The 114916-nt window shown below is 61.1% G+C and carries 104 protein-coding genes and 3 pseudogenes (1 of these 107 only partly in view); 41 read left to right on the top strand and 66 right to left on the bottom strand.

Translation table 11 applies throughout. The annotated features are described in order from the left end of the window. Positions 1-237 precede the first annotated feature (237 nt). The gene (locus tag SPYCA_RS18640; RefSeq protein ID WP_004206949.1) at positions 238-1353 is read right to left on the bottom strand and encodes an IS110 family transposase; all 1116 of its coding nucleotides are present in this window, start codon (positions 1351-1353) and stop codon (positions 238-240) included. A gap of 94 nt (positions 1354-1447) precedes the next feature. Further along, positions 1448-4405, bottom strand: a complete 2958-nt coding sequence (locus SPYCA_RS18635) for a Tn3 family transposase (RefSeq protein WP_031286087.1) — start codon at positions 4403-4405, stop codon at positions 1448-1450. 139 nt (positions 4406-4544) lie between these two features. Between SPYCA_RS18635 and SPYCA_RS18630 the strand changes: the two genes are divergently transcribed. The 3 genes from SPYCA_RS18630 to SPYCA_RS18620 all read left to right on the top strand — a co-directional run bounded on the left by SPYCA_RS18630 (position 4545) and on the right by SPYCA_RS18620 (position 7252). Further along, the gene (locus tag SPYCA_RS18630) at positions 4545-5096 is read left to right on the top strand and encodes a recombinase family protein (protein WP_004213210.1); all 552 of its coding nucleotides are present in this window, start codon (positions 4545-4547) and stop codon (positions 5094-5096) included. Next, positions 5093-5878, top strand: coding sequence for an SDR family NAD(P)-dependent oxidoreductase (locus tag SPYCA_RS18625; protein WP_120222534.1), 786 nt, complete (start codon positions 5093-5095; stop codon positions 5876-5878). The genes SPYCA_RS18630 and SPYCA_RS18625 overlap by 4 nt, the downstream gene beginning before the upstream one ends. Positions 5879-6080: 202 nt before the next feature. After that, a protein-coding gene (locus SPYCA_RS18620; RefSeq protein ID WP_095387322.1) for an IS3 family transposase occupies positions 6081-7252 on the top strand; the annotation gives its coding sequence in 2 pieces (ribosomal slippage) (positions 6081-6345 and positions 6345-7252; 1173 coding nt in all). Positions 7253-7283: 31 nt separating this feature from the next. Here SPYCA_RS18620 and SPYCA_RS18615 read toward each other — a convergent pair. From SPYCA_RS18615 to SPYCA_RS18590, 6 genes are all read right to left on the bottom strand, one after another. Next, positions 7284-10475, bottom strand: a complete 3192-nt coding sequence (locus SPYCA_RS18615; RefSeq protein WP_120222533.1) for a UvrD-helicase domain-containing protein — start codon at positions 10473-10475, stop codon at positions 7284-7286. Beyond that, the gene (locus SPYCA_RS18610; protein ID WP_120222532.1) at positions 10475-13123 is read right to left on the bottom strand and encodes a PD-(D/E)XK nuclease family protein; all 2649 of its coding nucleotides are present in this window, start codon (positions 13121-13123) and stop codon (positions 10475-10477) included. The genes SPYCA_RS18615 and SPYCA_RS18610 overlap by 1 nt, the downstream gene beginning before the upstream one ends. 412 nt (positions 13124-13535) lie before the next feature. Further along, on the bottom strand, positions 13536-16202 hold the full coding sequence (locus tag SPYCA_RS18605) for a DEAD/DEAH box helicase (protein ID WP_120222531.1): 2667 nt from the start codon (positions 16200-16202) through the stop codon (positions 13536-13538). A gap of 1 nt (position 16203) precedes the next feature. After that, positions 16204-17937, bottom strand: a complete 1734-nt coding sequence (locus SPYCA_RS18600; protein WP_066110801.1) for a site-specific DNA-methyltransferase — start codon at positions 17935-17937, stop codon at positions 16204-16206. Positions 17938-18021: 84 nt separating this feature from the next. Next, positions 18022-18537: a hypothetical protein gene (locus SPYCA_RS18595; protein ID WP_146215429.1), complete on the bottom strand. Its 516-nt coding sequence runs from the start codon at positions 18535-18537 to the stop codon at positions 18022-18024. Beyond that, positions 18534-19892 carry a helix-turn-helix domain-containing protein gene (locus SPYCA_RS18590; protein WP_120222530.1) on the bottom strand — a complete coding sequence of 453 codons (1359 nt, stop codon included), beginning with the start codon at positions 19890-19892 and terminating at the stop codon, positions 18534-18536. The genes SPYCA_RS18595 and SPYCA_RS18590 overlap by 4 nt, the downstream gene beginning before the upstream one ends. A 34-nt stretch (positions 19893-19926) precedes the next feature. Here SPYCA_RS18590 and SPYCA_RS18585 point away from each other — a divergent pair, with 34 nt between their 5' ends. Together SPYCA_RS18585 and SPYCA_RS19650 are read left to right on the top strand one after the other, a co-directional pair. Beyond that, positions 19927-20151, top strand: a complete 225-nt coding sequence (locus SPYCA_RS18585; RefSeq protein ID WP_066209159.1) for a DUF2188 domain-containing protein — start codon at positions 19927-19929, stop codon at positions 20149-20151. A gap of 173 nt (positions 20152-20324) precedes the next feature. After that, on the top strand, positions 20325-20516 hold the full coding sequence (locus tag SPYCA_RS19650; protein WP_269462460.1) for an Abi family protein: 192 nt from the start codon (positions 20325-20327) through the stop codon (positions 20514-20516). A 299-nt stretch (positions 20517-20815) separates the two neighbouring features. Here the strand turns inward: SPYCA_RS19650 and SPYCA_RS19360 are convergent, their stop codons facing one another. The 6 genes from SPYCA_RS19360 to SPYCA_RS18555 all read right to left on the bottom strand — a co-directional run bounded on the left by SPYCA_RS19360 (position 20816) and on the right by SPYCA_RS18555 (position 27461). Next, positions 20816-20965 (bottom strand): hypothetical protein, encoded by a 150-nt coding sequence (locus SPYCA_RS19360; RefSeq protein WP_156440737.1) that lies wholly within the window; start codon positions 20963-20965, stop codon positions 20816-20818. A 55-nt stretch (positions 20966-21020) separates the two neighbouring features. Next, positions 21021-21230: a hypothetical protein gene (locus SPYCA_RS18575; RefSeq protein ID WP_066274977.1), complete on the bottom strand. Its 210-nt coding sequence runs from the start codon at positions 21228-21230 to the stop codon at positions 21021-21023. Next, positions 21220-21651: a hypothetical protein gene (locus tag SPYCA_RS18570; RefSeq protein WP_146625189.1), complete on the bottom strand. Its 432-nt coding sequence runs from the start codon at positions 21649-21651 to the stop codon at positions 21220-21222. The genes SPYCA_RS18575 and SPYCA_RS18570 overlap by 11 nt, the downstream gene beginning before the upstream one ends. A 10-nt stretch (positions 21652-21661) precedes the next feature. Then, on the bottom strand, positions 21662-24685 hold the full coding sequence (mobF, locus tag SPYCA_RS18565; RefSeq protein WP_120222528.1) for a MobF family relaxase: 3024 nt from the start codon (positions 24683-24685) through the stop codon (positions 21662-21664). Between the two features lie 93 nt (positions 24686-24778). Then, the gene (locus SPYCA_RS18560) at positions 24779-27175 is read right to left on the bottom strand and encodes a type IV secretion system DNA-binding domain-containing protein (protein ID WP_120222527.1); all 2397 of its coding nucleotides are present in this window, start codon (positions 27173-27175) and stop codon (positions 24779-24781) included. After that, positions 27168-27461 carry a ribbon-helix-helix domain-containing protein gene (locus SPYCA_RS18555; RefSeq protein ID WP_082751039.1) on the bottom strand — a complete coding sequence of 98 codons (294 nt, stop codon included), beginning with the start codon at positions 27459-27461 and terminating at the stop codon, positions 27168-27170. The genes SPYCA_RS18560 and SPYCA_RS18555 overlap by 8 nt, the downstream gene beginning before the upstream one ends. A 549-nt stretch (positions 27462-28010) precedes the next feature. Between SPYCA_RS18555 and SPYCA_RS18550 the strand changes: the two genes are divergently transcribed. After that, complete coding sequence (locus SPYCA_RS18550; RefSeq protein WP_066214234.1) at positions 28011-28235, top strand: hypothetical protein; 225 nt, start codon at positions 28011-28013, stop codon at positions 28233-28235. 47 nt (positions 28236-28282) lie between these two features. Here SPYCA_RS18550 and SPYCA_RS18545 read toward each other — a convergent pair whose 3' ends face one another. From SPYCA_RS18545 to SPYCA_RS18535, 3 genes are all read right to left on the bottom strand, one after another. Further along, positions 28283-28534 carry a hypothetical protein gene (locus SPYCA_RS18545; RefSeq protein WP_231732291.1) on the bottom strand — a complete coding sequence of 84 codons (252 nt, stop codon included), beginning with the start codon at positions 28532-28534 and terminating at the stop codon, positions 28283-28285. Between the two features lie 430 nt (positions 28535-28964). After that, entirely contained in the window at positions 28965-29531 is a 567-nt protein-coding gene (locus SPYCA_RS18540; RefSeq protein ID WP_058818295.1) for a hypothetical protein, read from the bottom strand. Between the two features lie 339 nt (positions 29532-29870). Further along, positions 29871-30863, bottom strand: a complete 993-nt coding sequence (locus SPYCA_RS18535) for a DUF2493 domain-containing protein (RefSeq protein WP_058803389.1) — start codon at positions 30861-30863, stop codon at positions 29871-29873. A 711-nt stretch (positions 30864-31574) separates the two neighbouring features. Here SPYCA_RS18535 and SPYCA_RS18530 point away from each other — a divergent pair. From SPYCA_RS18530 to SPYCA_RS18515, 4 genes are all read left to right on the top strand, one after another. After that, positions 31575-32060 carry a hypothetical protein gene (locus tag SPYCA_RS18530; protein WP_120222526.1) on the top strand — a complete coding sequence of 162 codons (486 nt, stop codon included), beginning with the start codon at positions 31575-31577 and terminating at the stop codon, positions 32058-32060. A 181-nt stretch (positions 32061-32241) separates the two neighbouring features. Next, complete coding sequence (locus SPYCA_RS18525; RefSeq protein ID WP_120222525.1) at positions 32242-34800, top strand: S9 family peptidase; 2559 nt, start codon at positions 32242-32244, stop codon at positions 34798-34800. A gap of 314 nt (positions 34801-35114) precedes the next feature. Continuing rightward, positions 35115-35876, top strand: coding sequence for a helix-turn-helix domain-containing protein (locus SPYCA_RS18520; protein ID WP_120222524.1), 762 nt, complete (start codon positions 35115-35117; stop codon positions 35874-35876). A 385-nt stretch (positions 35877-36261) separates the two neighbouring features. Further along, on the top strand, positions 36262-36657 hold the full coding sequence (locus SPYCA_RS18515) for a VOC family protein (protein ID WP_054118497.1): 396 nt from the start codon (positions 36262-36264) through the stop codon (positions 36655-36657). Positions 36658-37531: 874 nt separating this feature from the next. Here the strand turns inward: SPYCA_RS18515 and SPYCA_RS18510 are convergent. From SPYCA_RS18510 to SPYCA_RS18475, 8 genes are all read right to left on the bottom strand, one after another. After that, positions 37532-37867, bottom strand: a complete 336-nt coding sequence (locus SPYCA_RS18510) for a single-stranded DNA-binding protein (RefSeq protein WP_069052184.1) — start codon at positions 37865-37867, stop codon at positions 37532-37534. Positions 37868-38364: 497 nt separating this feature from the next. Further along, complete coding sequence (locus tag SPYCA_RS18505; RefSeq protein ID WP_120222523.1) at positions 38365-38742, bottom strand: hypothetical protein; 378 nt, start codon at positions 38740-38742, stop codon at positions 38365-38367. After that, positions 38723-39025, bottom strand: coding sequence for a type II toxin-antitoxin system Phd/YefM family antitoxin (locus tag SPYCA_RS18500; protein ID WP_120222522.1), 303 nt, complete (start codon positions 39023-39025; stop codon positions 38723-38725). Before SPYCA_RS18500 ends, SPYCA_RS18505 begins: the two co-directional genes overlap by 20 nt. 75 nt (positions 39026-39100) lie before the next feature. Continuing rightward, positions 39101-39472, bottom strand: coding sequence for a hypothetical protein (locus SPYCA_RS18495; protein ID WP_120222521.1), 372 nt, complete (start codon positions 39470-39472; stop codon positions 39101-39103). Next, positions 39466-39981, bottom strand: a complete 516-nt coding sequence (locus tag SPYCA_RS18490; RefSeq protein ID WP_120222520.1) for a hypothetical protein — start codon at positions 39979-39981, stop codon at positions 39466-39468. Before SPYCA_RS18490 ends, SPYCA_RS18495 begins: the two co-directional genes overlap by 7 nt. Positions 39982-40168: 187 nt before the next feature. Next, positions 40169-40669 (bottom strand): DUF736 domain-containing protein, encoded by a 501-nt coding sequence (locus tag SPYCA_RS18485; RefSeq protein ID WP_054735718.1) that lies wholly within the window; start codon positions 40667-40669, stop codon positions 40169-40171. A gap of 203 nt (positions 40670-40872) precedes the next feature. Beyond that, positions 40873-41223, bottom strand: coding sequence for a hypothetical protein (locus SPYCA_RS18480; RefSeq protein ID WP_120222519.1), 351 nt, complete (start codon positions 41221-41223; stop codon positions 40873-40875). Between the two features lie 72 nt (positions 41224-41295). Then, positions 41296-41433 (bottom strand): DUF3768 domain-containing protein, encoded by a 138-nt coding sequence (locus tag SPYCA_RS18475; RefSeq protein ID WP_120222518.1) that lies wholly within the window; start codon positions 41431-41433, stop codon positions 41296-41298. A gap of 19 nt (positions 41434-41452) precedes the next feature. On the opposite strand from SPYCA_RS18475, the gene SPYCA_RS18470 reads away from it, so the two are divergent. Further along, positions 41453-42604: an IS110 family transposase gene (locus SPYCA_RS18470; protein ID WP_066564845.1), complete on the top strand. Its 1152-nt coding sequence runs from the start codon at positions 41453-41455 to the stop codon at positions 42602-42604. A 388-nt stretch (positions 42605-42992) separates the two neighbouring features. Here SPYCA_RS18470 and SPYCA_RS18465 read toward each other — a convergent pair whose 3' ends face one another. Both SPYCA_RS18465 and SPYCA_RS18460 read right to left on the bottom strand, forming a co-directional pair. After that, complete coding sequence (locus tag SPYCA_RS18465) at positions 42993-43319, bottom strand: hypothetical protein (protein WP_120222517.1); 327 nt, start codon at positions 43317-43319, stop codon at positions 42993-42995. Positions 43320-43378: 59 nt separating this feature from the next. Continuing rightward, on the bottom strand, positions 43379-44641 hold the full coding sequence (locus tag SPYCA_RS18460; protein ID WP_146625188.1) for a hypothetical protein: 1263 nt from the start codon (positions 44639-44641) through the stop codon (positions 43379-43381). Positions 44642-44729: 88 nt separating this feature from the next. Between SPYCA_RS18460 and istA (SPYCA_RS18455) the strand changes: the two genes are divergently transcribed. Continuing rightward, a complete protein-coding gene (gene istA / locus SPYCA_RS18455; protein WP_114268144.1) occupies positions 44730-45971 on the top strand; it encodes an IS21 family transposase in 1242 nt (413 codons plus the stop codon). Continuing rightward, complete coding sequence (gene istB, locus SPYCA_RS18450) at positions 45968-46813, top strand: IS21-like element helper ATPase IstB (RefSeq protein ID WP_053554354.1); 846 nt, start codon at positions 45968-45970, stop codon at positions 46811-46813. Before istA (SPYCA_RS18455) ends, istB (SPYCA_RS18450) begins: the two co-directional genes overlap by 4 nt. A gap of 25 nt (positions 46814-46838) precedes the next feature. Here the strand turns inward: istB (SPYCA_RS18450) and SPYCA_RS18445 are convergent, their stop codons facing one another. From SPYCA_RS18445 to SPYCA_RS18435, 3 genes are all read right to left on the bottom strand, one after another. Then, positions 46839-47363, bottom strand: a complete 525-nt coding sequence (locus SPYCA_RS18445) for a hypothetical protein (protein WP_120222515.1) — start codon at positions 47361-47363, stop codon at positions 46839-46841. 102 nt (positions 47364-47465) lie between these two features. Then, positions 47466-48101, bottom strand: a complete 636-nt coding sequence (locus SPYCA_RS18440; RefSeq protein ID WP_120222514.1) for a DUF7007 domain-containing protein — start codon at positions 48099-48101, stop codon at positions 47466-47468. Positions 48102-48148: 47 nt separating this feature from the next. Continuing rightward, positions 48149-49435: a hypothetical protein gene (locus SPYCA_RS18435; protein ID WP_120222513.1), complete on the bottom strand. Its 1287-nt coding sequence runs from the start codon at positions 49433-49435 to the stop codon at positions 48149-48151. Positions 49436-49502: 67 nt separating this feature from the next. On the opposite strand from SPYCA_RS18435, the gene SPYCA_RS18430 reads away from it, so the two are divergent. After that, positions 49503-50000, top strand: coding sequence for a hypothetical protein (locus SPYCA_RS18430; protein WP_120222512.1), 498 nt, complete (start codon positions 49503-49505; stop codon positions 49998-50000). A gap of 23 nt (positions 50001-50023) precedes the next feature. On the opposite strand, the gene SPYCA_RS18425 is transcribed toward SPYCA_RS18430, so the two are convergent. From SPYCA_RS18425 to SPYCA_RS18385, 8 genes are all read right to left on the bottom strand, one after another. Beyond that, positions 50024-50365, bottom strand: coding sequence for a hypothetical protein (locus tag SPYCA_RS18425; protein ID WP_120222511.1), 342 nt, complete (start codon positions 50363-50365; stop codon positions 50024-50026). Positions 50366-50379: 14 nt separating this feature from the next. Further along, positions 50380-50646, bottom strand: a complete 267-nt coding sequence (locus SPYCA_RS18420) for a Txe/YoeB family addiction module toxin (RefSeq protein WP_081095537.1) — start codon at positions 50644-50646, stop codon at positions 50380-50382. Then, positions 50643-50897: a type II toxin-antitoxin system Phd/YefM family antitoxin gene (locus tag SPYCA_RS18415; protein ID WP_067403131.1), complete on the bottom strand. Its 255-nt coding sequence runs from the start codon at positions 50895-50897 to the stop codon at positions 50643-50645. The genes SPYCA_RS18420 and SPYCA_RS18415 overlap by 4 nt, the downstream gene beginning before the upstream one ends. A gap of 94 nt (positions 50898-50991) precedes the next feature. Then, positions 50992-51192, bottom strand: coding sequence for a hypothetical protein (locus tag SPYCA_RS18410; RefSeq protein ID WP_120222510.1), 201 nt, complete (start codon positions 51190-51192; stop codon positions 50992-50994). Positions 51193-51208: 16 nt separating this feature from the next. Beyond that, positions 51209-51832 carry a DUF6927 domain-containing protein gene (locus SPYCA_RS18405; RefSeq protein WP_120222509.1) on the bottom strand — a complete coding sequence of 208 codons (624 nt, stop codon included), beginning with the start codon at positions 51830-51832 and terminating at the stop codon, positions 51209-51211. A 12-nt stretch (positions 51833-51844) separates the two neighbouring features. After that, complete coding sequence (locus tag SPYCA_RS18400) at positions 51845-52486, bottom strand: hypothetical protein (protein WP_054590614.1); 642 nt, start codon at positions 52484-52486, stop codon at positions 51845-51847. A 408-nt stretch (positions 52487-52894) separates the two neighbouring features. Continuing rightward, the gene (locus tag SPYCA_RS18390; RefSeq protein WP_232003730.1) at positions 52895-53881 is read right to left on the bottom strand and encodes an ArdC family protein; all 987 of its coding nucleotides are present in this window, start codon (positions 53879-53881) and stop codon (positions 52895-52897) included. A gap of 47 nt (positions 53882-53928) precedes the next feature. Then, positions 53929-56022, bottom strand: a complete 2094-nt coding sequence (locus SPYCA_RS18385; protein ID WP_172595174.1) for a ParB/RepB/Spo0J family partition protein — start codon at positions 56020-56022, stop codon at positions 53929-53931. A gap of 988 nt (positions 56023-57010) precedes the next feature. Here SPYCA_RS18385 and SPYCA_RS19820 point away from each other — a divergent pair. Then, entirely contained in the window at positions 57011-57334 is a 324-nt protein-coding gene (locus SPYCA_RS19820; RefSeq protein WP_443029514.1) for a DUF6968 family protein, read from the top strand. A gap of 105 nt (positions 57335-57439) precedes the next feature. Here the strand turns inward: SPYCA_RS19820 and SPYCA_RS18380 are convergent, their stop codons facing one another. The 5 genes from SPYCA_RS18380 to SPYCA_RS18360 all read right to left on the bottom strand — a co-directional run bounded on the left by SPYCA_RS18380 (position 57440) and on the right by SPYCA_RS18360 (position 63584). Beyond that, the gene (locus SPYCA_RS18380; protein ID WP_054590652.1) at positions 57440-58072 is read right to left on the bottom strand and encodes a tyrosine-type recombinase/integrase; all 633 of its coding nucleotides are present in this window, start codon (positions 58070-58072) and stop codon (positions 57440-57442) included. Positions 58073-58303: 231 nt separating this feature from the next. Next, positions 58304-58606 (bottom strand): HigA family addiction module antitoxin, encoded by a 303-nt coding sequence (locus SPYCA_RS18375; protein WP_058456848.1) that lies wholly within the window; start codon positions 58604-58606, stop codon positions 58304-58306. Continuing rightward, positions 58606-58887 (bottom strand): type II toxin-antitoxin system RelE/ParE family toxin, encoded by a 282-nt coding sequence (locus SPYCA_RS18370; RefSeq protein WP_120222596.1) that lies wholly within the window; start codon positions 58885-58887, stop codon positions 58606-58608. Before SPYCA_RS18370 ends, SPYCA_RS18375 begins: the two co-directional genes overlap by 1 nt. Positions 58888-58985: 98 nt before the next feature. Further along, positions 58986-63203 (bottom strand): strawberry notch family protein, encoded by a 4218-nt coding sequence (locus SPYCA_RS18365; RefSeq protein ID WP_443029513.1) that lies wholly within the window; start codon positions 63201-63203, stop codon positions 58986-58988. Between the two features lie 114 nt (positions 63204-63317). Then, the gene (locus SPYCA_RS18360; protein ID WP_084758700.1) at positions 63318-63584 is read right to left on the bottom strand and encodes a WGR domain-containing protein; all 267 of its coding nucleotides are present in this window, start codon (positions 63582-63584) and stop codon (positions 63318-63320) included. Between the two features lie 713 nt (positions 63585-64297). Here SPYCA_RS18360 and SPYCA_RS18355 point away from each other — a divergent pair. The 3 genes from SPYCA_RS18355 (at position 64298) to SPYCA_RS18345 (ending at position 67816) form a co-directional block, all read left to right on the top strand. Further along, positions 64298-65377 carry a replication initiation protein gene (locus SPYCA_RS18355; protein WP_120222505.1) on the top strand — a complete coding sequence of 360 codons (1080 nt, stop codon included), beginning with the start codon at positions 64298-64300 and terminating at the stop codon, positions 65375-65377. Positions 65378-65546: 169 nt separating this feature from the next. Continuing rightward, the gene (locus tag SPYCA_RS18350) at positions 65547-66749 is read left to right on the top strand and encodes an AAA family ATPase (protein WP_058456845.1); all 1203 of its coding nucleotides are present in this window, start codon (positions 65547-65549) and stop codon (positions 66747-66749) included. A gap of 47 nt (positions 66750-66796) precedes the next feature. Next, complete coding sequence (locus tag SPYCA_RS18345) at positions 66797-67816, top strand: ParB/RepB/Spo0J family partition protein (protein ID WP_120222504.1); 1020 nt, start codon at positions 66797-66799, stop codon at positions 67814-67816. Here the strand turns inward: SPYCA_RS18345 and SPYCA_RS18340 are convergent. Next, complete coding sequence (locus tag SPYCA_RS18340) at positions 67776-68720, bottom strand: hypothetical protein (RefSeq protein WP_120222503.1); 945 nt, start codon at positions 68718-68720, stop codon at positions 67776-67778. The genes SPYCA_RS18345 and SPYCA_RS18340 overlap by 41 nt on opposite strands. 189 nt (positions 68721-68909) lie before the next feature. On the opposite strand from SPYCA_RS18340, the gene SPYCA_RS18335 reads away from it, so the two are divergent. Then, positions 68910-69920 (top strand): site-specific integrase, encoded by a 1011-nt coding sequence (locus tag SPYCA_RS18335; protein WP_120222502.1) that lies wholly within the window; start codon positions 68910-68912, stop codon positions 69918-69920. Positions 69921-70300: 380 nt separating this feature from the next. On the opposite strand, the pseudogene SPYCA_RS18330 reads toward SPYCA_RS18335, so the two are convergent. The 3 genes and pseudogenes from SPYCA_RS18330 to SPYCA_RS19645 form a co-directional block, all read right to left on the bottom strand. Then, positions 70301-70738 (bottom strand): annotated as a pseudogene (locus SPYCA_RS18330) (NAD-binding protein); the annotation flags it as partial. 4 nt (positions 70739-70742) lie between these two features. Next, positions 70743-72236: a CoA-acylating methylmalonate-semialdehyde dehydrogenase gene (locus SPYCA_RS18325; RefSeq protein ID WP_120222501.1), complete on the bottom strand. Its 1494-nt coding sequence runs from the start codon at positions 72234-72236 to the stop codon at positions 70743-70745. 69 nt (positions 72237-72305) lie between these two features. Further along, a complete protein-coding gene (locus SPYCA_RS19645; RefSeq protein ID WP_232003728.1) occupies positions 72306-72650 on the bottom strand; it encodes a hypothetical protein in 345 nt (114 codons plus the stop codon). Between the two features lie 50 nt (positions 72651-72700). On the opposite strand from SPYCA_RS19645, the pseudogene istA (SPYCA_RS18315) reads away from it, so the two are divergent. Then, positions 72701-73303, top strand: a pseudogene (istA, locus tag SPYCA_RS18315) (IS21 family transposase); the annotation flags it as partial. Positions 73304-73544: 241 nt separating this feature from the next. Here istA (SPYCA_RS18315) and SPYCA_RS18310 read toward each other — a convergent pair. After that, complete coding sequence (locus SPYCA_RS18310) at positions 73545-74543, bottom strand: IS110 family transposase (RefSeq protein WP_082734746.1); 999 nt, start codon at positions 74541-74543, stop codon at positions 73545-73547. A 67-nt stretch (positions 74544-74610) separates the two neighbouring features. Here SPYCA_RS18310 and SPYCA_RS18305 point away from each other — a divergent pair. Both SPYCA_RS18305 and istB (SPYCA_RS18300) read left to right on the top strand, forming a co-directional pair. Further along, a pseudogene (locus tag SPYCA_RS18305) lies at positions 74611-75540 on the top strand (Mu transposase domain-containing protein); the annotation flags it as partial. After that, positions 75530-76300, top strand: coding sequence for an IS21-like element helper ATPase IstB (istB, locus tag SPYCA_RS18300; protein ID WP_120222464.1), 771 nt, complete (start codon positions 75530-75532; stop codon positions 76298-76300). The pseudogene SPYCA_RS18305 and the gene istB (SPYCA_RS18300), both read left to right, overlap by 11 nt. 127 nt (positions 76301-76427) lie before the next feature. Here the strand turns inward: istB (SPYCA_RS18300) and SPYCA_RS18295 are convergent, their stop codons facing one another. The 7 genes from SPYCA_RS18295 to SPYCA_RS18265 all read right to left on the bottom strand — a co-directional run bounded on the left by SPYCA_RS18295 (position 76428) and on the right by SPYCA_RS18265 (position 82685). Then, on the bottom strand, positions 76428-77414 hold the full coding sequence (locus SPYCA_RS18295) for an aldo/keto reductase (RefSeq protein ID WP_120222499.1): 987 nt from the start codon (positions 77412-77414) through the stop codon (positions 76428-76430). After that, on the bottom strand, positions 77414-78376 hold the full coding sequence (locus SPYCA_RS18290) for a Gfo/Idh/MocA family oxidoreductase (RefSeq protein WP_120222498.1): 963 nt from the start codon (positions 78374-78376) through the stop codon (positions 77414-77416). The genes SPYCA_RS18295 and SPYCA_RS18290 overlap by 1 nt, the downstream gene beginning before the upstream one ends. A 23-nt stretch (positions 78377-78399) precedes the next feature. Further along, positions 78400-79242 carry a class III extradiol dioxygenase subunit beta gene (locus tag SPYCA_RS18285; RefSeq protein ID WP_120222497.1) on the bottom strand — a complete coding sequence of 281 codons (843 nt, stop codon included), beginning with the start codon at positions 79240-79242 and terminating at the stop codon, positions 78400-78402. Between the two features lies 1 nt (position 79243). Beyond that, on the bottom strand, positions 79244-79645 hold the full coding sequence (ligA, locus tag SPYCA_RS18280) for a protocatechuate 4,5-dioxygenase subunit alpha (RefSeq protein ID WP_120222496.1): 402 nt from the start codon (positions 79643-79645) through the stop codon (positions 79244-79246). Beyond that, positions 79642-80667 (bottom strand): amidohydrolase family protein, encoded by a 1026-nt coding sequence (locus SPYCA_RS18275; protein WP_120222495.1) that lies wholly within the window; start codon positions 80665-80667, stop codon positions 79642-79644. The genes ligA and SPYCA_RS18275 overlap by 4 nt, the downstream gene beginning before the upstream one ends. Beyond that, positions 80664-81473 (bottom strand): NAD(P)-dependent oxidoreductase, encoded by an 810-nt coding sequence (locus SPYCA_RS18270; RefSeq protein WP_120222494.1) that lies wholly within the window; start codon positions 81471-81473, stop codon positions 80664-80666. The genes SPYCA_RS18275 and SPYCA_RS18270 overlap by 4 nt, the downstream gene beginning before the upstream one ends. Positions 81474-81536: 63 nt before the next feature. Continuing rightward, positions 81537-82685 carry a LysR family transcriptional regulator gene (locus SPYCA_RS18265; RefSeq protein ID WP_120222493.1) on the bottom strand — a complete coding sequence of 383 codons (1149 nt, stop codon included), beginning with the start codon at positions 82683-82685 and terminating at the stop codon, positions 81537-81539. 91 nt (positions 82686-82776) lie between these two features. Here SPYCA_RS18265 and ligK point away from each other — a divergent pair, with 91 nt between their 5' ends. From ligK to SPYCA_RS18250, 3 genes are read left to right on the top strand one after another with little or no spacing between them, the layout of a single operon-like run. After that, positions 82777-83448, top strand: coding sequence for a 4-carboxy-4-hydroxy-2-oxoadipate aldolase/oxaloacetate decarboxylase (gene ligK, locus SPYCA_RS18260; RefSeq protein WP_120222492.1), 672 nt, complete (start codon positions 82777-82779; stop codon positions 83446-83448). Beyond that, on the top strand, positions 83441-84502 hold the full coding sequence (locus SPYCA_RS18255) for a 4-oxalomesaconate tautomerase (RefSeq protein ID WP_120222491.1): 1062 nt from the start codon (positions 83441-83443) through the stop codon (positions 84500-84502). Before ligK ends, SPYCA_RS18255 begins: the two co-directional genes overlap by 8 nt. Next, the gene (locus SPYCA_RS18250) at positions 84495-85379 is read left to right on the top strand and encodes an amidohydrolase family protein (protein ID WP_120222490.1); all 885 of its coding nucleotides are present in this window, start codon (positions 84495-84497) and stop codon (positions 85377-85379) included. Before SPYCA_RS18255 ends, SPYCA_RS18250 begins: the two co-directional genes overlap by 8 nt. Positions 85380-85653: 274 nt before the next feature. Here SPYCA_RS18250 and SPYCA_RS18245 read toward each other — a convergent pair whose 3' ends face one another. Genes SPYCA_RS18245 through SPYCA_RS18215 form a run of 7 tightly spaced genes read right to left on the bottom strand, consistent with a single transcriptional unit; the run spans position 85654 to position 91912 of the window. Beyond that, on the bottom strand, positions 85654-86331 hold the full coding sequence (locus SPYCA_RS18245; RefSeq protein ID WP_232003727.1) for a TetR/AcrR family transcriptional regulator: 678 nt from the start codon (positions 86329-86331) through the stop codon (positions 85654-85656). Continuing rightward, positions 86328-87113 carry an SDR family NAD(P)-dependent oxidoreductase gene (locus SPYCA_RS18240; protein WP_120222488.1) on the bottom strand — a complete coding sequence of 262 codons (786 nt, stop codon included), beginning with the start codon at positions 87111-87113 and terminating at the stop codon, positions 86328-86330. The genes SPYCA_RS18245 and SPYCA_RS18240 overlap by 4 nt, the downstream gene beginning before the upstream one ends. Before the next feature lie 11 nt (positions 87114-87124). Then, the gene (locus SPYCA_RS18235; protein WP_120222487.1) at positions 87125-87877 is read right to left on the bottom strand and encodes an SDR family NAD(P)-dependent oxidoreductase; all 753 of its coding nucleotides are present in this window, start codon (positions 87875-87877) and stop codon (positions 87125-87127) included. Further along, positions 87874-89562, bottom strand: coding sequence for a class I adenylate-forming enzyme family protein (locus SPYCA_RS18230; RefSeq protein WP_232003725.1), 1689 nt, complete (start codon positions 89560-89562; stop codon positions 87874-87876). The genes SPYCA_RS18235 and SPYCA_RS18230 overlap by 4 nt, the downstream gene beginning before the upstream one ends. 4 nt (positions 89563-89566) lie before the next feature. Continuing rightward, positions 89567-90478: an enoyl-CoA hydratase/isomerase family protein gene (locus SPYCA_RS19640; RefSeq protein WP_232003724.1), complete on the bottom strand. Its 912-nt coding sequence runs from the start codon at positions 90476-90478 to the stop codon at positions 89567-89569. 25 nt (positions 90479-90503) lie between these two features. After that, complete coding sequence (locus SPYCA_RS18220) at positions 90504-91178, bottom strand: glutathione S-transferase N-terminal domain-containing protein (RefSeq protein WP_120222484.1); 675 nt, start codon at positions 91176-91178, stop codon at positions 90504-90506. Next, positions 91175-91912, bottom strand: a complete 738-nt coding sequence (locus SPYCA_RS18215) for an SDR family NAD(P)-dependent oxidoreductase (protein WP_120222483.1) — start codon at positions 91910-91912, stop codon at positions 91175-91177. Before SPYCA_RS18215 ends, SPYCA_RS18220 begins: the two co-directional genes overlap by 4 nt. A gap of 109 nt (positions 91913-92021) precedes the next feature. Between SPYCA_RS18215 and SPYCA_RS18210 the strand changes: the two genes are divergently transcribed. The 3 genes from SPYCA_RS18210 to SPYCA_RS18200 are packed head-to-tail and all read left to right on the top strand — an operon-like array spanning position 92022 to position 94363. Continuing rightward, entirely contained in the window at positions 92022-93137 is a 1116-nt protein-coding gene (locus SPYCA_RS18210) for an amidohydrolase family protein (RefSeq protein WP_146625185.1), read from the top strand. Further along, positions 93130-93483 carry an iron-sulfur cluster assembly protein gene (locus SPYCA_RS18205; protein ID WP_172595173.1) on the top strand — a complete coding sequence of 118 codons (354 nt, stop codon included), beginning with the start codon at positions 93130-93132 and terminating at the stop codon, positions 93481-93483. The genes SPYCA_RS18210 and SPYCA_RS18205 overlap by 8 nt, the downstream gene beginning before the upstream one ends. Before the next feature lie 4 nt (positions 93484-93487). Further along, positions 93488-94363 (top strand): alpha/beta hydrolase, encoded by an 876-nt coding sequence (locus SPYCA_RS18200; protein ID WP_120222480.1) that lies wholly within the window; start codon positions 93488-93490, stop codon positions 94361-94363. Between the two features lie 2 nt (positions 94364-94365). Here the strand turns inward: SPYCA_RS18200 and SPYCA_RS18195 are convergent, their stop codons facing one another. Next, positions 94366-95958, bottom strand: a complete 1593-nt coding sequence (locus SPYCA_RS18195) for a flavin-containing monooxygenase (RefSeq protein WP_120222479.1) — start codon at positions 95956-95958, stop codon at positions 94366-94368. Positions 95959-96090: 132 nt separating this feature from the next. Between SPYCA_RS18195 and SPYCA_RS18190 the strand changes: the two genes are divergently transcribed. Beyond that, complete coding sequence (locus SPYCA_RS18190) at positions 96091-96837, top strand: glucose 1-dehydrogenase (RefSeq protein WP_120222478.1); 747 nt, start codon at positions 96091-96093, stop codon at positions 96835-96837. Here SPYCA_RS18190 and SPYCA_RS18185 read toward each other — a convergent pair. Further along, positions 96831-97484 (bottom strand): TetR/AcrR family transcriptional regulator, encoded by a 654-nt coding sequence (locus tag SPYCA_RS18185; protein WP_120222477.1) that lies wholly within the window; start codon positions 97482-97484, stop codon positions 96831-96833. The two genes, SPYCA_RS18190 and SPYCA_RS18185, sit on opposite strands and share 7 nt — an antisense overlap. 246 nt (positions 97485-97730) lie before the next feature. Between SPYCA_RS18185 and SPYCA_RS18180 the strand changes: the two genes are divergently transcribed. The 11 genes from SPYCA_RS18180 to ribB are packed head-to-tail and all read left to right on the top strand — an operon-like array spanning position 97731 to position 109842. Then, positions 97731-100088 (top strand): TonB-dependent receptor, encoded by a 2358-nt coding sequence (locus SPYCA_RS18180; protein ID WP_120222476.1) that lies wholly within the window; start codon positions 97731-97733, stop codon positions 100086-100088. A gap of 42 nt (positions 100089-100130) precedes the next feature. Next, a complete protein-coding gene (locus tag SPYCA_RS18175) occupies positions 100131-101297 on the top strand; it encodes an LLM class flavin-dependent oxidoreductase (protein WP_197715387.1) in 1167 nt (388 codons plus the stop codon). Between the two features lie 2 nt (positions 101298-101299). Further along, positions 101300-102073 (top strand): crotonase/enoyl-CoA hydratase family protein, encoded by a 774-nt coding sequence (locus SPYCA_RS18170; protein WP_120222474.1) that lies wholly within the window; start codon positions 101300-101302, stop codon positions 102071-102073. Then, complete coding sequence (locus SPYCA_RS18165) at positions 102070-102912, top strand: 3-hydroxyacyl-CoA dehydrogenase family protein (RefSeq protein WP_120222473.1); 843 nt, start codon at positions 102070-102072, stop codon at positions 102910-102912. Before SPYCA_RS18170 ends, SPYCA_RS18165 begins: the two co-directional genes overlap by 4 nt. Before the next feature lie 19 nt (positions 102913-102931). Continuing rightward, a complete protein-coding gene (locus tag SPYCA_RS18160; protein ID WP_120222472.1) occupies positions 102932-104107 on the top strand; it encodes an acyl-CoA dehydrogenase family protein in 1176 nt (391 codons plus the stop codon). Next, positions 104107-105615, top strand: a complete 1509-nt coding sequence (locus tag SPYCA_RS18155; protein ID WP_120222471.1) for a long-chain-fatty-acid--CoA ligase — start codon at positions 104107-104109, stop codon at positions 105613-105615. The genes SPYCA_RS18160 and SPYCA_RS18155 overlap by 1 nt, the downstream gene beginning before the upstream one ends. Beyond that, complete coding sequence (locus SPYCA_RS18150) at positions 105612-106415, top strand: hypothetical protein (RefSeq protein ID WP_120222470.1); 804 nt, start codon at positions 105612-105614, stop codon at positions 106413-106415. The genes SPYCA_RS18155 and SPYCA_RS18150 overlap by 4 nt, the downstream gene beginning before the upstream one ends. Continuing rightward, positions 106412-107338 (top strand): 3-keto-5-aminohexanoate cleavage protein, encoded by a 927-nt coding sequence (locus tag SPYCA_RS18145; protein ID WP_120222469.1) that lies wholly within the window; start codon positions 106412-106414, stop codon positions 107336-107338. Before SPYCA_RS18150 ends, SPYCA_RS18145 begins: the two co-directional genes overlap by 4 nt. A 2-nt stretch (positions 107339-107340) precedes the next feature. Continuing rightward, on the top strand, positions 107341-108117 hold the full coding sequence (locus SPYCA_RS18140; protein WP_120222468.1) for a cyclase family protein: 777 nt from the start codon (positions 107341-107343) through the stop codon (positions 108115-108117). 40 nt (positions 108118-108157) lie between these two features. Next, positions 108158-108730, top strand: a complete 573-nt coding sequence (locus SPYCA_RS18135) for an NADPH-dependent FMN reductase (protein WP_120222467.1) — start codon at positions 108158-108160, stop codon at positions 108728-108730. Between the two features lie 17 nt (positions 108731-108747). Further along, a complete protein-coding gene (gene ribB, locus SPYCA_RS18130; protein ID WP_443029512.1) occupies positions 108748-109842 on the top strand; it encodes a 3,4-dihydroxy-2-butanone-4-phosphate synthase in 1095 nt (364 codons plus the stop codon). Positions 109843-109859: 17 nt separating this feature from the next. Here the strand turns inward: ribB and SPYCA_RS18125 are convergent, their stop codons facing one another. Beyond that, on the bottom strand, positions 109860-111140 hold the full coding sequence (locus tag SPYCA_RS18125) for an MFS transporter (protein ID WP_232003719.1): 1281 nt from the start codon (positions 111138-111140) through the stop codon (positions 109860-109862). Beyond that, positions 111098-113032, bottom strand: coding sequence for a flavin-containing monooxygenase (locus SPYCA_RS18120; protein WP_120222593.1), 1935 nt, complete (start codon positions 113030-113032; stop codon positions 111098-111100). Before SPYCA_RS18120 ends, SPYCA_RS18125 begins: the two co-directional genes overlap by 43 nt. Before the next feature lie 56 nt (positions 113033-113088). Here SPYCA_RS18120 and SPYCA_RS18115 point away from each other — a divergent pair, with 56 nt between their 5' ends. Then, a protein-coding gene (locus tag SPYCA_RS18115; RefSeq protein ID WP_232003717.1) for a TonB-dependent receptor crosses the window boundary here: on the top strand, positions 113089-114916 show its 5' portion. It continues 926 nt past the right edge of the window; the window shows 1828 of its 2754 coding nt (coding positions 1-1828); the start codon lies at positions 113089-113091; its stop codon lies off the right edge, out of view.

The raw sequence follows: 114916 nt of genomic DNA, 5'->3' as shown, positions 1-114916 counted from the left end.
GGCGGGTGTGCCGCGGGCGCCTGATCGACGACGATTGATCATGCTCTCATCCGCGGGTTGATTACCGCACTACCCGTATCCGTCGCTGGGCCTATCCTCCGTCTAAGTTCGGGCGTCGGACGAACCTGCCCCACCGTACACCGTGGATTGCCCATCACAGTCGGGTGCCCGCGGCACGCCGGCCAAGGCTATGCAGTTGGTGCGCTGGCGCCTCCTCTCGTTAATGTCGTGGGTGGATCAGCCGGCTATCGCCGGCGACACCCGACGGGCGATGTCCCAGGCATAGCCGACCAGTTCACGCGCGATCGCGGTGGTCACCTTGGGCTGAGGCTTGCCCGTGGCCGCCAGGCGACGGTAGCGCTGGCACAGGCGAACCTGCGCTTTCCACCCGATCGCCTGGATGTCCTCGGACAAGTCGATGACCCGCTCACGGTAGCGTCGTTCCTCGCGAGCGGGCAGTCGATACGACCAGCCCGCCTCAATCAGCATGGTTCGTGCCTGCGCGTTGCCCGCGCGGGTGATCCGGCCCCGTTTGGTCCGAGCGCCGCTGGAGTGCTCGGACGGCACCAAGCCGACATACGCCATCAGTTGCTTGGGATTGTCGAAGCGGGTGAGATCGCCTACTTCAGCGACCAGCGTCGCAGCGCTGACCAGCCTGATACCGCGCAGGACCTGTAGATTGCGGACCAGCGGCGCAAAACACCATGCGTCCACCGCTTCAGTCAGCGCCGCTTCTAAGCGCCCAACCCGTGCCTGCGCCTCCAGCACCCGCTTCTGCATTTCCTCGAATGCCAGCTGTTGGTGGGGAAAATCGAACCGCTGCTCGGACAACCACCGCCAGTACATTTTCGTCCAGGCCGCCTTGCCGCCGAAACGACGATCATGACGCAACAGGAAGCTGCGCACTGTCTGCTTGGCTCCGATGGCATCATCTTGCGCGCTGCGTCGCGCGCGGATGAGATCGCGTACCGCCTCGTGCGCTTCGTCCGGTATCCAGATTGCGGTGAGTTCGCCAGCGCGTAGCAGCCGCGCCAGGGTCATCGCGTCACGCCGGTCCGTCTTTACATGGTCACCCGGGCGCCGCGGCATCATCGAGGGGGCGATGACGATGCAATTCTGTCCCAGCTTCGTCAGCAGCCGATGCAAGCCATACCCGCAGGGACCAGCTTCGTAGCAGACGTTCAACGTCACGCCCGGTCCAGTCAGCCGCTTGACCAGCTTCCTGATCGCATCGTCCTCGTTGGCGACCGTGCCGACGAAACGCACCTCGCCTCCGCGTTCCCCATCGGCAACCGCGACCGCAATGGTTTCCTTATGAACGTCCAGACCAACGTATTTCACCGTCTCCGTCATGACTCGTCTCCGCTGCTGACAAATCCATCATCAGCATGGGGTGACTACACGAAAGTGACGTATCTGCACGGAAAGGGCGAACGGATAGCGAACGTCACGCGGCAAGTAGGGAGTTGACGGCGCGCAGCGGTCGCAAGGCGTCCGGATCGGGTTGATCTTCAACATTCCAGCTATAGTCACCGGTCAGCGAGATATGCTCCCAGCCCAATGGCGCGATGTGGCGTGCGATTTCGTCGGCTGTGCCGATGTCCGCCAGCGCCATTTCGAGATAGCGAGTGTTCCACAAGATGATGGCGGCGACGAGCAGGTTGAGGCCGGAGGCGCGATAGGTCTGGTTCTCGAACCGACGATCGCGCAGTTCGCCGAGCTGGTTGAAGAAGAGCGCGCGGGCGAGCGCGTTGCGGGCTTCGCCTTTGTTGAGGCCCGCCTGGGTGCGCCGGCGCAGGTCGATGTCGCGCAGCCAGTCGAGCATGAAAATGGAGCGTTCGAGGCGGCCCAGCTCGCGTAGTGCGAGGGCCAGTCCGTTCTGTCGCGGATAGGCGGACAAGCGGCGCAGCATTGCCGAAGCAGTGACGGTGCCGGTGCGGATCGACGTGGCGAACCGCAGCAGTTCGTCCCAATGCGCCGCGACATGACCCAATGCGATCGGTTCGGCCGTCATGCCGGCAAGCAAGGGGCCGGATTCTTGGCCGGGAAGGAGGTGTAAACGACGCTCCTTGATGTCGCGCAGGCGCGGCGCGAAGCGGTAGCCGAAGAAGGGCATGAGGCCGAACACATGGTCCGATGCCCCGCCCGTATCGGTGTAGTGCTCCTCGATCGTCAGGCCGGTCTGGTGATACAGCAAGCCATCCAGCACATAGGGCGCTTCGCCAGCGGTCGCCGCGATCACCCGACTTGCGAAGGGGTCATATCGATCCGAGACATGGGTGTAGAAGGCAACGCCTGGTTCGTTGCCGCTGCGCGCGTTGATGTCGCCGATCGCGGCCCCACGGCCCCCGGCATGAAATTGCTGTCCGTCGCTCGACGAAGTGGTGCCGTCTCCCCACAGCGCGGCGAGCGGCATGGCGCGATGGGCGTCGATCAGCCTTCCCAACGCTTCGCCATAGGCGGCTTCGCTGATGTGCCAGTCGTGAAGATGGGCGAGCTGACGCAGACTTGCGCCCCGGCAGGTTTCCGCCATGCGTGTGAGGCCGAGATTGATGCCATCGGCGAGGATGACCGTGAGCAGCGCATTGCGATCGTCGGCTTCCCGGCCCGAACGACGATGGATGAAGCATTCGCTGAACCCGGTCCAGGCATCGACCTCCAGCAGAAGATCGGTGATCTTCACGCGCGGCAGTCGATCATAGGCGGCGCGACGGGCAATCTCGGTGGCGGGCGGTGTTGCCGCCTTCAGCGGCGAGATGATGAGACCGTTTTCGTCAAGCTTAACCTGGGGCAGCTCCCCTTGCCGTGCAAGGACCGTTACCTGCTCGATCGCCGTGTCGAGCCTGGTGCGCCGTTCCTCGATATGGCGCTCGAAATCCGTTTCGATGGCGAGCGGCAACGGCCCCTTCTCGCGCAGCGCCGCAAAGGTCGCCGGCGGTATGAGATAGCTGTCGAAATCGCGAAACTGCCGGCTTCCCGCGACCCATATATCCCCGGCTCGCAACCGCTCGCGTAGTTGCGACAAGGCGCATAGTTCATAAGCGGCACGATCAACGATGCCATCCCGCAGGACGAACGGGCGCCATGCGGGCGGCACAAAGCGTAGCGGCACGCGATCAGGCAAGCGCCGTTTGCCGGTCCGATATAGCTCCGCGATGATGGCCAGCGCTGACAGGAGCCCCTGAACCGCGCCGGCGCCGCGAAACTCGAAGGCGTTGAGAAAAGCGCCGACAAAGAGCTTCACCGTCCGATGCCGCTCGATCAATTCGGCGGTGCGATCGACGGTTTCCGGTCGCCCGAGCACTTCGGCCTGCTCGACGGCCACGGCGAAGTGCTGCCAGTCCAGCGCCTCGATCTGCGCCAGAGAATCCACGCCCTTGCTGCGCGCGTCGATGAGGAGGCGGCAAGACCCCGTGAGCGTCCGGAGGTGGCCTTGCAACTCGCGCACCGTCTTGAGGGCTTTGTCGCGGGTCCGGTTCTCGGCGCGGCGCGCCATGCTGCCCAACAGCTTGTCGAACATCGTCAGGGTGGCGTCGGTCAGGCTTTCCTCAAGCCGGATGCCGGTTGCCGCCAGCGTCGCATGGCGGCGCAGGGCATTGAGTTCGCCAAGGTGCTGGGGTGTGATGCGGCTGCCTTCGTCCGCCAGCCTGTCAAAAGTCAAAGCCGGGATCATGTCGGCACGGGCGCGATCGAGGCCCAGCGCGCGGATATAGGCGAGCCGTTCGATCAGGCGCAGGATGTTGCGCGCTGCCGGCGATTGTGGCGCATTGCGCATCCAGGATAGCCATGTCGCGACCTGCCCCGGTCGTCGGGCCAGCAAATCGTCCAGGCCCTGAAGGGTGTCAGGCAGCAGGCCATTCGTGAGCACTTCATAGGTAAGCTGTTCGGCTTGCTGGCGCGCCCGCCGCAGCACCGCTTCGAGAATCGACGGAGAAGGCAGGAGGATCTGCAGGCGCCGGAGTTCATCGACGATGACGTCTGCCATCTGGCCGGGGTGTATGATGGTCTGCGCGATTGGGACCGAGAAGGCGACAACTTCACGGAAAGCGTTGCGGTCAAAAATCCTGAACCCGTGCGATCGTCGGATTTCGACGAGATGCTCGCGACGGGTCTGGTCCCGATGGGCATAATCCGCGAAGGCTGCCGGCGCGACGCCGAGTTGCTGCGCCACATAGGCGAGCACAGGAGCGGGCGGGACTTCGCCCGCTTCCAGCGCACGGCCAGGCCATCTCATATATAGCATGAGCATCGCATAGCCGAGCCGGGTGGCATCGCCGCGACGGCGGCCGACAATTTCCAGGTCGTCGCTGGTCAGCGTATAATGACGCGCGATCTCGCGCTCATCGAGCGGCGCGCCATAATGCCTCGCCCAGATTTCCAGGCTCACCAGTCGCCGTCTCGCCAAGCATCATCTCCTTCGCTTTGCGTGTCCGTCAGACGGTCCTCTGGCGGCCAACAGGAATATGTCCGTTAACTCTGGACCTGTAACGGCGATTCGGACAAGATCGCATAATGACGGGAAAACGGACAGGATCGGGCATCATGTGGCGCTGATCGGCTATGCGCGCGTCTCGACCGCAGACCAGAAGCTGTCGCTCCAGCTTGACGCGCTGAACACTGCCGGGTGCGACCGTATATTCGACGATCACGCATCCGGGGCAAAAGCCGATCGGCCTGGCCTAACCGAAGCGCTCGCCTATTTGCGCCCCGGCGACACGCTGGTGGTCTGGAAACTCGACCGCCTCGGCCGCTCGATGAGCCACCTGATCGAGAAGGTCGGCGAGCTTGCGGCGCGCGGCATCGGGTTCCGCTCACTCACCGAGAATATCGACACCACCACTTCGGGCGGCATGCTGGTGTTCAACATCTTCGGCTCGCTGGCCCAATTCGAGCGTGACCTGATCCGTGAACGCACTCATGCCGGCCTCAAGGCCGCACGCGAGCGGGGCAACAAGGGTGGTCGCCGGCCTGTCGTTACCCCCGACAAACTACGTAAAGCGCGGGCGCATATCGCAGCGGGCCTCACTGTTCGTGAGGCGGCGGCCCGGCTTAAGATCGGCAAAACCGCCCTATACAAGGCTCTGGAAAACGCGTGAAACCGCTGGCGATCAAGAACTCGTGGGTGCTGGTCACAGGGGCTTCGACCGGTTTGGGCAGAGCGTCCGCCCTCCGCTTGGCGGCATCGTACCAGGCCAAGCCCCTGATTGTTGGACGAAGGCTCGACAACTTGCGGGAGCTACAGACCGAAATTGACGAGCGGTTCAATGTGCCGTGCGAGATTATAGTGGCTGATCAACGTGAAATCGAGGGCAGGGAGAAAATCGCGGCTAAGGTTGCAGAATTGCAAGTAACAGCCGCTTTGTTGGTTGCCGGAATGACGAGCGTTGGTTCATTTGATGCAGGCCGTGCCGACACTTATGCCGAGGTAATTGAAACAAACATACTCGGTTTCACGGATTTGCTGGCTCGCCTGATTGCGATTTTCAGGGAGCAGCCGTTTGAATCCTCAGTAATCGCCGTGTCGAGCCTGGAGGGCGAAACATCCGTGCCCTTCCAAGCGGTCTACGGCGCGTCGAAAGCCTATGTGAGCACCCTCATGCGAGCGCTTTCCGTGGAGCTTGCCGGGACGGGAGTGAGTGTTGGGTCTTTTGCACCCGGTGGAATCGACACAGACATGGCTGCCCTCAGCGATTTGAAGTGGGGGAGGTTGGGTTTGATGGACGTTGACCGGTGCGCGGCCCATGCAGTCCACGCTCTGGTTTATCGGCAATCCTTCGCCATACCGGGGATGGGCAACCAGCTCACATATTTGGCGAGCAGGGTTCTACCTCGATCGTTGGTCAATCGGATTGCCGCCCTCCCATATCGGCGCCCGTAGGGCGGCACCACATAAAAGGGGCAGGAAAGCCTGCGAATAGCATCTGCTGGCATCGTACCGGATTTGTTCGCCCTTAGCGTGCAGATACGTCACTTTCGTGTAGTCACCCCATCAGGAACGCCGATCTCAGGTTGACGTTTGATCTGCCCCCTTCTGAGTGGTCCAAAATTGATGATATTTTGGACGACGAAGGAGATATAGAATGCCGAGCAAGAAGCATCGCCCGGAAGAGATTATCGGCAAGCTACGTGAGGCGGAGGTTGTGCTTGCGCAGGGCGCTACGACCGCCGAGGCGTGTCGTCGGATCGCGATCAGCGAGCAGACCTATTATCGGTGGCGCAAGGAATATGGCGGCCTGAAGACCGATCAGGCGCGTCGGATGAAGGATCTGGAGAAGGAGAATGCGCGGCTTCGTCGTGCGATCTCGGACCTGACGCTGGACAAGCTGATCCTGCAGGAGGCTGCCCGGGGAAACTTCTGAGCCCCGCACGCCGCAGGCGCTGTATCGACCACATCAGAATGATGATGCCGGTGTCCGAGCGGCGGCTGTGCCGCGTGCTCGGGCAGCACCGATCGACGCAGCGCAAGGCGCCACGCGGGGCGGATGACGAAGCGGCCCTCACTGAGGATATCATCGCACTGGCCCGGCAATATGGTCGTTATGGCTATCGCCGGGTGACGGCGTTGCTACGCGATGCGGGGTGGCATGTGAACCGCAAGCGGGTTGAGCGTATCTGGCGCCGCGAAGGGCTGAAGGTGCCACAAAGGCAGCCGAAGCGCGGGCGTCTGTGGCTGAACGACGGATCGTGCATCCGGCTGCGGCCAGAATATCCCGGCCATGTCTGGTCCTACGACTTCGTCGAGGGCCGGACGCACGATGGTCGCAAATACCGGATCCTGTCGATCATCGACGAGGCGAGCCGGGAGTGCCTGGCGTTGCCGGTGGCGCGTAAGCTCAAGAGCGACGACGTGCTCGCGGCACTGGCCGAGCTGTTCGTCACGCGTGGGCCGCCGGCGCATATCCGGTCGGACAACGGCCCGGAGTTTATCGCGACGGCGGTGCAGCAATGGCTCGCCCAGATCGGCGTGAAGACGCTGTATATCACGCCCGGATCGCCATGGGAGAATGGCTATTGTGAAAGCTTCAACGGATCCCTGCGCGATGAGCTGCTCAACGGCGAGATCTTCTACTCGCTCGCGGAGGCCCGGATCCTGATCGAGGCTTGGCGGCGGCATTACAACACCGTCCGGCCGCACAGCTCGCTGGGATATCGACCACCGGCGCCGGAGGCCGTTCCATCGCCAGTGTCGCCCGCCGGTTCCGCTTCGCTCCACCTGCGGCCAACACTGGCGATGGACGCGTCAATGCACTAACAATCCCAGTGGACCACTCGGTGGGGGCCGGTCAGACAACACCGAACGTCGCTAGTTCGATGTCATCGTCCTCGCTGATGCCATAGACCGGAAGCTCGGGGATCAGACGCGGCCGCAACGCAGCGATCTCCCGCATTGCCAGCGTACGCAAGACCGTGCCTGCCATCTCGTCCGGTGAGAGGCCAGCGCCCGCGTCGGTGCCGGGCTCGCGTTCAAGCGCCCGGACCAGATCCCCCGCGCGTGCCCTGAGCGCGGTCAGATCGTCTGCGGTCTCGCCAGTCAGCACTTCCTCCAACAGCTTGTGGATGACAAGCCCGCGCTCGCGACCGCCCTGTACCGTGATTAACATTTCGGGCTCGGGCGCGTCTTGGGCAGCGACCACGATCTGCGGTTCGGCGGCCAGCTCAAGCGGTCCATGCGGATCTTCGTCGCTGCTCGGCGCGACCCAGCGCAGCTTCGGCGTCGCCGCGACCACGCGCGCCGCTTCGCCCGCAAAGATCTCGCCCGTCTGATCGTTGTCGGGTTCACTGTCGATCGTATCGAACCCCTCGGGATGATGATCGATCGCAATCACTGGCAAGCCGTCGAGATCGAAATCCATCAAGCCATTCCAGCTGCTCTTCGCTGGCGTCACGTCGAGTTTAGGCAGAACGAGAAGTTCGCGCGCCCGGGTTGCTGCCACATACCATAGACGTAGCCGTTCGCGTTCGCGCTCGGCGACTTCCGCCGCCTTGGCCTCCTCATAGCCAGCGGGCGCTACCCCGAAGAGGGGCAGGAAAATCGTCTTCGTATCGCCATCGATGACGGGATCGCGCACATCGTTGCCCAACGTCATCGTGTTGATAGGCACGACGATCGGCCACTCCAGCCCCTTGGAGGCGTGCATCGTGACCAGCGAAACCGCTTCCTCCTGCGCGTCCGGTCGGCCTTCCGCCGAGCGCGTCTTGCCTTCCCAAGCCGCCGTCATCGCATCGGCAAAGGTTCGCAGTCCGCGGACGCCATAGGGCTGAGCGAGGCTCAGAAAGAGATCGACATTGGCGAGCGGGCGTTCGGCCTGCCCACCATGGCGCTGCAGTAAGACGGGGCGCACGCGCAGCAGATCGACCGCTTCGGCGAGCAATTGGTGAGGCGTAGTGCTGTTGATCCTGCGCCGAAGCGCCTGCAGCTTCTCGACGATGTCACGGGCATGCGGCTCGGAGATCAATTCGGCATCGAGATGGATGGTGAGCCGGGGCAGTGCATCGGGACGCTCGGGATCGCGGGGCTGGCTCCAGACCAGATCGAGCAACTGCTCCTCGGTCAAGCCGACAAGCGGGCCGCGCAGCAGCGCCACGAGCGCGAGGCTGTCGCGGCTGTCGGCAAGCACGCGCGTGATCGCTATGAGGTCCTGCACTTCTTGCCGACGGTAGAATCCTTTGCCCGCCTGAGTCGCGACCGGCACGCCGCGCTTCTCCAGCGCTTCCTCGTAGCGCCACAACTCCGTGCCGCCCGGTGCGAGCAGTGCGATATCGCCTGGCCGACACGGTCGCTTGGTGTCAGTTTTGCGATCGACGATGATCTGGCTGCCGATCAGCCGGCTGCACATCTCCGCGACCGCCTCCGCCTCGCAGTCGCGCTGCACGGCCGACTTGGCTTTGCCGTCCTCGTCGGCGCACGCGACCGGGAGCGCCGCCACGCAAAGGCCCTCGCCATGATCGGGATGGAAGCTGTCGAGTGGGGTGAAGCCTGGCTGGCCCTTCTCCTCGGTAAGGTGCGGGGCGAAGCGATCGTTCACATAGTCGAGAATGGCCGCGCACGACCGGAAATTGGTCGAGATCGACAGCAGATCGAGAGGATTGAGCGCTCGGATCGCCTCACGCGCTCGCACATAGGCGGCGACGTCGGCGCCGCGGAAACGGTAGATCGCCTGCTTAGGATCGCCGACGAGGAACAGTGCACCTGGCCGAATGTGGTATGCCGCCCAGTCGAGCGGATCGGCGTCGGGTGCCGGATCGCCGCACAGCCGCCAAAAGATCTCGGTCTGGAGCGGGTCGGTGTCCTGGAATTCATCAACAAGCACATGAGCGTAGCGACTCGAGAGGGCCGTGCGTACGGAATCATGATCGCGCAAGAGATCGCGGGCGGCAAAGATTAGGTCGTCGAAATCGAGCAGCGCGGCCGCGCGCTTGTAGGCGCGGAAGTCCTCTAGGATTGGCTGGATCGCGGAGAGTAGGTCGGCGAGCACGCGGGACGCCGCACCCTGCAGCATCGCCGCCCAGCTATAAGTACAGGCGAGATGCAATTCCTCGGCGCGCGCGTTTAGCACGCCGCCCTCGGCTTTTGAGAGGCCTGCGACCTTCGCCGCGGTCTCCCACTTCCCTTTCTTCTTGTAGACGCTGAACGTACCCTTTGCGGTGCACAGCGACGGGTGCGGAGTGGATAGCAGAAGCCGGATGAGGGCAGCCGGAGACTGGTCGGTCGGGACCAGCGCCACCGCCGCTGCCATATCGACAAAGGCCTGCGCGCTTGCGATGCTCTCCTCTTCCAGTGCCGGCGTGCCTACGACGAAGGCACGGTAGGCCTTTGCTGCATGATCGAACGCGGTCACTAGCGGAGGGATTGCTGGCACTGGCGGCGGCACCAGCACACGATTGTCGCGCAGCGCCGCAGCTGCCGTCGCAATCAGTTCGGTCGCTTTGCTCGGGTTCTGGAAAACCAGCTCCGCGACTAAGTTCTGGTCGTCGGCATCGAGAGCCTCGCGCAACCACCGGTCGACGATGTCGCCGAAGATCATGTCTGCTTGCGCCGGGTCCATGAGCGACGCACCCGGATCGATGTTTGCCTCGACCGGATAAGGCTTGATCAAGCGCTGGCAGAAGCCGTGGATAGTCGAGCAGGTGATTTCGTCGATCTCGGCCGCCGCCGCGTCAAGATGCGACCGCTGTTCTGCCGAGAGGCCGTCCTGAAGGGCGATCCGCAGCTCACGCGGGATGCGGCCGGCCATCAGTTCGTCAACGAATTCGCGCACGCGGGCGAGCAGTTCGCTCGCCGCCAATTCGGTGAAGGTCACCGCAGCAATCGCCTTGGGTGCTGCGCCACCAGCGAGCAGCAGCGCCAAGCGTCCGGCCATGACTGCCGTTTTGCCCGAGCCGGCGCCGGCTTCGACCAAAATCGAACGATCATGCGCCGTCATCGCGGCGAGGCGGGCGGTTTCGTCCCGCAAGACGGGCTTTGCGTCAGTCATCAGACCGCCTCCCAAACGAGTGCCGCGTCGCCAAGCGTACCGCGGGCCGGTTCGACTTTGCGCGGGCAATAGCCGTTCAGAGCATTGGCCGGGAGCGCGAAGCTTAGATCATCATAGTCGCCGCCATTGTCCTCGCCGATGAGCGCATGGCCGGCGAGCAGGCTGGCGCGAGCCGCGCGAAGATGTCCGGCAAGGTCCTCCAGCACCTCGGCAGGGGCATCGAGGTGACGCGCCTCGGTGTCGCGCGGATAGAGAAGGGCGGCATCGATCTCCACGCCGTCTCCCAGCAGCGCCTTGACCGCATAGGCGTATAGGCAGCGCTGCAACTCCTTGCCGCCTTGCAAGATCACCGGCTTGGACGGCATCCTGCCGCCCTTATAGTCAATTACGCGTGCCTTGGTGGCGTCGCCCGACAGATCGAGACGATCGATGAAGCCAGAGATACGGAAGCCTGTGTCGGCGATTGCGACGGTCGTCGTCGGATCCCAGGGGATTCCGGCGTCGGATTTGACCGCCTGTCCGCCGAACGGTACTTCGGTATAAGTTTTCTGACCCACGAGCGGAGGTTCGAGATGCAGTAGGGCGTTGAGTGCGGTCTGCTTGGCTTCCTCGACCGTGCGCCGCCACACGACTTGCGGCGGCACCGCCTGCTCGTTTTGCCAGCGGCTTGTCACCGCCAAGGCGGCGGTTTTGATCGCGGTGGTGATTTGGTCAGGGCGTGCAGCTGCGAGCCCCCCCTGACCTTCGAGCAGGCGAACGGCATGATCGAGCAAGTCATGGAGAAGGATGCCGCTTTGCCGGGCATCGAGCACCAGCGCCTCCACCGCGCTTTCCGGGGCCCGGACCCCAAGCGCATAGGTCCAGGTGAAGCCAAGCGGGTTGCGCAGCAGCTTGGCAAGCGAGCTTGCCGACTGAACACGTTCGAGCGCCGCCAGCAACGCAGGATGGTTGGGACGCACCAGGCCATCATGAGCGGTGACGACCGAGCGTTGCCAATCCTGCCAGCATGATGTGGCCGAAGCAGCCTGCTGCGTGGCGGCGAAGTCGGCCGGACGCGCCACCAGTCGATCGGTTTCGCTCATCGCGTGCACGGGCCGCCGATTGCGGCGCAAATAGCGGGCCTCGGGCTGGCCGCGCAGCAGGGGGCTCTTGCCGAGTAGGCGACCCTCCCTGTCCCGACGCGGCCGCGACAGCACGACCTGCGCGCCGGTCGTACACAGGATCGTCTCGAAATCACGGCGGTCGGCGGCGGTCACCGGCAGGGGATCAAGCTCGGCTGTCGGGATAATATGATCGGACAGGAGCCGATCTTCTGAGATCCGCCTCGGCCAGCCGGCCGAGGTCAGGCCTAGAAGGCGCACGAACTTGCGCGGCGACGCCGCCAGCGCCGAGGCGGGCATCCACGCCACCGACACGCATGCCTCGCAAGCATCCTCCTGGCGCAAAGCGTCGATCGTGACGTCGATCACTGCCGGGCTTCCCGCAAGCAGCGCCTTGCGCCAGATACGCAGCGCCCCGCCCGACAGGAACGCGCGTCCGATCTCTTCTGCCTGCGCAACACCGCCCGAGAGCATCTCGACAATCGCGCGCAAATCGCCGGCATGATCGATGCCGTCCGGCCAGCGCTCGGCGGCCAGGCTGCTCAGGAGTCGCTCCCAAGCGTCGGGGGAGGACAAGGGTGCCTCGGGCGGCAGAACGCGTTGCCAGCCATCCGGAAGAGCCTTGAATGGGCCTGCGCCTGCCAGCAACGTTGCGAGACGCCGCAGATGCGCCTGGTTGACGCCGCGCACGAGAATGTCGGCAAGCGCGGCGGCGGTCTGGCCGTCGCGAGTGGTCACGACGCGGATGCTATGAACGAAGTGCAGGTCGATATTGGCATCGGCACGCAGCGCCATGAACTCGTCGTCATAGGCGGCGGGTGCGGCGGCTGCGATAGCGATCTCGAACGGCTTGGCCGCTCCGCTAACAATCAGCTCACGCGCCCAGCGCAGCGCCTCAATAGCCTCATGATAGCCATTGGCGGCGCTCACCACCTCGACCCGCGGCGTCGTCGGCTCAGATTGAACAACCTCCACGGCCGATCCCTCGAGCCAGGCCGGGACTGAGCGCGGGCCAGCGTTCCAGCGCACTCGCGTCTTCACAGCCAGCGCGAACAGCAGCACGCGCCAGCATGGTGACAGCTCACTGATACCTTGGATTTGGACCTCGCCGAACAAAGCGGGTGCGTGGTGAATGCGCGCCAATGCTCGCGAGGCTAAATCGACCGGGCGGAGCATCGCGGACGGCAAGACCGCCAGCACGGCCTCCTCCAGCGTCGCCATTGCCGCAAGGCGGGGATGATCGCTGGCGCGTGACGATAGATCGATCCCCGTGCGCCAGACCTTGCGCAGCGTGTCAGCAGTCGCGCCAACCATGCCGGGCAGGAGCTTAATCGCGTCGAGCTCGCCGAGATTAGTGTCCGGTAGCACGCGTTGAATCGCATTGCGCAGCGTCTCGGCGTCGATTGGCTGCGTGAAACCGCCTGCAAGACGCGCCGCCAGTTGCTCGAAAGGCATGACCTGTGTGCCGTGGTGCTGGTGCCGTGCGGCGTCGAGACGGATCTCACGGGATGCGAGACGACCGTGTGCGATATAGGTCTGCCGCTGCATGCAATACTTTCGACTGTGTTCAACGTTCGCAAGAGTAGATGGAAGGGGAGTCGGAAGCAACGCCGCGTGCGTCGAATGCGTGCTTAACTCCTGATCCTGCCTCAGGATTTTCAAGATTCTGGTTGCGATGACCTGATCCCGAGGTTTCCTCCAGTGAGGATTGGAGCGGGACGGTTGTTTGCATTGCCAAGGGGGCATCGCAGAATCTGGTTATAAGCGTACGCTAAGCTCATTTCGTCTGCTTTGCCGCAGTTCAGCAGTTGCTTGTCCGATGAGCTGGATTCCCCTCGTGGCGGCCAGACGAGCTTACTGTTCGGAGCCTCTCGATCGATACGCATAACGCGAAACTGCTGAAACTGGGCAGTAGCCTGTCGGGCCGCTGAACCGTTCAACGCAGCAGCCCCCTGCCGGGTCAAACGCCAGCGATCACACGATCGATCAGCGCATAGTCTCGGTTGGTTGGCATGCAGAAAAGGCAATGCCCATTGGAGGCCTCTGCCCAAACATTGCCGATATGGCGTTTGATCTCTTCGCCATCGTAAAGATGGCCGCCCTTATACTCCACCGCGAGGATGCGCCCGTCGGTCAGCATGGCTACGAAGTCGGGATAGAACTTGTCGTGTGGAAGCTGGAGCCAAAAGGACGAACGTTTGCGATCGACGTTTCTGATCCAGTAGCGGACCTTCTCGTGGCGATCGAGATAGACCGCGCAATCGAACTCCTCGCCAGTGGTACCAAGGTCGCCGACAAGGCTGGTGTAGTGCTTGTTAAACTTCGTACCGCCTGCGTAGGGCTGGTTCGGCGCGTATGTCTGCTCATCGAAGATGATGGAGAGGTCAGCGCTCGCGCTGAAGTCCTGAGCATTTGACGCGAAGAGCGCGTTATACTGCCCCTGCTCGCGCTGGCCGCGCAACTCGGTAATCAGCCCTGCAAGAGCTTTGCGTAGGTCATACTTGTTGCGGGCAAGAACCTGAATGTCAGTGCCAGCGGCAACCAGCGCCTCGATGGCGCGGGTGATGAACACCACAGCACTCGGCTTCGTGATGTCGGGATGCACGATGCCCATATCGATCCAGTTCGCCAGGCGCGCCAGATTCCACGTTGGCTCTTGAATGATGCCAGCAAGATCGCCTTGTACCCTGCGGGCAAAGGCGATCTCGACCTTGCCCCTGTCGCTCACGTCGATTTCGCCTGTTTGGCTATTGTCAGCGATGCGGAACCGCGTTGCGATCGGCGATGGGTCGCACTGGTCGAGCCGCCACGGCAGGTCAAGGAAATGCTCCTGCGAGAAGAGTTGAAGCTCACCCTGCTTGCGGAACCCAAGCATAGGGACCACGAATGGCGATTTGTCCTCCTCTTCGGCAGCTGAAGTCTGATAGTTGTTGGTCTTAGCGTACAGGCGGTCGATCGTTTTTGACACGTTCGGCACCGCTGCGAAAGCGAGGTGCAGCAGGTTGCGGCTGTCGCGCGTCATCGGGCCTGTATAGGCCAGAGTACGGCTTTGCGCGTCGAACGAGACCCGTGATTTGACCGACGGCGGCAGGCGGTCGATTGCCGCCACAATGACCTCTGGCGCGGTCGTCTGCTCGGGCAAAGGGTCTGAAGTGTAGGGCGTGCTGGCGTTGATTTCAGAAAGCGCTAGCGGTTGCTGCGCGGTGACGATCTGCGCGGCCTCGATCGCATTGAAGCCCGCACCCTCGACCAATCCGTCGCGAAGCTGTTGCGCGGTGCTGTCGAAACTGCGCGAAACGATGAACGCATAGGACTGGTTGAGGGCATCGCGAAGCTTGCGCCGCGCCCCTGGCATCCGCAGTACGCGCCCCAGAATCTGCTCAACCGCAACTGGCGACACCTGCTCGGCAACTGAACAAAGGATATAGGCGAAGGGACAGTCCCAGCCTTCCTTCAGCTTCGATACGGTAATGATGTATCGCACCTGGCAATCAGCGCTGCGGATATTGCTGATGGCATCAAGGTCTTTGCGCGGCCCCGTGTGCACAGCGATGTGCTCCTTGGGGATGCGGTGATCCTCCAGCAAATGCTGTTCGATCTTTTCCCAGGTCAGCCTGTGCGGGTCGCTGGCGGATGCGCTCTGCGCCTGAAAGAGGATGATCGGGCGGATATAATCTTCTGTTTCAAGAGCTTCGGCCTTGGCCGCTTCCTCCAGCGCTTTCTGGCAGTCGAGCGCGGCACCGACTGTCTTGACCCAATCCGCGTCTGTGGTGAGGCGGATGGGCATTTTGATCATCTGCTCCGCCTTCAGCTCAGCGGCAGAAACGGAATACAGGATATTGGAGGCGTGCTTGTCACGGGCAGGATCGTGCTCGACCTGCGGCGTGGCAGTTAGCTCTAGAATGAGCGACGGATTGAAGCGCGCCAGCGTCCTGAAGGACAGTTCGGTGCGGGCATTGTGCGCCTCGTCCACGATCACCATGGGACGGTGCAGCTTGAGGAGGTTGGACAGCGAATAGACGGGTCGGCTGCCGCCCTCGATACGGTCGAGCCCTGCCATCTGCTGATCGCTGAGGTTTTCAAAGTGGTCCATCAGGACGCCTGCGTCCTCATATACCTTCAGCCCGTCGGGGTTTTCCTTGCCGCTATCGTCTTCGCGGCGGAATGATTGGATCGTCGAGACAATCACTACGGCGCCGCCCGTGGCATCGGCGCGCGGCATAGCCAGCGCCTCGGCCTTGGTCATCACGGTGAAATTTCGATTGAACACCGCCGTAAGGGCCGCCCGATAGGGATGGGCCTCATCTTTCAGAGCGGCAATGGTCTGCTCAAGGATCGGGGTCGAAGGCACCAGCCACAACACCATCGGGTTGGTGGTCTGGAGATATTCTCTGGAGGCAACGCCAACCGCGTGGGCAGCGACGAGCGTTTTTCCGCCACCGGTAGGAATCCGCAGGCAGAGGTACGGCGTCCCTTCGGCAACGGCAGGTGCGTTGCGATAGGGAAAATTCGTGGCTTTATAGAAGGCAAGGTTCGCACCCATTGCCGTGGTGTCGCGAAGGAATCCGCCAAATGCCTTGAGGGCCTGGTCCTGATATTCCTTTAGCTCGAAATTGACGGCGGCCATCTTACACCCCCGCAATCTGATACGGGATCTGTTTGAACACGACGCGCTCGGCCTTGAGCCGATCTGCGGAAACTGTCGTGCCCTCGGCATAGACGACACGGGTGCCGTCGAATCCTTCGGGAGGTGGTGGCAGCGCCGCCAATGCGGTGGGCGTCAGGACATTTCCAAGCGCTTCGCGCGGCATGCCCTCTTCCCCCTGGGCGAAGAGCAAATACACGACGCGATCACCATGTTTGCCGAGGTAGGAGTCACCCACTTGGGCTTTGGCCGGGATCGGTGCGCCAGTTTCAGCGAAGAACACATGCGCAGCAAGGTCGGGAAACGAAACCTCGTCGTCGATGTCACCGAATTCGTTGAAGAGCGGCACACCGAGGCTACAATAACGGAAGCCGCCACCAAGCGGCTCGATCTGACGGAACGGCTTCACCTGCTCGCTATAACCTGAGATTGCCAGCGAGAGGCGCTTCGCGGTTTTCTGGGGAGCGGTTGTCTCATCCATCTCGATCAAAATGAAGCGGCGGTTTGCCTGTCCCATCGCGTTCATCTTGAAAACAGCATGGCCCGTTGAGCCAGAGCCCGCGAAGCTATCCAAGATCAAGTCTCCATCGTCGGTCAACACGCTGAACAGGTCGACCAACACGTCCACGTCTTTTGGAAACTGGAAGGCTCCTGCACCTAGCAGGCCTTCAACCTGGAGGGTTGCAGCGCGCCCATCCTTATAGAAGACGCTTTGCAGCGGCTCCTTATCTATCTCGAAAAGGTAGCTCTTGCGGCAGGGAATGGTCGCATGCGTCTTGCCAAAATGAATACGGGGCGGCGTTTCAGCGAGGGCTGCTTTGGTTGTGTCTTCTTCCCACCGCCATCCCGTCGATGGGATTTTGCAAGGCTTTTCCGTCACAGGATGGGGAATGTCATAACGCGGTCGGCTTTCCCGCCCGTCGTCTGGTCCCGCAAAGTCCGCCGCAAAGTAAAGCCCCCGCTCATCCGACCAATTGTAGTGTTTATGAGCCTTGCGAGGATCGTCCTTGGCGAGTGATCGATACCACTTCATCATCTCGGCGCGAATGGCATCATGGTCGGGGTATAAAGCCTCGCGAATTGACTGGTAGTGACCTAGAACGTCGTCGGCGCCAGCTTTGCGCCGCCGCCATTTGACCTCGCGTGCGGTGAGTAGCGCTTTATTGCGCGCATAGATCACGATGTATTCGTGGACGGTGGGCAGCAGCTTCGCGTCGCCCTTTTTACCCTTTTGCCATACCATGGTGCCCACGCGATTCTGCCTGCCGAAAATCTCGTCCATTAGCATCAGCAGCGAACTAATTTCGTTCTCGTCGATTGAGACCGCGATTGCGCCGTCTTGCTTGAGGAATTGCTTCAGCAGTTGCAGGCGCGGATACATCATGCACAGCCACTTATCGTGGCGGGAAAGGTCGTCAGCCTCCTTCCCTACAACAGCGCCAAGCCATGCCTTGATCTCGGGCGAGGCCACATTGTCGTTATAGACCCAGCCCTCGTTGCCCGTGTTGTAAGGGGGATCAATGTAGATGCATTTCACCTGGCCGGCGTAATAGGGTGTCAGGGCCTTTAAGGCTTCTAGGTTATCACCATGGACCAGCAGATTTCCAGCGTCGGGATCGCCCGCCGACAATGCGCCGTCGCAGTGAACAAGCCTGTACGGCACTTCCTTGTGATGGTGCTCTACTGCCTCTTTCCCAATCCAATTCAACGACGGCATTGTTGCCCCTTCTGATCCGCCAGCTGGTATGGCGGGCATTAATTCATTACAAATGCACGATTTATGAGTGCCAAGAACGAGAGGCTACATCATCTCGGCGAAACTGGCGACTGGAATGCGAAAGCGATGATTGGCAGCCCAATCGTCTTTGATCGCGTCGGCCTCCGCGAGGGTCAGCATGGCCAGCTCTATCATGCGTACCATGAGGTCGGCGGTGCGTACGATCACCAATCCTTCGGCGATCCGCTGTGCCTCGCTGATGGCACGTCTGTCATCGATCGCCACCCCCGCTCCTGTCACCATGGCATGCGCAATCGTGGCGCTTTCACCAACACCCAGACGTGTCGTGCCCGTCAGCCGTCCGAAAATGCTGAGCGCAGCTTCGTCTGTGACGGTGCAGTCCTCAACGTGGCCAGCGGCTACGGCTGCTTGATAACGCTCCACCTGCTCCGGATAGAAGTCTGTCAGCTCGCCTGCGGCATGGTCGGTCACAATGAAGCGGCAAGGCAATGCGCCTAGCAGTTCCATCCGATCAATGCGGAGGAAATTGACCAAAACGGAGGTGTCCGTCACGAGGATGGCGTCAGGAATGACCATCACGCAGAGCGGGCCACCTCAGCCAGGTCGAAGAGTTGGCGGCCTTCGATTTCGAGGGCCTTGCTCAGGTCGAGCAACCGCCCACGGGAGATTTCCCCACGGCGGTAGGCTTCGATGGCAAGATGCGCGATACGACTACGGAGCTCGCGGGTGCCCCGCTGCGGCGTGTCCGTGCCCTCCAAATCATCAAGTAGCTCAAGCGCCCTGAGATAGTCGCGCCCTGCATCTTGCATGGCCGACGTAAGTAGCTCCAAGCTTTCCGCTTGGCTGATGCGACGAAGGCTTTTCAGGCGGTAGGTAGCAGCTTCGTAGCTCACGCCGAAGCGATGGGCGATATAGGCCACGTCTTGAAAGCCAATAGTCTGGGAGTTGGGTGCGGGCCGCGCCTGCCCCTCGATGCTACCGCCCGTCGCTGCATCAAAGACAAGCACGTCACCACGGGAAGGCTGCCCCTTACCGAGCTGGCGCAATTCATCGTCGATGCCTTCTGCTGGGAGGAGGAAAGCAGAAGCGAAGGCGTTCGCGCGCTGCTCCACCCGTTCTACGCGATTGTCGGTCGTAGTGACATTGGCCACACGATCGCGGTCAAACAGCGCATGCGCATATTCATGCGCGTAGGAGAACCGGCGCCGCGCACGCGGATGCTGCGCATTGACGAGAATAGCCATGCCGATGCTCGGATGATGCAGGAACAGGCCAGACATCGTGCCCGGCAGATTGGCACCTGAGGCCCAAATGCCTTGATCCACCATAAGCTCAGCCAAATCTGGCAACGGGGAGCTGCCCAGCCCTAGACGGCGGCGCTCTTGATCGGCGACCTTATGCCCTTGCCGCACCGCCTCCCAAACCGAATTTGGTGCGGGTTCCTGATAAACCGGCGGCACTGGGCGTTCTTCGCGTCCGAGAATCTTCTCCAAATTCACGCCCTCCCGGCAAAGCGAGACGCAGCGATCCACCTGGAAGCGGATGGCATCATCTTCTTGGAGACCCGGCGCAAGTCGATGCAGTGCGACAAGCACGTCATCGTCATGCTGCTGCACGTCGGCTAAGAACCACGAGATGGAACGGCGATAAAGCTCGGCCAGCTTGCTCAGCTCCAGGGTAGAGACAAGCCTGTTGCCCGCTTCGATCTGAGTGATGGCGGTACGAGGAATGCCGACATGATCCGCCGCAGCTTGCTGGCTAACGCTCGCAAGCTCTCGCGCTTCCCGCAGCCTGCGGGCTAGTTCTGGGTTGGACATGTCGATCTCCTCACTGCCGGGGGAAGGCAGTCTCTCCGGGGGGTTTCTTACCTGCAATATACTCAATCGAACAAAAATGTCAATTTCTTCCTTGAATGTTCGATTGGCCAATTCCATATCACTCCTGCCAAACCGAAAGGGGGTGATTAGAATGGCAGGCAAAAACCAGCATGTGGTCCGTCGCGGTAACGACTGGGCAGTCCTGGGGGCGGGAAACAGCCGTGATACGGCGCATTTCGGCACGCAGCGCGAAGCGATCGCGCGTGCGACTGAGATAGCTCGCAACCAGAGCAGCGAAGTCCTCATCCATGGCAGGAACAATCTGATCCGTGAGCGTAACAGCTACGGTAACGATCCCTTCCCGCCGCGGGGGTGAGAGGGAAGCCTTGCGGCTTCCCTCAGCCGGTAGCTGACGCACGATGCGAAACGGACTTCAGCTGACGGTGTCTGAGACGCTGCCCGTGCTAGTCACTCGGGCAGCGTCTTTTGTATATGGGCAAGGCATCGCTGAAAGCCAGCCATTTTCATTCACCCTAACAGAGGCCCCAGCTGCCGCCGGTTTGGATGGTGGCTGAAATGATGCCGTTTGGTCAGCTCTCACGCTGGTACTCGAGCCTTGCGGACTGTTCGCTACGCAATCGGATTGCTGTGCCTCTCGGGCTCACCGAAACGGTGCTGGTGCCTTTCGTCCGACACCTTGTCGACGTTCGGAACATCTGCGCTCACCACGGTCGGCTCTGAAACCGGAGCTTCTTGTTCTGTCCGCGACTACCCAGCAAACCAAGAGATCTGCAGCTTTCGCTGGACCACTCGGTCGGTGAACGCCCACCGGCGAAGCTTTACAACACCATCAGCACGATCAATCAGGTGATGCGGAATGTGGCGCCGGATTCCCGTTGGGCTTGGGAAACTAAAGCACACATTCTCTCGCATCCGACGGGTGATCTGGCGGCGATGGGCTTTCCCGAAGACTGGCAGTCAAAGCCCGTGTGGCGATGATCGGTTTTCTATTCGTGGTAAGCCATTGGTTGTGATTTCGATCAGTCAACGGCTACCTCTTCCAGATTGTCGACGAGATTGATCTGATAGTCCCGTGCTGTTCTCGCAGACGCGCCCTGCTCGCAATGTTGATCGCCAGGATCATCGTCGCTGCGGAAATCCGGGCTTTGGTCGTTCCAGGTCTTGAGCATGTCCTTTCCTTTCGAGGCAGATTTCCATTGGATCGTTCAGTGCTGGGGGATGGGTTCACCGCCAGAAACCGTCGCGCCTTTGGCCGTGCTGGTTGTCGTAGTTTTCGCGGGTGTCGTAGGCGCTCTTGCGGATACCCACTTCGACGCGCTGCCCCCCGACGTTGCGGATGTGGAGATCGCGCAGATCTACCTTGTTGCGCTGCGCCCAGTCCTTCGCCTCGCGCTCACTCCCGAAGGTCCCTGCGTCTTCGTAGTCAAATGCCATGTCTGTTCTCCTTCCTGATGATGATTTTGACGGCCCGTTTCAGGGGCTTTGCGCGACCCTTGTGCAACGGGAGAAAGGCATCGGCGCGCTGTTCCCTGAGAAGAGCCGCCCGCTGCGCCACCAGCCTCACAAAGGCGGCTGCGATCGTGCACACCAGAACTGCGACAAGGATCATCAGACCTATCGCCACCAACTCGGCGGCCATTTTCTGGTTATCGAAGGCGGCTCGCAGATCAGCGCATCCCTGAACCCCGTGCGTATTGAGATCGCAGATCACAAAGCTGTCCCCGCCAGCGGCACGCGCAATCTCCGAGAGTCCTGCCTCGTTCACCAGATTGGTCAGGGTCAGCTGCTGCGTAAGGTGAATCTCGAAAGTGTCCGACGGCGGTTTGCCCGCTGTGGCATGGCCCATCTGTGTCACGATCTTCCTCCTATCGGCTGCGTTCGATGTTGCGTTCGGGAACGTCCAATTGCGGCGTTGCCCGAAGGCTCGCCGGATCGATCCGCGAGGCATTTGCTTGCCTGTCCTCGGGTGCCCTCAAATGATCGGGAATTGTGGGCCGGAATTCGCCAGCCTCGCGGCCGCTGCGCTTGGCCTCGACCTGCTTTTCGCCAAGGGTTTCGAGCGCGCTGGTCTTGTCGCCCGGGTTGCGGTCGATCTGCGCCAGGAGCCGATCGCGGTCGTTGGTGACGATTGTGATGTCATCACGCACCCGGGTCATCATGACGAGCGCCAGACGCTGGTTCGACAAGTGCCGGGCTGATGAGTGCATCTCACCGATCGCCATGTCGCGGGTGTCGCCCTGCGCCTGATGCATGTTGATCGCATAGGCCAGCCCCATGCGCTCGAGCATGCGGTCATTCTGCTTGAGTTCTACGGTCTCGCCTGCCTTGTTCTCGAGCGTGACGATCCCATCCCTGATCCCGAGGATCCTCGCCTCCTCTGACTTCATCAGCCCCCTGGCATCATCCTTTTCGGTCCAGCGGATCTTGTCGCCTTCATAGATTGTCTCCTTGTGCTTTTCGGAGAGCCTCAAGGCATCACGCTTGTCCGAAGGATCGATCGCCGCCGGATCGAATTTGATCAGCTTGCCGCTTTCATCGCGCAGCATGACCCGGCCCTTCGCGTCGATGCCTTCGACATCGTATCGGCCCCGAACAAGCCCTCCGGGTGCGTTCTGGCGCGTCACTTCGAGCAGCTGGCCATTGCTGTAGGTCGAGGCGTAGCGCAGCTCCTCGCGCGTCGCATGGGCCGGGAGGAGCGTGTTCAGCCTCAGCCCTTCCCCCTGGATCGCCCCTTCTGCCTTCAGGCCCTGCTGGACCATCCGGTTGAGTTCGCCGCGCGCCGCTCGTCCTGACGAGTAAATCGCGGTTCGCTCGCGATCGTCGGGCGAAAGCTCGAGCCACTTCTGCGCGGTGACCTTGAGGTGGTCTGCGCCTGCTTCCACGACGCGCGCGCCAAGCGAGGCAAAGCTTTCCCTGAACATGCCAGCGCGCACCAGGCCCGCCGCTTCTTTCATGTGCTCGGTGCGCTGCCGCAGACTTGTGTCTATGCGAGCCATTGCGGGGTTGTCGGACTGGATCAGCGAAAAGCTCTTGCCCGCCTCGATCGGCTGTAACTGGGCGCGGTCTCCAATCATGACCAGCTTTTCAACACCAAGCCGGTTGGCAATCGTAAGCAGGTCATTCATCGGCTTGTTCGCAACCAGCGACGCCTCGTCCAACACCAGCACTTTGCCGCGCAAGGCTTCGCGCGATGCCTCGAACTTCGGACCCGAGCCCGCAAGCGCGGGCCGCAGATGCTCATTCACAAAGGATGAGACGGTTCTTGCTGCGATTTCCTGCCTGACGACCTCTCCGTCTCGCCCGCGGATCTCCGTCCCGGTCCGAAGATCGCTGACCATCTTGTTGGCAAAGGCGAGGCCGAGCACCTCCCTTCCCTCCTGGTGCGCCACGCTCGCAATTGCCGATATGATCGTCGTCTTTCCGGCACCTGCGATACCCTGGATCACGACCGTGCGGTCCTTGCTGGCGAGCGCCAATGTTCCGGCGGCTATCTGCTCGGCGTTGAGGTCATGCGTGCCCGCGACTTGCCGCAAGCGCCCGGGGGCCTCGGCCGCTTCGACAATGGCCTGGCCTGCACCTTTTCCCGCGGCGACATTGGCCAGCGTTGCCCGCTCGATCTCGACATGTTCAGGTGTGGTGTATTTCTCGGGCCTGCCATCGAGCCTGTCGCTCTTGCCCTCCAGCACCCTCCCGTCGGCCACCAAGACGCCGATCCGTGCTTCCACCCCGTCAGCAGTCACGCCCTTTACGCCGAGGTCGAGCGCGGTCTTGATCAGGTCGCCTCGGGTCCAGGAGGTTTCACGTTCGCCGATGATCCTGATCGCAGAAGCGGTTGCCATCTCAGTGCGCAGCTGCGTGGGCGTCAGGGTGATCCGTTGCAGGCCATTTGTTATCAGTGTGTCCGCTGGCCGAGTGTAGAGCTTCACGCTGTCGCGGAGCCCGCTCAAAGTCTCCTGCACCCGCTGAGGCGATCCCAAAGGGCTCTCGCGCGCCTCGGAGCAGCGCTCCCGCGCCTGTTCGACCAGCGCCTTGGCATCGAACCCCAGCCCGGCAGCGCGCTTGGCCCATTCCTGCCGAAGCGCCTGTTTGTCGTCCGGATTGAGCTTGGGATCGCGGGTGCGCTTGGTGATTTCACGCAAGGCTTCTGTGTCGTTTGCGCTCTTCCCGAGTTTCTCGGCCGTTGCCAGAATGGTCAGGCGACGCTGGCTGAAGGCTTCGATCACATCGCGCGCCACGCCCTTGATCTCGAACTGGCCGTGCTTGCCCGTGATCTGGGTTTCGTAGCCAAGCTTCTCGAGGTTCGTCCGCAGCGCGGCGTTGTAGATGGAGCCAAGGACTGTGTTGTTCTTCCAGATCTCACCGTTCCACAGCGCCTTCCAGTTGCCATCCTTGTCCTGCGTCATCGCGGCGATGACAGCATGGGTATGGTTCTGCGGGTCGAGCGCCCGGCTCGTGTCGTGCTGGAACAAGGCATAGAGGAGCTTGCCTGTGACCACGCCCTCGCCGTTGGCATTGCGCGAACGGTCGCGGGCCTGCGCATAGTGTTTCTCGAGATAGGCCATGGTCGCCTTGACCGCGGCCAGCTGTGCATCAAGGATCCGCTTGTCGCCGCCCAACTGCGCCAGCAGGCTGGCTGACTTCGGCATGGAGAATGTGAGGTCTATTCCCGAGCGGCGGTTTGCGTTGCCATTTACGACGGTGTCATCGGGCAGTTTGCCATCGAGGACTTTTTCGAAGTCGTCCTTGGCAACGGGACCAGCAAGCCCGAGCTCGGCGCCCTTCCCGCCCCATTCGCTGAGCTCCGCAGGGCCATCGCCGACATAGTAGTCGTCCTTGGCGAAGTAGTTTGCCGCGCCGCCGGCTGACGCAACTGATGCGACCGACAGCATCTCAGGCTACCCTTGCCTGTTCGCGCCGGAGCATCGGCCCGGCACATTGCGCGCAAGATTGGGGGCACACAGGGCGGGTCAGTCCTGCCGCGCTCATCGCCCAAGCTCCTGATCATCGTCGATGGAAGGGTCCTGACGGCTCTGCCTTTCGTTGCCGATGCCGCGCATGTTCTCTTTGGAAAGCTCGCTCTCCTGCGCGTCTGCCCTACTGTTCTGCGCTCGCCCCTTTGGCCCTTCGATCTTCGTCTGCGCGCTGCGCTCTTCGCTGTCGCGCATGGCAAGGTTCTGCCGCTCGCGCTGGTCCTTCTTACCAGGGCGGGTATAGCCATAGAGCTCCCCTCGCGCTGGCTTTCGCTCGAAGTCTGCCCGCTCCTCTTCATCCTCAATTTTGCGTGTTACCTCCTCCTCGGTCAGCTCGCGCTCAGGGTTCAATGGCCCTTCGATCGCCTCCCTCAGTTGCTGCGCCGCCCGCTCAGCCTCACTCAGCGCTACCTCTTCGCGATCCTTCCGCTCCTTAGGCGCGATGTCAGGCTGTGCGCCTTCCCTATCCCCACCCCCCAATTCCGCGCCATCCCCGGACGGTGGTGTGTATTCGGCCGCGCGCATGTCGGTGACGCGCTCAAAGCCCTTTGCGCGGGGTTCGTAATCTTTCCACGTCAGCCTGATCCGGGCAGCGGGGAATCCGTCCGGGAATTTCACGAACCCGTGCATGCTGGGCAGGTCGCTGATGTCGACCGGCATGACGAGTTCTTCGACGTTGGTACGGGGCGTGATCGTCGAGGCGTCGCGGTTGTCGTTATAGCCGTAGGAATAGGCTTCATCCATGATCCGGACCTGGCGGTTACCGATGAACTCGGAGCATCGCCGCGACGTCTCGGGATCGGCCGTCTTGAGAATCAGCTTGGTGCCCGCCAGCGAGGCCAGATTAGTAGCCCCGTTCTCGCCATAGGTTTCTTCAAGCTTGTCGAAGGAATGCATGCCAAGCACGAAGGCGCCGCCAAACGCGCGCGCGGTCTGAAGGCCATGGTCGATCGCCGGGAGACGATGCAGCGCATGGACCTCATCGATGAGAAACCAGGTGCGCAGATCGCGGCTCCGTCCCATGTGGAACAGCGCATTGACGGCGAGATCCATCCAGAGGGTCAAGAGCGGGCGATTGAGGACCAGGTCCGGGTGCGTAGAGGTAATGAAAAGGATCGATCCTTCCTTGACCTCGGTGGTCATCCAATTCTTGATCGAGAAGCCGGTTTCGTCCGGAGGAGGTTCGGGCAGGAAGCGGAAAACATTCGCATTGGCGATGAAGGTCGTACGGATCGACTCTGCCATTTTGGCAGCGGCGGGCGACATCATCGGCCCTGCGATCGTGCCTTCAAGTTGAGCATGGATCGTCTTCAGATCCGACTGCATCAGGAAGTAGGAAAGCGCGCCATTTGAGCGCACGCCCATCTTGATCATCTTGACGCACATCTCGACGAACAGGGTGCGCGCCGATTTCTGCCAAAAGTCATCTTCCGCGCTGTGGCCGCTGGGAACCAGCGCCGTCGCAGCGCTCATGAATTCGGCGTAGTTGTCGCAGTCGTTGAAGATCGACCATGGCACGCAGCGCCGGTCCATCGGATTGAGGATGATGTCCGTTTCGGCATCATAGAAACTTTCGACGAAAGTGCCGGTCAGATCGAAAATGACGCAGCGATGCCCGCGCTCGCGCGCCTGCGTGACGATCTTCTTCAGCTCGGTCGTCTTGCCGGCCCCGGTCGTCCCGATGAACATCGCATGGCTTTGCTCAAGGCGCCATGGAACCGGCATCCCTGCCAGGCGATAAGGCGCATGCAGACCCGCTCGGACACGGTCCTTCAATGGCTCTGCCAGGATCTTGTCGGGGTCTACTGCTGGCCTGCGCTTGCGGCACTCGCTGACATGCGCATTCCAGTTGTGACTGGTGATGGCTTTCGCCAGTTCACCGTGTGTTACAAGGACAGCACCGCGCTCATGCCGCTCGGTCAGAATGTCTGTGCCGCGCCGTTTCGAAAAGTCGACGAACCAGACGGTCAAAGGTACGCAGATAAAGGCAGCACCAAGACCCGCAGAAATGCTGACCTGCACGGCCTTGGCCCAAGCCCTTTCCACGGCAGGATGATAGGGCACCATGGACATGGTGCCTTGCACCATTTGACCCGACGGAAGCGTCAGGTTTACAGGCTTGTTCGGATTGAGCTGCACCCATCCCCAGGCCGCGGCGTAGAGCTTCATCAGCACGAGCTGAACCTCGTGGTTCCTGAAGGTCAAACTGACGAGGACGCACAGCAGTAGAACGGCGGTTCCGACCCAGACATAGAGGGGCATCCTGATGCCCGCCCAAGTCATCAGGATTTCATGGTGGAACAGCTGCGATCCGCGCGTGAAATTGCCTGCGTTCCGCTTCACTTTTCCGCGCGCGGAAGCGTGGGTGAGAGTGGCAGCTTTTTTGCTGAACCGGATGTCTTCAGCCATGATGCTCTCGCACGTTGGAGAGCGCCTGAGCGATCAGGTGTTCGGCATCAGCCGGATATTGCTCCTGAACGATGAGCGAGAGCGCGAGCTGGGTATGCTCGAGGATTGTGACAGCCCGCTCGGCATTGAGCGATAGTCCCGCCTTCAGGAGGGGAATGCCCACTTCAAGGGCAATGCGGATGGCTTCTGACCGCGAGACACCGCGGCTTGTCGCAAGTTGATCGACGATGCCGATCATCCTTGGGCTGAGCGTTACACCGACGCTCTGGAACTGTTTCTTTTCCACTACCACACCTTTTCAGGCGTGGTTCGTCTATCGCAGGTTCGAGTATATAGCGCTGCATCGCGCTTGCCAAGAGTCTCGACGATGCAGCCCGGTGCAGCGCTATGATATTGGTTTTTCGATGTTTTATGGACGCCGTGAGCATCCTGCAGCCGACAGCACCGCCCGAATTCTGAGCAAGATTTCAGCTAACCAATTGTGAAATATGCAGAACTTCGCTGCATCAGCCTACCGCGCAGCGGTGTACGGTGTGCAAAAATCAGGAACTTGTGCCCTGTGCTAGGTCCAGTGCCGTAGGGGGATCACTGGCCCTGTTGGTTTTCCGGGGGAGTGTGGTCGCGAGCCTGACTTGCGAACTGACCAAAGACGTTTGGCCTGCCTTTGTGAACCGCTGGTTCAGGTCATTGGCACCACGTTCGATCAAGGTCGTCGTCCAAGTATCGCCTATATCGAGACGAAGTGGCGCGAGAGCAGCAAGCAAAAAAATGCCTCGAACAGACCCTGCGATTGGTGCATCTTCACATGGTCTTTCAAGGCTAGGAGAAATGCGCAATGGTGTCGAAACTTGAACGCGAACGGTCTGCCCTGGCAGCAGCGGAAAAGGACCTGGAAGAGCGCAGGCAGAAGCTTGCAGAGCTTGAGCGTGAGGAAGCAGAACGAGAGCTGAATCGGCTGATCAAGAAGGTCGGTCAGGATACGGCGATTGCCCTTCTGGAACTGGCCGTCAAAGTGAAGCCAAAGGTGGCGATTTCTGCCCTGGAGAAGCTTGGCGGGTGAGGTCTGGTTTTTGTCGAGTTGGGCGGCGATGACACCGCCCTGTGTCCTCAGAATTCATCGGCCATCTTGCCGGTCGCGGTGTAGACGATCTGGTCGATCAGGTGCATCGGCAGCTCGCCATAGTCTCCTTCCTCTATGAGGATGTACCCGTCCCGGGTCTCGACGACATGGACGTCGAAGAATGTGTGGTACGAGCGCCGCTCAGCTTCGAGCGTTTTTTCATCAAGGGCGATGATGTTGGGGTTGATCTGACGAAGCACTGAAACGTCGTCTTCGTAGCTTTCCGTTGTGTAGCACATGACCTTGCCTCCTGGCGCTTGGCGGCTCGTCCGCCATGCCATGAAACAGCGCCCCGTCAGTGTGCTGGTCACCGGAGCGAAGCGGAGGCTTGACCGCTAATTTTTCGATGGTGCGGAAGCCGGCGCAGCACGGCTTCTCGGTCGGGAAATTAGTGGTTGACCAGTATGCTGGCGGGGTGCTCATGGCGATGGTGGTGGACGTGCCTGCGGCGGGAGGCATGCGTTCCCAGCGACTTCGCGAAAGCTATGTCCTGGCTCGTGGCTGTTCGGCATTGGCGTAACCCCAGCGGTATGAAAAAAGGGCACCGCGGCAGCGCGCCGGGCACCCTTTTCCACCCCGATCCTGCAGGAGGCAATTTGCAGATCGAGCGTTAAACATGGCGACGAGTTCAGTCGGTTCGTGGCTGCTCGTGAACTGCTGTCCGGATAGTCATGAGGTCCATTCGAGCAGCGGATGTTGCTCTCCACAATCGGTGGCGGCGATGAACGCGAGGCTTTCGAAGAGCGGAGTGATTCCTGCCTTGGCGAAAGCCGCATAAGTCCGGTGATCCTCGAGCGCTGTCCCAAGCTTTTGCAGGGACAGTTGGCCAGATTCTTGGCGGTGGTAGCCAAGCGAGGTGAGCACCTTTGCAGCAAGGTCGCTGCTCATTGTGATGTCGCCTACCAGTGCAATGTGCTCACTCACCCGCATCGTGATCGGTGCGTCGTATTGGTGGTGCTCGATCCGCAGCATTCGTCCAAGAAACTGTGCTTCCTCGACGATCGCGATCATTTCCGGGCGATGGTCGAAACAGGATGCGAACTCGGCGATCGCAAGCGCGTTGGCATTGATCTCGAAGTTCAGGGGCGCGGCCAGGAATTCGCCTGGGTCTGCATCGATCGTGCTGTTGGCGGTGTGCAGTCTGCGCATCAGTGCTGCGAGCTCTGGCGGGCATATCTGAGCCGGTTTCGAATTGAGCCTTGTCTCGATATCCTTGACGCGGAATGTGACGAGCATCTTTGCCTCCTGTCGCTGCTCGTCTCCTCCATCCCCCTCTTCTTTCTCACTACCTGAGCTGGTGGCAGAATGCCGCCAGGTGGTTCTGGTTCACCCCAAGGATGGCTGGTCGACCCATTGTCCGGGTGTGGCAGTTAGTGCGGCAGCGATGCCCGCAAGATGCAAAGCATCGAGCATGGGCAAGGCGCGCCGAGCCAAGGCACAAGCGCGCCTGATAAACTCAGGGGATCGCGATGCTCGCGTCAGCGGGCGAAGGGGGTTCGATGCCCCCAGAGCCCGCCCCTTGCGCAAAAGAAGAGCGGAAGGCCCCGGGATAAGCCGGAGCCTTCCGAAGAGCGCTCACGCAAAGTTGCGCGACCGAACCTGCGCCTGATCACTGATCCGGCGGATGTGCAGCGGCACGCCTGCCTGACGGAGGCGCTGTGCAAGGTTGGACTGGATGCCCGACCCTTCACCGATGATCGCTTCAACAGGGTTCAGCTTAACGATGCTCTCGTTGCGCAGGAACGGAGCCCGGTTGCCGTGGCGCTGATCGGGGACGAACAGGATCGTGTTGACCCCGTTCTGCTGCGCCCATGCACCGGCCATGGCGTCGACGCCCTTGCGCATGCCGGTCGTGCCCAGGACCATGTTCGGGATCCGCGACTTGATGTCGTCGAGGATAGCCCAGATCATCGCAAAATCGTGCCAATCCTTCTGGCCACCTGACACGATCACCAGCGGGCCATCGGGCTGGAATTGTGCCCTGCGATCCTTGGCGCGTGCGGCGAGGAAATCGCGTGCCTGCACCTGGCTTGCGGTAACCCCGTTCTTGCTGACTTGCGATCCCCGTGCGGCCGTGAAGGGGCGACCGGTTTCGACCCGGTAGACGTCCGCTGCATGATCGCGCATCGCCTCGAGCGCTTCGCGGCATCCTTGCAGTGTCTGGCAGAGCTGTTGTGTTTCCTCGAGCTCGACAGCGTAAATCTCCGAAGGGTCGAAGTGGCGGGCCATTTCGCCCAGCTTCTTTGCAGCATCGTCCTCGCGACCTTCAGCCAGGCGTGCGGTCATGTGGAAGGAGTTGACCATGCCCCAGGCGAGTTGCTGCGCAAATTCCTCCATGCGCGTGTCCTTGAGGACATCGAAGATCGTTCCGATTGCCATCTCCACGGCGCGGCGCGCCATGTCGGGATCCGGCATCTCTGCGGCGATTGGAGCCTCGATGATGTTGAGCTTTGCCAGATCGCTGTGTTCAAGAAACGCTCCGTCATAGGATTCCGTGATCCCTTCACGAGCATCGGCGAGATTGATCCGTGCCTGAGCCAGATCTGCGAACGAATTGAAAAAAGTCATAAAAGCCTCCGATTTTTGAAATCGTCCCCACATTGGGAACAGCCAAAAACCCATCGGGCCGGACGAACCGTGTCAGGGACGGCGAGCTCGTCTCGCCGCCGCCATGGCGGGCGTGGGGGAACCGATTTTCTGCCAAGCGTGGCGCGAGCGCAGCGAGACAGCCGCGATTGCTGAAAATTGGGGGGACCGCGATCCTTGACCAAGGGGCGGCCGCCGATAGGTTTCGGCAGGTGTTCCTGTGTGTGTGGAAGAGACGTTCCCGCCCTCGAGCAGGTGAGACGAAGGCAGGGCCGGTCAGGCGCTTCAGCGCCACACCGGGCCGCCCCTTCGGCCCTGCGAAGGGGTTACAGCGGGAACTCCCCCCATCTTGAGAGACCGTTTGGCGGGGCTGGTCGCAAGACGACGGACTGTCAGGGATGATGCCGCAAAGCGGGCATCACCGCCACGCGGGCGGTGAAGGCAAGCGCAGCGACAGCCTGAGCCGATCCTTGACCGGACGGAGGATACCGAATGACCCGCCTGCTCGCAGCAGCACGCATTACGGTCGGAAAGCTCCGAGCGCGAACGCCTTCCTGGCAAGGAAAGGCGCGTTCGCGGGTAAGGGGCGCTGCCCTGCCCGCATGGGCGGCGGCGCCGGGTTCCGGTAGAGCAGGTTCAGCGCTTAGCGAATGAGCCCATTGTCGGACCCCGCATTGGCGCTATGTTCGAGTGATGGCCGTCTGGCAGTTCGTCATCAACCTGATCCCTGCCTCTGCGGCGCGTATCGCAGGGGTCAACGCTGCACGGATGAGCCGCGCCCAGCTCGACGAGGTTGTTCTAGCCCTCCCCTTCGCAGAGGCGGATGTTCTGTTCGCAAAACTCGACATGTTGCTGCCCGAGAAACCGCGATCGTACACCGGTCTCCGGGTGTGGGGTGACGAACCTGCGGACGACATCCAGGTGAGCTTCGATGAGAAATACATCGAAGAAATCCAGGTCCGCTTCGATGTGGCGGATATCTCTCTGCCATTGATCGGCGGGGTCTGTAACGTCGCGCGGCATTTCGACTGCGTCTTTGCAACCCCGGAGGGCGCGATCATTCAGCCAAGCAGGGAAGCTGTCATCAGGACAGTTCTACAATCAGACGCAGCGCATTTTGTGCAAGACCCGCAGGGTTTCATCGAAAAGGCGGTCCGTCTGGATCGGGAGGACCGATAGGGCCCTTTGGGAGTGCCCGGTCACATTCCGTGAAGAGCATGACCCGTAGTTGAAGCGGACAGGCAGCTTCGTTCTCTTCGCCGCGGAAAGCGGAAATTCGCAAAACGACCCCGTAGCCGACATCCAGCCTTCCGGCTAAGTTCCTTAAAGAATCAGCAAAAATTCCGTTTGGAGGGACGCCATGTCGGAAATTCATTCACGATGCATTTCCGTAATTGGACTGTTCTGCCTTGTTTCGTTGATGTTTGGAACCGTCGCCTCTGCCCGACCGCTGACCATCGATGATGTCCTCGCCACCACAACCGTTGATCGGGCCGACGTCTCTCCCAATGCCGATGAGATTGCCATTTCGGTGCCGCGTCCCGCTGATCCGGGCGAGGTTTACGGGCGCAATGCCCATGAGATCGATCCATCGCGGAACGACATCTGGCTGGTAAGACGAGATGGCTCACAGCTCCGTCAGCTGACAGGTGGAAAAGAGGCGGCTGCTGGCTTTTGGTGTCCCTACTGGAGCCCCGACGGGCAGCGGCTTGCCATGCTTTCGACCGCCCCTGAACGAGCCGAACCGCGTGGCGGCGACAATGCACGGATCTATGTCTGGGAGCGCGATTCCGACAATCTGAGGCGGGTCAATGATCGGGCTGTGATGACCCAGGTGCGTTACGGCTCGCCGCTCAACGAGCTTGACCTGCGTCCCGCTGGCGCGCGCGGTCCCAATTCATGCCGCGACAACGACGAGAATGCCCCGTTCCTCTGGCTCGATGCAGATCGTCTTCTGGTCGTGTTGATGCCGCCCGGCGAGCGTTCTGCGATGGTAGATCGCTTTGCCAAGTTTCATCGTGAGGCAGCGCAAGCGGGTGCAGATATCCGAGCGGGCGAACTGCCCACCGTATCGCGCTCAAGCAGCGCGATCGCCGGTGCCGACTTGGGGGAAGGTGCTTACACGGCAGAGCTCGTAATCTTCGATCTGGCCAAAGGAACTACCACCAGTCTCGGCACGGTTCCCGCCTTTCCTATGTCCGGAGCTCTGACCCTCGTTTTGTCCCCTAATTCCCGACGCGCCGCAATCCTCGCCCCCATCCGGGCCATCGCGCCGAAGCACCGTAGGCCTGACATGCCCAATGTGCAGGCATGGGCGGTCGAGAACGAATTGTTCATGCTAGACTTTGGCGAGCAACCTTCTTTGCAACGTGTCGCTATTCCGCCAGCCTCACGCTATCCGCTCGACATCATCGGGTGGTCTCCGCAAGCCGAATACGTTGCTTTGAGAGCGCGCTCTGATCCGGGCGAGACATCGGCGCGCCTATGGTCGCTCAACACGAAGAGCGGTGAGATGACAGCGCTAGCCCCCGATAAGCAATTGGGGGGCCGGTCGCCGGCTCACCAGCGCGAGGCTGATTATGCTATCTGGTTCGACCGACGCCATCTGCTGATCAAGGGTAACCAGGCCAAGGATGATTGGCAGGTGGTAGATGCGCAATGCGGCCAGGCAACCCCTATCCAGAGCAAGGTCGAAGGGCTGTTCGATCTTCATCTATTCAGGGATCGGCTCCTCGCAGGCCGAAGCAAGGAGGGGCCAGTTCGCTATGATCCAGGCTCGTTCCGTTTTGTACCATGGGAATCCGGCACAAAGACAGGTTGCGTTGGAGATGACCGACTTGTCGCAGAGAGACAGGCCGGAGAGGCCAGATACAGCCTTTGGACAGGCTCCGGCCCAGGAGCAACGACCATCACTCTATCCAGCTCAAGCCGCCTGCTCGGGCATGACTGCACTGGCATGGTATGGGTGGAGAACGGGTTCGAGGGTAGCGCGATCCACTTCACCGGATGGAATGATCCTGCCGCTCCGCGCCTACTAATGAAGGGCAACGAGCACCTTGCGCAGATCGATTGGGGCGAGCGGCGTATGATCGACTACGCGCATACCGATGGGAGCCCTCTCCAAATGGCGGTTCTGCTCCCCCCTGATTTCGATACTTCCGTGCGCTATCCGACACTGCTTTGGGTCTATGGCGGCTACCAACCGTCAGGAGTGGGCGACTACTTCCTCGATCCGCACATGCCGGGGTTCTACAACCTCCAGCTTTACGCAAGCCGCGGTTATGTCGTAGCGATCCCCTCCATACCCATTCCGCGTGGGGATAAGCCAAGCGAGCCCTTTGCTGCCATTCCCGGCGGTGTTCTGCCGGCGCTCGACAAGCTCGTGGAGCTGGGCATCACTGACGAAAATCGGATTGGTGTCTTCGGCCAGAGCTTCGGGGGCTACACCGTCAGTGCACTGGTTGCGCAGACAGACCGGTTTGCGGCAGCCGTGAGCATCGCAGGGGCAAGCGAGCTCGCCACCACCCACGCCGCCTTCGACCCGGCCGCACGTGGCTGGCCGGGAGTCGATCAGGACATGGCTGCCAATGTGCCCATTTACGAAGCCGGGCTCGGCTTCAAAGTGGACCCGGCCTCAGACCCCGAGCTTTACCACCGCAATTCGCCTCTGACTTATGTTGACAGGATCGAGACACCGCTCCTGATAATTCACGGCGAACTCGATACGCGAGCTCCGCTGGCGCAGCCGGAAGCCCTGTATTCTCTGCTTCGCCGCAAAGGTCGTCCTGTCAGACTGCTCCGATATTGGGGAGAGAGCCACTCGCTTGCGAACTCGCCTGCAAATATCCGAGATATCTCAGACGAACTGATCAACTGGTTTGATCGATATCTGAAGCGGGGAGATGAGCGCGGTCGTTGACCGTGGAGGAACAGGGCGCGGACTTAGCCACCTTGTCACGCGAAAAGCGGTCATTCGCGTTTCCACCCATCACCGGCCATGATCGAGGCGGATGCGCGATCCTGATACCTGCCAGGCTACTTCAGCGGATTTCTCGCTGAAAGCCGGACTTCCCAAAGCGACCCCATTTCGGACGCCTCAAATGGCTAGGGTGACATACAAAACTTTTCAAAAGTGAAGGCTGTTAAACTGCTAGATCAAAACCAGGGCGGCACCTGAAGCTCGGTGTTTCATCGACCCTTGCACCGGTCGCATCTAGCGGCAATGATTGCTTTATGCCGTCGCCAAAATCAGATTCATCGCCCCCGATCAGCCCGTCCGAGCGCGAAGTGCTGGCAATGTTGGCTGAGGGTCATACTGCGAAATCCATCGCGACGGAGCTCAACCTGTCAGTCAACGCGGTCAACGAAAGGCTGCGCGAGGCGCGCCGCAAAACGGGTGCCGCCAGCAGCCGCGAACTGGCCCGCCATCTGGCTGCACAAGAAAATTGGGACAAGGAAACTGGGGTTTCGAGCGACGCGCTGCCTGATGCAGATCCGGAAACGCCTGGCGCAGCCATAATGGCTCGCCAACAACCAAGGAGTCTCATCATCATGTTCATCACCGTTGCTGCCATCGCTCTCGCCGTCGTGGGCGTGCAGAATGCTTCTACTTCCACTCAGGAAATTTCCGAACCAGTAGGATCGGAAGCGAGCGTTTCGCGCGGTGTATCTGCGCTAGATCCTTTCCAAGCGCGTTTCGACGCGGAAACGCGTGACAGTGATTGGGCGGCACCCGCCGAACTGCGCGCCTTGGCGTTTTTCACTCTCGTCAATGGCGTCCGTTCGGTCCAGGTCCATTGCGCAGCGACTTTGTGCCGTGTCGAAGGCCGCGTGGTGCCTGATGCAATGAAGGGCGCCAAGGGAGAAGTGCGAGGAGACACATTGCGTGATCGCCTACGAGGAGCCGGGCTAGAGATGACGGCTGCGGGCTTTCGTGACGCTCCGAATAAGGTGGAGGGGGGCAAGTTTACCGCCTTCCTGCGCCGTGCTGTCTGAGATCATCCTCCGTGCGACGACGTCGTATTAGCGCCGCACAGTGAAATGAATTCGATTTCAGATGGTTTGAGCCCAAAGCCGCCGTTCCGAATTCCACCCATCAACGGCCATGAGCGGGGCTGATTCGCGATCCCGAAAGCGGCATGACGGCTATGCCGCGCTTCTGGAAAAATCCTGCCGTTCAGCTATCGACCCCGAAGCGGTCGTTTGCTGCGGGCTGCGATTTCCTGAAAGCGGCTACGTGTTCATAGGGCCCGGTACCGCTGTAATCGGAACTTTCTGCCAGTTCGTCCTATGTTGTTCAACGGCATAGCTCGCAACTCGCCGCTTGCTCTGATCTCCCACTGCCTCCACAAGCGTCCGCGAAACGATAGGGAGAAAGAGATTGCTGTTCCACACAATGGTAGGCTCCAACGACATCGAGCGGTCGCGGCAGTTCTACAACGCGGTTCTGGGTGTTCTGGGAATGCCAGAACCGATGAACAATATTGCCGGAAGCGGGCATATGCGCCTCTTCTACCCGAACCCGGGCGGAACAAACTTCATCGTCACTCAGCCGATCAACGATGAACCGGCGACTGTAGCGAACGGGGCTACGGTTGCTTTCTCGTGCAATTCGCCCGAACAGGTTCAGCAATTTCATGATGTGGCCGTGGCCAACGGCGGAACGTCAATCGAAGACGCTCCCGGCCCGCGGGAGTCTGCGATGGGAACGATCCACCTTACCTACGTGCGCGACCCTGATGGTAACAAGCTGTGCGGAATTCACATCCCCGGATAAGCTTTTTTAACTCGTCCCCAGCCTGCATCGCCGGGGCAGTGACCAATGGGGAGCGGCCTTTCCGCTCTCCTCCCACCTCCGGCCGTTAGTCAAGCTCACAGCATCGCCCAAAAGCCGACATGCCGAGTGAACCGGCGTCTCTCCGAGACGTCCGCACTGGAGACGGCTCCCGCAGGAGCCGCGGTCCGACAGGCCTGGTTAGTCGCACGCCGAGGCGGCGGCATTGGTCGCCGACCGTGCGCGCGGCAAACAGGCCGCGAGCGGCGGGACCGAGAGCCGGCGGGGCTATCAGAAACGCAAGGCCCGGGCGAAGCCCGAGCCGCTGGAAAAGCCCCGCTCCTTATGGCCGCCGCGCGTGAGCGCGGTTCGCGGCCAAATCCGTCAGCGATCGTCACCCGTATGGGCCGAGACCCTGAAAGGGGCTCGGTAGAGCTTGGCCGTCCTTGGCTGCCGGACGCAGTTCCGGCGCCAGGCCGGCGGGCGAAATAGAGCGCGATCCCGGTTGAAGGCCAGGGAGACTGCATGCACCTGCTAGTATTTCCTCTGCCTGCCCCCTGTGATCCTTGACTCGAAATGTTCCTATGATGTTCTACTCATCACATGAGCAGCAAACGTCTCGATACCCTCGCCGATCTGGTTCGCCATGGCCTCAATGCGCAGGTTGAATGTCTCGGATGCCACCGCGTTGTGATCGTCCCCGCAACCAAACTGCGAGACCGATGCTTTGCCAAATCCATTCCGATGAAACTGGAGATCGTCTCACGACACTTGCGCTGCAGCTGCGGACACCGCGGGACGAAGCTGGACGCCACCGGCGTCCAGCTTTCGCCATCGTGACACGGTTTTGGGCGACGCTTGCGCGCCGCCCTACCGATCAGAGAAACTCGACGTTCTCGGCGATGATCTCGCAGCCATAGCGGTCATTGCCTTCGGCGTCCTGCCAGCGCGAGTAGTGGATGCGGCCCGTCACGGCGAGCTGGTCACCCTTGGCCTTGTGCTGGCGCAGCGGGAGCCCCATGCCGTTGAAGACAGTGACCTTGTGGAATTCGGCATCCTTGACGGGGTAGCCGGTTTCAGGGTCCTTCTGGACCTTCCCATCGCGGATGACGGGACGTTCAGTCACGAGGATGAGTTCGGTGATGCGGGTGTCGCTGCGATCGCGGGCGACGGGATCCTTGGCGAGACGGCCGACGAGGTTGACGATGTTCATTGCAAGAGCCTCCTTGGTGCCGACGGCTCGTCCGCCGGTGCCCTTATCGAGCCTCGGCGGGAGAGCTGGGACACCGCGCGCCTTCGCGCGCGGGAAACCTCGGAAATCGAGGTGGTGCGGGCAGCCCGGCTTGCCGGGCAACACGGCTCGCATTTCTGCAGGTTGGCCCTAAGCTCGACCAGAGAGGCAGGGGCACTGGGCGGCGGACGTGCTGTTGGCACAGGGGTTGATTGCGTGCCTGGACATCAACCTCGCCGCGTCTCGGCTTGCTGTCACTGGCGTTGATCGCAGAATTGATCATCCGTCCTCGCCGAGTTCGGGGAGCGAATAGTCCCTTGGCGGCAGTCGTCCGGAAGACCTGACCTTGGCGATCTGGGGTGCCAATCCGCAGGGTTGCCGCCATTGGCCTCGCGTTGATGCACAATCGGACAAGGCCCCCAGGGGGCCTGCCTGCCTGAACGGTGCGCCAATCAGTCCCGATCGATGGGAGCTGCTCTCTAGGCTGCTATGGCATCGATGATCTTTGCCGTGAACCGCGGTGGGAGTCGTCCGGCAATGTACCCGGGCTGCTTCATCAGGGGTCTGATGTCGAACCCGGGCCAGGTGAACCGGTTGAACTCCGAAATGACGATGGCGCTACCGGGAGCAAGGCCAGCTGTGCGCGCAATCTCATCGGGGATCACGATGGCGTTCTTGCGCCCCTCGCCCTTGGTCGTGATCGCGGCGACCAGATAGCGTGACCCCTCCACACCCACGACGACGACAAAGCGTTCCTTGACGCCTTCGTCGCGGCCTTGGCGCTGCTCTTCCTCGAAGAGGTAGACGTATCGGAGGATATGGCCTGCGGCGGGGCGGTCAGTCTTCCCAGCGGTCATTGGCGAGTTCGCTGTCCGAGGGCCGTGCATTGGCGAAAGCTTGGCGGTCGGCTTCGGTCATGTCGGACGAAGCGACAGCTTCGATATTCATGTGATCTGCGATCATACCGCGCGCCGCCTGTTCAAGATGGCGGAAATACTCGCTAGCTGCGATCACATGCCGCTCGCGGCCATGGCTCGTGAGGACGACCGGCTGCTTGGTTGCGAGATCGAGGAACTCGCCGGTGTTATTGTGAAACCGGGTCAGGGGAACCCTGGGGTGCTCATTTGCCGTCGCTGGCATGCTGATATCTCCTCTTGGCCTTAAAATAGCAATTATGGCCAAAATAGCAAGATTTCTGTGGTGACGTTTGCCGTGCTAGCCATCCACCTCTGTCGCCAGCAGCTCCGGCAACAATGGGACGAGGCCCGCATCAATCGCAAATCCCAATGTCCTTGCGAGGCGGCAGGCTCGAGCGATTGACCCGTCTGGAACCCCAAGCGCCTTTTCGATGTGCTCGAGGCTTTCGCCAGCGCGGGGCTCACTGACCGCATGAAGCTTGCCCGGCTTTGCAGTGACAGCAAAGGGCCAGGTCATCGCGACGCCGACAACCCCTTCGTCGAGCATGAGCAGAGTATCGCCGGCAGCGATGGTCTCGTCGGTCTGCACCGCATCATAGGCATTGCCTGTCGAAGCGAACGCATGGATCCGCCAGGCGCTGAAGGCGAAGCGCTCGCTTTCAGTCAGCATGTCACACCCCCTTCGGAGAAGGCGCGCCTCGCCGCCTCCGGAAAGGCTGCGGTGAGGTTTCGGTGGAGCGGACCCGAGGACGCCGGAAAGAATGTGCCGGTGCTGCTCGGCCGTGTAATCCGCAGCGCGCTTGCGACGGCATCCACGACGAAGCCTGCAAGCTGATCGCTGGCCGTCAGCTTGCCGAATTCAGGCGGTGCAAACCCGGCCTGATGCCAGAAGGCGATGCCTATCTCGAGGGTCTCGAGATAGCTGGCATGGCTGCCGTCGTCCTGGTCATTGTCGATGCTCGCCTCGACTGTCCGGTAGGTCCCGAAATCATGAGCGTTAGCCTTGATCCGCAGGGTGATTCCGGCGGGCGGAGGCCCAGCCACCGCGATCAGCGCAGCCCTGTAGAGCATGGCTTCCGCGGTATTCACGAGGTCGAAATTGGGGGTGTGGCCGATCTGCGCGCAGTCTTCGTTTGTGGGCGCGCCTTCAAGATCGAGAGCCCAGATTGTTTTTGCCATTCAAGCCTCCTTTGCTCGAACGGCACCCTCCCCCTTCCCTCTTGCTGGCCGAGTTCCTTCAGCAGTTCTGCCGAGCCCGACAGCAGCGGGCAAAAGAAAAGGCCCGCCCGCGACAAATGCGCAGACGGGCCTTCCCGATGTGACCGGCGCGGGTCGCGGCACCGGTCACGGGGGGGGCTTGTCCCGGTCAGGCGTCGACGCTCACGCGCGTCTTGCCCTTGGGTGCCGGAGCGGTGCTTTCGCCCAGACCGTCGCCGGTGGCAGCGGCGCTGTCAACGCTGCGGTCGCTGGCCGGTTCGTCGCCGGTGGCGGTGAGCGGCGGCAGGGCGCCTTCGCTCTCGCTGCCGAAGCCGTCGAGCGAGGCCTTGGGCTTCGAACGCCGCCAAGCGACGTTGAAGCTCCCATCGTTCTGCTGGAACATGGCGACCGGGATCGGCGCCGAGAGGCTGGGATCGTCGATCTGGCCCGACAGGAAGCATTCGCCGGTCTCGTTCGACGAGTATTCCCAGAGCGCGCCGATCTTGACCCAGCTGCGGCGGTCCGCCGAGAGCGCCATGAGATCGAACTTGGGTGCCCGCTCGTTGGTGGATTCGAAGGCCCGCAGAGCAACCGTCGCACTGAAGGTCAGGGTGGTGATGCGGCCGATGTGAACGCCTTCCGCGTTGGCCTTGAGGGTGCCGATGTTCATGTCAAAGTCTCCTGATGCTGTCCGAACCCCTTGTCCGGAACACCTTCTCCCATCCCCCCTCTCCTCCGGGCCCGTGGCCCGGCCCGTGCGCCAGCCACCGCAGGCGCGCGTAATTCTATCCAGCCCAGAGGGCTGAAGAGCCTAGATGCATGGTTCTGGAGATCAATCGGCCCTGCTTCGAGCAATGCGCGGTCTGTACCTAGCTAAGCTTCGGGCTCGGACCTGTCCTTCATCTGGCTGAGGCGCGCCATGAAGGCCTTGGCTTCGAGCTGATTGGGTCCATCGCGCGTGGCGAGGCAGGCCATCCTGTCGATCTCGTGCTGTGCGGCAAGACTTGCATCGATATGGCAATAGGGTTCGAGCACGCGGATTGCGTCAACTGCGCGGGGGAGCTCGCCGAAATCGGTTCCGACCCATACGAGTTCGATCTCTTCTCCGTCTTCGTCAGGGGCGCTCAGTACCTGTGCGAAATAGGTCTGAAGTGGACGGTCCCAGCCAACATAGGCACTTGCCGCCGCAACTCCGTCACGAAGCGGTACTTTGTGTCTGCTCATGCGCTTTTTACCTCCCCATCAGGTTTGGGCGGCTGCCGGGTGACGCAGCGATATCCCTGTCCCTCACAATGATCAGTAGTCCGCTGGCCGCATCAGCGTGATGACGCGCCGTGTCATCGCTGGATTGGCCGGATCCTCTGACCCGAACGCCAGTTCGGTGTCGTAATAGATCCTATGCAGGCCGGATCGGCTATGCCGTTGTTCCGTCAAACCCCACGGAGAACGCTAAATGGAGAACTCGTCGTCAGATTACTGCCCCAAGACTTCTGTCATTGTCAGCGTTGAGCTCAGCAAGCGCAACTGGCTTGTTGCTTCGCTCTCGCCAGGAGCCGCGAAGCCTTCGCTACGGACAATTCCTGCCGGGAACAGCGCGGCACTGATCAGTCACCTTCGCAATCTTGAGTGCAAGGCCGCTGATCGTATCGGTGAACCTGCCGCCATTCGCCTGTGCTTCGAGATTGGATATGATGGCTTCTGGCTCGCAAGGCTACTGCGGTCGAACGATATCGATACATATGTGCTGGATCCCGCCAGCTTCCTCGTGTCGCGGCGAGGCAGGCGCGCAAAAACCGACCGGATCGACGCCGAAGCAATGATCGGAATCCTCAAAGCCTATCTCGCTGGCGACAAAAGCGTGTGCCGTGTCGTGGACGTGCCCTCCCCCGAGGAGGAGGACGCGCGCAGAGTAATGCGGGAGCGCGGCGATCTCGTGCACGAGCGCACCCGAATTATCTCTCGGATCAGGGGGCTACTTGCATTACAGGGCATACGATCTGTCAAAGCCATCAAGGGCGGTGACTGGTCAAAACAGCTCGACGACATGCGCACCGGCGATGGGCGGCCTTTGCCACCAAACCTTCGTCGACAAATTGAGCGCTGTTTCGAACGGCTCGCGTTGCTCAACGATCAGATCAAGGACATCGAGCGGGACCGCGCTGAAGTTGTGCTCCATGAGGAGTCTACCTTCCCATGCCGAGAGAAAGCGGTTCGCCTTGAGCAGCTGAAGGGCATTGGTCCGAACAGCGCGGCAATGTTGGTTGCTGAGGTTTTTTGCCGAAAGTTCGAAAGCCGACGACACGTCGCGGCCTTCCTTGGGTTAGCTCCGGCGCCCTTCGCCAGCGGCGACGTGTCGCGTGATCAGGGCATCAGCAAAGCCGGTAACCGAAGCACACGTGTGCAGATGGTGGAACTTGCCTGGTGTTGGTTGAAATATCAGCCAAGTAGCGAACTGACCGTTTGGTATCGCAACCGGTTCAAAGGCAACGGCGCTCGCGCGGCAAAGGTGGGGATCGTTGCGCTCGCCCGAAAATTGTTGATCGCGCTTTGGCGCTTTGTGGAGACCGGTCTGGTCCCTCAAGGTGCCGAGCTCCGCGCCGCCTGATGCCTATGTTGCAACAGGCTCGATAAGGCGACGCGGATTGGTGTGATGCGTGACCGGGAAAGTTGATGGCGCCTGAAAACGCCCAGTAGTAGTTTGGTCCGCATCCGCCTTTGCTCGATCCGGGGATATGAATACGGATTATGGTGCGCGGGAACGGCCGCGACCGGATACAAGTCTATGCACGGATAGTGCATCAGCTGACCTCGGAACGAATGAAGCCAATCCTTGAGCATTGCGTGTGGGGCCCCCAACGCGTCAACAGAAGGAACCGTTCAATGCGATCTTGACAAGGCCCGGATCATACAAGTCTATGCACGGATAGTGCATCAGCTGACCTCGGAACGAATGAAGCCAATCCTTGAGCATTGCGTGTGGGGCCCCCAACGCGTCAACAGAAGGAACCGTTCAATGCGATCTTGACAAGGCCCGGATCATACAAATCGACCTTCATCAGCACCTTGATGCCATCGACATCCATGCTTGCAAAGTCTCGCTCGGGCGAATCCGGGGCGAAGGTGCAATGGCGTAGAGCGGCCATCAACCGAGCCTGGGCCATCATGCTTTGTGCCACCGTGTCGCCGCCGAGTTCTGCAAGCAGCCCGGAGGTTATGACGATGCGAGCCATGCGGTCACGGCCCTGGCGTGCGGCATCATTGAGCAGCGCAATCCGCTCGATGCGCTGCCGAGCACAAGAGAGGTCGGATGTGTCATGCATTGGAGTTCTCCTCCCGATCAAAAGGGCGATCAGCGGGCAACCGGACGGCCTCGCGAGCCTCAGCCGGCAGGCTGACAAGCGGACAGCTGAACATTGATCGCGGTCCCGGGGGCGACGGTAATGGCAACCTGCCGGTCCTTGGGAATGACCCACAGGATGCCGGCGAGCGTGTCGCGGATACGGGCCGCAATGGCCTCGTCTTCGCCGAGCAGCACCCGGGCCGCGAGCTCGCGCGCATCGCGCAAGAAGTGCTCGTGCTGGGTGTCCCAGGAGTCGGCCTCGCTGTCGTCGCTCGCGCAGAAACAGACGTTCTCGATCAGATCGACCAGCGTTTCGGGGGTCAGCGCCGGACCCGGCACAAAAGCGATACGGATCTGGTCGACACCGCTGTACCAGCCATCCTCGCCCACGACGAAGGCGACGTCTGCCGGGATCCGTTCCTCGCGCTGCGTTTCGCTGGCGCGGTGAAAGACACAGAACCTCAGCTCGATCGTCTCGGCACGAACATGGTCATCGAGCGGCGGAAAGCTGCCGTTCTCGGCGATGACGTGGCCCTGCTCCCCGGCTGCAACATAGAAGCGCACGTTCCCGAGCTGATGCAGCGCGTCATACCAGCCATAGCCAGCGTATGCGGGATGGTTCTCGACGAGGTGTGGGCGCAAAGGGTGCTCGCGCAGCGCGCGCTCCAGTCCCTGTGCAATATCGGGCTCAAGATCCGCGACAAGGATCGTGTCCGCACCTGCTGCGATTTCCTCATACTCGACATTGACGTTGTCGCTCTCCGCGATGGCGGCATGCCAGCGGGGCAGGCAGGGGTGGGCCTCCGGCAGGGCGACCCCCAGATCGCGCGCTTCCTTCCAGTTCTCGAAGGAAAGCCGGTGCTGGCCTCTGTGCGCCAGCGCGGCATAGATCGTGCGCTTGCACGCTGCCTGCAGCGCCGCAAATGCGGTGTTCTCGACGAATTCCTTGCGCGCCGGGAGCACAAGGGCAAGGCCCGGGGTGGCCCCGATATCGAGCCGGGCATGGTAGGTCTTGCCGCCAAGGCTCTCCGAGACGCTGGCAAGCTTGCGGGTGAGCACCATGCCATGGAAGTTGGTCGTGGGATCTTGCTGGTATTCGCGCCCCTCGAACACACCGATCTGGCTGCCGTTCCAATCGGCGATGTAGATCGCCTTGGCGAGGAAGTCCTCGCGCGGAATTTCCGTGCCATTGAAGAACACCGGCAGCGGGTAGAACTTTGCAACTTCGCGCAGATGTCGATACCGGATGTATTCTCCCCAGAAGTGCCGAATGAAAATTCCCCAGTTTGAGGTGAGCGCCAATTCGCTCCGGGGCTAGCCCCGGAGCGAATTGGCAACGACCCGCACGGATCCCTCCTATGCTTGCCCGGATTGGCGGGAGGCGTGGCAGGTGATCAGACTTGAGGAAATTGTCATGATCCATGACTTGAAGCGGCAGGGGCTGTCGGTGTCGGCGATTGCGCGGCAGACGGGCCTTGATCGAAAGACGGTACGCAAACACCTGGCCGGCGGCGTGAAGGCGCCGGTGTACAAGCCCCGGCCACCCCGTCCGCGGGAGCTGGAACCCTACGAACCATATCTTCGCGATCGCATCGCGTTATATCCTGGGTTGTCTGGCAAGCGTCTCTTCCGCGAAATCGCTGCGATGGGGTTCAAGGGCGGCTACACGACCGTCACGGACTTCCTGCGCCAGATGCGGCCGCGGCGAGTGGTCCCGTTTGAGCGGCGCTTCGAAACACCCGCGGGACGGCAGGCCCAGGTGGACTTCGCCCAGTTCAAGGTGGCGTTCAGCGATGAGCCGGGCGTGACCCGGATCTTCTGGCTGTTCTCGATGGTGTTGGGTCATAGCCGCTGGCTGTGGGGTCGGTTCTGTCCGACCCAGGATCTGCAGACGGTGATGCGCTGCCACATCGACGCCTTCGATGCGATGGGCGGTGCCCCGTCCGAGGTGCTTTACGACCGCATGAAAACCGCTGTGATCGATGAGGATGCCGAGGGTATTGTGATCTACAATCGGTCGCTGGTGGCCTTGCTGGATCATTACGGCGCTTTGCCGCGTGCATGCAGGCCCTATCGGGCGAAAACCAAGGGCAAGATCGAACGGCCCTACCGCTACATCCGTCAGGACTTCTTCCTTGGACGCACCTTCTGCAACGCTGATGACCTGAACAGGCAGTTCCGCGAATGGCTGGACACGGTCGCGAATGTTCGGTTGCATGCCACGACCCGGCGGATCGTCAGCGAGCACTTTGCCGAGGAGCAACCGGTCCTGACGGCCTTGCCTGCGGCCCCATACAATGCGGTGCTCACGATCGAGCGGCGAGTCAGCCATGAAGGCATGGTATCGGTTGGCGGCAATCTCTACTCGGTGCCCGACGCTACGCGCAAACGGGTCGTGGAGGTGCAGAATCATCCCCGTGAGATCAGGATCTTCGAGGATCGCAAGCTGATCGCGGTGCATCCCGTTCTCGATGGACGCAATCAGCGCCGGGTTGATCCTTCCCACCGGCGGCTCGCTCCGCCTCGCGCGGCAACAGTGCCGCCGCCTGCAGGGCTTGAGATTACCAGGCGCTCGCTGGGCTTCTACGAGGCGGTAGGACGGCGACTGGCCGGCAGCGAGGTACGGCCATGACGGAGATCATCGACCGCATCCGCACGAGCCTGGTTGGCCTGAGAATGCCCCGCGCGCTCGAGGTACTTGATCATACCATGCGGTGTCTGGAGCGCGGCGAAATGACCGCGCTTGAAGCCATCGATGTCTTGCTCTCGCATGAGTATGGCAATCGGGAAAGCAGGCGCTTCACTGTCGGGCTCAAGACCTCACGGCTCATGCCCATGAAAACCCTCGAAGGCTTCGACTTCTCGTTCCAGCCTTCGCTGGATCGCGGCCGCATCCTCGCACTGGCGCAGCTCGACTTTATCGAGCGCGGCGAGGTGGTCCATCTGCTGGGACCGCCGGGCACAGGCAAGAGCCATCTGGCGACAGCCTTGGGCGCAGAGGCTGTTCGCGCTGGCAAGCGTGTTTACCGCGCCAGTCTGGCTGAGGTGATCGACATGCTGGTGCGTGCCGAGCGTGACGGACGGCTTCCCGAACGGCTCCGGTTCTTCAACCGAAACACCCTCCTTATCGTCGATGAGATCGGCTACCTCCCGGTTACGCCCGGCGGTGCCAACCTCTTCTTCCAGCTGGTCAACTCCCGTTACGAAAAGGGAGCGATGATCCTCACATCCAACCGCGGCTTTGCTGAATGGGGCGAGGTGTTCGGGGATCCGGTGGTGGCAACGGCGCTCCTCGATCGCTTGCTGCACCATGCCATCGTGATCCAGATCGAGGGCGCCAGTTACCGCTTGCGCGCGCACTCCGACCTCGTGCCGGAACACACCAGGGCGATCTCAGCGATCACGCCGCCGCCGCCGCCCAAAAGGCGCGGGCGGCCACCGAAGGAGCGCACGCACGATCACTGGAACGGCTGATCACCGAAACCCAAACTGGGGAATTTTAACCCGGCACTTCTGGGGAATTATTAGTCAGCGTTGACAGCAGAATCCGATCGGCCGTCTGCTCGCTCACGCCGGGCACCAGGAAGGTGATGGTCGTACCAACCGGGCGAGCAAGAGGCACCACGGTAATGTCCTGCCCACCGGTCCAGCCATCCGCGGGGACATGCACCGACCATCCGGTGTCGGCATTGGCATGCCGCGAGCTGATCCGGGTGCCCTTGCCCGCAAGGCTGAAGACACCCATGCCTGCCGGGTCTTCGGCCTCATGGATGTGCTGGCTCCAGCCCGAATCCCCCAGGGCAATCATCGTCTGGGGATCAGCGACGCCGGTTCCATCGTCGACAAGGGTCAGTCGCGCTCCGTCCTGATCGGCGCAGCAGGCGATATCGATCCGGGAAGCGCCAGCGCGGCGACTGTTCTGAAGGAGCTCGCCGAGGATATCGCCGATGGTGCCGTTGAAGAGGCGCGTGACTTTGGTGATTGTCTTCGGGCTGACGCTGGGTCGGATGACTGTCGGGTTCATGGCAAAGGGTCCTTCATCGCACTGGTTCGCCCTTCCCCTCCCCCTTCCCTTCAGAACGGCGGATTGACGCCTGGTCGGAGCCGGACGGCTTGGGCCTGCTCTTCAGCCCACGCGCTTGGGTCGCAGGGCCTCGGGCATCGGAATGATGTCGTGCGCCGTATCGCGCAGCGCTGTGACCTCGCCGCGCGCGGCGTAGAGGTCCTTCGCGATCAGCGCGCAGACTTCGGCCTCGCCATAGGTTGGCCGGCCAAGGTGATCGACGCGCTCGACTTGGCGGGCAATCACGCCGACTTTGCCTTCCGGCACCCATTCGGCCCAATCGCCCCAGGCGGTGGTCACGCAGAATTCGCCGATGGCGGCGATGTAGGCCTTGCGCGTCCGCAGGATCGTGGAGGCATTCTCCTTGACGGCCTCGCCGGTAAAGGCACCGAAGCGGTCCGGATGCCAACATTTGACGGTATCGCGGGCAAGCTGCAGGAAGCCCGCGGAGCAGGAGCCCTGCCCATCAAGCTCGCTGGAAAAGGCAAGGATCGGGAGCGACCAATCGCAGTCTTCTTCGTAGGACCCTCCCTCGATCTGTAGCGCCGACGGCATGGCGGCCTGCCTCTGATCGGACAGAATGATGCCGCCGTGGCTGGCGGTCATCACCGACCAAATGCCGGGGCCAAGCTGATCGGCCTGTTGGACAGCACCCCAGATCGATGTCGATGGGCGCGGCGACGGAGCAAAGCATGTCATGAGCGAACTCTACTTCTTCAGGTTCGCTCACATCCTCCCCCTCCCCTTCACTCGAGAATGCGGCGTGCCTCGCTGATAATTGCCTCAGGCGTCACGCTGCTGACGGCCATGGATACGACAAGCCCGGCCTGACCGAGACGCTCGCGCTCGATGCTGCGCAGCTCAAGATAGTCAGCATCATCCGACTGCAGGATCTGGAGCGCGAACTTGCACTCCACCCCGCTATGCTCATCGAGCAGCGCCACCAGGAAATCCGGCCTCGCTGAGCCCGCAGCCAGTGTTATGTCAAAGAGGACCTTTTTGACCGCCATCCTGACACCGAGACGGCGCAGTTCATATTGGGCCTGTTGGAGCGCGCGCAGCACGTCGCGATCGTGTTCACGCTCGGCGGGCACGAACTGGTTTCCGCTGAAGACAGGCTGGGCATAGGCGCGCAGCGCCAGGTATCCTTCACGCCGACTATGTTCCCCGACGACGGCCAACACGAGAAAGGGTGGCTCGACCTCGGCCCGGATGATCCCGGTGTGCTGGATGCGATTGCGGATTTCGACAGTTCCGAGCCCCGTCACCACCTCGCTCGATGTGACCTCGCTCGCTTCGAGAAGCAGAAAGGCCTGCGGCGCAAACTCGGGCGGCCAGGTCTCGGCGGCAGCCCGTAACCGGGCATGGACCCGCCGCTTCTCGTAATCGATGGCGTTGGTGTAGAGGTGATCCGACAGCCGAATGCCCGGCGCGATCTCGAGGCCCTGAGCGGCGCGCTTGAGGTGGCGCATTTCTTCGCTGATCGAGCCTGCGCGCCTGCCACTAGGCGGTAATTCGCGCAGGATGTTCGATCCTGCGCGCTCGAGCAGCAGCCAGAGCAGCTTGCCGAGGCGCGGGATGGCGACGCCGCGTGAGCGGTCGTCAGGCTCTATGTCCTCTGGCCTCTGTGCAAGCTTCTCCGGGGCCTTCTGGTGCGCGCTGAACAGGCCTTTTGGTAGGCCGATAGCATAGAGCGAATCCTTCACGGTCTCGCGGATGCGCGGTGGCGCCTGCGGCAGATGAAACGGGCAACCTGGCTCGTGGCCTGGCCGCGAAGTAAGACGCCTGAGGTAATAGGTTTCCTGAAAACTGAGATAGGCCGCGCTCATCAGCGGCGGCGGCTGCTCTGCCCCAAGGCAATCGCACGCGATCCACTTGTGGTTCTCTCGCGCGGTCGAGACCAGTGAGACTGAAGCGCGGTGGTCGGCCTCGCTGCCTCGGCCTGTATACCACCGCACCAGCGCAGCCTTCAGCTCGTCGCTGATGGCGACCCTGCCGGTCTTTCCTGTGGTGTCCTTACCTACCAGCCACATGCATGATGACGCCTTGACCCTGTAGTTTGTTCACGGTATGTTCATAATCTGCAGGAGCCCATGAATAATGAACAAGGTCTTTGATATCGGCAAGTTCGACCTCGATATCACGCTGCGCGACGCGGCGCTTGATCCGAATTGCCGTCCAACCAAGCGCATGCTCGCCAATGCCTCGATCGGAGTGGAGCCGTTCGATGCCTATTACTCGGCGCGCGAGCTTTATGAGACCTTGCAGGGCGTCTTTCAGGGCCTGCCCAATGCCAAGTCTCGGCTGACACAGATCCTGTCTTGCCATTGCGATGACTATCAGCGCTGCCTCTACTATGCGCTGGCAGGGCGCGGGGTTGTCCAGATGCTAGACGATCTCGAATGGCTCTTCGAACTCCTCGGGCCGCGGTGCCAGATGTCGGGGCACCTTTTGCGCTCGGGCCAGCACCCTGCGCCGATGGTCAACCCTTACGTCTCGTCAGAGCCTGATGGCCCTGTTCCTGCCCGTAATGCCGACTTTACCGAAGGCCCATCGTGGTATTTCGACCCCGGCCTTGGAGGGATGATCGAGGAATAGATATTCCGGTTCCATCGCGGTGCTCAGGCATGCACGCCTGCGTCCACGGCAGCAATATAAGTCAGCACGTCCTGCACGCGGTCGCAGCGTACAAGTTCCATCGCAGTCTGTCCTGAAAAACCGGAAAGCGCCTCAGAACGGTACCAGGCATAGGCCATGATGACAGAACCGAAACGCGGTTCCACCTTGCTGAGCACCTCTCTCATCGAGCCGATGCGGCGCTGAATGTCATCTGACTCCATCCGGCGGGGATCATCTTTGTCGAGACCGAGCGTGCGTGCAAGTTCATTGCCGGTTGTCCCCAGCTTCGCTATCAGTGTGCGCGGGTCACGCGCGCCATTGTCCGCACCGCGATCGGATTCCATCCAGGAGCCTCAGTTCAATAGTGAAACCGGCATTGGGCAATCTCTAGCTGTTGCTCGTTTCCTTTGCCAGTGACGCGATAGACCAGACGGTCTTCTTTGGTGATCCGCCGCGACCACCAGCCTGCCAGGGAGCCTTTGAGAGGCTCAGGCTTTCCGGTCCCTTTGAAAGGTGTTCGCTGGCATTCCTTGATGAGATCGTTGAGCCGGGTGAGAACCTTGTCATCGGCTTGTTGCCAGTGAAGATAATCCTCCCAGGCATTGTCAGCAAAGACCAGCTTCAAGGCTCGATCAGCCCGCGCTCATTGCCGCCTTGACCATCCAGTTGCTCGATCGACTGCCGTAGGCGGTCGGCATTGGTGCGGTTCGAAAGGAGGTACATGGTCTCCTCGATCGCGTTCCAATCTTCGAGCGAGACCATCACGATCGACTCTGCTTTCTGGCGCGTGACCACGACATGTGTCCGGTCACTGACCACTTGATCCATAATGCCTTTCAGATTGGCGCGCGCTTCTGAGTAGGTGATAACATCCATGGCTTCATCCTTTCCCGGAACGTTGTACTGATATTGGTACAATTGCAAGGGTGAATAATTGATGAAGGGAAAGAGCCCATGTTTTCGAGATAGCCTACAGGACAACAACCTGAAGCTCGATCGCACCGGGAAGGCCCTCTTCTGCCGGCAGAACGCAGAAGGGCTGGAGCTTGCTGTCGGTCCTCACCACGGCATGGCTCTGCCCGGAATTTGCTGTCATCCGGATGGCGAGGCGCTCAGCATTTGCGCGTCCGCACAGGATCGCCCTTCTGGGATCGAGGCTCTGAAGCAGCATGGTCACCTCCCGAGCGTTACGCCGTTGCCGAGAAGAATGTGCGCGGCGCACGCTTGGGGGGCACGACTTCGAACCGGCGCTCCATCAATCTGCTGATGCGGAACCGGCCTCGGCCATCGGGCGTGCTGAGTTCAATTTTCGCGCCACGCTTTGTCACCCTGAATTCGGCGTGTTCGCTCCCGTCGGTGAACTTCATGGGTTCAGGCAGCCGGATCATGTCGCCATCGGCGATCTTGCGTTCCTTGAGCCGCAGCTGGCGGTAGCACCGGTTGCGCCAGTCGAGGGCATAAGGGTGATTGGTTGGACCCAGTTTCTCGAGGATACTTCTGGGACACCCGGCCTCCACCGGCCCGGAGTTTTCATCCATGTCCTTGTAGCCGAACAGGAGGCCGTCGGCTGCCTTGGGGTTCCAGCGGACCAGACAGATCACTGCGGAGATGGCGTGGGTCTGGTTGTTCGGTCCATAGCGCTGGACAGCCGCGTAATAGGCCCCAGTTGTGGACACGCTTCTGATGACCCGGCATCCTTCGAAGGTGCCGGTTTCTTCATTCTCGCGCTCCCATGTGAGCTGATTGTCGAGATAGGCCTTGGGAGTGTCGAAGCCCCCCATTCCGGCACGGTGCATGTAAAGCCAGCCCATGCGTGTTCTCCTTCAGATGAGCCCCGGCTGCGCCGGAGGTGCGATCTTCAATTCGCGCGCGATCCGCGCCGTGAGTGCGGGAATGTCTGCAAGGGCGGTGATCGGCGCTTTGCGCATCACCGCGCCAGGCGGTTTCCAGAACGGGTTGCGCCAGGCGAGACCCGGCTCGCCGAACCTTTCCGGGCTGATCCGGACATAGATACCTTCGGCTTCCAGCACATGCTCGCCCGCGAGCTGTTCCTGTGAGGTGTAATAGCTGATGCGGTAATCGGCGTGATCGAGCCCGATCCCTGCTGCGATCTGGCGGAGTGCGCGCGTGCCCTCGCGCCGGTAGTGGCGCAGCTCTTCGGGACGATAGTCGATCCCGCGCTTGACCAGCGCAATGATCGCCGGTCTGTGCTTGAGCTCGGCAAGGCGTTCGATGCACTGGGACCGCAGCGCCTGGTCGTCTGCCTCACATTCGGTCGGCCTTCCGTCGGCAATGCGCTGAAGGTGGCGGGTGAGGAGCAGCACTGCCGGGCAGCTTCCAACCTGCCGGCCTGCAAGGCGGACATCATCGACGGCCTCGTTCAATGCCCGCAGCGCATTCTCGAAGGTTGTCAGTCCATCAGGCTGGAGTGCGCGGCGGTAACGGTAATCGATGTCGCAGGACATGAGGCTTCCTTTCCATTGCAAGATGCAATGGCCCCATCCCCCTTCCCTCAATGCAGGCTGCGACGATGTTCGCTTAGGCCCTGCAGCGGCAACGGCTCGTAGATCATCGGTCGCAGGAGCGTGCCTGGCGCAATCTGCTCGAGGATTCGCGCAACTGCCGAGACCGCAACGCCCGCCTCGGTTGTCTGAATAACAAGCGATCGGCCTTGATCCGGAGCTATGCCAAGTGACCAACCGGCGTCCCCCTTGCCGAGAAGACCGTCCAGCACCTGGCGTGGATCCCTCTGGGGGAACAGGCCTGCGATATACTCAGCCAGCACACCGCCTATGGGCGCCCTCCCCCGGCCTGCAACATCGCTGGCATAACGGTGAAGCTGGGTAAGGCGAACGACCTCCTCGGGGGCTGGCTCAAGCACAAGCCGGAACTGGCACCGTTTCATCGGCTTCCTCCCCTTCATCCTCCGCAGGTTCGCTCTGGTAACCCGAATAGGCCGCAAGATGGTTGAATGCCTGATCGGCCTTCGCGGCCGCGGTGATGATCGCCGTCTTGTCCGCCTTGAGGATCTCCAGCCAGTGCGAGACATAACTGGCATGGCTTTCGTGGAGGTCTGCCGGAAGGCCAAGTTCGTAGCAGATCCGGGCACTCACCTGCTCGGCGACCAGCTCCTCGAAAGCGTAGGCCTTGTCGCCAAAACGCTTGCCAAACTCGCGGGCGAGCCGCGAGGCATGGCCCGACCAATGGCCAAGCTCATGCGCCTTCGTGGCCACGAACACGTCTTCGGTGCTGAAGACATTGGGGTGCGGAAGCTGAATATAATCAGCGCCCGGCGAGTAGAACGCGCGGTCTCCGCCGAGGCGTATATCAGCCGGGACGGGTACGAAGAAGCGCTCGATGGCAGCGGCCTTCTGCGAGGGCGTCGGCGGCACTTCGGGCACCGGACTCGGATAGAAATGCGGCGGTAGCCCGTCAATTTGCGAGGCGTTGAACACGCTGTAAGCGCGCATGAAGCGGATTGTTTTCGACGATTCCTCACCGGTCGCCTGGTCGATCGCAGTCTTCTTCGTGCTGTTGAAGTAGATGCTCGGCTCGGCGGTCTCGCCCTTGCGGACCTGTCCGCCAAGCTCGATGGCCTGGCGCCAGGTCATCCAGTAGCGTGAGCCATAACCATAGTGGTCGGCGACCGCCCAAAGATAGAGGCGGTTGATCCCTGTGTAAGGGACGCCTGCGGCGCGCAGCGGTGCGCCGCCCATACCGGTCTTCTTCCAGGGTCGGCGCCAAGGCAGCGTTCCGGCCTCAATTGTCTTGATGATCAGATTGGTTATTTCCTGCGCGACGTCGCGCTTGGGTCGTTGGCGCATTGGCCTTCTCCTCAACAAAAAAGAGGCCCGGCTCACTCAGGCGAGTGGCCGGGCCAGGTCATCAGGAGGGGTGATTGACCGCCTCAGGCGGCTACCGCCGCTTCTTCACAGGCGTGTTGAGGTTCATGGTCATCGATCAGCTCTTCGGCCTCGCTGTCGGCTTCACCGTCATCGCCATCGCAGACGTCGGCGACAGGGTCGCTTTCGTCGGTGTCCGGGATGACCGGATCAGCGGGATTGGCACCAATCGTGAACTTCATGCCTTCAGGCAACCAGGCCAGCGCTGCTTCCTTGACGTCCTGTTCAACGATCGCCTTGCCGGCGAAGATCGTCTCGCAGGTCTTGGCAAGGTCAGCTTTCTTCGAGGCGGCATAACGCGCCGCAAGATCGCTGCCGCCGACTTCGGTCAGTGCCGCAAGACACGAGGTCTTGCTGACTCGGTCGAAGAAATTCTCGGCCGTCGGCCGCCACATCGCTGCAACGTCGATGTCGAGCATACTGCCCATGACAGCATGGATCGGATGGTATTCCGAACCATAGCCCTTCTTGGCTTCGAGCGAGATGGCCACCGCATAGGCCAGCCACGCCGCCTTGGCTTCGTCGGCAAGTTCCCGGAAGGCAATGAAGCGCTGTGCTGCACAGCCATGTTCCTGCCATGCCGTGTCGAGCGCGTTTTCGGCCTCGGCGAGAATCCCTTCGGCTGTGGACTGCGAAAGTTCTCCGGTCGCAGGATCGCTGGGTCGTCCGCCCTTGATCGAGGTGCCCCGGCTTTCATAGCTGCGGCTGTCAGCCAGCGCGAAGATGGCGAAGTCGAGCGCGAGCCCGGCATCACTGAGGAGGGATGCTGACAGGATATTGCGGCGCTGGACCGAAAGCTCGTCGAACAGGCGGGCGCTGATGGGCTTTTCCGTACCCGGCGCAACTGCCTCGGGCCTGGAAGGTGCAGCGCTGCCTCGCTTGGTGGAACCTGGCACCGGCTCTTCGGCCGTCGCTGTCACCTTGCCATTCTCATCGGTCTCGAACGAAAGGCGCTTTTCGCTGTAGTAATCGGCCTCGAGGACCATTTCGCCGCGGGTGGTGAGAACCAGGAACCGTCCGGCCTCATTGCGCCATTCTTCGGGCAGTTCGCGCACCGGGTTATTGAGGTCACTGCGCTCAGCATCGAGATCTTCATACTCGGCCTCGAGCTGCCCAAAATCGGCCTCGTCGCCTTCATTGCCTTCGTCGATGATCTCGCTGATTTCTTCCATCCGGGCATCGATCGCGTCAATTCGGGCACGTGCTTCTTCGGAAAGCGGTGCGGGCGGGAGGCGAACCGCAGTAACGCCCATTTCGCTGCGCGCCTGCCAGGAATTGGTCGACGCCACCGGGCTAATCCAGGCAAGGCCCGTTTCAGCAGCGATCCGCTGGGCTCCGGCTTCCATCTTCTCGGCCGCAAGCCTGTGGGCGATCTCGATGTCGATCCAGCGATCATCTGCGGCTTCGCTGAAGAGGTCGCGTTCGATCTTGCCGCCGGCGGCCACATAGGCATCTTCGCCAATCAGCAGCGCAATCGGGTCGTTGCCGCGCATGGAACCGCTCGCCACCATACGCCGGATGGCATCGGCGCTTGGGTTATAGGCATAGCGCATCTGCTCAAAGACCCGCAGCTGCACCTCGTGCTGATCGGTAGCAGCATAGGCTTTCGCGATTTCGAGAGTGACATCGCCCTTGGCAAGCGCTTCGAAGATCGGCTCGGCGAGATTGGCGAGCCGCAGACGGCCTTCCACAAAGCGCTGGGTGAGGCCAAAGCGTTTGGCGACCGCGGCAACATCGCTGCCTTCCTTGATGAAGTGCTGGAAGGCGCGGCATTCCTCAGCCGGTGACATCCCGACGCGCTGGAAGTTCTCAGCCAGCGAGGCCTCGCCAGCTTCCTCTTCGCTGCCCTCAAGCAGCTTGCATTCGATCTCGGTATCGGGGTCCCACGCACCGCGCGCGACGATCATCTCGATGGCTCGCAGCCGGCGACCACCGGCGATGACGGCAAACTTGCCGCGCTTCTTACTCTTGGTGACCAGCAGGTTCTGCAAAAGGCCGCGCGCTTCGATGTCGGCGGAAAGCTGGATATCGTCTTCTTCGCTGCGCGTTTTGCGCACGTTGGCATCGCTCAGATAGAGCCGGGAAAAGGGAATAAGCATCGTCGTCACTCCTGATGTGCACCCGGCAATCACCCGGGCACACATCCCCTCCCCCTCCCCTTCTGATTTGCGTTTCACGCAGACCTCAGGGTTATTCGTTGTCGCCCCACGGATGCAAAGCGTGGCATTCTTCGGATTTGGAGCGCGCGGCTCGTCAGAGGTCAGAATGCCCTAATGGTTGGATGCTCATGAGGAGGCGATCCTTGGATCGCCACAATTCACAGCCCGAGCAGCCAGATTCGGATGCCGACCGTGGCTCAGCCGGTCGCGACTGCCAGAATCGCCGTCTAGTTCTGCCCGAAGCGGACATGCCGCTTTCGGGATGGCGCATCACACCCGCGAGTGTCGCAAAGTGGGTGGTTACCTGCCTTCGAGCACCGCTGCTAGGTTTGGGTCAGCTTGTCGTGCGACCGAAACCGGATACGCAAGCGCTACAGTTTCTTTGCCTGCTTCTTTCCGAAGATACACAACCCAAAGATCCCCGCGAGCGGGAGCCTTTATGCCGTCATCGCAAGCAGCGCTGTCGCCGCTGCGACTGATAGTGAAGCGAGCGGTTTTGGTCTTTCCTCGGATTACGCGTTTAGCCTGGACGGTTCCACTCCAAGGGCGAGACCCATATCTCGTTTGATCCCTGTAGGACGCCTCGATAAACGTGCCCAAGACAACAGTGTCAGCCCGAACTCGGCTTATCCTTTCAACAGGGGGCGCGTTGAGAATACACGCCTGTGCCGAGGCCGTAGCCAACGCTATGGCAGCTAGCACAGCCAAGAGATTGAAGGCTCTCATATCCAATAACTTAGCTTCTTTGGCGATGTCCGCAATGGGGTCGGAAACTGAATGGCAGATTTTTCTCGGCGAAGGCAGCTTCCTGCCGTTCAGCTTATGACGACGGAACCAGCCAGGCAGCTTCTACGGGTTTTTCACCAGCAGCCGACATTCCGAAAACGACCCCATTGCCGCCATACGCTCGTTAAGTCAGAAACACGCTATGAGCATAGAGAGCGCGCCAGTCGTTGACCGAACGTTCAGTGTAGATGGGAAGCGAGTAAGCTGTCGTTTTTTCCGGCCTGAACTGGATAGTGGGTCATATTTCTGCCGATACGAGATTGATTGGCCTGAAGGCAGGCGATCCAGAAGCGTGGGCGGTGTGGACGAGGTCCAAGCCTTGCTACTTGCGATGAAGACAGCACATACCGACCTCTTGGCTGCGCGTGAAAACGACGGGCGAAGTGTTTTATGGATGGGGCAGCGCTCCCTCGGGCTTCCGATAGCCAACAGCATTCGGGACTGGGATGCGGACAATCCTTTCTAAGGCTCTCGCAGCAAGTCAGCTATCCACCCAATTGTTGCCGGTTCGGTGATCTTCGGACTTCGACAAAAGCGGCCATCGGAGCTTGCCCGACGGCCGCAATTATTGTCAGATCTCGATGCGCTCCGCCAGGACAAGAGCATCCTCAACGTCGACCCCAAGATATCGGACCGTGTTCTCGATCTTGGAATGGCCAAGCAAAATTTGGACCGCCCGCAGATTTCCGGTTGTCCGGTAGATCATGGCTGCTTTGGTGCGCCGCATGGAATGAGTGCCGTAGTATTCACGCCGCAACCCGACCGCGGTGACCCATTCATCGACGAGGCGAGCATACTGCCGCGTGCTCATCGGTTGGCCGGAATGGATCCTGCTTGGGAACACAAAATCATCGAGGCTGCCGCCCCGTCGCAGCAACCATGTTGCCAGGCTCGTGCGGGCGTCCGCGGTAACTTCAAATTGTACGGGCCGCCCGGTCTTCCGCTGGATGATCATCGCGCGGTCGCGGACTTCAGAACCGGCCACGAGGTCGCCAATCTTGAGCTTCACCAGATCGCAGCCCCGCAGCTTGCTGTCGATCGCCAGGTCGAACAGCGCACGGTCGCGGAGCCGCTCCTCGCGATCAAGGAAGAACCGGATCGCCCAAATCTGCTTTTGGGTGAGCGGCCGCTTGGTGCCGACGGTTCTGCCGGCATTCCACACAACGCGGTTCTGCATGGCGGGGTCGAAGTGAGAATAGGTCATCATCTTTCTCCATGGCCTTGATTGGCCAGGTAGAAAGAACGGGAAACAAAGGTGACTTTGCCTTTGACCGGGCCGAAGGATTGGGACCCTGCGATCTAGCGGGACAGAATTGGCCCATGTCGGTCCGAAACGATAACCTCTTGGCCAGTACGCGCATTGTCAGTCAGGCGGGACATCCGATGGAGGGAGTTCCAACGTGACTTGGGTCATCGGCGACCCAATAGAGTCCTGCTATGCAGGCTCGCGCACGCGCTCGATAGAAATCGTCTCCGATCCGCCTTTGGCTTGCGCAAGATCATAGGCGGACTGCATCCGCAGCATGGTGGCGGCAGAAACACCAAATGCCTTCTCGAATCGGATCGCCATCTCCGGGGTCAGCGCAGCCCTGCCATTCAGCAAGCGGCTCAACGCAGGCCGAGTAACCTTGAGATGATCTGCGGTGCTCGACACATTCATGTTGTAAGGCTTCACGATCTCTTCGAGCAACCAAGGGCCCGGATGGATCGCGAAGCTGTCATGGAGCTTGATAGCCATCAGTGATAGTCCTCCAGATCGAGATCAGCGACGGTGAGTTCGTCGATCATTGTGAATGTCAGCCGCCAGTTTCGGGTTACCGTCATGGCAAAGTATCCCTCCCTGTCGCCAGTGAGGGGATGAAACCCGAAATTCGGTGGCACCGCCAGCTCATCCAGGCTCTCTGCCGAAGCAATGAACGCCAGCATGCGACGGAGCCGGTCAACCTCCATCAGCCCTGCTGGCTTCCCGGTCTCAGCAAACCTGCGAAGCGCCTTGTGGCGGATGCTTCCGATTTCCATGAAGGTGTAATCCCACAAGTTACACAAAGAGTCAACAGAGGTGTAACCTCAGAGGCTACACCTTGGTCATCGGGGTAGCAGCTTGTATAACTCATATCTCACACGCGAAGCAGAGCGCTGATCAGCGATGAAGCGGTTGCTTTCGGAATGAATACCCGTGTCCGGAAGGAAATGATCTCGGTGAAGCAGCCGATGCTCTTCAGCCAGGGCAGCTGATCGACAGGTGCACCGACGATTTCGTAGCGCTGCTCGCCTGCCACGCGGGAGCCTTTGATGGTCGCCTCAAACGGCTGCTTGATCGGGATGATCCGGCTTTCGCTGAGCGCCCTGATGATCGTATCCGGGCTCAGTTCAACGGTGGAGGCAATGTCGAATTTCTCGAGCAGCTTCGCCACATCGAGTTCGTGGACCATGCGGCCGAGCCAGCTTCTGCCCTCCTCGTCCACGATCCGCCGGACCTCCAGATAGTCGATGGGAAGGCTCGACCAGATCGGCAGGAGAAGTCCGGTCGCAAGGTACACGGTCTCTGTGGTGAGCCGTTCGGCAAGCTCCGCAACCTCGCTTTGCCACAGCTTTTCGAAGGTTTGGCTCGGAGCTTCTTCCCAAGCCGATTCCGCAAGGTCATCGAAGTGGTGGTACTCCCGCCGCAGGGGACGGTGAAGGATAACTCGCCTGATCAGCTCGCCTTGCTCGGTCATGAAGTGCCGCGAAGGTTCGGCCATAGCTGCTTTCCCGCTCTTGGTATTGTGGAGCAGAATGCAGCCGTCAGCGTAGTTGCGGCGCTCAAGAACACGTTCAAGCGAGATCGGCCGCGCTCTCGTCTTGAGAGCCAGCTGCAGCAAGTGTGACGTGGCGCCAGTTCGCCCGTCGGTCCGCAGGACTATGTCTTCGACAACCTCGGCCTGTTCAACCCGCAAGGTCTCGACGCCAACGTCGAGCGATCCGGCCTGGCGCGCTGCGGACACTCGCGCTTCGACCAACCCCAAAAACTCCTCGAAGATCGCATTCTGCATTCCGATCGGCAGCGCGAGGATGCGGTTGAGCCAGCGTTGGATCGGCGGAAGGTCCTCTTCGAGAATGCCGTCTTCAGAGACAATCTTGAGCCCGCTTCGGCGCTGGAAATCGATCAGCGTTGCGCTCTTGAGCTTGCCGTCCGCCAGCAAGGCAAACCAGGTCGAGAGAGCCGCCTTGGCATATTCGCTTTCGAGATTGTCGGCAGGGTCAAAGAGGTTCTGGCCGCCAGTCTGGCGTTGGCCTCGCGTCAGCGCCCCTAAGCTGTCGAGCCTGCGCGCAATGGTGCTGGTGAACCGCAGTTCCCCCTTGCAGTTGGTGGTCACAGGCCGGAACAGCGGTGTGTTGGCTTGATGGGTCCGGTGCGTTCGGCCCAGCCCCTGGATGGCGCGGTCGGCTCGCCATCCAGGCTCAAGCAGGAAGTGGATGCGCCGCTTCTGGCAAGCTGCGTCAAGGCTGGCGTGGTACGATCGCCCGGTGCCGCCCGCGTCGCTGAAGACTAGGATCGGCTTCCTGCCATCCATGAACTGGTCTGTCTCGGACTGGTTCGTCCGCGGCGAGCGGGTCTCGAGACGCTGCTGGCCGTCGCTCTGGTTTATGAGCCGCTTGCTGCGTCCGGTCACCTCGGCGACCTTCTCCGGTCCATAGTGCTCGATGATCCCGTCAAGGGCAGGCTTGATCGGCGGCATGGCGCACAGGTGCTCGATCATCTCGGCGCGGCGGGCGATCGCAGTCTGGTTGTGGACTGGACGGCCTTCCTCGTCGAACATCGGTGCCGAGCGCTGGGTGCCGATGTCATCGACGAATACCTGCATCTGTTGCGTGGGGAAGGCGCGCTCGAGGTACTCGATCACGGCGTCGAGCGGGCTGAGGTCGAGGTCGAGCTCCGCGCGCTCTTCTGGCGAGAGGCTGTCGAGACGGCGATCGAGGATGCTTTCGGCGGTCGAAACCAGTTGGACGACAACCACCTCATCGCGGTCCAGATGGAGATTGATGGCAGCAATCAGCGTGGGCAGCTTCATCGACAGCAGCAGCTGGTTGAAGAACCGCTGCTTGGTGCTTTCAAACCGGCTTCGCGCTGCGGCTTTCGCACCGCTGTTGAGCGTTGTGCCGTCGATCTCGTCGACGACACCGGTCAGCTCCAGCGCCTCCTCAAGGTTCTGATGAATGATCGCCCAGGCGTCGGCATAAGTGTCGTAGACGGCGATCTGTTCGGCGGTCAGATCATGTTTCAGGATGTCGTATTCGACGCCTGCAAAGCTAAGCGCGCGCGCCTGATAGAGGCCCAGTGCCTTGAGGTCCCGCGACACGAGTTCCATCGCAGCGATGCCCCCTGCCCTGATCTGGCTGATGAAATCTTCCCTGTTGGCAAACGCGGTGCCAGGTCCCCACAGACCAAGCCGCACGGCATAGGCAAGGTTGTTGACCTCCGAGGCCCCAGTCGCAGAGGCGTAAAGAACCCGGGCATCGGGCAGGTTGTTTTGCAGCAGCACGCCGGCGATTCCCTGCAGCGATCCGCTTTTCGTGCCGCGGGCGCCCTCGCCTCCTGCAACCCCGCCCATCTCGTGGCTCTCATCGAAGGCGATGACACCGTCGAAATCCTCGCCCGCCCAATCGAGCAGCTGCTTCAGGCGGGTGGCGTCCTGACGCTGGCTGCGAAGGGTCGGGTAAGTGACGAACAGGATCCCTTCGCGAAACGGAACCGCCTGATCGATCTTCCAGTTGGAAAGCGGCTGAATGTCGGCCGCTAGCCCTCCGATAGCACTCCAGTCGCGGCGCGCGTCTTCGAGCAGGCTTTCGTTCTTCGATATCCAGATGGCCTTGCGGCGTCCCGCAAGCCAGCCATCAAGGATGCAGGCGGCGATCTGCCTGCCCTTCCCTGCCCCCGTGCCATCGCCAAGGAAATAGCCTTTGCGGTAGGCGCGCCCATGCTCGTCGAGTTGCAGGCCAACGCCTTCTTCAGCGGGAACGAACAGGCCAGGCAGATACTGCTGCCACGCGTTCCCGGCATAGATGACAGTTTCGATCTGGGCCTCGGACAGCAGGCTTTCCTGAAGGACCCGGTCCTGCAGCGCCGGGACATAATCTGGGATAGGTGCCGGGATCGAGCCCATGGCCACGCTTTCGACGAGCGGCGTCGGATGCTCGCGTGCGCCAACAATGTCGACCCGGCTTGGCCGGTACGGGATGTAGACCCCGCTTTGCTCACCGAGAACGCGCGGCTTGTCCAATGTGTTGAACGCCAGTGCTTCGATCTTGGGGGTTTGGGCTGCCCTCGCTTTGACAGGCTTTGTGATGGGCGTTGCCCGCATGGCTTTGAAGAGCACACCCGGTTTTGCCTTCGGCGGCGCCGCGCGCGGCTCGCAGTCGGGTTGGGCTGTCACGCGTTTAATGATTGGAACCGCAGACGCGACGTCAGCAACTGTCTCCCGCGCCAAAACTGCAGGTTTGATCTGACCCGGGATCTTGTCGATCACGTACAAGCGCACGGCCACGCTGGTGCCCTGCTTGTGATAGCATTTATCGAGCCGGATGGATGTGCGGACCGTGCAAGAGGCAAAGGTGTCTTCGTAGATTTTCGCAAGCTTTGCGCTCGTCGTGAACCAGTCCGGCATGATCGCGACGATCCGTCCCCCTTGCCTGAGGCGCGTTATGGCAGCGCGCAGGTGACGCACCGCTGCGAACTCGTCTGCTCCTCGTCCCATTGACCGGGAGAACGGCGGGTTCATGAGGATCAGGCTTGGCTGCACAGCCGCGTCGAGATGGGAAGCCAGCATGGCTCCATCGATCCCTGTGATGGTGGCATCGGGAAACAGCAGTGCCAGCTTTTCACGCCTGCGCGGATCGATTTCGTTGAGATGTAATGCGCTGACATCAGGCAAAGTTGCCACGAGAGCGCCATGTCCGGCGCTCGGTTCAAGAACGATATCGGTTGCGAGTGGCTGCGCCAAAATCACGGATAGCGCTGCGAGGTCTGCGGGCGTCGAGAATTGCTGGAACCTGATCTGGTCTTCACTTCTGACCGTGTGTGTCGGCAGTGCCTCGATAAGCGCACTGATCTCCGAAATCTGGGTCAGCATCTGAGGTTTGTTCAGCAGTCCGGCCATGTGGCGCGTCAAGGCCGCCTCGAGCAGGTCAAAAGCGTCCCTCTGGCTCCAGGCGCCGTTTGCGGAGCCCTCCCCGTAGAGCTGGCGCATCGTCTCAAACAGGCGTTGCTTGTTCGCCAGTCCGGTGGCGATGGCGTGCTGGATTTCGGTGATTGCTGCGTCCAGCTTCTGGCTGGATTGTTTAAAAAGGTCGGTCACGGTCTGCTCCTGATGCTGAACCGCATCAGGCCTTCCCCCTCTCCCTTTGGCGGAACTGGGGAGTTTTATGGAGAAGTGTTCAGCTCTGAAGAGCCGCCTAAATGTTGAGGGAAGTCACTCGACTGCCTGGTAGCGAACACCAATCCGCTTAAATGCGCTTTCGCGCCGGATCCGGATCTGCTGTGCGATTGTGTCTGCCTGTCTTCTGTCCGGAAAGCTGGTGGTCACCCCCTGCCCTTTCGTACCAATTCGTCCCCAGCGCCGCTCAACGGTTGTCCAGCCAAACAGATCGGTCTCAACCCAGAGATGATAGTCGCGCGCGACGTTGCGGGACGGGTCTATTGCTTGCCAATGCCACGACTGGTTCTTCGGCGTCTCCATATGGAACCGGTGGCAGAACGCTGAGCATTCGGTCCAACTGGAAATTTGAATCACAGGAGCATCTGTGATTCATTGAGGCGATTGACCACTGCCTCGACTTTTAGAACGTGTGCAAGGACGTTTGGTTGGTCTGAGCCGAGAATGCTCCTCGCGACGTCGCGTAATCTCGAAAAACAATCATAAAAAAACGCCGCTGCTTGCAGCGGAAGGATTCATGATTCTAAAGATTCAGATTCGGAGCGTAAATTGGTAGTGAAATCAGTTGCCTACGCTGACTTGCCTGACCAGTTGGGGGATTTTACCTGACTTGCCGGGGGCTTAACCCTGACTTGCCGGGGGAACTCACCTGACCTTCTGGGGCCTTCCTGACCTTTTGGGGGCAGCCGTCTAGATGTTGATCCATCGCCCGCTTGGCCGGATTTTTGGATCTCGTAGGCATCAAAATCAAGCGCGATTTTAAGCCCTGCTGGAGAACCTAGCGACTCGCGGTTTCTTGGGTGATTCAGACCCGAGATCCGACCGGCTCAATCCTGACTTCTTGGGGGCTGCGGCCATCTCTTGATCCTGACCTGACTTGACTGATGAGGTCAGGTCAGGCAGCAATCAGCACATCAAGAATCAAGCTTTGATCGCAATATGGCATGGAAACGGATGTTAGCCCAATAGCCGAGGCTCCTGAAGAGAAGCCCGAGGAAGGATCCCCTGGCCGTGCGATGCGGGTTGCTGCCGCGTTGAAGGCAAAGGGCGGCGACGAGTTCGCCAAGCCAGGCAGCATCATCGAAATCAAGTTTGTCAAAGGCGAATCTCTCAGTCTGACAGCTTCGCGACTACTCGCTCTCATGATCCTCACAGCTGGGGGTGACGCCTGGGAGGATCGCCCTCACCGCATACGTAAGGCGGACATTCGGCGAGGCCACAAGGGCAATGAGCGGATTACCGACATGCTTCAGGAACTGCACCGAACGCTGTTTGCCGTCGATGACAAATCCTGGCGGGGAAAGAAGGCGACGCTCCTGTTCTCCCTGATCTCGCGGTCGAAGGAGGAGACAGATGAGGAGGGCGGCGAGACTGGATGGATCGAGTGGGAATTCACCCCAGATGCTCGCAAGCTCATCCAGGCATCCGAAACCTATGCTGTGCTCAATCGGCAAGCAGTGCTTGGCTTTCGTTCGAACTACGCCTTGAAGCTGTATGAGCTGGGGGCACTTCGGCTTCATCGTCGACAAGCAACTTGGCGGGGAGACATGCAGGCGCTGCGCGCAGCATTGGGTATCCCACCAGATGTTTACACAGACTTCGCTCAACTTCGGCGCAAGGTTCTGGAGAAGGCGAAATCCGAAATTGACCAGCTTGCTCACTTCCGTGTTGAGTGGCGGGAAATCAGGCAGGGTCGAACAGTCACGGAGATCGAGTTCCGGTTCGAGCCCAAAGGCGCGCCGGAGGTGCTTGAGACTGTCGACGAGCTTGATCGTCATTCAGCTGGACGCCAGGCGAGGCGTGATGGGGCTGTAGAGAGCGTTACAGTGGGGCAGGGGGCTATTCCGGCACCGCGAGGAGCAGTCTCAGCCAAGAAGCCATCCGAGGCGACATTCCCAGTGGGAACGCTGCGCTTCGGTCATGACGACCTCCTTGAAATAGGCCGCAGGCATGGCGGTGGTTGGGACGTAGATCTGATCGCCAACGGCTTTCGCGAGCATATGGGTGAGCGTTTGGAGATGCTTCGCGGTGCGAAGTTGATCGCCGCCTGGAAAGGGTTCTGTGAGGGGTGGTTCAATCGCCGGGGCCGACCCTGAACGGCAGAAATTGCACGCGTGCAATTTTCTAAGCCCCCACCGAGTCAGGATAGGGCGCGGCGACCCAGATTTCTCACCGATGACGCGCTCCAACTTTCGAAATTCCCGATTTTCTTGACCGAAAAGCGCAATTCGGTGTAGCACATGCGGAATTGCGAAAGGAAGGCATGTGTCAAACGGACTTCAGATTGAAGAAGCCGAGCGTTTGGTCTCGGTCGCGACGCTGGCCAGTCGAACGTCCTCGGTACTCGAAAAGCTCCGGGATTCCGCGCGAAGCGCTAGGGCAGATGACCGGCGCGAGCCAACCTTTACAATCGGGAAAGCGGCCGAACTTGTGGGTCGCACGCCGGCTGCTATCCGTGATGCGGAAAAGGACGGTCGCCTGCCAGAGCCTGCGAGGACCGACAACAACAGGCGAGAGAGATATACGCTTGCCCAGCTGAACGACATGCGCGGCGTGTTCGGGACAAGACCCTATCGGGCTCCAAACGATCCCTGCTGTGTCGTGGCTGTCCAGAACTTCAAGGGAGGTGTTGGCAAGTCGACTTTGGCCGTTCACCTCGCTCAGTATCTGGCCATTAGAGGCTACCGTGTTGCGCTCGTCGATTGCGACAGCCAAGCCTCGGCGACGACCCTTTTTGGGTATGTGCCCGATCTCGACCTCACCGAAGATGATACCCTTTATCCGTTCCTTCGTGAGGGGGAGCGATCATCTCTGGACTACGCGCTCCGCAAGACTCACTTCGACGGTCTGGAGCTCATTCCCGCCAACCTTCGTTTGTTCAATTCCGAATACGAACTAGCCGCACGGATGGCGCAGGGGAACGGCGCGCTTCTTGACCGCCTGAAGGAGGGAATCGAGAGTATATCGGATCGGTTCGATGTCGTGGTGATGGATCCGCCGCCTGCCCTCGGGGCGATCTCGCTGTCCGTGCTGCGGGCCGCTAACGCATTGGTCGTGCCGGTACCGCCGACTGTTATGGATTTCTCCTCGACGGCTGCATTCCTCTCGATGCTAGATGAAACGATTGAGCAGCTGGCAGACCGTGGTCTCGCTCCAGAATTGAAGTTCCTCCGCTTTGTCGCGTCCAAGGTCGATGAGAATAAATCGATGCAGAAAGAGCTGTTGCAGCTGATGCGGACGCTATTCGGGCATGCGATGGTTCGCACGCCTCTCAAGGACTCGGCCGAGATCGACAATGCTACAGCGCGGCTGATGACAGTGTATGAGCTTGATGGCCCTGCCACGAGTTCGGCGGTTCGCAACCGTTGCCTGAACTATCTTGATGGCGTGAATTCGGAAATCGAAGTTGATATTCGATCGATGTGGCCCAGCCATCAGAAGCGCCTCCGCCAGGAGGCTTTGGTATGAGCCGCTGGAAAATTGCACGCGTGCAATTCTGCTAATGGGAGGCTTGCATGAGTAGGAAGAACAGTGGTTTTGCGGCTGATCTGGCGGCAGGTATTGACCTGACCGAGGATACTGCTGCCCCTCGTAGATCGAGCATTGCCTCAAACGTGCTTACGGGGCGTTCAAACCGTCTTGCTGACCTGGCGTCGGGAGCGATTGTTTCTCGCACACATGAGCTTGTTGACCCAGCAAAGTGTCGGATGTGGGCAGGCCATAACCGCAACTATGCTCTGCTTAATGAGGAACGCTGCGCGGACCTTATTGAGAGTATCAAGGCTCAAGGGCGCCAGGAGATACCCGCGATCGTCCGTCGCCTATCAGGAGATGACGGGTTTGAGTTTGAGGTGATTTGCGGAGCGCGCCGACACTGGTCGATCAGCTGGCTGCGCTCGCACAACTATCCAGACTTTAAGTTTCTCGTCGACGTACGCGAGATGGGCGATGAAGAGGCCTTCAGGCTCGCGGACATTGAAAACCGGGCGAGGGATGATCTCACCGATCTCGAACGCGCAAAAGACTATCTGCGCGCCCTGACGGCCTATTACGATGGTCGGCAGAAGACGATGGCGGAAAGGCTTAAAGTCTCCGAAAGCTGGCTAACGCGGTATCTCGATCTGGCACGGCTGCCAGATGGGCTGACCAGGGCATTTGCCAATCCGCAGGAGCTTGGCATTCGCAATGCGATTGCGCTCAAAGCGCTCCTCAAGCCTGAGGATCGACGGGAGCGCGCCTTCCGTGAGGCGGAACGTCTTGCTGCAGAGCGCGAGCAGACTGGCAAGTCGATGTCTGTGATTGAGGTGATCAAGGCGCTCGCTCTCGCGGCAGACCCCCCCAAGAAGTCAGGATCCCCCAAGAAGTCAGGAAAGCCTGAAACCGTGGCCAGTGCCAGTGGGAAGCCAGTGCTTCGGATCGATGGGGCTGACCGTAAGGGCGTCCGTGTCACGTTGCTGAATAAGGGCGGCGCGACACGGCAGGAAGCGGAAGAGGCTATTCGCGCCGTTCTAGATCAGCACTGGCCGGCAATATAGCGCCGTCGGTCTGCCGAAGGAGCACCATACTTGCCGCCTGAAGTGAAGCTACCGATTGAGAAGCGGTGCGCTTTGTTACACCCAGTCCCCGAGCGAGCTCAGCTCGGGTAAGTGGGCCCAAGCTGACGATCATTCGCCAGGTTTGCGGAGCAGTCGAAGAGGCGTACAACCCAGAAAGTACTGCGTCGGCCCGAACGACAGCCCTTCGCAGGAAGCGCAAATCGACCTCAGCCTTTTCGCTGGCTACCTGGAGCGCCGCGCGAAGCACAACGGGCAAGGGCTCTTCATGGAGTTCACGGAACACAGCCCGCGGCATGACCCCAGCAAGCGCCATTGGAGCCGACCCCAACCTAAACAAGTGTGGCCGCATGGCGGCCGCGAGCGACGCAGCCCAAGCCGCACCCCGCGGCGCCGAACGTGTAACAGCGAACCCACCGACCTGGACCATCTCACTGCCGCCCTCGAGGAAATCGATTTCCTCAGTTCGCAGTTCCGCCAGCCATTCAAGGAGGGTGCCCATCGGATCGCTGGTCGGCAGCAGCGCATCGAGCCGTTCGAGCGCGCGATCGGCGGGCCTGTATGTCTCGCTGAATCCTTCGGAGTGACTTTTCGCGGCCATGACCAGCTTGGCAGCGTGGGCGAGAGGAGGGTGACCTCGCCGGCTGATCCACGACAAGAGCTGACGGCGTTCTTCGGAGTACCACGAGCGCACAAGCTCGTCGGCCTCAAGCCCCGGATTGTGTTCAATTCCAATATTATCAAACGGATAATCGCGCACTTGTACGCGCCAGAGGCGCCGGAGTGAGGCCAGCGCAAGGCATTCGGACAGCTCGGGTGAGATGAAGGGGAGGGCGCCTTCGATGCGAGCAAGCGTCAGTTGCCAGGGTGCTGGGGCGGATGCCATCGGCCAGATAGTATATAAATGGCCTAAAAAGTATATCCAGCTTGTACGGTGCCTTTGCTGTCCGATAAGAGCCCTTCACGGACGACACCTTTATCTCTATAAAGCAGGCGAAATTCGGTGCGATTTCGCCCCTGCCACGAAGGCTGTTTGGAAGAACGCCAGCAGCATTGAAGCTTCCGGAGTGTTGCCTTGAACGATCACAACAGCAGGGCCTTGGGGCTTTCAGATGAAGCAGCGCTCGCGCCGCTGGGGAATGCGATCCCGCCGCAGCTCGCGGCTGAGATCGAGGCGGCGCGCTCGTACCGGGCGCGGTCCAAGGCGGCCAACACTGTGCGGGCTTATGACAGCGACTGGCGGCAGTTCGAGGAATGGTGCTGGACGCGCGATCTTGAGCCTATGCCGGCTATGCCAGAGGCCGTGGCCACATACCTTGCTTCGCTGGCGCAGGCGGGGAGGGCGGATAGTACCATCGGACGGCACCTTGCGGCCATCGCCTGGCACCACAGGCAGGCGGGACAGGTCGCACCCCAGCATCGCGATCCGCGTGATGTCATTGGCGACACACTTGCCGGGATCCGGCGCGAGCAGCGCGCACGGCCGACGCGCAAGAAGAGCGCAATTCTGGCAGCTGATCTGGCGCGGATGATTGCAGCTGCCGAAGGGCAAAGCCCGCGTGCGATCCGCGACCGGGCGGTCATGGCTCTTGGGCTGGCGGCGGCGCTGCGGCGTTCCGAACTGGTCGCGCTGCAGCTGGCCGACCTCGAGCTGGTGCGCGAGGGGCTCAAGCTGACGATCCGGCATTCTAAGACCGACCAGGAGGGGGCAGGGCAAGTCATAGCGGTGCCCTCGGGCAAGGTGCTCAAGCCCGGTCCACGCCTCAACGAATGGCTGAGCGTAAGGGGAGGGGAGGCAGGTCCCCTTTTCTATCGAACCGATGCTCAGGGCTTGATGAGGAAGGAGCCCATGTCAGATCGCTCGGTTGCTCGGCTGATCCAGCGCTACGCCGAAAAGGTTGGGCTCGATCCTGTGGCGGTCGGCGCTCACTCCCTGCGGTCAGGGTTTCTTACCGAGGCGGCCAAGGCAGGGGCCTCCTTGCCGAAGATGCAGGAGGTATCACGGCAAAAAAAGGTCGAAGTGCTGCTCGGCTATGTCCGCGACGCAGCGCTGTTCGAGAACCATGCTGGAGAGAGATTTCTGTAGTTCGTGTTTTTGAGCACGCTGCATGGTCCAATTGACCGGCTCTGGGACTTCCCGGTCATTTGCGCACGGCGTGTCCGACGGCAGGTTCTGCCAGAACCCGACAATCTGTGTTCTAACGAACGGACCGACATATCGACTGCGTCTCAGCCGGTTGCGGAACGGCTGGCTCTGGCTAGAAGGGGCTTAAGCCGAATGTCGGCATTTGGGTATCCGCAGCGGGCTCGTGGCCGAAACTGGCTGAAAAATCGGGCCCCATCGATGTTCGGTAAATGCCAGTTTGGCTACTTCAAAAACTCGATGAATTAGCCTTCTCGACCATTTTGCAAGCAGGCCCGCTGTGTTCTGGTCAGTTGCTCGCGGCAACGCATAACAATTGGAGATCAGCTAAGGCCACGTATCAATCCGGAAAAATCCAATCCTGCGCTTTCTTTGGCGAAAGCTTCATAGATCGCACGGGCGTGCTCGCCGAGCTCGACCTTCGCCCCTGCCCCATCGGCCGCCTCCATTGCCAGCTTGAGGTCTTTGAGCATCAGCCCGGCGGCAAACCCGCCCTGATAATCATTGTCTGCCGGAGTCACCGGGCCAACGCCGGGAACCGGGCAATAGGACGTCATCGACCAGCACTGGCCGCTTGAGACGCTGGAGATGTCGTAGAAGGTCTGCGCGTCCAGCCCCAGCTTCTGCGCCATGGCAAAGGCTTCGCAGGTGCCGATCATATGGATCGCGAGCAGCATGTTGTTGCAAATCTTGGCCGCCTGCCCCGTGCCAGCAGCGCCGGCATGGATCACCGCCTTGCCCATCGCCGCAAGGATCGGCTGGCGCTCACCCCATCGTCGGGATGACAAAGGCGTTGGAGCCGTCGGGCGAGCCGTCGGGCCAGCGCTGGGTGATTTTCTTGTTCTTGGTCCAGAACCGCAGGCCCTCGGTGCCGTACTGGTCGATGTCGCCAAACCCTGACCGCTTCCACCCGCCGAAGGAGTGATAGGCGACCGGCACCGGGATCGGCACGTTGATGCCGACCATCCCGACATTCACGCGCGCGGCAAATTCGCGCGCGGCGTGGCCGTTGCGGGTGAAGATCGCAACGCCGTTGCCATATTGGTGCTCGGAGGGCAGGCGCACGGCTTCCTCGAAGTCCTTGGCGCGCACGATCTGGAGCACGGGGCCGAAAATCTCTTCCTGATAGCTCTTCATCTGCGGGGTGACGTGGTCGATCAGCGTCGGGCCGACGAAGAAGCCCTTCTCATGTCCCTGCAAGGTGTACCCGCGCCCGTCGACGACGATCTCGGCGGCTTCTTCCTCGGCGGTGGTGATCCATTGTTCGATCCTCGCCTTGTGTTCAGGGGTCACAACCGGGCCGTAATCCGCCTCGGGATCGTTGGAGACCCCGATGCGTAAGGCAGCGATGGACTTGAGCAGCTTCTCCTTGAGGCGCTCCGCCGTCTCCTCGCCTACCGGCACCACCACCGGCAGCGCCATGCAGCGTTCGCCCGCCGAGCCGAAGGCCGCGCCGGTGAGGTCGGTGACCACCTGATCTAGGTCCGCATCAGGCAGCACGATCCCGTGGTTCTTCGCCCCGCCGAAGGCCTGCACGCGCTTGTTGTTCGCCGAGCCGCGCGCGTAGATGTACTGCGCGATGTCCGAGCTTCCGACAAAGCTGATCGCGGCGATATCCGGGTGGTCGAGGATCGCGTCGACCATCTCCTTGTCGCCGTGGACGACCTGAAGCAGACCCTCGGGCGCACCCGCCTCAAGGAACAGTTCGGCCAGCCGCACCGGCACGCTCGGATCGCGCTCCGAGGGCTTGAGGATGAAGGCATTGCCCGCCGCGCAGGCCATGCCGAACATCCACATCGGGATCATCGCCGGGAAGTTGAACGGGGTGATGCCCACGCCAATGCCGAGCGGCTGGCGCATCGAATAGACATCGATCCCGGGCCCTGCGCCGTGGGTATATTCGCCCTTCATGATCTGCGGCAACCCGCAGGCATATTCGATCACTTCCAGCCCGCGCTGCACATCGCCCTTGGCATCCGGCACGGTCTTGCCATGCTCGGACGAGAGCATCTCGGCGAGGCTCTGCATGTTCGCCTCGACCAGCGCCTTGAAGGCGAACATCACCCGCGCGCGGCGCTGCGGGTTGGTGGCGGCCCAGGCGGGCTGGACGCGCTTGGCAGTCTCCACTGCGCGGGCGAGCAGGGCTGCATCGCCCAGCGCAACCTCGGCCTGCACTTCGCCCGTCGACGGGTTCCAGATGGCGTGCTTGCGGGTCGGGGCCGGGCTGTCGCCGACGATGAAATGGTCGATCTGACGCATGCAGATATCCTCCGCGTGGTTCTTATCCTCCCCAAATACTCCCAGGAATTCTGCAGACAACGAGATAGATCACAGGTATGACCTGCAAATATGCAGCACCTCAACTGGGAAGACATCCGCGCCTTCATTGCTGTCGCGCAAACAGGGCAGATCGGCAAAGCCAGCGTCCTGCTTCGACAAGACGCCACCACCGTTGCGCGAAAGCTCAAGCGACTTGAAGCGCGTCTCGGCGTGGCGCTCTTTGAACGACAGCGTACCGGGCAGGAACTGACTGAGGCGGGCGAAGCGCTTCTCGCCAAGGCCGAGACAATGGCTGCTGCGGCCGAAGAAATCGGAGATGAAGCCAGCTCGTTGTTGATTTCCACTGAGAGTTGACCCGGGAGGGTTATAAATTTTCGTCGAGAACTGACCCATGTTTGAACCGCCTCCGAGCGAAGGTTTGGAGGCAACATGGAGTGATCGACATGGCATTATTGAGCGTAATCCGGCGCTGGCATTTCCGAGAGGGGATGCCGATCCGGGAGATTGAGCGGCGCACAGGGCTGTCGCGGAACACGATTCGCAAGCACCTTCGGGCCAACACGGTTGAACCGAAGTTCAAAGTGCCTGATCGGCCAAGCAAGCTGGACCCGTATGCCGAGAAGCTGTCAGGCTGGTTGCGGATCGAGGCAGGCAAGTCGCGCAAACAGAGGCGCACGGCGAAGCAGATGCATGCCGACCTTGTGTCCCTTGGCTTTGATGGCGGTTATGGCCGTGTCGCCGCCTTTGTGCGGGCATGGAAGGCTGACCGGCAGCGCGATCAGCAGACCAGCGGTCGCGGGACCTTCGTACCTCTGGTTTTTGCGCCGGGTGAAGCGTTCCAGTTCGACTGGAGCGAAGACTGGGCGATTATCGCCGGCAAGCAGACCAGATTGCAGGTAGCGCACACAAAGCTGTCACACAGCCGGGCGTTCATCGTCCGGGCCTATCCGCTCCAGACCCATGAGATGCTGTTTGATGCGCTGACCCAGGCCTTCCGTGTGTTGGGCGGGGTCCCGCAGCGCGGGATTTTCGACAATCTATGGACGCCTCCCGCCGCAAGATGATTCTGATCGGTACAGTTGGCTCGGGTTGCATGAATCTATCCGGCCTTTGGTTGAAGCGGTTAGGCTTCTGGCCTTGATGGGAGTCCGCTACTTCTTGCCTAATAACATGATCGGCCTTGATGGCCTTGTCGAAAATCAGGCTTCGAAGCGGCGGCCCATGCCGTTGCACCATCAGTATCCACCTCGCAATCGCTGTAGGACAGACCTCGTTTGCATGGCGCCGTTACGCCGGCAGATATTCTTCCTTCCGCGCCAACAGAACCCAAGCAATGCGGGCCGTCTTGTTAGCGAGCGCCACGAGCGCCTTGTTGAAGCCCGCCCGAGCGACAATTCCCTTCAACCAAACTGATCGTTGATCGTCTTTCGCAGCCAGTCGGCTGATCACTGCCCTCGCGCCATGAATGAGTTGTCTGCGCAGGTAGTGGTTGGCGCGTCGGCCAATGCCGCCGAGCTTGGGTTTGCCTCCGGTCGTATACTGTCTTGGGACCAATCCGATCCAGGCGGCGAGCTCGCGGCCTGAGCGGAAATGTCGACCGTCATCCACCGCTGCGACGAGCGCGGTCGCGATCACCGGCCCGACGCCCGGCAACGCAGCAAGCCGACGGCATGCGGCATGTTCGCGGCAGATGCTAACGAGCTTGGCATCGAGCTTCGCGAGGCGGGCTTCTACGTCGGTGAGCTGATCGATCAACTCCGTAAACAGCTCGCGGGCAAGTTCGGACAAATCAGCCTCAGCTACCGCAGCAGGAGCCTGTTGACGGAAGCGCCACGGACCTTTGGGCAGCACGACGCCATACTCGGCGAGAAGCCCTCGCGCGTGGTTTATGAGCGAGGTGCGTTGGACGACCAACCGCTCACGCACGCGATGTAGGCATTGAAGATCCTGCTGCTCGGTCGTCTTCACTGGCACGAAGCGCATAGTAGGCCTCGAAGCTGCATCGTAGATCGCCTCCGCATCGATAGCATCGTTCTTGGAGCCGCGGACGAACGCCTTGACGAATCTGGGGTTTACCAGACGCACTTGACGACCGGCCGCTGCGAGCTGTCGCCCCCAATGGTGGGCGCTCGCACAAGCCTCCATGGCGACGACTGCAGGACCAAGTTCAGCCACTGCATCCTCGAGCTTGGCACGACTCACCTTGCGTGAGACCACCACCCCGTCAGCATCTATCCCGTGTAGATGGAACGACTGCTTCGCCAAGTCGATCGCTAACATTTCCATCGTCATCGCCTTCCTCCTTTTGGTTGGACACCTATGGTGCCCGGAAGACGGGAGGCGTCCATCCCATAACATGAGAACCGCCGTTGACCGGATCGGCAGCGGCAAGGCGCGGCAGATCAACGCCCGCTTTGCGGCGATGGCCAGCCACTATCTGTTCGAACCCGAGTTCTGCAACCCGGCATCGGGATGGGAGAAAGGGCAGGTCGAGAAGAACGTGCAGGATGCGCGTCGCCGGCTGTGGCAGCCGATGCCCAACTTCCCGGATATTGATGCGCTCAACCTGTGGCTTGAGGAACGCTGCATTGCGCAATGGGGACAGATTGCGCATCGCGCTCTGCCGGGCACCATCGCCGAGGTACATGCCGGAGAGGTGGCCAGCCTGATGCCGCTGGGGCGGCCCTTCGACGGCTTTGTTGAACATACCAAGCGGGTATCGCCGACCTGCCTCGTAAACTTCGAGCGCAACCGATACTCGGTGCCGGCCTCATTCGCCAACCAGCGGGTGAGCCTGCGGATTTACCCGGATCGGATTGTCATCGCCGCCGAAGGGCGGCTCCTGTGCGAGCATGGCCGGATCATTGATCGCACGCACCCCATTGGTGGGCGGACTATCTATGACTGGCGGCATTATCTGGCGGTGATTCAGCGCAAGCCCGGCGCCTTGCGTAATGGCGCACCGTTCATCGAGATGCCCGATGGCTTCCGTAAATTGCAGGGGTATCTGCTCAAGCGCCCTGGTGGTGACCGGGAGATGGTCGAGATCCTGTCCCTTGTCCTGCATCATGACGAACAGGCAGTGCTAGGCGCGGTCGAGCTGGCGCTGGAGGCAGGTGTTCCCACCAAGACCCATGTGCTCAACCTCTTGCACCGGCTGACCGACGGCAAGGCGCCCCCGGTTGCGCCGATCGATGCGCCGCAGGCCTTGCGCTTGGCGCAGGAACCCGTTGCCGACGTCGGACGCTATGACAACCTGCGGGAGATGCGCCATGCGTCATGATCCCGCCAGCGCTGCCGTAGAGGTCATGCTGCGCGGCCTCAAGATGTACGGCATGGCCCAGGCTGTGAGCGATCTCATCGCGCAAGGGGCGCCAGCCTTCGATGCAGCCGTGCCGATCCTCTCCCAGCTGCTCAAGGCTGAGATGGCAGAGCGCGAGGTCCGGTCCATCGCCTATCAGATCAAAGCCGCCCGGTTCCCGGCCTACAAGGACCTGGCCGGCTTCGACTTTGCATCCAGCGAGGTCAACGAGGCTCTGGTCCGCGGGCTTCATCGCGGCGAGTTCATCGACGGAGCTGATAATGTCGTCCTGATCGGTGGCCCCGGAACCGGCAAGACCCACATGGCCACAGCGCTCGGCGTCCAGGCTGTGGAACACCATCGCAGAAAGGCCCGCTTCTTCTCCACCGTCGATCTGGTCAATGCGCTTGAGCAGGAAAAGGCCATGAACAAGGCAGGACAGCTTACCGAGCGCCTGCTGCGTCTCGACCTCGTCATCCTCGACGAACTCGGATATCTGCCGTTCAGTCCGTCAGGCGGCGCACTGTTGTTCCACCTGCTCAGCAAACTCTATGAACGCACCAGCGTCATTATCACCACCAACCTCAGCTTCAGCGAATGGGCGGACGTGTTCGGCGATGCCAAGATGACCACGGCACTGCTCGATCGGCTCACCCATCATTGTCACATCCTGGAAACCGGCAATGACAGCTTCCGGTTCAGAGCCAGCTCCGCAACCCCGAAATCACGAAAGGAAAATTAACCGGCTTGACCCTCATCCCCCATCGCGGGACATACCACCAACCGGGTCACTTCTCGATGAAAATCCCGGGTCAACTCTCAGTGGAAATCAACACTCAGGCTACGGTCCAGCGTAATGTCATCGGACTCTAGACGTAGTCTTCGGTATCGATCGTGTTGCGCATAACTTCTGGGTAGCGATGCCCGGAGACGGTGCGCTGGTTGATCAGCCCTGCGGCTTCAGCAAGCACTTCATCGCGTGCAACCACGTCGGATGCGGCGAAATTCTCTCGCATATGTTCAAGACTGGTCGTGCCGGGAATCGCGTGGACGTGGTCACCCTGTGCCAGAACCCATGACAAAGCGAGCTGGGCGGGTTCCAGGCCGGCTTGCGTCGCCAGTTCATCGAAGCGGGCAATGATTTCTAGATTCTTGGGCCAGTTCTCGGCGCTAAAACGAGGATGCGAACGGCGCAGGTCCTTTTCGCCAAGGACTGACAAATCTTTGAGTTCTCCGCCCAGCGCCCCACGCGCTATCGGAGAGAAAGCGACCAAAGCAATCCCAAGCTCCCGCGTGGTTTCGAGCACGCCGAGTTCAGGGTTTCGGGTCCAGAGTGAATACTCGGTTTGAACCGCTGCCATCGGGTGCACTGCATGCGCTTCCCGGATATGGGCCGAGGACCACTCGGAAACGCCATAGGCACCAATCTTGCCCGCCTCGATGGCGCGCGCCATCGCGCCTACGCTGTCGGCGATTGGCACTTTCGGATCGAACCTGTGCATATAGAAAAGATCAATGTGATCGGTTTTGAGCCGATTGAGGCTTGCATCAAGGCTCTCGGAAATCGCTTCCGGTGAACAGTCGATTCCGCGTCGCGGCCCGTCGACTATGATCCCCGTCTTGGTGGCGAGCAGGAACTCATCGCGGCGGTGCATCACAGCTTCGGCCAGCAACTCCTCGTTCTTTCCAAAGCCGTAGATATTGGACGTATCGAGGTGATCGTAACCAAGATCGAGCGCCTCGTTGAGCAGCCGGATCCTGCCTTCATGAGGCGGTGGGTCGCCGTAGGCCCACGAAAGATTCATGCAGCCTAGGCCGACAGCATTTACGATACGTCCGCACAGGCTGCGCTGCATCAGGACCACCCGTCCTGCTGCTCAAGGCTTGCCGCGAGTTCGCCGATGACACGGTAGCAATCGAGCACTTGGCTGACGGAGCTGTTCGGTTCGCGGCCTTCATGGATAGCCGCGATGAACTCGCGGTCCTGCAATTCGATGCCATTGTTTGAGATTGCAACGCCGGAAAGGTCGATCGGCTCCTCGTGCCCGGTCACCAGATCATCATAACGCGCGATATAGGTCGCGCTGTCGCCGATGTAGCGGAAGAAGGTGCCAAGCGGCCCGTTGTTGTTGAAGCTGAGCGAGAGCGTGAGGATATGGCCTGCTTCGGTCTTCATCTGGATCGACATGTCCATCGCGATGCCGAGTTCGGGATGCCTGGGGCCTTGCAGCGCGTTGGCGGCAATCACCTTGCTGCCGGTCATGTACTGGAAGATGTCGATCGAGTGCGCGCTGTGGTGCCACAGCAGGTGGTCGGTCCAGCTGCGCGGCTGGCCCTTGGCGTTCATGTTTTTGCGGCGGAAGAAATAGGTTTCGATATCCATCGCCTGGATATTGAACTCACCCGCGTCGATCTGTTGCTTTACATACTGGTGGCTCGGATTGAAGCGGCGGGTGTGGCCAACCATGCAGGTGAGGCCGGTTTCCTTGGCCTTCGCCTCGACCGCAAGCGCGTCGGCCCAGCTGTCCGAAAGCGGAATTTCGACCTGCACGTGCTTGCCCGCGTCCATGCAGGCGATGGCCTGTTCGGCGTGCATTTGCGTCGGGGTACACAGGATCACGGCATCGACGTCGTCGAGCGCCAGCACTTCGGACAGTTCGGTGCCTGAGTGCGGCGCGCCATATTTGGCAGCGACTTCGGCAGCCTGATCGGCGCGGCGCGAGATGACTGAGACCATCTCGACCCCGTCGATGTTCCTGAGGCCGTCGAGGTGCTTCTCGCCAAAGGCTCCGGCGCCAACAAGCGCAATTCCAGTCATTCCTGCTTACTCCTGCAATTCGATCAAGCCACAGGTTCGAGCACCATATGCCCGACCGCGGTGTTGGAACATGGGATGTGATAGTGCCGGTGAAGGCAACGTGTTGCCGGGCCGAGCGCGCCGCGCATGATCAGCCACATGACCAGCTCAATCCCTTCGCTGCCGGTCTCACGCAGATATTCTATATGCTCGATCCAGCGTGCCTCGTCGCTCTCGCCGACAAGCATGTCCATGAAACGGTTGTCCCACTCGCGGTTGAGCAGGCCTGCACGCGGGCCTTGAAGCTGGTGGCTCATCCCGCCGGTTCCCCAGACCTGCACATTGAGGTCTTCGGGAAAGCTCTCCACCGCGCGTGCGATTGCTTCACCCAGCGCCCAGCAGCGATTGCCCGAGGGCACGGGGTAGGTGACGACATTGACAGCCAGCGGGACGACTTTGACCGGCCATTTGGCGGGCGTCCCGAACATCATAGACAGTGGAACGGTCAGTCCGTGATCAACGTCCATCTCGTTGATGATGGTCATGTCGAAATCGTCAAGGATCAGGCACTGCGCGATGTGCCATGCGAGGTCGGCGTGACCCTCCACATCGGGAACCGGACGCGGCCCCCAGCCTTCGTCGGCGGGCTTGTAGCTCTCGCCACAGCCGATCGCGAAAGTGGGGATGATGTTCGCGTCGAAGGCGGATGCGTGGTCATTGTAGACCAGCACTACGACGTCGGGCGCCTGCTCTTCTTCCCATTGGCGCGTCCAGTCGTAACCGGCAAAAATCGGCGCGAAATAGTCGTCCCCGGTCTTCCCCTGATCGACTGCGACGCCGAGGAGTGGGACGTGACTTGAAGCGACGCCAGCGGTGATGCGGGCCATCTCAATAGCCTCCCTTGATCGAGCGGTTGCCTTCAGGCGGGCGGCCGCCGTTGTTCATCATCTCGCGATATTCTGGAAAGCTCATGTCGGTCATGGTCGACACCGCTTCGGCAAAGCTGATGCCGTCGGTCGAGAAGATCTTGGAGAGGAAATAGATGTTGCCGCCAAGGTCGAGCATGCGGTTGTAGTCGCGCGCGTTCACCGCTTCTTTCTGCTCGGCGGTGAGCGGCCAGTCATCGAGATAGGCAGCCTCGTCAGCCTTCCAGCGCTCGCGGTTCTCTGCCTTCATCAGGCTCATCGCAAACTGATTGAGGTGATAGCCCTGCCGCGCACGCTTCGCCGTGTAGACGCGGGTGCCGGGAATATCGTCGAATTCGGCGAGGTATTCGTGAATGTCGGTCACAGTCCGCGCTCCTTGAGGATTGCGTCGAGGCGCGGGTAGACTGTCCGTGCATTGCCTTCGAAGATTGCGTGGCGTTCCTCGTCGCTGATATCGAGCGCGTCGATATAGCGCTTGGTGTCGTCGAAATAATGGCCGGTATGCGGGTCGATCCCGCGCACGGCACCGACCATTTCGCTGCCGAACAGGATGTTCTTGTTCTCGATCACGTCGGCGAGCAGGTCGATCCCAGGTTGGTGATAGACGCAGGTGTCGAAGAACACATTATGCATCAAGTGCTGTTCAATGTCAGGTTGCTTGAGCATGTCGGCGAGGCCGCGATAGCGACCCCAGTGATAGGGCACCGCGCCGCCACCATGCGGGATGATCAGCTTGAGCTCGGGAAAGCGGCTAAACAAGTCGCCTTGCAGCAGCTGCATGAAGGCTACCGTGTCGGCGGCAAGGTAATATCCGCCGGTGGCGTGCATCGCCGGGTTGCAGCTGCCCGAAACGTGGATCATCGCGGGCACTTCAAGCTCGCACATCGCCTCGTAGATCGGGAACCAGTATTCGTCGGTCAAAGGCGGATGGGTGAAGTGCCCGCCGCCAGGATCGGGGTTGAGGTTGCAGACGACGAAGTTCAGTTCCTCGACGCAGCGACGCAGTTCCTTGACGCTTTCCGAAAGGTCTGACTTCGGGCTCTGCGGCAACATGCAGCCGCCGATAAAGGTATCGGGAAACAGCTGCGTGACGCGGTAGATCAAATCGTTGCAGCGCCGCGCCCATTCGCTCGCCACAGCCTGATCGCCGACATGAGGAGCCATCGCGCTGGCACGCGGCGAGAAAATCGTGAAGTCCGCGCCGCGTTCCTTTACCAGCTTGAGCTGATTGTCCTCGATCGTCTGGCGAATCTCATCGTCGGAAATTTCGGGGTAGGGCGGGCACGCGGTGCCATTCTTGTAGGCTGCCTTCTGCTCCTCACGCCATGCATCGTGGCCCTTGGGCAGCACGGTGTAGTGGCCGTGACAATCGATAATCAGGCTCATGCCGCATCCTTCTTCGAAGTTGGGCCGGAAGCAGCATCGCGTTGCCGCTTGACCGTGCCTTCTGTCATAACCGGCTCCACGCCGAACGAGCGCAAGGTCGCTGCGGACTCTTCCATTTCGGCGGCGCGGCGCAGGCCATGCGTCGTCATCCGCTCAAGATTGTAGGGAGCGCGCACCGTCCAGCTGTCATGACTTTCGCTGGCGTCGAGCGAGGCGAGCACCTCATCGACAATGCCGGCTGCTTGCGCGGCCGCCATCATCTCGTCGGTCAGCGCCTCGATCCCTTTGACCATCACCGAACGGATCATCTTGATCGCCGATGCCTTGCCGACTTCGTTGCCGACGACGCGCTTGTTGGTGAAGCCGCAAGCGGCCAGTTCGGCCCGCGCAGCATGTGCTGCAGGTCCCGAGAGCAGCAGCGGAACCGCCATGCGGGCCGGATGCACCGGGGCAAGGACGGCCACGTCAACGTAGCGCCCGCCATTCTGCTCGACCACCTTCGCCGCGGCAGCCTTGGTATGCGGAGCGACCGAATTCATGTCGCACCAGATTGCGCCTTCAATCAGATAGGGCGCGTAGTCTTCAGCCACTGACAAGGCCTCTCCAGCGGTAACCAGCGACAGCACGAGGCTGGCATCGGCGAGCGCGGTTTGCGCATCGCTGGCGGCGACGACCCCTGCTTCCTTCATCGCGAGTTTGCGGGCAGGATCAATATCGAAGGCGCAGGCCGAACTGCGCCATTTTGCACTGGTCGCAAAGGTGCTGCCAGCTTCGCCAAATCCGATCAGGGCAATTTGATCACGCATGGCAAAGCTATGGCGGTGGCCGGTAGAGTGCGCCAATGAATAGCAAGGTCGGTCGATAAATTTTTACGAAAGCTCCTGCGCAGCACCATGCAATATCGTGATCATGTCACGTTGTGGTGCGGTTGGGCGCCAGTCGCGCCGCGTTGTGATCCCGATGGTCCTTTCAATCGGCAGAGGCGGTGGCAGATTGAGGTGCAATCCCGCTTCGATCTCCACCCGAAGCTGGTCGCGGGAGAGAAGTGTGAGCATATCGGTCTCAAGTAACAGCTCGCGGATTGTCAGGACCGATCCGCATTCGATCGGGACTTCTGGCAATTCACCACTGGCGTCCATCATCGTGCTCCAATAGCCTCGGAGCGGCGTTTCGACTCCCGGCAAGACCCAGGGATAGCGGCGCAATTCATCGGCGCTGAGGACACTCATGCTCGCCAGTGGGTGTCCTTGACGCATGGCGATTTGCGGACTGTCAACAAACGCCTTCGACTGCACCAGATCGTCAAATTCGCTATCGTCACGAAGAGCGCCGAGCAGGAAGTCGATCTCACCATTGCGCAAGGGCCCTGTCAGCTCGGTATGGCTTCCTTCGATCACCGCTAGCTGAGTATCGGGTCGGCGTTGACGAAAGGCGATGATAGCCTGCGGGAGCCAGCGTGCGCGTGACAGCGGCATGGCGCCGATCACAATGCGGCCGCCAGCTTTGCCAAGCCATTCGGATACCTCAGCAAGTCCGCTGCGCAATTCCGCCATGGCGAGGCCAAAGCTGCGCGCCCTGGCTTCGCCCTTGCGTGTCAGTGCCAGATGCCGGCCGCGCCTCTCGACCAGCCGCTCGCCCAGCGCGACCGAGAGATCGGCGACCGCGCGGTGGAGCGAGGCTGGAGCAACTTCGAGCTGCGAAGCGGCCTCGGTGTAGCTGGCCTTGCGTGCCAGCGCGAGGAAGGCGCGGACTTGCGTGGAGGTGACCCGCGGCGAGCCAATCAATGCGAGCGCCACCTCTGCGCGCGGGGCGAGCAACAACGCTGGTTCGGTTGGTCGCATGCCGCCGGGTTCGCGATCGAACAGGCGGCAATCGAGCGCGAGTTCGAGGCGCGCAATGGCCTGGGTAAGGGCAGGCTGGGTAAGCGCGATTTCGTCCGCTGCGGCGGTCACTGTTCCCAGACGCACGGTTGCTGCGAACGCGGCGAGATGCCGGATATTGGGAATATCGTCGATCATGAAAGACGTTTAGCAAAATCTTATGATAAGGGATAGCTTCGCATTGGCGCCCGCCTGATGTCGCGTGCATGGCAAACGAAAGGAGATCAATATGGGCATCGTGCGCCAGAATATTGAACGTGCTGCCAGCGAAGTGATTGATGGGCTTGCCGCTTGCGGCGTCGCAACCGTGCACGAAGCGCAGGGGCGAAAAGGTCTTCTGGCGAGCTACATGCGCCCGATCTACGCAGGTGCCCGCATAGCAGGCAGTGCAGTCACGATCAGCGCGCCTCCGGGTGACAACTGGATGGTTCACGTAGCGATCGAGCAATTGCAGCCGGGCGACGTCCTGTTGCTCGCTCCGACTTCACCTTGCGAAGACGGCTATTTTGGCGATCTGCTGGCAACCAGCGCGCAGGCCCGAGAATGCCGTGGGCTTATCATCGATGCCGGCGTGCGCGATGTGCGAGATCTGACCGAGATGGGTTTCCCCGTCTGGTCAAAAGCGATTTTTGCGCAAGGAACGGTCAAGAACACTCTCGGCAGCGTCAATGTGCCGGTGGTTTGCGCAGGTGCGCATGTAGAGCCGGGTGACGTGATCGTCGCCGATGACGATGGTGTATGCGTAGTGAAGCGCGAAGAGGCTGCCGAAGTGCTTGAAAAGGCGCGCGCACGCGAGGCGAACGAAGGCGAGAAGCGCGAACGCCTGGCTTCGGGCGAACTCGGTCTCGATATGTACAAGATGCGTGAGCGGCTCGCTGCCGAGGGGCTTAAGTATGTCTGACGGCACCCCCTGCATGTGGATGCGGGGAGGAACCTCCAAGGGCGGCTTTTTCCTCAAGCAGGATCTACCCGCAGATTCCGATGAACGCGATGCGCTGCTCCTGCGCGTTATGGGCAGTCCCGACGCGCGCCAGATCGACGGCATGGGCGGGGCCGATCCGCTTGCCAGCAAGGTCGCGGTTGTCAGCAAGAGCGCGCGCGAGGGGATCGATGTCGACTACCTCTTCCTGCAAGTCTTCGTCGATCAGGCGCTGGTTTCGGACCAGCAAAACTGCGGCAATATGCTGGCAGCGGTCGGGCCGTTTGCGATCGAACGCGGGCTGGTGGCGGCACAGGTTGGTGAGACGCAAGTTTCGATCTTCATGGAAAATACCGGGCAGGTCGCCATGGCCACGGTCGCGACGCCCGGTGGAGCCGTCAACTACAGCGGTGATGCAAAGATTGACGGTGTACCGGGGACCCACGCACCTATCCCGCTGGAATTCCGCGACACCGCCGGATCGAGCTGCGGCTCCTTGCTGCCAACTGGCAATCCTTTTGACGCGATCGAGGGTGTGCGCTGCACGCTGATCGACAACGGCATGCCCTGCGTCGTGTTCAAGGCGCACGATGTCGGCGCGACCGGCTACGAAACACGCGAGGAGCTCGAGAGCGAGGCCTATGCCCCTATCCGCGAGCGGATCGAGAATATCCGCCTGGCCGCAGGACCACTGATGAACCTCGGCGACGTGCGCGAAAAATCGGTCCCTAAGATGACCCTCGTTGCCCCGGCGCGGCATGGCGGAGCGGTGACGACGCGGGTACTCATCCCGCATCGCGCGCATGCCTCAATCGGGGTTCTCGGAGCGGTCACCGCAGCGACGGCTTGCCTTGTCGAAGGATCACCAGCAGCAGAAGTCGCGACAATTCCCGGCGGCAGGGCCAAGACACTGAGCGTCGAGCATCCCACTGGCGAAATGTCCTGCGTCCTCGGCACCGATGATGCCGGCGCGGTTACGTCCGCGGCCCTGCTTCGCACCGCGCGCAAACTGATGGATGGAGTGGTCTTTGACTGATCGCATCACAAGCTGGCATCCGAGCCCGTCGAAGCCGCGATATGTGCCGCCGCCCGGAGCGGTTGACGCGCATTGCCATGTGTTCGGGCCGTTGGCGCAATTCCCGTTCAGTCCCAAGGCGAAGTACTTGCCTCAGGATGCCGGACCCGATCAGCTGTTCGCGCTGCGCGATCACCTCGGCTTTACACGCAATGTCATCGTTCAGGCGAGTTGCCACGGCACCGACAATTCGGCGACACTTGATGCGATTGCACGGTCGGGCGGAAAAGCGCGCGGAGTGGCCGTGGTCGATCCTGATATCCATGCAGATGATCTTTGTGCGCTCCACGAAGGCGGCATTCGCGGTATCCGGTTCAATTTTCTGAAGCGCCTCGTCGACAATGCGCCAAAGGACAAATTCCTCGAAGTCGCCGCGCGACTGCCTGCTGGCTGGCACGTGGTGATGTATTTCGAGGCGGATATCCTTGAGGAAATGCGCCCATTCATCGACGCGATTCCGGTGCCTGTGGTGGTTGATCATATGGGACGACCCGATGTCACCCAAGGCCCAAACGGCGCCGATATGCAAGCATTCCGAAGGCTGCTCGAAAGCCGCGATGACATCTGGTTCAAGCCGACCTGTCCAGACCGCCTCGACGCGATCAAGGAAGGCGGGAAAGGGGATCCCTGGGACGCTTTCGCAGCTGCTGTCGCGCCGCTGGTGGCCGACTATCCTGATCGCTGCATCTGGGGCACAGACTGGCCGCATCCCAACATGCAGGACGAAATCCCTGACGACGGGCACCTGGTCGATATGATACCGCGTATTGCAGAGGGATACGCGCTGCAGCGAAAGCTCCTCGTCGATAATCCCAACCGACTTTACTGGGCTGATTGAAGCCTCTCCTTCAACCTGACGGCGGTTCATCCCACAATTCTCACATCCTGTCGTTTGTGGGGGTATCGTTGGGGGTATTTTCCAGAAAGCGTGATATTATACGTAATTAAAACAGCATGTTAGCGGGAGCATTGTTGTCCCTCCTCCGCTACCAGGACGTCCAGTGGCGTCCGGCGAAATCCAGCGAAGTTCAGAGAGACGCTGTCCGGTCGCTAACCCATTTGCCGATGGTACGAAGTCGCCCCCGCCACCTGGGGTGCGATCCAATGGACCGTCAGGGCGTTGATGGACGGGTCAGCCCATCGATCAGCATATCTGCATAGACCCGGCCGATTTCTTCGGCGGACAAAGCGGAATCGGCTGGGCGAAACCACCGATGGGTCCACCCCACCACGCCCAGCACGCCGTAGGCCAGAACCCGCGGATCGCCCGCAGCGCGGAACGCACCGCTCGCCTCGCCCTCTTCGATGATCGCGATGATCGCGTCCTCGACGATATGATTCAACGCGCGCATTTGCGTCGACCAGGCTGATCGCTTGTCGCTGACGTGGCTCAGATTCTCGCGGATGTAGATATAGATCAGCGGGTAGTGATCGCCGTATGACTTCATCAGGGCAACGATGAGTTCGTGAAGCTTGTCGCGCGGTGGCGCGTCGCTTCGCCGGATCCGTTCGGCCATCTCGGCATTGCGTTCGATTACGGTGCGGATGACCTCGTCGAACAGCTCCTCCTTCGATGAGATGTAGTAGTAGATCGACGCGCGATCGATTCCGAGTTCGGCGGCGACGGCGCTGATGCTGGCGCCCTGGAAGCCGAGCCGGTCAAAGACGCGGACTCCGGCCTCGGCGATTTCCTGTCGGCGTTTCTGATAGCTTGCGCTGCTTTCGTTCTTTGCCGCCGTCCGGCGTTTGCCCATCAGTGTCTTGGGCCCTTGCGCGCGCTGAGTCTTCATCGAGTGGTGCCGTAACCTCCGTCGACCGGCAAAACAACGCCAGTCACGTTCGCTGCAGCGCGCGATGCCAGGTAGATCGCCGCTCCGGCCACGTCGTCGGGTTCGCCCAGCCGCCCGGTCGCGCATTCGCTGGCAAGCTGATCGCCCTGCTGCTCGATCATTGCCTTCATCATGCGGCTGGGGAATGGGCCAGGCGCGATCGCATTCACCGCGATCCGGCGCGGACCGAGAGTCTTGGCAAGATGGCGGGTCAGATGATGCACGCCCGCCTTGCTGGCGGCATAGGCATAGCTTTCGTATTCGGGCGGGAACATACCGTGGACCGAACCGATGTTGATCACCTTGGCCGGATTTTCTGATTCCGACCCAGCTTCCAATTCATCGAGCAATGCAACGGTGAGATTGAACGGTCCCTTGAGATTTGCGCTCAACACCTTGTCCCACGCGCCATCGGGATAATCCCGGATCGGTGCCCCCCAGGTGACCCCCGCGGCGTTGACTAGAATGTGGAGTCTGGTCTCGCCTTCCGCGCGAAATCTTTCCGCGATGGCCTGGCAACCGGCTTGCGTGCCGATATCGCCGGGCAGGGCAATGCATGAACCCGCCGTAGACAACTGTTGGGCAGTAGTGGAACAGGCGTCGGCTTTGCGGCTTACGACGTACGTCTTGGCACCCGCAGCGACGAGCCCTTCGGCAATCATTCGCCCGATACCGCTTGTGCCGCCGGTCACGATGGCCACGCGACCACTGAGCGAAAACAATCGCTCGATAATATTGTTCATGCTCGCTCTCCTCAGCCGCGCGGCCCACCCGCGACGTAAAGTACCTGACCCGTAACGAAACCCGATCGCTCGTCCGTAAAGAAGGCGATGGCGTTGGCGATATCATCCGGCGTGCCGACGCGCCCGACCGCGGTTGTCTGCGCCTCCCGAGCGATCAGTTGGTCCAGCGGCTGGCCGGTGCGCCGGGCGACATCCTCGGTCATCGCGCTGACCACGAACCCCGGAGCGACTGCGTTGATGGTGACTCCAAGACGCCCAAGGTCCGACGACAACGCGCGGGTCAGACCCTGGACTCCCGCCTTGGCCGCTGCATAGTTCGCCTGGCCATGCCCACCTAGCGCGGCGGTGCTGGAGAGATTGACGATCCGGCCCCATCTGGCCTCGCGCATATACGGCTCTACCGCTCTCACCATTAGGTAGACGCTGCGCAGGTTGGCCGCGAGCAATTGGTCCCAATCATCGGGCTCGAGCCGGGCGAAACTGGTCTCGCGGAATAGCCCGGCATTGTTGACTAGAATGGCCGGCGGACCTAGCCGGCCATTAATCAGCGCGACGGCCGCTGAGACGCTGCCTTCGTCGGTAACGTCGCAGCCGATGGCAAGCGCGCGGGCACCGCACGCTGTAACCGCTGCCGCTGTGTCGGCGCAGGCGCTTTCATCGAGGTCGATCAGCGCGACATCGCGACCTTGCTGCGCCAGCCTTACCGCGGTGCTGGCTCCGATTCCCCTTGCCGCGCCCGTCACGACCGCGATGCGGGGGTTCATGTCGCGAGCTCCAGGAGTTCGACGGCTCGTTGCGACAGCAGAAATTTGCGTGATCGGCCTGACGGCGTGACCGGAACCTCCCTTTCGTCAATGAAGATCACGTGGCGGGGGACCTTGAAGCGCGCCAGGCGCTCGCTCATGAGCGTGACTAGCTCGTCGGTCTGCACCGAAGTTCCGGTTTTCAGCACGACGAAAGCCACGCCAACCTCGCCCATACGCTCGTCGGGTACCGGAACCACGTGGGCCTGACTGACAGCCGGATGCTGCGCGAGGACATCTTCCGCGTCGGCGGGAATGACCTGTTCGCCGCCGCATCGATAACATTCCTTCAGTCGCCCGACGAGGGTGAGATAATCGTCCTCATCGATCCGGCCGAGATCGCCGGTGTGAAACCAGCCTTCATCATCGAAGGCAGCCGCGGTTGCTTCGGGCTTATTGTAGTATCCCGACGTCACTCCTGGTCCGCGGGCCATCAGTTCGCCTACTTGTCCAGGTTCCAGGACATCGCCGTTGTGGGGATCAACTACCTGGTATTCGACCAATTTTCCGCCGAGCGCGGGGTCTCCCGCCACACCTGCATCGCGCAACCGGCCATTGGTCGCCAGTAGACGAGCTAGTGGATCGTCGGGGCGCGTTACGGTGGTCGATGCGGTGCACTCGCTCATCCCGTAACCGGTGGTAATTTCCACCGGCCCGAACTGGTCTTGGATGGCCTGCCAGATCGATGGCGGCGCGCGCCCGCCCGACGACAGCACCGCCCGCACCGAAGACACGTCGCCCGACCTTTGCCGAAGTGCGTCAATGATCGCCAGCGTCATCGCCGGAATCAGCAGCAGGTCGGTCGGTCGATGGCGCTTGATGCTGTCGATGGTGGCCGCGGCGTCGAACTTGAGCTGCGGAACGATGGCCCCACCGACGAACGGGACCGACAGCAGCCCTTCGACGTAACCGTAGACATGATACATCGGCAACGAGAACAGGATGCGATGCCCATCCTCGAACGCTCGGGCATAGGCGCTGCACCATGCGGCCCGCAGCAACATATCATGCGTCAGCAGAACGCCTTTTGGCGATCCAGTGGTGCCGGACGTGTAGATGATATCGGCCACGCCATGCGGATCGGCTGTCGGAAGGATGTCACCGATAGCCTGATCCAGCGCCGCGAAAGAAGTCGCGCCTGCTCTTGGACGATCGGTCGGATAGACGATGATGCGCTTGAGCCTCGGAAATGCATCGCCACCGTCCTTGGCTTCCCAATCCGGTGCCAGCTCGTCGAGCATCTGGAGATAATCGAGGTCGCGGAAACGATCCATCGTGACCAGCATGGCCGCGTCTGACTGACGCAGGACATAGCCCAGTTCATCGCGGCGGTTCATCATGTTGACCGGCACCGCAACCCCGCCTGCACGGGCAATCGCATATTTGATCGCGACGAATTCGGGCAGGTTGGCCATGACCAGCGCGACATGATCGCCCGGTTTCAGGCCCTTGGCGATTAGTCCATGCGCCAACCGGATCGACCAGTCGCGCATCTCGGCGTAAGTCCAACTACGCGCATCGGTGATGACAAACGGGCGATCGGGAAACTCGGCCGCCGCGTGGTCCAATGCACCGGGCAGCGTATGCGGCCGCCATTCGGGAAAGCGTGCCGTCAAGGCGGCCTGGCGATCGGTGATCGACGCCACGACGTTAGTCGCCTTCTGGCCCGTTCCAGCCCGCCTTGCGCGCTTCGTAAGCTTCCAGGTAGGTGCGGTGTGGCTTGAACGGCGCGTCGCGCATCCGCACCGCCGGGCGCACCCCTCCCTCGCGCCAAACCTGGGTGAACTCGTCCATCCCCGGACCGGCGATGCCCATTGCGTCCAAGTCGTTCGCGGCAGCAATCCCGGCGTGCATTCCAGCGGCTTCGAACCAGCGGTTGGTAATTTCCTTGTGGCTGTAGATTGCATCGAGCGGGACATTGGCGACCCGCTCGGCATAGGCACGGGTCACCGCCTCCAGTTCATCGTGCGGGACGGCCTTGTTCACCAGGCCGAGCTCCTCGGCTTCCTTGCCGGTCATGTTGTCGCCGGTGAACAGCCATTCCTTGGTCTTGCGCATACCCAGATGGATTGGCCAGAATGCGAAGACGTGCAGCTCGCCCATGGCGCGGGCTTCTGGTTGGCCGAGCAGTGCATCATCGGCAGCAAAGGCAATGTCGCAAACGCCGACAAGGTCGAGCCCGCCAGCCACGCAATGGCCGTGGATCATCGCGATGGTGCACTGGCGCAGGTGGAACAGCCGCATCCACCGCTCGCGCGACAGGTGGAACCGGTGCCGCGACCAGATCGGCGAACGGCTGTGCGGACGGCGCTGCTGCTCGTTGATCGCGCTATGCTCGTCCCACAAGTACGAGAATTCCTTGAGGTCATAGCCGGTACTGAAGTGATTGCCGGCCGACTTGATGATCAGCACACGGGTTTCGTCGTCATGATCGAGATCGTCCATCACCAGGTCGAGCTCATCCCGCAGTTGCCCGGACAATGCATTACCGGTGTGCGGTCGGTTAAGCGTCACCGTCGCTATTCGATCGGCCTTCTCGTAAATCAGCGTTTCGAAGGTCACGGCGTTTCCCCTTGTTTGTTGATGGTCAGCCCCTGACCGTTGCCTGCAAATCGACATCCATCATTTGCGGGCGGGTAGCGGCGAAGGACGGACGGCGATCGAGCAGGTCGACCGCTTGCGCGAGGTGCGGTGCGCGTTGACGCCAGCGGAGCTGGGGCAAATCTGGGCTGAGGCCTGCCGGCACCACGAAATCCAGGACGAGCAGTGTGGTCGCCACCGCGATGTCGCCCAGATCGACCGTGTCGCCGGTGGTCGAGTGCTGGGCATAGATGGCCTCAAGGGCGTCGAGGCCGCCCTCTATCTTGCGGCTTTGCCGGTCGATCCACGGCTGGCTGGGATCAGGCCGATGATGTTCGAAAACCAGCGCCTGTGCGAATTCCATCAGCTTTTCGCCGAGCATCTGGCGGTGCCGAGTCTCCAGGCGGGCAATTGGATCGTGCGAGATCAGGGCAGGGTGGGGGTGGTGTGCCTCAAGCCATTCCAGAATATACCCAGATTCGTAGACGTATGATCCCTCAGGTGTGATCAAAATCGGAAGCTGCTGGAACGGGCTGAACTGCGGCGTGCACGTATCCGGGCCCCAGGGCACGTCGTAGGTGACGTCGTACTCGATGTCCTTTTCGTGCAGCGCGATCGCGACCTTGCGACCGAACGGACTCGGCTTGGCGTTGATCAGCCTGTAACGCCCGGTGCCGTTCATACGATGGTGTACCCCCCATCGACCGGCGTCAGGGTTCCGGTGATGAACGAGGATTCGTCGCTGGCCAGGAACACAGCCAGATTTGCGATTTCGTCGGGCGTGCCGATCCGACCCATCAGCGTCGCCGCGACGGCTCCGTCGATGTAGTCCTTGGGCATGGCCCGTGTCATCCCGGTATCGATGGCGCCGGGCAGGATGGCATTCACGCGGATCCCCCGGGCGGCATATTCGGCAGCGACCAGCTTGGTCAGCATCGAGACCCCGCCTTTCGATGCGCAGTACCCCGACATACCGGGAAAGGAGACTAGCGACGCCATCGAGGAGGTGTTGACGATCGATCCCCCGCCGCGCTCCAGCATCAGCGGTATCGCATATTTCATGCCGAGAAACACGCCCTTCAGATTGACCGCAATCACTCTGTCGAAGTCGTCCTCGCTGTAATCGGCGGTATCGGCGATCGGGCCTTGGATCCCGGCGTTGTTGAACAGAATGTCCAACCCGCCGAAGTGCTCGGCCGCCGCCGCCAGCATTCCGCGGATCGAATTCACCTGCGAAACATCGCCTTGATAGGCTATGCACTGTTCACCGCATCGTGCCGCGATATCCTCTTGGGCGCCGGAGCTATCGACGGCGACCACACGCGCTCCCTCTTGGCAAAAGCGCGCCACCGTCGCCGCACCCATGCCAGACCCCGCTCCGGTTACGACCGCCACTTTTCCAGCCAATCGGGCCATCTCTGAACTCTCCCGCCAACCGAGTCGCACTCAGGCAACAATGGTGTTGACAGAAGTGTTCGTACAGGGCATTTTTTAAAACACAAGATGCAGTTGGCGGGAGGGACGCGTGATCAAGGACTTTTTAGTACTAGATGCGGTGACTCACGCCTACAACCATCTTCCCGGTAATTGGGAGGACCCGGTTCTCGGTCATGCGATGGTAGAATTGGCATATCATCTTGCTGCGGACCCGCCGGATCGTAAGTACGCGATGAAAAGGGAAGAATATCTCGTCGACTGGCAAGTGCCGGATGTCGCGAATCTTCTTTTTCGGGAAAGTGATACTGACCTAGCGGTGATGCATCCGCTGGCCATCGCGTCGTTCAAGGACGGCTATTCGTCGGTGGCCAAGGCGGCCGAGGCGCTTGAACGTTATCCGACGCGTTTCGTTGGCGCCTATGCCTGCGTCGATCCGCTTCGCGGTGCCGATGCCTTGGGCGCGATCGAGGAGCAGGTTGACCTGCTCAATCCCCTCGGTCTGAAGCTCTACCCGACAAGTTGGGATGGAACCCAGCCGGTGTCTTGGCGAATGGACGATCCGAAGTTGATCTACCCACTCTACGAGAAGGCGCAGAAGCTGGGTTTACGTCACGTGGCCGTTCACAAGGCAGTGCCGATCGGACCATTTCCGGTCGGGGATGCCTACAATCCCAGCGACATCGAAAACGCAGCGGGCGACTTTCCCGATCTCAATTTCGAGATCGTCCACGGCGGCCTCGCGTTTCTTGAGGAGACCGCTTGGTTGCTCGCACGGTTCGGCAATATCTTCGTGAACATGGAAATCCAGAATATCATCGTGGAAAGGCGTCCGCGCGCCTTTGCCGAGATACTGCTCGGGCTGTGCCGCGTCGGGGGCGCGGATATGCTCGACCGCCTATTCTGGGGCTCGGGCGGAACACTCCATCATCCTCAGCCCGGACTGGAAGCGTTCGCCGATTTCCACTTCCCCGAAGACCTGCTGGAAAGCGCGGGACTGTTCAAACCGATCCGCCAGATCACCGACCAGGACAAGGCGAATATGCTGGCCGGCACGTTCGCCCGACTACACGAGATCGATCTCGACGCCTGCCGCCGGCGCATCGCCGACGATGAGTTCGCGCGGCCTCAGGGCACGCCGTTCCCGGAACCGTATTCGACCCTGTCGTTCATCGGTGACCGATCGGAAGCGCCGGTTCATGCATGATCTCGAGGGACTGATCCGTCGGGAACTCGACACTATTAAGGACCCGTGCAGCATTGCCAGCGGGGTGCCGCTTGGGCTCGATGAGATGGGCTTGATCGACCGTATCGATATCGTTGGCGCCGCGGTCACGGTGTATTTGCGCCTGACCTCGCCATTCTGCCACATGATCGGCTTCTTTCATGTGGAGGCCGCTCGTCTGCTAGGTGCGATCGATGGGATCGAGACGGTCCAGGTTATAGCGGACAATGGCCTTGATTGGACTCCGTCACTGATCAGCGCCAAGGCGCAGCGGCTCAGGTCGGAGCGCATTCTCGCGATGGCGGACGGGTTGTCGGAACCCGCCTGAAACCATGACCAAGGCGGTCGATCCCGCTTTTCGCGACCTGCTGGCGGACCCGCGCAACGCTGTGCGTCGCCCGCCTAAGCATATACCGATGGAAATGGTTCGCGCTGCGGCCAAGGCCGCGATGGCAACTCTCCCGGGTCCGGACATCAACTGGCAGGACTGTGAAGTGAGCGGGGTGAGGGTGCGGGTTTACCAACCGTCGAATGCGCCCGAAGCATCGGCGGTGGTTTTCTTTCACGGGGGCGGGTTCGTGCTTGGCGATCTCGACACGCACGACCGGATGTGCCGGGTGTTGGCGCTTGCCGCGCACCGTCGGCTGGTGGCCGTCGATTACCGTAGGTCTCCCGAGGCCAGCTATCCTGCGGCCGTCGACGATGGCTGCTGTGTGGTCGATTGGCTGAGCGAAGCGTTAGGGGTGCATGACGGCGCAATCGCGCTCGTGGGCGACAGCGCTGGTGCCCATATCGCGCTTACCGCAGCGCTGCGTCGGCCCGCTGCGGTCGGGCAATTGTCCCTCATTTATCCAATTCTGGACCCAGCCTGCGCCAGCGTATCAGCCGCGTTGTTCGGCGATGGGTTCATCCTCACGCGCGACGCGATGAAATGGTTCTGGGAGTGTTATCTTGCCGGGCAGCACAATCCGCTAGAGTGCGCTGATTTTAGCGTCCTGCCGCCGACCACCGTGGTGACCGCTGGATTCGATCCCCTACGCGATGAAGGGCTGGCGCTGGCTGACGAAATCGCGGCGGCTGGCGTTGCCATCATCCGGCGCCATTACGCGGCGATGATCCACGGCTTTGCCGGAATGCCGCATCTCACCGGCGCGGCCGATGAAGCGCTGGCCGCCGTTGCGGCAGATATTAGTACCGCGCTGAAGTGAGTTCACGCCGTGCGCAAGTGAAAGCCCTCGTAACCGCGACGAGCCACATCCTCGAGAATGCGCCGATATGCACGTACTCCACCGGAATATGGCATGAAGACGCGTGGCTTTCCTTCGACTTCCGCCCCGACGTAGTATGACGCCGCTTTGGGATAGAGCGTTTCCCGCGATCTTTCGTTGACGTGAATGACCCATTCGCGTTCCGCTTTCGCGGTCGGCTCGATCGTCGCGACACCTGCCGCGCGCGCGTGGACCAGCAGATCGCGCAGCCAATCTACCTGCTGTTCGGCCGACAGTAGCACATTGCTGAGGAGGGATGGGCTGCCAGGCCCGACGAGAACGAACATATTGGGGAAGCCCTCGGTGCCAAGGCCGAGATAGGTGACCGGCCCGGCAGCCCATTTGTCCTTCAACGTCGACCCGCGTGCGGAAAATTCGATCCGCAGTAACGAGCCGGTGAATGCGTCGAACCCGGTGGCGAAGATTAGTATGTCGAGCGGGTAAACGGCGTTGCTCGTGTGAACGCCTTGCGCACTCACCTTCGTAATGGGCGCAGACCGAATATCCACCAGTTCGACATTGTCCCGATTGAATGTGGCCCAATACCCGCTGTCGACCGACGGACGCTTGGTGCCGAAGGGGAAGCAGGTCGGCGTAAGCAAGGCACAGGTAGCGGGATCGTCGACCTGCGCGGCAATCTTGGCGCGGATGAAATCAGCGACGATGTCGTTCGACGCCTGGTTCAGGAGAATGTCCTTGTAGGCCAGGGCGAAACCGAACCCGAGGCGGTTCCAAGCTGCTTCGAGTACCTCAGTACGTTCGTCCGGAGCGGCATCGAGCACGGATGTGCCGTTCGGCACAAACCCCAAGCCGCTGGGTGAATCGAGAGCTTGGCGCCTGCGCGCGGCATAGTTCGCCTTGACCTTGCGGTCCTCTTCCTCACTGACCGGTGCATTCGCGGCGGGAATGCTGAAATTGGCTGTGCGCTGGAAGACCGTCAACCGCCTGGCCTTCTGCGCGATGACGGGTGTCATTTGCACTCCGGATGATCCAGTGCCGATTATGCCGACCGACTTCCCTTCGAAGTCGACCTCATCCCGGGGCCATTCAGCCGAGTGGATCACCCGGCCTTCGAAACACGCGATGCCGGGGATGCAGGGGCGCTTTGTCGTCGACAGCTGCCCGACCGCGAGCACCAGGTATTGTGCATCGTAAACTTCCCCCCGCTCGGTCGTGACCATCCACCGTCCCAACGCGTCGTCGAACTGCGCGCTCGTAACGCACGTGTCCAAAATGATGTCCCGTCGCAGGTCGAAGCGTTCGGCTACGTGGTGAATGTACCGCAGGATCTCGGGCTGTGTCGCGTACCGCTCGCTCCACCGCCATTCCTGCTCGAGCGCGGACGAGAACATATAGCTATAGTCGTAACTTTCGACATCGCAACGCGCGCCAGGATAGCGGTTGGTGTGCCATACGCCGCCGATGTCGTCGGCGGCGTCGATCACTTTGACCGCGAACCCGGCTTCACGCAGCGAATGCAGGGCCCTGAGTCCGCTGAAGCCGGCACCGATGACTAAAACGTCCATACGCTCCATCAGCCACTCCTTGCATCCGCTCAACAGCGACGTTGAAGAAAGTCCGATATTGCGTCAACACTGTTGTTGACCATTTGCGAGGGCGGCGTCATTTTGCCGGAAAGGCATTGTACGCCACGTTGGAGCACACTGATGGGACGCCTCGAGGGAAAGATCGCTATCGTCACCGGAGCCGCGCGCGGCATGGGCGCGGCCCATGCACGCGGGTTCGTTGCCGAAGGAGCGCGGGTCGTGCTGACCGACGTCCGCCCGGATCTCGGCGCGGCGCTCGCAACCGAACTTGGCGACAGCGCCGTCTATGTCGATCACGACGTTTCCGACTGGCCTGGCTGGCAAGATGTAGCGAGTCTTGCGCTGTCGCGATTTGGAAAGATTGATGTGCTGGTAAACAATGCTGGGATTCTTGGGCCTTCAGTCCCGATCGCGGAACTGGACGAGGACGATTACGCGCGCGTATGCGCCGTGAATCAGCACGCCGTTTTTCTCGGCATGAAGGCGGTGCTTCCAGCCATGATCGCGGCGGGTAAAGGATCAATCATCAATGTGTCGTCGATTTCCGGCATTGTCGCCAACTACGGCTTCCCCAACGCGGCTTATGTGGCGAGCAAGTTTGCCGTGCGAGGGCTGACGAAGGCTGCGGCGGTCGAATACGGCAAGTACAACATCCGCGTGAACTCTGTGCATCCGGGCTTCATCTACACCCCGATGATGGTCGAGGCAGCGGGCGAGGAGGGGGGGGACGCGACCGGCATGATCCCGCTCGGCCGGATTGGCCGCGACGACGAAGTGACCCAATTGGCTATTTTCCTCGGGTCCGACGAATCGTCCTACATCACCGGCGCGGAACATATCATTGATGCCGGTATGACGGTTCAGTAGGGCGATTCCAGGCCAGCCAGGATCATCTCGGCGTAAGTGCCGCCAATCTCTTCCGCGCTTGCCTCGCTCGCGCCGGGCTTGAACCAGCGACTGGTCCACCCGACGACTCCAAAGATGCCATAGGCGATTACCCGTGAGCGACCGATCTTCCGAAAGCTGCCATCGGCCACGCCCTGCTCGATGATCGCGATAAGTGATTCGGTCGTTTGTCGGTTCATCTCGCGCATTTTGGACGACCAGTCGCTACGCGAACCGCTGACATGACTCAGGTTCTCACGGATATAAATATAAAATAGCGGGTAGTGCTCGCCATAGGAACTCATCAGCATCACTATAAAGTCGCGCAGCTTCCTCCGGGGGCTAACATCGCTTTCTTCAATCTTCTTGGCGACCTGGACATTGCGTTCGACCACGGTCTTGAGCACCTCGTCGAACAATTCCTCCTTGGAAGAAATGTAATAATAGAGCGACGATCGGTCGACCCCCATCTCGTCGGCCAGCGCAGCCATCGTAGCGCGCTGAAATCCAACCCGGTCAAAAACCCTGACGGCAGCTTCGGCAATCTCCCGCCGTTTCGCCTCGAACGTCGCGCTGCGATCGGCAGGGGGCGCCGCGCGTCGTTTCAACTTTTCTATATCGTCGTTCATCGCTCGTCCGCTGTCCGCATCTCAACGGCATAGGCGCTTCGGTGGACCTTGGCCAATCCCGTTCCGCTCGCTTTCTCGCACGATCAGGTATTACGTCAATGGTTGTGTTGACGACTTCAACACTGGTGTGTAAAACCTCGCCATGTTCCGCAGCAAGACGGGGCGACGCCTTCGGAAACGCGAGGGCAAGAGACGGGCTTTGTTGCGCTGCGATCGGGCTGCGCAAGTAAATGCGGGGAGGACCACATGGCTGTTCTGAGAGGATTTCTCGTAAGTTCGACCGCAGCGATTGCGATCGGGGCGACCGCCGGGCCCGCGTTGGCCCAAGACAGTGCTGGCCAGGCGCAGTCTCCCGCCGCCAGCCCATCCGACGCTGAGATTATCGTCACCGCGCAACGGCGCGAGGCAGTGTTGGAGCGAACCCCAGTGGCGGTTGCCGCCCTTGGCGGCGAGTCGCTAACCGACCGTGCGATCGTGACCGAGACGGATCTCCAGTCAGCCGTGCCAGGGCTTACCGTCCGCGCTGGTCAGACCAGCAATCAGCTGAACTATTCCTTGCGCGGGCAAACGGTCGACGCCTTCAGCAGCTCGCGGCCGAGCGTTCTTCCTTACGTCAACGAAGTGCAGGTCGGGGGCGCTGGGTCAACAGCATTCTACGATCTCGGGTCGATCCAGGTTCTGAAGGGCCCGCAGGGTACATTGTTCGGCCGGAACTCGACCGGGGGTGCGGTGCTCTTCACCACGGCCAAGCCAACGAACGAGTTTGAAGGCTACATTCTGGGCCGCGCGGGTAACTACGATCACTTCCAGGCCGAAGGCGCGGTTAACTTGCCGGTGGTTGATGACACGGTGCTGCTGCGCTTGGCAGGGTTCTTCCAGCGGCGCGACGGTTTCCAGTTCAACCTGTTCAATGGCGAAAGGCTGGGTAACACTCGGCGCGAAAACGTCCGTGCCTCGCTGACGATCAAGCCATCGGCTGCCATCGCCAACGAACTCGTCGTCGATTACGCCCACGCGGGCGGCAATAGCCTGTCATCGGTTGCCTACAGCGCGCGTCCGGACAGCGCTCCGCCCGCGTTCGTTCCGACCAACATTTTCTATTCCCCGGCTGTCGATGGCATCTTCGGCCCTGGAACCTGGGATACTTATCTCGCGGCGCATCCGGGCACCAATCCGGCGGGGTTCAACGCTGAGATCGCTGCGCAACAGGAGCGTGGGCCGTTTCTGGTCAATCTCAATGCGCCCAACTTCCACCGGTCCAAGGTGTTGGTGGTGTCGAATATCACGACAATAGAAATCGGGCCCGATACGACCATCAAGAACATACTTGGCTATGTTCGCCGTCGACAACAGGATGCGGGCGAGTTCGACGGCACGGTATTTACCGCCGATGACAATGGTGAGGAAGGCCGGGGTGGGATCCTCAAGCAGTTCTCAGAGGAGCTCCAGCTACTCGGAAAGGCCTTCGGTGGCCGCCTCGATTACGTCGCCGGCATCTATTACTCGAACGAGAAGGACGATACCCGCTCGCTAAGCCGGATTTTCGAATTCGAGCCCTTCATCCCAGCGACGATCCAGATCAACGACGGCGTTACCCGTAACAAGACAATAGCGGGTTATGGCCAAGGTACGCTCGATCTGAGCGACATTACTGGCGTGCAGGGTCTGGGGTTCACCGCGGGGGTGAGATATTCATCGGAGAAAGTCCAGTTTCGGCGAAATCCGGACGATTTCTTCATCACCAACCCCAATCCCGCCTTCATCAACCCCCAGCGCGACACGTTCAACAGCACAAGCTGGCAGTTCGGCCTGCAATACCAGGCCACGGACGATCTGCTGCTCTATGCCACGACCCGCCGCAGTAATCGCAGCGGCGGCTTCAACTACTTCGCGCCACCGGTTCCCGGCTTCGGTAACGAGGCGGGGGGCGAGTATCGCCCCGAGGTGGCGACCGACATTGAACTTGGGCTCAAGTACCGCGGCGACATCGGGGTGCCGGTTCGTTTCAACCTCGCGGCCTACAATATGTGGGTCGATAACATTCAGCGATCGAACTACGTTTCGATCTTCGGCAGTCTTGCCGGTATCACGGTCAACGTGCCGAAGGCGGAAATTACCGGGTTCGAACTCGATGGATCGATCAATCCAACTCCGTGGCTCTCGATCGGCGGCAACCTGAACTACACTGATGCGCGTTTCACCGACAACGTGGTGGCGGTCCTTGGTAATCCGGCAGTGGCGTTCGAGACCTATCCCGACACGCCGAAATGGTCGGGCGTCCTCTATGCCGACATCACGGTACCGGTGACGGACAGGCTTGAAGCTTCTTTACGCGGTGACATTTACGCGCAGACATCGACGTTCTTCAGCTCCACCGGCACCAATCTCAATCCGCTGTCGCAGTTTCCGGGATACTCGGTCGCCAATTTCCGGATCGGGATCGAGGACGAGGAAGCGGGATGGTCGCTATCGGCCAATCTGAAGAACGCTTTCGACGAAGTCTATTACGTCGGCGGCGTCGCGTTCAGCAGCCTCTTTGCGGTCAACACGGCCATCCCAGGGGAGCCGCGAACAATATTGGTGGAAGCGCGCTTCAACTTCTAGCCTGCCGTCAACCAACCACTGTTTCGGATAAGGAGCATCGCTGTGTCTGATCGTCTGCGCTTCGGGAGCTTCATCCCGCCGCACCACCTGCCGGTCAACTATAACCCGACCTATGCGCTCCAGCGGGACGTAGAGATCGTTCAACTGATGGACGCGATCGGATTCGACGAAGCCTGGTTTGGCGAGCACCATTCTGGCGGCGCGGAACCGATCGGGGATCCGCTGCTGTTCATCGCCCACGTGGCCGCCCAGACGAAGTATATCCGGCTTGGCACGGGCGTCGTCTCGTTGCCCTATCACAATCCGCTCTGGGTGGCGGATCGGCTGGCGATGCTCGATCATCTCACCCGTGGCCGAGTGATGCTCGGTCTCGGCCCCGGTGCGCTTGCCACCGATGCCGGAATGATTGGCATTCATCCCTCGCAACAACGCGATGCGCTGGAGCAGGATACTGCCGTCCTCATGCACCTGATGACCAGCAACGAACCGATCTCGATCGAGACCGACCGTTACAAGCTGGTCGATGCACGCCTCCAACTAGACTTCTATCAGGATCCGCATCCCGAGGTCGCGGCGGCCGCCATCGTTTCCCCATCGGGCCCCCGCCTGGCGGGAACACACGGAGCGGGACTGCTATCGATCGGAGCGACAATGCAGGCGGGCGTCGATGTGCTGGCGATGCACTGGGACGTGGCCGAGGCACGCGCCAAGGAATGCGGCAAGACCGTCGATCGCAAGAACTGGCGCCTGGTCGGGCTCATGCACCTGGCCGACACCAAGGATCAGGCGATCAAGGACGTCGAGTATGGTCTTCGCGAATTCTGCGACTACCTCCAGCACACTGCTTCGACCCCACAGCTGACGCCAACCGGCAGCAGTATAGGCGAATACATTGATTGGGCGATGTCCACTGGCGCGGCCGTGATTGGCACCTGGCAGGAAGCGGTGGAGCAGATCGAATCCCTGCAGGAGCTTTCGAACGGCGGGTTCGGTTGTTTCCTCCTGTTTGACCACAACTGGGCGAACTGGGCGGCGAAGAAGCATCACTACGAGATTTTCGGGGACTATGTGATCCCGCACTTCAAGAAAACCAATCACCGGTTGAAGCAGAGCGAACTCGCCACCCGTGCTGTGCGCGACAAGCTCGCGGCCGAACAGCAGGCGGCGATCGGCGCATTCTCGGCGAAGCACGGCAAGCCGCAGGCTTAACGATGGATGGGTCGGCCCCGCCGGTCGCCGTCGAGCGGCACGGCGCAGTCATGGTCATTGCCATCGACCGACCGGCGCGCCGGAACGCGGTCGATGCCGAAGTATCGCGCCGGATCGCCGATGCCCTCGACGAACTGGATGGGACGACCGACCTGAGGGTTGGAGTACTCACCGGACGCGGAGGGTCGTTTTGTTCGGGCATGGACCTAAAAGCGTTCCTGGCGGGTGAGCGGCCGGAACTGGAAGGGCGCGGATTCGCGGGTGTGACCGAGCGGCCTCCAGCCAAACCGATGATCGCGGCAGTCGAAGGTTTCGCGCTTGCAGGGGGATGCGAACTTGCGCTCGCTTGCGACCTGATCGTGGCCGCCGATGATGCCTGGTTCGGTCTCCCGGAGGTCTCGCGCGGTCTTGTGGCGGGGTCAGGGGGGCTGGTACGCTTGCCTCGCCGAATTCCGCAGGCGATCGCGCTCGAATATATTCTAACTGGAGCACGTATGCCTGCACCGGTGGCTCACGGTTGGGGCCTGGTCAATCGACTGAGCAGGCCAGGGGAGGCGCTCGCCGCGGCGCTTGAATTGGCCCGGGAAATCGCTTCGAACGCTCCGCTTTCGGTGCTGATGAGCAAGCGGATAGTCCAGGAAGCGGGATCGTGGTCGGACGGCGAAATCTGGGACCAACAACGACCGCTGGCCGAAGCGGTGATCGGGTCCGAGGACGCACGCGAGGGAGCACTTGCGTTCGCTGAAAAGCGCGCTCCGCAATGGAGCGGGACATGAACCGGGGTGCGGTCATCGGCGGCGGCACAATGGGTGTGGGCATCGCTTATGTAATGGCCCAGGCAGGTGCCGCGGTTACAGTCGTGGAGCCCGACGATCGACGCGCCGAGCAGATGCGCGCAATCGTGGCTGAGGCTTCCAGTAGTGCGATTGGTCGCGGCAAGCTGTCCCAGGACGCGGCTACCGCATTGCAGGTAAGGATTGTCCGCGCGAAGAGTGTTGAAGCCCTGGACGAAGGGCTGGACCTGATCGTGGAATCGGTGCCCGAGCGTTTCGAACTGAAGCGCCAGGTGCTGGCTCAGGCTGCGTCGCGTCGACCGGCGTTGCTCGCGACCAACACCAGCGCGCTGTCGATCGATCGGCTCGCCGCGGAGCTTCCGTCGCCCCGGCAGTTTCTCGGGATGCATTTCTTCAATCCGGTATGGTCGCTCAAACTGGTGGAATTGGTTCAAGGGAGCGCGACTTCGCCGACCACGATCGAAGCCGCGCGCGCCATCGTCGGGTGGATGGGCAAACAATCGTTGTTGGTTCGCGACGTGCCGGGCTTTGCCACCAGTCGGCTCGATCTGATCGCTTCGCTTGAAGCGATGCGGATGCTTGAAAGCGGGGTCGCGAGCGCGGAGGACATCGATCAGGCCGCCGTTCTGGCATATCGCCACCCGGTGGGCCCGCTCCGGCTGAGCGACATCGTCGGGCTGGATGTCCGCCTCGACATCGCGCGCACGCTCGAGGCCGCGCATGGATCGCGGTTCGCGCCGCCCGAAATCCTCATAGCGATGGTTGCCGAGGGCAAGCTGGGCGCGAAGTCCGGCCAGGGGTTCTTCGCATGGCCCGCCTGAGCATTCTGGAGTACAGCAGATGAGCACGACGCTTTTTCACGGGCCGCTGGTCGATTTGTCGGACCATCACGCGGCGCTGCGCGACAGCGTGGCCAAAGTGATGGCCGGATATGGGCGATCGTATTTCCAGGACGTCGTCAGGCGCGGGGAACGGCCCGATGCCCTGTGGGCGGCACTCGGTGACGCGGGCTTTCTGGGAGTTCACATCCCCGAGCAATACGGCGGAGGCGGAGGAGGGCTCGGCGATTACTACGTGGTGATCGAGGAGGTCGCTGCCCACGGGAGTCCCCTGTTGGCGCTCGTGATCAATTCGATCTGCGCGCCGATCATTGCTGCGTTCGGTTCCGAGCAGCTTCAGCGCGACTGGTTGCCTGAGTTGGCAAGTGGTCGCAAGCGCATGGCTTTCAGTATTACCGAACCCAATGCCGGCTCCAATTCGCACCAGATCAGCACCACCGCGCGTGAAACGTCGGGCGGCTGGGTGATCAAGGGCGCCAAGTACTGGACTTCCGCGATCGATGAGTCGGACGCGGTCCTGGTGGTCGCCCGCGATGATGCCCGATCCACCCCGGAACGCCCGGCATTATCGCTGTTCATCATGCCGACCGATGCGAAGGGGCTGAGCTGGCAACCGATCGATTCCGCGCTCAGCGTTCCAGAGAAGCAGTTCACCGTTTTTTACGACGACGTCGAATTGCCGCGCGAGGCTTTGATCGGAGAGGCCGGGGCGGGCTTGCGGCAGGTTTTCGTCGGACTCAATCCCGAACGTGTCGCCGCTGCCGCGATCAACAATGGCATCGCCCGGTTCGCCTTGGCGCAAGCGGCGCAGTATGCCTGCGACCGTTCGGTGTGGAAGACGCCGATAGGCGCGCATCAAGGCGTCGCGCATCCGCTTGCCGAAGGATACGTCGGGGTGCAGTCAGCCCGATTGATGGCGGCCCGGGCGGCTCAGTTATACGACGCTGGAGAGGACGCAGCGGAGGCCGCGAACATGGCGAAGTTCCTGGCCGCCGAAACCTCGCTCAAGGCGCTGGACCAGGCAATGCAAACCCACGGCGGCAATGGCCTGTCCTACGAATACGGATTGGCCGATCTGTGGTTCGTGACGCGACTGCACAAGACCGCGCCTGTCAGTCGCGAAATGGTCCTCAACCACATCGCTCAGCATAGCCTGGGCCTGCCCAAGAGCTACTGATGCCTGCACCGCCCGTCGATATCGTCTCAATGCTGCGACATCACGTCGCCGGCGATCCGGCGGCCCGATGCATCACCAGCGGGGACATCTCCCTGACATTTAGCGAACTCGACTGCCGCAGCAATGCTGCCGCCAACGCGCTTGTTAGAAGTGGAGTTGCAAGCGGTGATAGGGTGGCTTTGCTCTGCCAGGCATCTCCCGAGGTTTTCGAATTGCTGTTCGCCTGCGCCAAGATCGGCGCCATTCTTGTGCCGCTCAATTGGCGCCTCTCGGCACGCGAAATCGCCCAGATCGTCGAGGATGCCGATCCAATCCTGATCATCTTCGACGCTGCATCCGCGCCGCTAGTGGCCGAGGTTGGTGGTCGCACGAAGCTGCGCCTGGAAGACTATCCCGCGATGCGCGATGCGGTGCCGGACTCGATCCCAGCCCACGACGTAGTGCCTGACGATACCGCACTGATCCTGTACACGTCGGGCACCACGGGCCGGCCCAAGGGCGCCATGCTCTCGCAGCGCAACCTCTCCTACCTGGGCCGCATGGCGGGGGAACTTTGGCAATTCACATCCCAGAGTGTCAACCTCGTAGCCATGCCGCTGTTTCATATCGGCGGGATTGGTTACGCCTTGCTGGCGCTGAGCCAGGGTGGGGAGACGGTACTGCTCCCCTCTGCCGATCCAGCGCTGGTTCTTAACGCCATAGCAAGGCACGGCGTGACGCACGCCTTCTTTGTTCCTACGGTCGTGCAGCGGTTGGTTGATCACGTCGCGGAGAGTGGCATGGTTGCCCCTGCAATCGATCACATCTTCTATGGCGCCGCGCCGATTGGCGAGGAACTGCTGCACCGCGCGATCGCGACCTTCGGCTGTGGGTTCACCCATGTGTACGGCATGACGGAGACAGCAGGAACGACCGTGACGCTGCTCCCGCACGAGCATACCGGGGCTCGCCTGCGTTCGTGCGGACGCCCCATGCCTTGGGTGGAACTCGAAGTCGTTGATCCGGACACGGGCCGACAGGTGGCGAGTGGCGAGACCGGTGAAATCCGAATGCGCTCGCCCGCCATCATGCGTCAATACTGGCGCAAGCAAGAGGAAACAGCCGCGGCGATAACCGCGGATGGATGGCTTTGTTCGGGTGATGCCGCTTCGCGGGATGCGGACGGATACCTTTACATTCACGACCGCTACAAGGACATGATCGTCTCGGGCGGAGAGAACATCTACCCCAGCGAGATTGACAATGTGCTGCTCCATCATCCGGCCGTGGCTGAGGTCGCGGTGATCGGCATTCCTCATCCGAAATGGGGTGAAACGCCGTGCGCCTATGTCGTCCGGCGACCAGGCTTCGGGATCACCGAAGCCGAGTTGATCGCATTCACGCGGGAGCGGCTGGCGCATTACAAATGCCCGACTTCGGTTCGCTTCGTGGCAGAGTTGCCGCGCAACGCATCAGGCAAGATCCTCAAGCGCGAACTGCGCGAAAGAAGTGGTGGAACCGGCAAATGATCAGCGAACAGGCACGACTGCTGCGCGGGTTTGCGATCGACTTTCTGACGTCCCACGATGTCGCGGCGGTCGAGTGGATCATGGATCCCGGTTACCGGCTTTCCATCGGTGGCTTCCTTCTCGACGGGCGTGACGAGAGCTACCTGCCGGCCACCGCCGCGCAGCTCGACCAGTTTCCTGGTCTATGCGTGACGGTCCACGATACGATTTTCGGAATCGACGGCGTGGCGATGCGCTTTACCGAGCACGGTGTTTCGGGGCGGGAGGGGACTGCTGCCGCGTGGGGCGGCATCACCCTGTTTCGCATCGCCAGCGGACGCCTCGCTCACGGATGGGCGGAAGAAGATTATTTCGCTCGCAAGCGCCAGTTGAAATCGGGTGAGTGCGATGCGGTGCTCCCTCCGCACGCGTGCCCTTGGGACGCGCCGGTGATGTCGCCCAGCGCGCAGGTCGAAGCGGTTGTGAATTCCTGGACATCGGACCCTGCGTTTCTTGCTCATCCTGCGGTCGAACAGATCGCCAGCGAAGGGCCGCGGCTGGATGAATGTTTTGAACCGGCCCGAACGCGGATTTCGCACCTGTTCACCGCTGGCAGCCGCGCCGCCCTGCACCTTGAGTGCGAGGGCCAGTACTGGGGCGGATTCGCCGACATCGATGCCAAGTACGTCGGTGCACCGGCGGTTCTGCGCATTGCCGCGATGGTCGACGTGGCGGACGGCCAGATCATGCGCGCGCAAATCTCGGCCGATCGTCTTGGTCTGCATCGCGCATTGCTCGATCGCCAGGGCAGGCGGGCATGACCAAGGCAATAATAACCTGCGCGGTCACGGGCGGGGCACATACGCCCACAATGTCGGCGGCGCTTCCGGTCACGCCAGAAGAGATCGCCGAGCAGAGCATCGCCGCGGTCGAAGCGGGCGCCGCGATCCTCCACCTACACGCCCGGATGCCCGAAGACGGCCGCCCGACCGGCGATCCTGAGGTGTACCGCAAGTTCCTTCCCGTCATTCGGCAGCGGACTGATGCGGTCGTCAATATCACGACCGGCGGTTCCGCCACCATGCCGTTGGCGGAACGGCTCAAGGCCGCCACCACGTTCCTGCCCGAGATGTGCTCGCTCAACATGGGTACGATCAATTTCGCAATGTTTCCTGCCTCGCGCCGGATCGACCAGTGGAAACATTCGTGGGAGCGCGACTACATCGTCAATTCGGACGATTTCATCTTCCGCAATACGTTTCGGGATATCGCGACGATACTGGAAACAATGTCCGACGCGGGCACGCGGTTCGAGCATGAGTGCTACGATGTCGGCCACCTCTACAACCTGGCCCACTTCGTCGATTCCGGGGCGGTCAAGCCGCCTTTCTTCATCCAGATGATCTTCGGTATCTTGGGCGGGATCGGTCCGGATCTTGAGAACCTGATGTTCATGAAGGCGACCGCTGATCGGCTGTTCGGCGCCGACACTTATCAATGGTCGGTCCTGGCTGCGGGCAAGCACCAGATGCCATTCCTTACGCAGGCCGCCTTGATGGGCGGGCACGTGCGTGTGGGGCTGGAGGACAGCCTCTTCATCGAACGTGGCGAACTCGCCACGTCCAATGCCCAGCAGGTCGCCAAGATCGTTCGTATCCTCAAGGAAATGGGCCGCGAACCCGCTACCCCGGCGGAAGCGCGCGAGATGCTGGGGCTCAAGGGCGGCGATAGGGTGGAGTTTTGACAATGGCACGCCGGTTCGTGGACCTGTCGATTTTTCTGGAGAACGACGTCATCTCTGATCCACCGGCTTACCGGCCCAAGATCGACTACATCGACCACCGGATGTCCGTGCCCGAAATCACCGGCTTTTTTCCGGGCCTGAAGGCAGAAGACCTGCCCGATGGCGAGGCATGGGCGATCGAGCGCATCGAACTGATCACGCATAACGGCACCCATCTTGATGCCCCCTACCACTATGCCTCGACGATGGACGGTGGCGAACGCGCAATTACCATCGATGAAGTTCCGCTCGAGTGGTGCTTTCAGCCTGGCGTGAAGCTCGATTTTCGCCATTTCGCCGACGGCTACGTGGCCACCGCCGCGGATGTCGAGGCGGAACTGGAGCGGATTGGCCACCGCTTGGCACCACTCGAGATTGTGGTCGTCAATACGGCCGCCGGTAAACGCTACGGCGCGGACGATTATGTCACTGCGGGCTGCGGCATGGGCTACGAAGCGACAATGTATCTGCTCGAGCGCGGCATCAGGCTGACCGGGACGGACGGATGGAGTTGGGACGCGCCATTCAGTCATACCCTGGAGCGATATGAAGCCAGCGGAGACGCCTCGCTCATCTGGGAAGGGCACAAGGCCGGGCGCGACATCGGCTATTGTCACCTGGAAAAGCTGCACAACCTGGAGGCATTGCCCGCCACGGGGTTCACTATTGCGTGCTTTCCAATGAAGATCCGCGCGGCGTCCGCCGGGTGGACTCGTGCCGTAGCGATCTTCGACGAATGATCAGCATCGCCGCACCGCATTTGTTCAAGGAGTTCCGCCGGTGACGGCGCCATTTATCGTTGGCATCGGCGGATCGACCCGGCCGGGTTCATCGGGAGAGCGGGTCGTGCGCTGCGTGTTGGCTGAGGCCGAGGCACTTGGTGCCTCGACCCGGATGTTCGGCGGTAACGAACTGGCTGTCTTGCCCCATTATTGCCCGGAATTGCCCCATCGCAGCCTGGCGCAGTCGGAATTCGTTGACTGCGTGCGCAAGGCCGATGGGCTGGTGATCGGCTCGCCCGGCTACCACGGCGGCGTGTCGGGCCTGGTGAAGAACGCCATCGACCTGCTCGAGGACCTGCGCTCGGATGAGCGGGTCTACTTCAGCGAACGGCCGGTGGGGCTGGTGGTGGTGGCGGCGGGCTGGCAGGCGTGCGGCATAACGTTGCAGGCGCTGCGAGGCATCGTTCACGCCATGCGGGGCTGGCCCACCCCGATTGGCGTCACCATCAATACGGTGGAGCAGCAAATTTTCGATCAGGATGGCAGCGTTGCCGATGAAGCCATAAGGTCGGTTTGCGCAGCACAGGCCGCGCAGATCGTCTGGTTCGCGCGACAGGTCACGAGCGCCTGACAGTGAGGAAACCTAAGGTGAGCGAACCCTATCTGTCTTCGGCGCTGGAGATCATCGACGAAGCGCGCAATGGCCGGATGTTCATCCTTGTCGATGACGAGGATCGGGAAAACGAAGGCGATCTGGTGATCCCCGCACAGATGGCGACCCCGGATGCGATCAACTTCATGGCGCGCTACGGTCGCGGCCTGATCTGCCTGGCACTGACCGGCGAGCAGGTTGCCAACCTCGGTCTCAACCCAATGAGCCGTGAAAATGGAATGCGGCACTCGACCGCTTTCACGGTATCGATCGAAGCACGTGACGGCGTGAGTACCGGAATATCGGCGGCCGATCGGGCCCGGACGATATCCGTCGCGATCCGTTCGAATACGGCGAAGGAAGAGATCGTTTCGCCCGGCCATGTTTTTCCGCTCACCGCGCGCGAAGGCGGAGTTCTGGTGCGCGCTGGGCATACCGAGGCTGCCGTTGATGTCGCACGTTTGGCAGGACTGACACCGGCGGGTGTGATCTGCGAGATCATGAACGATGACGGTTCAATGGCGCGGATGGACGACCTCAAGGTTTTCGCCGCCAGGCACGGGCTGAAAATCGGCACCATCCGCGACCTGATAGCCTATCGCCGTAGCCATGATCACCTGGTCGAATGCGCGACCACCAGCACTCTGTCCTCGGACTATGGTGGCGAATGGAAGGTCATCCTGTACCGAAACAAGGTCGATTCCAGCGAAGCTGTGGTCCTCCAGAAAGGCAATGTGCTGCCGGATCAACCAACTTTGGTGCGGATGCACAGCGCGTCGCTGTTCCACGATATGCTGGGGAAACCAGGTGCTCGAAAGCGGCTGTTGCAGCGCGCGATGGAAGAGATTGGCAAGGAGGGGGTGGGCGTGCTCGTGCTGCTGACCGCCACGCAGCCCGGTGATCTGGAGAACATGATCAATCCCATGCGTCCGCAGATGGATATGCGCAGCTATGGCATCGGCGCTCAGATACTGTCCGACCTGGGGGTTCAGGACATGGTGCTGCTCTCGAACACCAAGCAGGTGCTGGTCGCGCTTGAGGGGTATGGCTTGTCGATTGTCGGAACAAAACCGATCCCGGACTCTGACTAGCCGGAGATGTCCGGCTGCTACTGCGTGGGGAGGGCGGTAAAGACCGGATAGCGGCCAAGCGCCAGTGTAAGCGGGCCGCCGATCAGGAACAGTATGGCCGCGACCATGAAGCTGGCGTCGTAGGAACCCGTCGCGTCCGCTAAAGCCGCGAAACCCATCGGGCCCACTCCGCCGGCAAGCGCAACCCCGGCGAACAGAAGGCCGTAAGTCTTGGCATAGCTGCGCAGGCCAAAATACTTGCTCGCCAGGAACGCCAGGAGATCCAGCTCGGCGCCTGCGGCGAGGCCGGTAAGCACGGCAGCGAATATTGCCAGCTCGAGGGTTGGATCACCGATCATGATCAGGCATCCGGCGGCAGCGGGCGTCAAGATCGCGGCCGCAACTCCGGGCGCCCAGTATCGGTCGATCAACCAGCCGACAGCGATCCGCCCGGCGATCACCGAAAGGCCAAAGGCACTGGTCGCAAGCGCGGCGCGTTCCGGTGGGATACCCTTGTCGGTCAATGCCGGAATCAGGTTCGGTATCATCCCCGCAATTCCCAGGTACATGGTCAGCACCGAGATGAGCAGAATCCAGAAACGATAACCGCCAATGGCTTTGCGCGTGGTCAGCCCCAGTGGCGAAGCACCGTCGGCGGTTGTTGCTCGGCCGGTCACCGTCGATTGGGCGGGTCGGAACAATGCCCACGCCAATGGCAATGCGATCAGAAGTGGCAGTGCTGCGATTCCGACGAAGGCCGAGCGCCAGCCGTAATCCTGGACCAGCCAGGTGACGTAGGGCGGCGCGATGATCGCCACGATACCGGTCCCCGACAACGCAATTGCCAAAGCCAGGCCACGGTGTCGGTCGAACTGTGCTGCAATGGCGCGCGTCCAGCTGATCGGTCCGCTGCCCCCGCCCAGGAGCGCGATTAGCGCGAAGCATAGGTAAAACATCGCAAGATCGCCGGTATTGAGTGATGCGAGGATGAAGCCCACGCCCACCCCGGCGAGGCCGACCAAGGCGATGTGGCGTGCTCCGTAGCGGTCCACCAGCGCGCCAATGAAGGGTGCGGCAAGCCCTCCCAGACCGCTGCTGAACAGGAGCGCTGTCTGGACCTCGGTGCGCGACCAGCCGAATTCGCGCCCTAGCGGATCGACGAAGGCTCCGATGGAATAGACCGCGATTCCGACCGACCCGAAGGCGATGCCGGCGACACAGGCCAGCAGCAGCTTCCAGCCGTGAGCGAACTCGTTGGTAGGTTGCGCAATTCGCGTCACGCGGCGCTTGGCCGTGTTGCGGCGCTGGTACAGAGACAATGGTACTCGGACAGGTCCGCGCGCTCGGTCATCTCCCAGAAGTCTATGATACGAAAAGGATTGTTGACGACATTACGGCCCTTGCTGTTGAGGAAATAACTCTGGACCCCCGACACTTGCCAGATCATCCGCGCATGGGTCTCATCGACAGCCTGATTGTACCGGTCGTAGACGTCGCGTCTGATTTCGACGACGCCGCAGTTCTCGGTGAACATTCGCGCGAGCAGCGACATCAGATAATGCGTCTGCCGTTCGAGAATCGTGATCAGGCTCCCACCATGCCCAAACTGCGTATTGGGGCCATAGAGGCAAAAGAAATTGGGAAATCCGGGCACGACAGCGCCAAGATAAGCTCGGGCATCGTCGCCCTGCCATTCATCGTGGAGCAGGCGACCGCCAAGACCGCGGACCCGCAATGGAGCGAGCAGGTTGACGACATCGAAGCCCGTTGCCCAGATGATCACGTCGGCGCAGTGATGCTGGCCATCCGCAGTGACGAGGCCGTCCTCGTGCACTTCGGTCACGGTGGAGTTGACCAGGTTGACGTGACTGCGGGCCAGCGTGCGAAACCAGCCGTTGTCGAGCAGCATTCGTTTCGCGAAGGGTGGGAACGAGGGCAGGACTGCGTCGGCAAGGTCATCGCGCGGCCCCAGTTCGCTCAGGATGTAGTCGGTGAGTTGCCGCCGATGCGCGTCATTGATGGCATTGATCGAACGGTCGTTCCCCCAATCAGGATCGTGCTGTAAAGCGTCATAGAGTTTGTCATTGAAGGCCCAGCTCAGTCGCAGCCTGTACCACAGCCGATATAACGGGACGGCGTCGAGGAGGTCCCGAAGCGGCTCCGGAATGGACTGTTGGAACTTCGTGAACGGCGCCGCCCACTGCGGACTGCGCTGGATTACCGTCAGGCTGGCGACCTCATCCGCGATCGCCGGCGCGACTTGCATCGCACTTGCACCGTTGCCGACCAAGACGACGCGTTTGCCACCAAGATCAAGGCCCTCGTCCGGATAGCGGGCAGTATGCACGCTGGGGCCCTGAAAACGGGCGAGGCCCGGCACCTCCGGAAGGCGCGGCTTGTTGAAAGCGCCAACGCCGCTCACGAGAATTCTTGATGACAGCGTTTTTCGATCGCCTTGGCTGTCAACGACGTCAGTTCGCCATGATCGTTCACTCTCGTCCCAGTTGGCTTCGATTGCTTCGTGCCCGAACCTGACATGGTCGTGGACGCCCCAGGTGCGCGCGACATCCTCCAGGTAGCTGTGAATTTCACGGCTGTCCGCGAAATGCCGCGACCAGCGACCCGGGGCAAACGAGAACGAATAGAGATGGCTCGGTACATCGCAGGCTGCGCCAGGATAGCGGTTTTCAAGCCATACTCCACCGACATTCTCGGCGCGCTCCACGATGGTGTAGGGTACGCCGGCCTTCGCGAATTCCACCGCCGCGCAGATACCCGAAATGCCGGCGCCGATGATCAGCGCATTGAATCCTTCTGGCACGTCGGTCGCGCATGAAGGCGTTGCATGGTGGGCGGTTGAGGGAGGAGCCAGGCACAGTTCGTGGCGTATCATCGGAACGTATGCCGCAGGAATTTCCTCCCCCAGCGTCGCGCTCATCATTTCCAGCAACAAATCGTCGCCGGGCTCGGGCAGGGCAGGGGGCGATCCCGCAAGCCAGGCGCCGATAGCGGCGATTGCCGCAACGCGTACTTCCTCTTGTTGTGCAGACGTCAGGTCGCCGGTTTCGTTGTCATCCATGCCCCGCATGCGGCCGAACGAATAGGGTGGCCTGATCCAGCGTGGATCGCCGGTAAGATGCACCAATGTACATGATAAGGTCGGTATGTTGGCTACCGCGACCGCCGACGGTAGCGTTTCGATACTCAGCACCGTGACCTCCCGGTAGTGACGTGGCGCGATGTGCAATCACCCAGTATTCAACGTGATTGTTGAAAAATGCGCCGTTGTCAATCCGCTTCGTCGGCGCGCTTCATGCCCTGTTTGGATGCTGGGCGTACGCCCGACTCCCCTGGGAGGATGGCGAGATGTGGGCCTGTGAAATGAAGGTCCAGGCCCGCTTTCATATCTCGTTCAACAAAACCGTTGACAAACCGCTGGACGTGATTAGTCCCGTTATTCAACGCCGACGTGGAAGCGGCGAAACGGAGGAGATGGCCATGTCGGGTTACCAGCCTAAGCTAGTTGTGTTTCTTGGCTCGGCCAGCGTGCTCGCGTTGGCGCCCGCTCCTGTGTGGGCGGCGCAGCAAGAACCCGAATCGCCCGCAACGGCTACTGCGGCTGTTGAAGATGACAGCGATGCGATCGTGGTGACTGCCCGCCTGCGCAATGAGAGCCTGCTCGATGTTCCAGTGTCTGTGTCCGCGCTGTCGAACGAGGACATCACGCGATACAACGCTGGCGACCTCACCAAGATCGGTGAATTGACGCCGACGGTCATCATCAGCAACTATCGCACGATTGGCGGTGGCTCGCTGTCGATACGCGGGATCAGTTCACCGCCCACCCAGGTTGGCTACGAACAGCCGGTGTCCGTTGCGCTTGACGGCGTCCAAACATCGTCCGGCCGCGTCGCTACGCTCGGCTTCTTCGATCTCGAGCAGGTCGAAATCCTCAAGGGCCCGCAAGCGCTGTTCTTTGGCAAGAACAGCCCCGCAGGCGTCATTTCCGTCACATCAGCGGGCCCGACCAGCGATCTGTCAGTCGGCCTGCGCGCATCCTACGAATTCGTGGGAGACGAGATTTCGACGGAAGGCTTCGTCGCCGGCCCAATCGGCGACACGCTGGGCGGGCGCCTGGCATTCAAATACCGTGATATGCAGGGCTGGCTCTACAACAATGCCGAGCCCGCTCCGAACCCGTTCTTCCCGGCTGCCTTGCCCGCTGCCGAAGGCCGCCTCCCTGGGGCCCCCGATGACCGGGTGGGCGATCACGAGATCATGGGGCGCGCGACGCTGGAATTCGCGCCTACCGACACGTTTACGGCGACCGCTCGCGTGTTCGCGCTCCACGGCATCGATCAGGGGGGCGGTAGTTATTCGCAGAACATCGGCCCATGCTCCGATGGTCGGCCCCGTTCGTTTGGCGTCGTCGATCCATTTGGCGACTGTACCGCCGACAACCAGACGAGTTTCAGTAACGTGGTCCCCGCGATCGCCGATCGGGTTCCCGCGCTCGATGGCGACAACCGTTCGCGTGGCAAGCAGCGCGCGGTCACGGCATCGCTGAATATGCAACTGGAATTAGGAGCCATCACGCTCACCTCGATCACCGGCAATCTCTACAATCGCTATCGCAGCATTTCAGGCTTGACGCACACGGTCGACAACGCGCTGACCACATACGAGGATACGAGCTATCGCGCCTTCAGCCAGGAATTTCGGGCGCTAAGCGACTTCGACGGCCCGATCAATTTCCTGGCAGGCGTCTATTATCAGAACGCCAAGGATGAGCTGTACAACCACACCAATTTTCGCGCGGACATCAGCTACAACGCCGCTGCCGATCAGCTTGTCACCTACGTGAAGGAGGCGGATCTCAGAAGCCGTGCCTACTCGGCCTTTGGCCAGGTCATCTGGGATTTGACCGACAAGCTCGAAGTTTCAGCGGGTGCGCGCTGGACATCCGAACGCAAGCGCACATTCAATCGCAACATATATGGGGTGGATACGGCGCTTGGTCGGTTCAACACCCTGAACACTATCTATGCCGGGTCGACCGATCCCACCCCCGGAGTGCTGGCAGCCGAATTCCGCG

This window comes from Sphingopyxis sp. FD7, from assembly GCF_003609835.1.
GTDB lineage: Bacteria > Pseudomonadota > Alphaproteobacteria > Sphingomonadales > Sphingomonadaceae > Sphingopyxis.
The sequence above is the reverse complement of the archived record's forward strand: the minus strand, read 5'-3'. Positions and strand labels throughout refer to the sequence as shown.

Bases quoted from the DNA above. Each gene is read 5' to 3' on its own strand.
- SPYCA_RS18640 (WP_004206949.1), bottom strand. From the start codon at position 1,353: ATGACGGAGACGGTGAAATACGTTGGTCTGGACGTTCATAAGGAAACC.
- SPYCA_RS18615 (WP_120222533.1), bottom strand. From the start codon at position 10,475: ATGACTGACGCAAAGCCCGTCTTGCGGGACGAAACCGCCCGCCTCGCC.
- SPYCA_RS18610 (WP_120222532.1), bottom strand. From the start codon at position 13,123: ATGCAGCGGCAGACCTATATCGCACACGGTCGTCTCGCATCCCGTGAG.
- SPYCA_RS18605 (WP_120222531.1), bottom strand. From the start codon at position 16,202: ATGGCCGCCGTCAATTTCGAGCTAAAGGAATATCAGGACCAGGCCCTC.
- SPYCA_RS18600 (WP_066110801.1), bottom strand. From the start codon at position 17,937: ATGCCGTCGTTGAATTGGATTGGGAAAGAGGCAGTAGAGCACCATCAC.
- SPYCA_RS18590 (WP_120222530.1), bottom strand. From the start codon at position 19,892: ATGGAATTGGCCAATCGAACATTCAAGGAAGAAATTGACATTTTTGTT.
- SPYCA_RS18585 (WP_066209159.1), top strand. From the start codon at position 19,927: ATGGCAGGCAAAAACCAGCATGTGGTCCGTCGCGGTAACGACTGGGCA.
- SPYCA_RS19360 (WP_156440737.1), bottom strand. From the start codon at position 20,965: ATGCTCAAGACCTGGAACGACCAAAGCCCGGATTTCCGCAGCGACGAT.
- SPYCA_RS18575 (WP_066274977.1), bottom strand. From the start codon at position 21,230: ATGGCATTTGACTACGAAGACGCAGGGACCTTCGGGAGTGAGCGCGAG.
- mobF (WP_120222528.1), bottom strand. From the start codon at position 24,685: ATGCTGTCGGTCGCATCAGTTGCGTCAGCCGGCGGCGCGGCAAACTAC.
- SPYCA_RS18560 (WP_120222527.1), bottom strand. From the start codon at position 27,175: ATGGCTGAAGACATCCGGTTCAGCAAAAAAGCTGCCACTCTCACCCAC.
- SPYCA_RS18550 (WP_066214234.1), top strand. From the start codon at position 28,011: ATGGTGTCGAAACTTGAACGCGAACGGTCTGCCCTGGCAGCAGCGGAA.
- SPYCA_RS18545 (WP_231732291.1), bottom strand. From the start codon at position 28,534: ATGTGCTACACAACGGAAAGCTACGAAGACGACGTTTCAGTGCTTCGT.
- SPYCA_RS18540 (WP_058818295.1), bottom strand. From the start codon at position 29,531: ATGCTCGTCACATTCCGCGTCAAGGATATCGAGACAAGGCTCAATTCG.
- SPYCA_RS18535 (WP_058803389.1), bottom strand. From the start codon at position 30,863: ATGACTTTTTTCAATTCGTTCGCAGATCTGGCTCAGGCACGGATCAAT.
- SPYCA_RS18530 (WP_120222526.1), top strand. From the start codon at position 31,575: ATGGCCGTCTGGCAGTTCGTCATCAACCTGATCCCTGCCTCTGCGGCG.
- SPYCA_RS18525 (WP_120222525.1), top strand. From the start codon at position 32,242: ATGTCGGAAATTCATTCACGATGCATTTCCGTAATTGGACTGTTCTGC.
- SPYCA_RS18520 (WP_120222524.1), top strand. From the start codon at position 35,115: ATGCCGTCGCCAAAATCAGATTCATCGCCCCCGATCAGCCCGTCCGAG.
- SPYCA_RS18510 (WP_069052184.1), bottom strand. From the start codon at position 37,867: ATGAACATCGTCAACCTCGTCGGCCGTCTCGCCAAGGATCCCGTCGCC.
- SPYCA_RS18505 (WP_120222523.1), bottom strand. From the start codon at position 38,742: ATGACCGCTGGGAAGACTGACCGCCCCGCCGCAGGCCATATCCTCCGA.
- SPYCA_RS18500 (WP_120222522.1), bottom strand. From the start codon at position 39,025: ATGCCAGCGACGGCAAATGAGCACCCCAGGGTTCCCCTGACCCGGTTT.
- SPYCA_RS18495 (WP_120222521.1), bottom strand. From the start codon at position 39,472: ATGCTGACTGAAAGCGAGCGCTTCGCCTTCAGCGCCTGGCGGATCCAT.
- SPYCA_RS18490 (WP_120222520.1), bottom strand. From the start codon at position 39,981: ATGGCAAAAACAATCTGGGCTCTCGATCTTGAAGGCGCGCCCACAAAC.
- SPYCA_RS18485 (WP_054735718.1), bottom strand. From the start codon at position 40,669: ATGAACATCGGCACCCTCAAGGCCAACGCGGAAGGCGTTCACATCGGC.
- SPYCA_RS18480 (WP_120222519.1), bottom strand. From the start codon at position 41,223: ATGAGCAGACACAAAGTACCGCTTCGTGACGGAGTTGCGGCGGCAAGT.
- SPYCA_RS18470 (WP_066564845.1), top strand. From the start codon at position 41,453: ATGGAGAACTCGTCGTCAGATTACTGCCCCAAGACTTCTGTCATTGTC.
- SPYCA_RS18465 (WP_120222517.1), bottom strand. From the start codon at position 43,319: ATGCATGACACATCCGACCTCTCTTGTGCTCGGCAGCGCATCGAGCGG.
- istB (WP_053554354.1), top strand. From the start codon at position 45,968: ATGACGGAGATCATCGACCGCATCCGCACGAGCCTGGTTGGCCTGAGA.
- SPYCA_RS18445 (WP_120222515.1), bottom strand. From the start codon at position 47,363: ATGAACCCGACAGTCATCCGACCCAGCGTCAGCCCGAAGACAATCACC.
- SPYCA_RS18440 (WP_120222514.1), bottom strand. From the start codon at position 48,101: ATGACATGCTTTGCTCCGTCGCCGCGCCCATCGACATCGATCTGGGGT.
- SPYCA_RS18435 (WP_120222513.1), bottom strand. From the start codon at position 49,435: ATGTGGCTGGTAGGTAAGGACACCACAGGAAAGACCGGCAGGGTCGCC.
- SPYCA_RS18430 (WP_120222512.1), top strand. From the start codon at position 49,503: ATGAACAAGGTCTTTGATATCGGCAAGTTCGACCTCGATATCACGCTG.
- SPYCA_RS18425 (WP_120222511.1), bottom strand. From the start codon at position 50,365: ATGGAATCCGATCGCGGTGCGGACAATGGCGCGCGTGACCCGCGCACA.
- SPYCA_RS18415 (WP_067403131.1), bottom strand. From the start codon at position 50,897: ATGGATGTTATCACCTACTCAGAAGCGCGCGCCAATCTGAAAGGCATT.
- SPYCA_RS18410 (WP_120222510.1), bottom strand. From the start codon at position 51,192: ATGCTGCTTCAGAGCCTCGATCCCAGAAGGGCGATCCTGTGCGGACGC.
- SPYCA_RS18405 (WP_120222509.1), bottom strand. From the start codon at position 51,832: ATGGGCTGGCTTTACATGCACCGTGCCGGAATGGGGGGCTTCGACACT.
- SPYCA_RS18400 (WP_054590614.1), bottom strand. From the start codon at position 52,486: ATGTCCTGCGACATCGATTACCGTTACCGCCGCGCACTCCAGCCTGAT.
- SPYCA_RS18385 (WP_172595174.1), bottom strand. From the start codon at position 56,022: ATGCTTATTCCCTTTTCCCGGCTCTATCTGAGCGATGCCAACGTGCGC.
- SPYCA_RS19820 (WP_443029514.1), top strand. From the start codon at position 57,011: ATGAGCATAGAGAGCGCGCCAGTCGTTGACCGAACGTTCAGTGTAGAT.
- SPYCA_RS18380 (WP_054590652.1), bottom strand. From the start codon at position 58,072: ATGACCTATTCTCACTTCGACCCCGCCATGCAGAACCGCGTTGTGTGG.
- SPYCA_RS18375 (WP_058456848.1), bottom strand. From the start codon at position 58,606: ATGGCTATCAAGCTCCATGACAGCTTCGCGATCCATCCGGGCCCTTGG.
- SPYCA_RS18370 (WP_120222596.1), bottom strand. From the start codon at position 58,887: ATGGAAATCGGAAGCATCCGCCACAAGGCGCTTCGCAGGTTTGCTGAG.
- SPYCA_RS18360 (WP_084758700.1), bottom strand. From the start codon at position 63,584: ATGGAGACGCCGAAGAACCAGTCGTGGCATTGGCAAGCAATAGACCCG.
- SPYCA_RS18355 (WP_120222505.1), top strand. From the start codon at position 64,298: ATGCGGGTTGCTGCCGCGTTGAAGGCAAAGGGCGGCGACGAGTTCGCC.
- SPYCA_RS18345 (WP_120222504.1), top strand. From the start codon at position 66,797: ATGAGTAGGAAGAACAGTGGTTTTGCGGCTGATCTGGCGGCAGGTATT.
- SPYCA_RS18340 (WP_120222503.1), bottom strand. From the start codon at position 68,720: ATGGCATCCGCCCCAGCACCCTGGCAACTGACGCTTGCTCGCATCGAA.
- SPYCA_RS18325 (WP_120222501.1), bottom strand. From the start codon at position 72,236: ATGCGTCAGATCGACCATTTCATCGTCGGCGACAGCCCGGCCCCGACC.
- SPYCA_RS19645 (WP_232003728.1), bottom strand. From the start codon at position 72,650: ATGGGTCAGTTCTCGACGAAAATTTATAACCCTCCCGGGTCAACTCTC.
- SPYCA_RS18310 (WP_082734746.1), bottom strand. From the start codon at position 74,543: ATGGAAATGTTAGCGATCGACTTGGCGAAGCAGTCGTTCCATCTACAC.
- istB (WP_120222464.1), top strand. From the start codon at position 75,530: ATGCGTCATGATCCCGCCAGCGCTGCCGTAGAGGTCATGCTGCGCGGC.
- SPYCA_RS18295 (WP_120222499.1), bottom strand. From the start codon at position 77,414: ATGCAGCGCAGCCTGTGCGGACGTATCGTAAATGCTGTCGGCCTAGGC.
- SPYCA_RS18290 (WP_120222498.1), bottom strand. From the start codon at position 78,376: ATGACTGGAATTGCGCTTGTTGGCGCCGGAGCCTTTGGCGAGAAGCAC.
- SPYCA_RS18285 (WP_120222497.1), bottom strand. From the start codon at position 79,242: ATGGCCCGCATCACCGCTGGCGTCGCTTCAAGTCACGTCCCACTCCTC.
- SPYCA_RS18275 (WP_120222495.1), bottom strand. From the start codon at position 80,667: ATGAGCCTGATTATCGATTGTCACGGCCACTACACCGTGCTGCCCAAG.
- SPYCA_RS18270 (WP_120222494.1), bottom strand. From the start codon at position 81,473: ATGCGTGATCAAATTGCCCTGATCGGATTTGGCGAAGCTGGCAGCACC.
- SPYCA_RS18265 (WP_120222493.1), bottom strand. From the start codon at position 82,685: ATGATCGACGATATTCCCAATATCCGGCATCTCGCCGCGTTCGCAGCA.
- ligK (WP_120222492.1), top strand. From the start codon at position 82,777: ATGGGCATCGTGCGCCAGAATATTGAACGTGCTGCCAGCGAAGTGATT.
- SPYCA_RS18255 (WP_120222491.1), top strand. From the start codon at position 83,441: ATGTCTGACGGCACCCCCTGCATGTGGATGCGGGGAGGAACCTCCAAG.
- SPYCA_RS18245 (WP_232003727.1), bottom strand. From the start codon at position 86,331: ATGAAGACTCAGCGCGCGCAAGGGCCCAAGACACTGATGGGCAAACGC.
- SPYCA_RS18240 (WP_120222488.1), bottom strand. From the start codon at position 87,113: ATGAACAATATTATCGAGCGATTGTTTTCGCTCAGTGGTCGCGTGGCC.
- SPYCA_RS18235 (WP_120222487.1), bottom strand. From the start codon at position 87,877: ATGAACCCCCGCATCGCGGTCGTGACGGGCGCGGCAAGGGGAATCGGA.
- SPYCA_RS18220 (WP_120222484.1), bottom strand. From the start codon at position 91,178: ATGAACGGCACCGGGCGTTACAGGCTGATCAACGCCAAGCCGAGTCCG.
- SPYCA_RS18215 (WP_120222483.1), bottom strand. From the start codon at position 91,912: ATGGCCCGATTGGCTGGAAAAGTGGCGGTCGTAACCGGAGCGGGGTCT.
- SPYCA_RS18205 (WP_172595173.1), top strand. From the start codon at position 93,130: ATGCATGATCTCGAGGGACTGATCCGTCGGGAACTCGACACTATTAAG.
- SPYCA_RS18200 (WP_120222480.1), top strand. From the start codon at position 93,488: ATGACCAAGGCGGTCGATCCCGCTTTTCGCGACCTGCTGGCGGACCCG.
- SPYCA_RS18195 (WP_120222479.1), bottom strand. From the start codon at position 95,958: ATGGAGCGTATGGACGTTTTAGTCATCGGTGCCGGCTTCAGCGGACTC.
- SPYCA_RS18190 (WP_120222478.1), top strand. From the start codon at position 96,091: ATGGGACGCCTCGAGGGAAAGATCGCTATCGTCACCGGAGCCGCGCGC.
- SPYCA_RS18185 (WP_120222477.1), bottom strand. From the start codon at position 97,484: ATGAACGACGATATAGAAAAGTTGAAACGACGCGCGGCGCCCCCTGCC.
- SPYCA_RS18180 (WP_120222476.1), top strand. From the start codon at position 97,731: ATGGCTGTTCTGAGAGGATTTCTCGTAAGTTCGACCGCAGCGATTGCG.
- SPYCA_RS18170 (WP_120222474.1), top strand. From the start codon at position 101,300: ATGGATGGGTCGGCCCCGCCGGTCGCCGTCGAGCGGCACGGCGCAGTC.
- SPYCA_RS18165 (WP_120222473.1), top strand. From the start codon at position 102,070: ATGAACCGGGGTGCGGTCATCGGCGGCGGCACAATGGGTGTGGGCATC.
- SPYCA_RS18160 (WP_120222472.1), top strand. From the start codon at position 102,932: ATGAGCACGACGCTTTTTCACGGGCCGCTGGTCGATTTGTCGGACCAT.
- SPYCA_RS18155 (WP_120222471.1), top strand. From the start codon at position 104,107: ATGCCTGCACCGCCCGTCGATATCGTCTCAATGCTGCGACATCACGTC.
- SPYCA_RS18150 (WP_120222470.1), top strand. From the start codon at position 105,612: ATGATCAGCGAACAGGCACGACTGCTGCGCGGGTTTGCGATCGACTTT.
- SPYCA_RS18145 (WP_120222469.1), top strand. From the start codon at position 106,412: ATGACCAAGGCAATAATAACCTGCGCGGTCACGGGCGGGGCACATACG.
- SPYCA_RS18140 (WP_120222468.1), top strand. From the start codon at position 107,341: ATGGCACGCCGGTTCGTGGACCTGTCGATTTTTCTGGAGAACGACGTC.